This is a genomic window from Rugamonas rivuli (assembly GCF_009380165.1).
In the GTDB taxonomy this organism is placed as follows: domain Bacteria; phylum Pseudomonadota; class Gammaproteobacteria; order Burkholderiales; family Burkholderiaceae_D; genus Rugamonas; species Rugamonas rivuli.
In genome coordinates this window covers 396,001-510,015 of the sequence record NZ_WHUF01000003.1, presented here as the reverse complement: position 1 = coordinate 510,015, position 114,015 = coordinate 396,001, and the positions used below count along the sequence as shown (strand labels likewise).

The window sequence follows — 114,015 nt, the reverse complement described above, 5'->3', positions numbered from 1 at the left end:
TGTCGGTGGTGAAGTACATCGCCGACCAGGTGATGGTGATGCACCAGGGCGCGGTGGTGGAAATGGCCGATTCGGACCAGTTGTACCGCGATCCCCGGCACCCGTACACGCGGGCCTTGCTGGCCGCAATACCGCGTCACGGTTAAGCGCTTTTTAAGATAAGATATCCGTATGGCGAACTTAATCCTTTTATTGCAAGAATATGGCGTACTGATCGTGTTTGCGATCGTACTGGTTGAGCAGATCGGCCTGCCGATTCCTGCGTTCCCCTTGCTGATCGTGGCCGGCGCCCTGTCGGTCGATGGCGACAGCAGCTGGCTGGCCGTGCTGTCGGTCAGCGTGGTTGCCTGCCTGATCAGCGACTATTTCTGGTTCCGCGCCGGGCGCTACTACGGCAAGCGCATCCTGCGGCTGCTGTGCAAGATTTCCCTGTCGCCCGATTACTGCGTCAGCCAGACCGAAGACAATTTCAACCGCTGGGGCCCGAAGGCGCTGGTGGTGGCCAAGTTCATTCCCGGTTTTAACACCATCGCGCCGCCGCTGGCTGGCGCCATGGGCACCAGCAACGCTACCTTCCTCGGCTTCAGCATCGCCGGCGCCATCGTCTGGAGCGGCACCGGCATCGCCATCGGCGCCGGCTTCCACACCCAGATCGACCAGGTGCTGGAGATCCTGAGCACGATGGGCACCACCGCGCTGATCGTGCTGGGCGTGTTGCTGCTGCTGTTCGTCGGCTTCAAATATATCGAGCGCAAGCGTTTCCGTCAGTCGGTGGAAATCGACCGCGTCACCATCGACGAGCTGAAAAAGTTGCTGGAGCAGGGCAAGGAGCCGGTGCTGATCGACGCCCGGAGCGTCACGGCGCAGATGCTGGAGCCGGCCGTGCCGGGCGCGCTGCTGTTCAACGGCGGCGAGCCGATACCGGAGCTGGCGGCGCTGGCCAAGGACCGCCACATCATCGTCTACTGCAGCTGCCCGAACGACGTCACCGCCGCCCACGTGGCGAAGGAGCTGATCGGCCACGGCTACAGCCGCGCCAAGCCCCTGCATGGCGGCCTGGATGCCTGGAACGCCGCGTTCGGCGTGCCCCGCGAAGTCGACGAGGGCAATACGGCCTCGGTCGGTTAATCGCTGGCCCGAGGCTGGTCGGGAATCAGCCTCAGGTCGTCGTGATCGTATTGGTAATAAAACGTCCCATTTTGCCCCTGCTCATTGCGCATCCCCCGGATGACCAGCAGGGTGCTGTCGCGACGGAACTCGATGGGTTCCTTTGTGGCGTCCGGGGAGCAGCAAACAGTGAATGGCAGCCAAGTCACGTTTCCGCTGCGGGCATCCAGAATTACCCCCATTAAGCACTGCGCTCCGCAGCCCCAGGTACTCAGCACATAGCGGCCGGCAAAATTTACCGGCTGTTTCGCGGCTGCGCTCAGGCGGGTGCGAAATTCACGGTCGACCGTCGTGCGAAATATGGGTTTTGCTACGGGGCCTGTGTAGTTTTCGCTGGCAGGAAAGCGGGAGAATGGCGGAGCCTCCGCCCTCGCGTCCATGGCGGTCAGGGCAAATGCTGTTATGGTCAGTAAGTGGAATAGGGGCGTCATGGTTAATAATACCAGTGATGTCTTTGCCAAAATTTCCGGGCCTTGGCTGCACTATGATAGCGCTGACGGATATATCGGATGCCTCCCTGGCATTCTTCCACGTCGTTGCCGAACGAATCTGCCCCGTTCGGGTTTAGTTCATAGTTGTTTCTTAATAGCTGGAACAAGCCTCGCGCCGTAGAGTAGCTATTGCGCGCGTCAACTTTTCCACTGGATTCCTGCGCCATGATCCACAGCAGATCTTGAAACTGTGTGGTCGGAATTTTTTCCAACCGCATAGCTTCCCGCAGCGCGCTTTTGGACGACTCGGGAACCACCGATGGATCCCGTTCAGACGTATCTCCGTGTGCGACTCTTTTCTTGCGTGTGGCATGCGTGGTCATTCGAGCTCTCCCGTTCTGACAGTGAAGACTCAAGACTGACCGCATTTATCCCCGCCGTTTTGAGACCGCTCAACCGTAGTCCAGCCCGCAATATTGCTCCTAAAAATCGTAGTCATACTACGTAAAAAATATCCCGCATTGTAATTTCATGTGGCAAAGCTGCTTCATGTGTACTAAAACTACAAACTTCGCTTGCTTCTCTGCGTGAAAATACCTTAAGCTTAGGCCTCAACTATTTTCGATCTATCATGACAGCTCAGTCCCTTCAAACGCCTCCCTCCCTGACCACTGCATTCCCAGGTGGCCCGCGTCTGCTGGCGGACATCGGCGGTACCAACGCGCGCTTTGCGCTGGAGACCGCTCCGGGCCGGATTGAAGCGATCGAAGTATTGGCTTGTGCCGCGTATCCAACCTTGGCCGCCGCCCTGGTTGCCTATCTGGCCTCGCCGACCGTCGCCCAGGCCGGCGTCACCGGCATCAGGAACGGCGCTATCGCTATCGCCAATCCTGTCACCGGCGACATGGTGCGCATGACCAACCACCACTGGGAATTCTCGATCGAGGCGCTGCGCCGCGAAGTCAACTTCGACACGCTGGTCGTCGTCAATGACTTCACCGCGCTGGCGAGTTCGCTGCCGCAGTTGTCGGCCACCCAAAAACACCAGGTCGGCGGCGGTACCGCCATCGCCGGCACGCCGCTGGGCCTGATCGGCGCCGGCACCGGCCTCGGCGTCTCCGGACTGATCCCGGGCAAGGACGGCTGGACCGCGCTGCTGAGCGAGGGCGGCCACGTCACCTTCGCGCCGGCCAACGCCACCGAAGTCGCCATCCTGCAATTTGCCTGGAAAGAATTCGAACACGTCTCCGCCGAACGCCTGATGTCCGGCGCCGGCATCGAGCTGATCTACCGCGCGCTGGCCGACCATACCGACATGCCGGCCGAAAAACTGAGCGCCGCCGACATCTCGCGCCGCGCGCTGGCCGGCGAATGCACGCTGTGCGACGAAGTCATCGAGGCGTTCTGCTGCATGCTGGGCACCATCGCCGGCAATATCGCCGTCACGCTGGGCGCGCAGGGCGGCATTTATATAGGCGGCGGCATCGTGCCGCGCCTGGGCGCGCGTTTCGACCGCTCCGGCTTCCGCGCCCGCTTCGAGGCCAAGGGCCGCTTCAACAAATACCTGTCCGAAGTGCCGACCTGGGTCATCACCGCCGAATACCCGGCGTTTGTGGGCGTTTCCGCAATCTTGTCAGAAAGACTTGCTGCCGCGTAAGGCTAGTTACATTTCGATGAAGCCGAAACGCGCGTTTTGCCGTTTTATCAGGTACAATTCGGCTTGTTGGATGAAACGTCTTTGATCGGTCTCGTATGTTTTCGCCCGAAAACTGCGCCTGTCGGCCGCGTTTCACGTAGAAAGCGATGGCCTAGGCCGTTGCCGGCATGTCCCTCTCTCCCGCCTGGCGCGCATCGGCCCGGGCGTCGGAAAAACAGCTTCAGCGAGTTATTCCAGCAGGCAGCATCATTGATGCCAGCCATTGCCTCACTGAATGTGATTGATTTCTTTCTTGCATGAAAATGCAACCACAAGATTGCTATGGATACAGCAGAGGCTAAAAGAGTCCTCGAAACCGCTTTGCTATGCGCTCGTGAGCCATTGTCGATCCACAGTCTGAAAAAGCTGTTTGTCGAGGTGGACGATCAAGACAGGCCGCGCGGTCCCGGAGTCGGTTCCGATACGATCAAGGAATTGCTCGAAGAATTAAGGCTGGACTGGGCCGGCAAGGGCGTTGAAGTGATCAGCCTGTCGACCGGCTGGCGCTTCCAGAGCCGCCCCGAGATGAAGCTGTATCTCGACCGGATGAACCCGGAAAAGCCGCCAAGATATTCGCGGGCGACGCTGGAAACGCTGGCCATCATCGCCTACCGCCAGCCTGTCACGCGGGGCGATATTGAAGAAATACGCGGCGTCGCCGTCAATTCGCAGACGATCAAGATGTTGGAAGACCGGGGCTGGGTAGACGCCATCGGTTATCGCGACGTCGTCGGCCGCCCGGCTTTGCTGGGCACCACCAAGCAGTTTTTGGATGATTTGGGCTTGAATTCGCTGTCCCAGCTGCCTCCTTTGCAGCAAATCAGCGATGCGCAGGGAGGCGGTCCGGACATGGAAGCGCTGGAAGCAGCCCTGCAGGAAAACTTTGACAAAGCGGCACACCAAGCCGCGCAACAACCAGATGGTACGGATAGCGAGTTGCCAGTGGCCGAAGCAGAAGCCGCGACTAGCCCGGAAGCCGGCCAGCAAGCACAAACACAACCCGCGCCAGATGTAACGGTTGACGCTGAGCACAACCAAGAAACGAATAATGAACAATCCTAATTCCCCAGAGACAGTCAACGACGTAGCGCCGGCCGAAGTGGCCGCCAAGCCTAAGCGTCGCACCAAAGCCCAGATCGAAGCCGATGGCGAGGCGCATGCGCCGAGCGCTGCCGCGTCCGGCGATGCGCCAGTCGCCGCCAAGGCCAAGCGCAAGACCAAGGCTGACGCCGAAGTCGCCGCCGCCGATGCGCCGGCCCCAGTGAAGAAGCCGCGCGCCAAGCCGGCCGCCAAGTCCGCCGATGCAGCCGTTACCGCTGAAGCCGCGCCGCAAGCCGCCGCGCCAGCCGCAGCCGCCGATGCGCCAGCCAAGGCGCCACGCGCCAAAAAGCCAGCCGCCGCACCAGCCGCCGACGCCGCACCAGCAGCCTCTGCGGCAGCTCCAGCCCCAGCAGTCGAAGCGCAAGCCGCTCCTGCCGAAGCCGGCGAGCGCGCAGAACGTGGTCCGCGCGGTCCACGCGGTCCGCGCCAGATGCGCGAACAGCGCGCCGCCCGCCAGGCCATGATGCCGCGTCCGGAACCGGTCGTAGCCGCCGATGGCGAAGCCGCTCCGGCAGCCGACGGCGCCGCTCCAGCCGAAGGTGGCAAGCCACGCCACGAGCGCGGTCCACGCGCCGATGGCCAGCGCAACGGCAAGAACGGCAAGGGCAAGAACGGCAAGCCACGCAACGGCCAGAACGCCGGCGGCAAGCCGAACGACGCGGATGCAGCATTCTCCTACGTCACTTCGGACGCCTTCGACAGCGACGAGCCATCCAAGGGCCGCCACGCCGCGCCGAAAGCCGTGCGCCGCGACCTGACCTCCGACGACGACGCGCCCAAGCTGCACAAGGTGCTGGCCGAAGCCGGCCTGGGTTCCCGCCGCGACATGGAAGAACTGATCGTTGCCGGCCGCGTGTCGGTCAACGGCGAGCCGGCCCACATCGGCCAGCGCATCTTGCCGACCGACGCTGTGCGCCTGAACGGCAAGCTGATCCAGCGCCGCGTCAGCAAGAAGCCGCCGCGCGTGCTGGTGTACCACAAGCCTGCCGGCGAAATCGTCTCGATGGACGATCCGGAAGGCCGTCCATCGGTGTTCGATCGCCTGCCGACCATGAAGGCTGGCAAATGGCTGGCCGTCGGCCGCCTGGACTTCAACACCGAAGGCCTGCTGCTGTTCACGACCTCCGGCGATCTGGCCAACCGTCTGATGCACCCGCGCTACCACATCGACCGTGAATACGCGGTGCGTACGCTGGGCGTGCTGGAAGAAGGCATGCGCCAGAAGCTGCTGGCCGGCGTCGAGCTGGAAGACGGCCTGGCGCAGTTCTCCAAGATCGCCGACGGCGGCGGCGAAGGCATCAACAAGTGGTACCGCGTGATCATCGGCGAAGGCCGTAACCGCGAAGTGCGCCGCATGTTCGAAGCGATCGGCCTGACCGTGTCGCGCCTGATCCGTACCCGCTACGGCGCGATGACCTTGCCAAGCAGCCTGAAACGCGGCCGCTGGGAAGAGCTGGAAGAAAACACCGTGCGCGACATGCTGGCCGCCTACGGCGTCGATAAAAAAGGCGGCGACGCGCCTGCCGCCCCGCGCGGCAAAGGCCCGCAGCAAGCCAAGCCGGCCCAGAACAAGGGCCCGGAAAAGCGTCCGCAACGCGGCCGTGATGCCGAGCGCGACGATCGCGACTTCGACGATGACGACGAGGACGATCACGACGAACCGAACTTCAACCGCGCCGACGTCAGCAACGCCAACGCGATGCCGTTCGCCAAGGGCCCGCGCGGCAATGGCCGTGGCCAGGGTGGCTTCGGCGGCGGTCAGGGCCGCCCAGGCGGTGCTGGTGCCGGCAATGGCCGTGGCGGCCAGGGCAGCGGTCGTCCGGGTGGTGCTGGTGCGCAGACGTCCGGCCGTCCAGGCGGCCGTCCGCAAGGCATCGGCGGTTACGCCGGCGGCCGTCCGCTGGGCGAAGGCCCGGCGCGTCCGCAAGGCCAGGGTGGCCGTCCGCAAGGTCAAGGCCAGGGGCGTGCCCAGGGTGGCGGCCAGGGTGGACAAGGGCAGGGCGGCGGCCAATCGGCCAAAGGCCCGAGCCGCGGTCCACGCCAGCCGGATCCATTGCAAACCACTTTCGGTTTCGGTAATGCCGGCGCACCGCGCCGCAACCAGCCGCCGCGTGGTGGCGCCATCGATCACGGCATGCCGCGTCGCCGCAAGGGTTAAGGCAGTCAACTTGCAAAACGGGGCGCAAGCCCCTGTTTGTAAGGCTTCTGGCCTTGTATGAACTGTTGTAAGCCTGCTTTTCCGCCCCGTGCGGCATTGCAGCGGAAAGCATATAAGGTTATAATAACCAGCCTAGTAAAAGTTCTTCGCAGGGTACATCCCTGAGAATGCTTTCATCTGGCTGAGTATTACAAGAAGATGGGCAGATGCCCATTTTTTTTTTGGTGAACCGTTTTGAACGGTCTGTTTTTGATAAGTTGGAAACAGGCCTTGATCTGGAGAATTTCTTGCAGCTGCCGGAATTAATTGAAAAGACCGTTGCCGGTCTGGGCTATGAGCTGGTTGATGTCGAACGGGCCGAGCGCGGACTGCTGCGCGTCTTTATCGATTTCAGCGCAGCCGACGCCGAAGAAAAAGGCCCGATTACCGTAGAAGATTGCGCTACGGTCAGCCACCAGCTGTCGCACGTGCTGACGGTCGAGAACGTGAATTACGAGCGTCTCGAAATCTCGTCGCCAGGGCTGGATCGCCCGGTGCGCAAGCTGGAAGACTTCGTGCGTTTTGCCGGTTGCGAAGCAATCGTCAAACTGCGCACCGCAATGCCGGGTACGAACAACCGGAAATCGTTCCAGGGGATTCTGCAAGAACCCCAGGGCGATAATTTGTCGTTGGAATTTGAAAGCAATGATGGTCCGGCGCTGTTGGAGTTTACGCTCGCCGATGTGGATAAGGCACGCTTGGTGCCACAGGTGGTTTTTAAGGGACGCAAAGCATGAGTCGCGAAGTTTTGTTATTGGTAGACGCGCTGGCGCGTGAGAAAAACGTCGATAAAGATGTGGTTTTCGGCGCGTTGGAGTTCGCGTTGGCGCAAGCCACGAAGAAACGCTATGAAGGTGAAGTCGATATCCGCGTTTCGATCGACCGCGAGTCGGGTGAGTTCGAATCCTTCCGCCGCTGGCACGTCGTGCCTGATGAGGCAGGTCTGCAACTGCCTGACCAGGAAATCCTGCACTTCGAAGCCAAGGAACAGATTCCGGACATCGAAGTGGACGACCACATCGAAGAGCCTATCGAATCCGTCGAGTTCGGCCGCCGCTTTGCGCAAGACACCAAACAGGTCGTCCTGCAGCGCGTGCGTGACGCCGAGCGCGAACAGATCCTGGTGGACTTCCTGGAGCGCGGCGACTCGCTCGTGACCGGCACCATCAAGCGCATGGAACGCGGCGACGCGATCGTCGAGTCGGGCAAGATCGAAGCCCGCCTGCCACGCGACCAGATGATCCCGAAAGAAAACCTGCGTATCGGTGACCGCGTCCGCGCCTTCATCCTGCGTATCGACCGCAATATGCGCGGCCCGCAAGTGATCCTGTCGCGTACCGCTCCAGACTTCATCATGAAGCTGTTCGAGCTGGAAGTGCCGGAAATCGAGCAAGGCATGCTGGAAATTAAATCGGCGGCACGCGATGCCGGCGTCCGCGCCAAGATCGCCGTGTACACGGCCGACAAGCGCATCGACCCTATCGGCACCTGCGTCGGCATGCGCGGTTCGCGCGTGCAGGCTGTCACCGGCGAGCTGGGCGGCGAACGCGTCGACATCGTGCTGTGGTCCGAAGACCCGGCGCAATTCGTCATCGGCGCGCTGGCTCCGGCCAACGTTTCGTCGATCATGGTCGATGAAGAGAAGCACGCGATGGACGTCGTCGTCGACGAAGAAAACCTGGCAATCGCCATCGGTCGCTCCGGCCAGAACGTGCGCCTGGCTTCCGACCTGACCGGCTGGAAGATCAACATCATGACGGCCGAAGAATCGGCCGACAAGGCAGCCCAGGAAACCGCGGCAGTGCGTGCACTGTTCATGGAAAAACTGGACGTCGATCAGGAAGTCGCCGACATCCTGGTGGAAGAGGGCTTTGCCAGCCTGGAAGAAATCGCTTACGTGCCGATCTCCGAAATGCTGGAAATCGAATCGTTCGACGAAGATACCGTCAACGAACTGCGCACCCGCGCCCGTGACGCCCTGGTCACCGAAGCGATCGCTTCGGAAGAAGGCCTGGAAGGCATGGACGAGGCGCTGGTCGGTCTGGAAGGCATGGACCGCATCACCGCAGGCAAGCTCGGCCTGGCTGGTATCAAGACTGTAGAAGCATTTGCTGCACTGGCTTACGACGAATTTGGCGCCATCCTGGCCCTGTCCGCCGACCGTGCACGAGAACTGATTAAGAGTGAATTTGAAGATGTGACCGACGATGAGATGAAGTTGGTTGACTCAAAGTACGACGATCGTGCCAAAGGCTTGCAAGCCAAGGCATGGAGTCTTGCCGAATCCGCAAAGGCTTAATTTGAGTATCTTTATCATCTCCGCGACACATAGAAAAGAGGACTGAATGGCGAGTAACAACGTAGCCCAATTTGCCACCGAACTGAAGATGCCTGCAGATTTGCTGCTGACGCAGCTGCGTTCTGCCGGCGTCGAAAAAAGTTCGACGTCAGATCCATTGTCGAAAGATGATAAGGATAAGCTGCTTGATCACTTGCGCCGTACCCACGGTGCATCGGCTGATACCGAAAAGAAGAAGATCACGCTGACGCGCAAAGAAACCACTGAAATCAAGCAGGCCGACGCCAATGGCAAGGCCCGCACGATTCAGGTCGCTGTGAAGAAGGTACGCACCTTCGTCCAGCGCGACGAGCCGGTAGCCGCCGCGCCGGTGGCGCCTGCCGCCCCGGTGGTGGACGCCGCTGAAGTCGCTCGCCGTGAAGAAGAAGCACGCAAGCAAGCGGAACTGATCGCACGTCAGGAAGCGGAACTGCGCGAGAAGCAAGAGCGCCTGGCCAAGCTGGAATCGGAAAAGGAAGCGCAGGCTAAAGCCACCGCCGCCGCCGAAGCCGAAGCCAAGAAGGAAGCCGACGCCGAAGCGAAGAAAGCCGCCGTCAAGGCCGCTGCCGCTGCGACCGCCGTAGCCGCTGGCGCCGCGCCAGCCGCGACCGACACCGCCGCCGAAGAAAAGAAAAAAGCCGCTGCCGAAGAAGCCAAGAAGAAGGCCGCCGCCGCCGCCAAGGAAGCCGCCGACAAAGCGGCCGCCACCGAGCTGGCACGCAAAGCCGTGGCTGACGAAGTAGCACAGATCAAGGCCATGATGAACGCGCCACGCCGCGCCATCAAAGCCCCTGAACCAGCGCCTGCGCCGGTCAAGGCCAAGGTTGCCGAAGGCACGCTGCACAAGCCAGCCACCGGCGCCGTCGCCAAACCTGGCGACAAGCCAGGCGACAAGAAGCCTGTCAGCGCGGACAAGAAGTCGATCAAGTCGGCCAATGTCTCGTCGACCTGGCAGGACGACGCCAAGAAACGCGGCGCACCTGGCAACACCGCCAACAAGGGCCGTGGCAACACCGGTTCCGGTGGCCGTGACGGCTGGCGCAGTGGTGGCAAGGGCGGCCGTCGTGGCTCGCACGCCGATGACCGCGAAACCAATTTCCAGGCGCCGACCGAAGCCGTCGTCAAAGACGTCTACGTGCCGGAAACCATCACCGTGGCCGAACTGGCGCACAAGATGTCCGTCAAGGCTTCCGAAGTCATCAAGCAACTGATGAAGCTGGGCCAGATGTGCACCATCAACCAGGTGCTGGACCAGGAAACCGCGATGATTCTGGTCGAGGAAATGGGCCACAAGGCCTTCGCCGCCGAGATGGACGATCCGGAAGCACTGCTGGCCGACCAGGGTGAGCACGCTCACTTCGAGTCCGTGCCGCGCGCACCGGTCGTTACCGTCATGGGTCACGTCGACCACGGTAAAACCTCGCTGCTGGATTACATCCGCCGCGCCAAAGTGGCGTCGGGCGAAGCCGGCGGCATTACCCAGCACATCGGCGCGTACCACGTGGACACCCCACGCGGCACGATCACCTTCCTGGATACGCCGGGTCACGAAGCCTTTACGGCGATGCGTGCCCGCGGTGCGAAAGCAACCGACATCGTCATCCTGGTGGTGGCAGCCGACGACGGCGTGATGCCGCAAACCAAGGAAGCTATCGCTCACGCGAAAGCGGCCGGCGTGCCTCTGGTGGTGGCGATCAACAAGATCGACAAACCGGGCGGTAACGTGGACCGTGTGACGCAAGAGCTGGTCGCAGAACAAGTGGTGCCGGAAGAATACGGTGGCGAATCGCCATTCGTGCCGGTATCGGCCAAGACCGGCGAGGGCATCGACGCCCTGCTGGAACAGGTGCTGCTGCAAGCCGAGGTGCTGGAACTGAAAGCCCCGATCGATGCGCCTGCGCGCGGTCTGGTGGTTGAAGGCCGTCTGGACAAGGGCAAGGGCCCGGTCGCGACCGTGCTGGTTCAGTCCGGTACGCTGAAGCGCGGCGACGTGATCCTGGCTGGCTCCTCCTTCGGCCGCGTTCGCGCGATGCTGGACGAGAACGGCAAGCCGATCAACGAAGCCGGTCCTTCGATCCCGGTCGAAATCCAGGGTCTGACCGAAGTGCCGCAAGCCGGTGAAGAAGTCATGGTCATGGCGGACGAGCGTAAAGCCCGCGAAATCGGTCTGTTCCGTCAAGGTAAGTTCCGCGACGTGAAACTGGCCAAGCAGCAAGCCGCGAAGCTGGAAAACATGTTCGACCAGATGGCCGAAGGCGAAGTCAAAAACCTGCCGCTGATCATCAAGACCGACGTGCAGGGTTCGCAGGAAGCGCTGGTTGGCTCGCTGCAAAAACTGTCGACCTCCGAAGTGCGCGTACAAGTCGTGCACGCAGCGGTCGGCGGCATCACCGAATCGGACGTCAACCTGGCGGTCGCTTCGAAAGCGGTCATCATCGGCTTCAACGCCCGTGCCGATGCACAGGCGCGCAAGCTGGCCGAGTCGAACGGCGTGGACATCCGCTACTACAACATCATTTACGATGCGATCGACGAGATCAAATCGGCGTTGTCGGGCATGCTGGCGCCAGAGAAGCGCGAGACCGTTATCGGTCAGGTCGAGATTCGCCAGGTTATCCTGGTCTCGAAAGTCGGCGCGATTGCCGGTTGCCTGGTCACCGATGGCGTGGTCAAGCGTTCGTCCTCGGTACGCCTGCTGCGCAACAACATCGTGGTGTGGACCGGCGAGATCGACTCGCTCAAACGCTTCAAGGACGACGCGAAAGAAGTACGCGCCGGTCTGGAGTGCGGCTTGTCGCTGAAGAACTACAACGACATCCAGGTGGGCGACTCCCTGGAAGTGTTCGAAGTTCAGGAAATCGCCCGTACGCTGTAAGCCCAGGCGCACAGGCAGCAATAAGGTAAAGTGGACGGGGGCATCAGCTCCCGTCCACTTGCCGTTTATGGAATATCATGGCAAAACATAGCAAAAACATCCCGCAGCGCGGTCAGCGCGTGGCGGATCAGATCCAGCGCGATCTGTCTGAAATCATCGCTTTCGAGTTGAAAGACCCGCGCGTCGGCATGATCACCATCACCGAAGTTCAGGTGACGCCGGACTACGCGCATGCGAAGATCTTCTTCACCATGCTCAAGGACAGCAAAGAGCAGGTCAAGCAAACCGTCGACGGCCTGTCCGCCGCGGCCGGCTACATGCGCGGCCAGCTGGGCAAGCGCCTGCACATCCACACGCTGCCGGCACTGCACTTCGTGCACGACACCTCGACCGCGCGCGGCATGGAACTGTCGGCGCTGATCGACCAGGCCAACAGCACCCGCTCGCTGGACGACGACCAGGCACCGGCCGAAGAGAAGAAGGACGGCGAGTAAGCACGCTGCACCGATGAAGCAAAACCATCCTAAAAAAGTCCGCGACCTGGTCGACGGCGTGCTGCTGCTCGACAAGCCGGTCGGCTTTTCCAGCAACGACGCGCTGATCAAGGCCAAGCGCGTGCTCAACGCCAAGAAGGCCGGCCACACCGGCACCCTCGATCCCTTCGCCACCGGCTTGCTGCCGCTGTGCTTTGGCGAGGCCACCAAGTTCTCGCAGGACTTGCTGGAAGCCGACAAGACCTACGAAACCACGGTCCACCTGGGCCAGACCACCGACACCGGCGACACCGAAGGCGAAGTGGTGGACAGCCGCGACGTCAACGTCACGCTGGAGCAGATCCACGCCGTGCTGGAAAAATTCCGCGGCCCGATCGCCCAGGTGCCACCCATGTATTCGGCGCTGAAGCGCGACGGCAAGCCGCTGTACGAGTACGCCCGCGCCGGCATCACGCTGGAGCGCGAAGCGCGCAACGTCGTCATCCACAAGCTGGAGCTGGTGTCCTACGAGGCGCCGTTCCTGAAGCTGGTGGTCACGTGCAGCAAGGGCACCTACATCCGCGTGCTGGGCCAGGACATCGGCGAAGCGCTCGGCTGCGGCGCCCACCTGAACGCGCTGCGCCGCACGCAAGTCGGCCCGCTGACCATGGACGGCATGCTGACGCTGGAACAGCTGACCGCGCACGCAGCGCCGCTCAGTCTGCTGGCGCCGGTCGATGCGCTGCTGGCCAGCTTCCCGGCCGTGCGTCTGAACGCCGAACTGGCCAAGCGCTTCCTCAACGGCCAGCGCCTGGCGCTGGGCAAGGAGCCGGTCGAAGTGCCGGCCGAGCAGGGCAGGGTGCGCGTCTACCTGGACGCCAAACTGCTGGGCACCGCCATCCTCGGCGAATACAGCATCCTGGCGCCGGAGCGGCTGATCGCCTTCACGCCCGAATAGCAACTCTTTGAAAATATTCAGGAAGCCGGCGAGATAGTTGCAACGCAACATGCTATACTAGCCGGCTTCTCGTACAGTACGTACGTGCCCGCAGTTTTTCAGCATATAAAATCATCATGTCTACTACAAAACGCGCAATTCGTAATATCGCCATCATCGCCCACGTTGACCACGGTAAAACTACCCTGGTGGATCAGCTGCTGCGTCAGTCCGGCACCTTCCGTGAAAACCAAGCGGTCGACACCCGTGTCATGGACTCGAACGACCTGGAAAAGGAGCGCGGCATTACGATTCTGTCGAAGAACTGCGCTGTTGAGTACGAAGGCACCCACATCAACATCGTCGACACCCCAGGCCACGCCGACTTCGGCGGCGAAGTGGAGCGTGTTCTGTCGATGGTTGACTCGGTTCTGCTGCTGGTCGATGCCCAGGAAGGCCCGATGCCACAGACCCGTTTCGTGACCCGCAAGGCACTGGCCCTGGGCCTGAAGCCTATCGTCGTGGTCAACAAGGTCGACCGTCCTGGCGCGCGCGCTGACTGGGCGATCAACCAGACCTTCGAACTGTTCGACAAGCTGGGCGCTACCGACGAACAACTGGACTTCCCTATCGTTTACGCTTCGGGCCTGAACGGCTACGCCGGCCTGACCGAAGACGTACGTTCGGGCGACATGAAGCCGCTGTTCGACGCCATCCTGGAACACGTGCCAGTGCGCGACGACAATCCAGAAGGCCCGCTGCAGATGCAAATCACGTCGCTGGACTACTCGTCCTACGTCGGCAAGATCGGCATTGGCCGCGTCAACCGTGGCACCGTCAAGGTCGGCCAGGACGTTCTGGTCATCAATGGCCCAGGCGCCACCCCGATCAAAGGCCGCATCAACCAGGTGCTGAACTTCAAGGGCCTGGAGCGCGTGCTGGTGAACGAAGCTGTTGCCGGCGACATCTGCCTGATCAACGGTATCGACGAAATCGGCATCGGTTCGACGCTGTGCGCGGTGGACACCCCTGAAGCGCTGCCTATGCTGACCGTCGACGAGCCTACCCTGACCATGAACTTCATGGTCAACAACTCGCCACTGGCCGGCCGCGAAGGCAAGTTCGTCACCTCGCGCCAGCTGCGCGACCGTCTGGACAAAGAACTGAAAGCCAACGTTGCTCTGCGCGTTGCTGCAACCGAAGACGACACCACGTTCGAAGTATCGGGCCGTGGCGAGCTGCACCTGACCATCCTGATCGAAAACATGCGTCGCGAAGGTTTCGAGATGGCTGTATCGCGTCCACGCGTTGTGTTCAAAATGGTTGATGGCGTGCGCCACGAGCCGTTCGAACAACTGTCGGTTGACGTTGAAGAAGCCAACCAGGGCGGCGTGATGGAAGAACTGGGCCGTCGTCGTGGCGACCTGCAGAACATGGAATCCGACGGCAAAGGCCGTGTGCGTCTGGAATACAAGATCCCAGCGCGCGGCCTGATCGGCTTCCAGGGCGAATTCATGACCCTGACCCGCGGTACCGGCCTGATGTCGCACGTGTTCGACGAATACGCGCCAGTGGACAACAGCAAGGGCGAACTGGGCGGCCGTCGCAACGGCGTGCTGATCTCGCAGGACGACGGCGCCGCTGTTGCCTACGCTATCTGGAAACTGCAAGATCGCGGCCGTATGTTCGTGGTCCACAACGACCCAGTGTACGAAGGCATGATCATCGGTATCCACTCGCGTGACAACGATCTGGTCGTCAACCCGATCAAGGGCAAGCAGCTGACCAACGTGCGTTCGTCGGGTACCGACGAAGCAGTGCGCCTGGTGCCGCCTATCCAGATGTCGCTGGAGTACGCTGTCGAATTCATCGACGACGACGAACTGGTGGAAATCACCCCGAAATCTATCCGTCTGCGCAAGCGCTTCCTGAAAGAGCACGAGCGTAAGAAGGCATCGCGCGAAGCGTAATACCTGCTTGGCGACAGCATACAAATTAAACCGCAGCTTCGGCTGCGGTTTTTTTTCGTCCGTCCGTCCGGCGTTGAATTCGTTTGCGTTTTCCTTGTCGCCGGGTTATTTTGGTGCATGGCAGCATAACCCGCATGGAGGAAGTTCCGTGAGTGACGATAAGACTAACCCGTGGCCGCAATGGCCCGGAAATCCGTTTGCGCTGGCCCAGCAGGCGACCGATTACTGGGTCGATGCCTGTCAGCGCAGCGTGCTGTTCATGGATGTGCTGCGCCAGCGCGGCGACGAGCGCAACCACCGCGCCGAGCAGACCGCGCCGCACGTGCTGAGCTTTGCATTCGAAGTCATCCTCGACGGCCGCCACCTGGCGCGGCCGGTCAATTACGGCCTGCTGTACATCGCGCCGCCGGACGGCGTCGCGCCCGATCCCACCAAGCGTCCCTTCATCGTGTTCGACCCGCGCGCCGGCCACGGCCCCGGCATCGGCGGCATGAAGCACGACAGCGAAATCGGCGTGGTGCTCAAGGCCGGCCATCCCTGCTACTTCGTCGGCTTCCTGCCGCAGCCGGTGCCCGGCCAGACCATCGAGGACGTGTGCCGCGCCGAGGCGCAGTTCATCGCCAAGGTGGCCGAACTGCACCCTAAGGCCGACGGCAAGCCTGCGCTGATCGGCAACTGCCAGGCCGGCTGGCAGATCATGATGACCAGCGCCCTCAATCCCGACCTGGTCGGCCCGCTGGTGCTGGCCGGTGCGCCGCTGTCATACTGGGCCGGCGTGCGCGGCAAGAATCCCTTGCGCTACCTGGGCGGCGTGCTCGGCGGCACCTGGATGACGGCGCTGGCGGGCGACCTGGGCAACGGCATTTTCGACGGCGCGCAACTGGTCGCCAACTTCGAAAAAATGAATCCGTCCAACACGCTGTGGAGCAAGAACTACAACGTCTATTCGAAGATCGACACCGAGGCGCACCGCTTCCTGGAATTCGAGAAATGGTGGGGCAATCCGGTGCTGCTGAACGCCGGCGAAATGCAGTACATCGCCGACTCGCTATTCGTCGGCAACCGCCTGAGCGACGCCGCGCTGATGGACAGCAATGGCCACCGCATCGACCTGCGCAATATTAAATCGCCGATCGTGGTGTTCTGCTCGTGGGGTGATGACATCACGCCGCCGCAGCAGGCGCTGGGCTGGGTGCTGGACCTGTACGAGGACGACGCCGCGCTGGTGGCGGGCGGCCAGACCATCATCTATTCCATGCACCAGAGCATAGGCCACCTGGGCATCTTCGTTTCCGCCTCGGTCGCCAACAAGGAACACGAGGAATTCACGGCGGCGATGGACATGATAGACATCATGCCGCCAGGCTTGTACGAGGCGGTGTTCCTCGACAAGGATGAGGAAATGCTGCAGGCGGAAATCGCTTCCGGCGACATGGCTGCAGGCGACTACGTGATGCGCTTCGAGCGCCGCAACCTCAATGCGCTGCGCGCGTTGGGCGGCAACGATATCGAGGACGAACGCCGCTTCGCCACCGTGGCCCGCGTCTCGGAAATCAACACCGGCCTGTACCAGACTTTTGCCAGTCCGCTGGTCAAGGCCATGGTGACGGAGTCCGGCGCCGAGCAGCAGCGCGAAGCCCATCCGCTGCGGCTGCGCTACCGCATGTTCTCAAGCAAAAATCCTCTGCTCGACGGCATACCGGCGATGGCCGAGAAGGTGCGCGCCGAGCGCCGTCCGGTGGCGGAGGACAATGTCTTCATGCAGATGCAGGAGGCGATGTCGCAGCAGATCGTCGACTCGCTGGACCGCTATCGCGACCTGCGCGACCAGGCCACGGAAAACATCTTCCTCGGCGTGTACGGTTCGCCGCTGCTGCAGGCGCTGGTGGGCCTGCGCACCGACGGCGGCCGTCCGCGCCGCATCGGCCGGGACATCGCGCGCGAGGCGGCGCTGAACGCGCACCGCGCGGCGGCCGCGCTGAAGACGGCGGAGGGCGGTGTCACGGAGGCCATCATCCGCGGCCTGCTGTACATCTACCGCAGCCCGGAGATGAGCGCGGCCGACGAGCGGGCCTTCGCCACCATCCGCCAGCTGCGCCTGCGCACTTCGGACGACCAGGAGTTGAGCGTCACGCATTTCAAGACCATCCTGCGCGAGCAGTATCTGATGCTGCAGGTGGACGAGGAGGCGGCCATCCGCGACCTGCCGCTGCTGCTGCCGGAAGCGCCGGAAGCGCGGGCGACGGCGCTGGGTATCGTCCGCCAGGTGGCGGGCGCGACGGGCACGCTGAGCGGCGACGGCGCCGTCAGGCTGGAGCGGGTCGCCGCCATGTTTGCGCCGCTGTCGCCCAAGCTGGCGGTGGTGCGCAAGAAAACCAAGGCCTGATCAGCTGGCCAGCGGTTTGCGCATGAAGACGCTGAGCGGATCGTCGCGGTAGTCGCCGTACGGCCCGCAACGTTCGAAACCGTGGCGCTCGTACAGGCCCAGCGCTTCCGGCTGGGCCGGGCCGCTTTCCAGCGTCAGCTGCGGACAGCCCTGTTCGCGTGCCGCCCCTTCCAGCAAGTCCAGCAGTCCGCGCGCCAGGCCTAGTCCGCGCGCGGCCGGCTGCACATACATGCGCTTGATCTCGCCGTATTCCGGCGTCAGCACCACGGCGGCGCAGCCGACCACGGCGCCCGCCGCGTCGCGCGCGACCGCGAAGCGCACGTGCGGCTGCATCAGCGACGGCAAATCCAGCGCATACACGGACTCCGGCGGATACAAGCTCAGCTGGTAGGCGTCGAGGTCGGCGATGAGGGCGATGACTTCGGGCTGGTCGGGGGATTCGAAAGCGATCGGCATGGCGGCGATGGACAGTTTAGTGGATGGAATAATCCAGTATAATGGATTCCATGGATATCAACAAACTCATTGCCAGCCGCCTGCTGGCCTTGCGCGACCGTCGCGGGCTGTCGCTGACCGCGCTGTCCGAGCGCAGCGGCGTGAGCCGCTCCAATATTTCGCTGATCGAGCGCGGCGAAAGCAGCGCCACCGCCACCGTGCTCGACAAGCTGGCCGGCGCGCTGGGCGTCACGCTGGCCTCGCTGTTCGAAGCGGGGCAGGACGAGCCGGCCCCGCCGTCGCCGCTGCAGCGCGCCGTCGACCAGCCGGTGTGGACCGATCCCGCCTCCGGCTATGTGCGGCGCCAGCTGTCGCCGGCCGTGCGCACGCCGCTGCAGCTGGTGGAGGTGGTGTTCCCGCCGGGCCAGCGCGTGACCTACGAGCAGGTCGTGCGCGAGGCCGACATCCACCAGCAGATCTGGCTGCTGGACGGCGTGATGGACGTCAGCGCCGGCGACCAGCAGTGGCGGCTGCAGGCGGGCGACTGCCTGGCCATCCGCGAAGACCAGCACATCAGCTACGCCAATCCCGGCAAGACGCCGGCGCGCTACCTGGTCGGGCTGGTGACGCTGCCTTTTGCGATATAATGTCGACCCCCAAGCGATTCCCATAGTTGCCACCATGACCATCATCACTTTGCCGACCACCGACAACGCGCCCGTGAAAGCGAGCCGCCGCCTGTCCGTCGCGCCGATGATGGACTGGACCGACCGCCATTGCCGCGTGTTCCACCGCCACATCAGCCAGCACACCTGGCTGTACACGGAGATGGTGACGACCGGCGCGCTGGTCTACGGCGACGTCGAACGCCACCTGCGCTTCAACGATGAAGAGCATCCGGTGGCGCTGCAACTGGGCGGCAGCGATCCGGCCGACCTCGCCACCAGCGCCAAGCTGGGCGAGAAGTGGGGCTACGATGAAATCAACCTCAACTGCGGTTGCCCGTCGGAGCGCGTGCAGAAGGGCGCTTTCGGCGCCTGCCTGATGGCCGAGCCGCAACTGGTGGCCGACTGCGTCAAAGCCATGCGCGACGCCGTCAGCATCGACGTCACCGTCAAGCACCGCGTCGGCATCGACCAGACCGAGAGCTACGATTTCGTGCGCGACTTCGTCGGCACCGTGGCAGAGGCCGGCTGCACGACCTTCATCGTCCATGCCCGCAACGCCATCCTCAAGGGCCTGTCGCCGAAGGAAAACCGCGAAATCCCGCCGCTCAAGTATGAGTTCGCCTACCAGCTCAAGCGGGACTTCCCTGACTTCGAAATCATTATCAACGGCGGCATCAAGACCGAAGCCGAGATCGATGAGCACCTGAAGCATCTGGACGGCGTCATGCTGGGCCGCGAGGCTTACCACAATCCCTTCGTCATGGCCGGTTTCGACCAGCGCTACTACGGCGACAGCCGCGCGCCCAAGAGCCGTGAAGAAGTGATCGAAGCCATGATTCCCTACATTCAAGCCCAGCTGGCCCTGCACGGCGCCCACGGCTTGAAACTCAACACCATCACCCGCCACATGCTGGGCCTGATGACGGGCCTGCCGGGTGCCCGCGCATTCCGCCAGGTCCTGTCCGACTCCAAAAAACTCGCCCTCGGCGATGCCCACCTGCTGCGCGAAGCCGCTGCCCGCCTACGTATTGCTGCGTAGCTCAGAGCACAATCTGACGTTTCTGGCAAACAATATATTGGACTGTTGGTATTTCCACGCAGAAAGTTCGTTTGCGTATTTTTTAGGCGGGTTTTGCTTGCTTTGAGGCAAAATTTGCATCTATAATTCCTGAATATACACACATATCCACCTTGTATTGACGTTTGTATATTGCGGTAAAACTACATGCAAGCAGCCGGTGGAGCCGCAAGTTTTGCATTCGCAGTCATTGTTTGCTACTGTCATAGATATTACCTAGCAGCAAGGGCCGGGTGGATTGTGTCGTGCACAAGACGAGACTATCCAGGGCACTCTTATCAACTGTGTCACTTAAAAAGAAGACGAAATGAATTTAGCAAAAATGAAAGTCGGAACGCGCCTGGGTCTCGGATTCGCCCTGGTTCTGTTATTCCTGGTGGCTGTCACCACCGTGGGTATCTTCCGCATGGCACAGATTCAGGATCGTCTGGATCACGTGATCACGGTGAACAACGTCGTGTCCCGCCTGGTGGTCGACATGCGCGCCAACGTGGGCGACCGCGTCACCTCGCTGCGCATCCTGACCATGATGACCGATGCCGCCGACATGGAACCGGACATGAACCGCATCAAGGAACTGGCCGCCAAGTACGCCGATGCACAAAACAAACTGAGCGCACAGTTCGCCACCGAAGCCAGCGCTGAAGAAAAAGCGCTGCTGGCAACGGTCAAGGAGCAGGAAGCGATCGCCATGCCGGCCATCGCCAAGGCGTCCGAACTGTGGCTGGCCAACAAGGCCGAAGAAGCGACCAAGGTCCTGATCAAGGAAATCCGCCCGGCCCAGAAAAAATGGATGGCCGCGCTGGATCAGCTGGGCGCGCTGGAAGAAAAACTGAACGCGCAAGTGCAGACCGACGCCGCCGCCGGCTTCTCGTCCGCCCGCAGCTTCATGATCATCCTGGGCGTGCTGGCTGTTGCGATCTCGGTCGCCGCCGCCTACGTCATCACCCGCGGCCTGCTGAAACAGCTGGGCGGCGAGCCTGACTACACCGCGTCGATCGCCGGCAGCATCGCCAACGGCGACCTGTCGATCGCCATCGACACCGACGGCAACGACAAGGACAGCCTGCTGTCCGAGATGAAGGAAATGCGCAACAGCCTGGTCGACATCGTAGGCCAGGTCCGCTCGGGCACCGAAACCATCGGCACCGCTTCGCGTGAAATCGCCGCCGGTAATATCGACCTGTCGTCGCGTACCGAAATGCAGGCGAGCTCGCTGGAAAAAACCGCTTCGGCGATGGAAGAACTGACCTCGACCGTTAAACAGAATGCGGACAATGCCCGCGAAGCCAATCAACTGGCGTCGGCGGCATCGGACGTGGCGATCAAGGGCGGCAAAGTGGTGTCGGAAGTGGTCAACACCATGAGCTCGATCGACGCTTCGGCCAAGAAGATTGTGGACATCATCGGCGTGATCGATGGCATCGCCTTCCAGACCAACATCCTGGCGCTGAACGCGGCAGTGGAAGCAGCCCGTGCCGGCGAACAAGGCCGCGGCTTCGCGGTGGTGGCGTCGGAAGTGCGCAACCTGGCCCAGCGTTCCGCTGGCGCCGCCAAAGAAATCAAGATGCTGATCGACGACTCGGTGGAAAAAGTCGGCGCCGGCACCAAGCTGGTCGGCCAGGCCGGCGTGACGATGGACGAAGTGGTGGCCTCGGTGCGCCGCGTGACCGACATCATGAGCGAGATCGCCAACGCCAGCCAGGAGCAGAGCGCCGGCATCGAGCAGGTGAACCACTCCATCATCGAGATGGACAGCATGACCCAACAAAATGCCGCGCTGGTGGAAGAAGCCGCCGCCGCAGCACAAAGCTTGCAAGACCAGGCCGCCGAACTGTCGCGCGTGGTCAGCATCTTCAAACTGGTGGAAGGCGAGGAGCGCGTGTCGGCTCCGGTGTACCAGCCTGCCGCCGCCAAGGCTCCGGTCAAACCGATCGTGGCCCGCGCTCCTGTCAAGAAACTGGCCTCCGCGCCGGCGCCTGCCGCAGCAGCCAAACCGAAGAAAGTCGCCTCGGCAGCTAGCGCAGCCGGCAGCGATGAGTGGGAAGAGTTTTAAAACTTTGCCGCAGTCTGCCGTCGCGCTTTTGCGCGGCATGTAGGTCCGCTGTGGGATTCGATCAACCAGTTTTTAATAATAAGTTTGGAAATTGTAAAATGAATAAGTTTTCTACCAGTGTATTCGCCGCCGTCATCCTGTCCGCCGCTTCGACCGCCTTCGCCGGTGAAGTGCCAGCATCCCTGGATGCCAAGAACTGCAAAGCTGAATACCCTAAAGCATCGCTGCTGAACGAAGAGCAGGGCGATGTGACCATGTCCTTCCTGGTGGCTGCCGACGGCAACGTGGTCGAGTCCAAGGTCGACAAATCGAGCGGTTACAAGAATCTGGACAAGGCTGCGATCAAAGCCTTGAGCGCTTGCAAGTTCAAGCCAGGCACCAAGGATGGCGCAGTTGCCCAGACCTGGACCAAAGTCGACTACAGCTGGAAGCTGTAATCAGCTAGTGTCAAACGGGGCCGTGCGGCGACGCGCGGCCTGAGTGCCGGATACAAACACTTGGGGAAATCATGTCTACAAATAAGCGTTGGTTGAGTGTGATCGCAGCAGTGCTCGTTTCGAGCGCACCGGCAGCGTTTGCTGCCGAAGTCCCGGCCAGTTTTGATGCCAAAAACTGCAAGGCCGAATACCCGAAAGCGTCGTTGATGAACGAAGAGCAGGGTACGGTTTCGATGTCCTTCCTGATCAAGGCCGACGGTACCGTGGCCGATTCCAAGATCGACAAGAGCAGCGGTTTCAAGAACCTGGACAAGGCGGCGATCAAGTCCCTGAGCGCTTGCAAGTTCAAGCCGGGCACCAAGGACGGCGCTCCCGCCGAAACCTGGACCAAGGTCGACTACGCCTGGAAGCTGGACTGATATACCCGAAGTCATAAAAAAGGAACCGCTCGCGGTTCCTTTTTTTTCGGCTGTTACAACCGTTGTAACAAGCTGTAATCGGGCTCCGGCGGCGGCAGACTTCCTTATATAGTACACTTTGAAACTAGGAGGAGTGCCATGAAAACCATCATCGCCGTTGTCGCCGCAGTGGCGGCACTGTCCGGCTGCGCCGTCCAGCAGCCCGGCTATTACGCCACCACCCGGGTGGTCCAGGATCCGTACCAGTGGCACACCGTATCGTCCGCGCCGTCGGACCGCGGCGGCTACACCACCGAGGAAATGCCGGCGTCCAGCTCGCGCGTGGTCTACACCACCGAGCCGGTCTACACCACCACCTACGTCCAGCCGGCGCCCGTGTACTATGCCCCCGCGCCGGTCTACTACGCGCCTGCGCCTGCCTATTACTACCCGCCGGTCAGCATCGGCCTGGACTTCTCGTTCGGCCACTGGTGCTGCGGCGGCCACTACCGTGGCCGAGGCTACCACCGCCGCTAAGGGCGGGCCGTGTCGGTCAGCTTTTGGGCGATGCGGGCCATGAAGGCGGAAGTCTTGAAGCGCCCGATCAGCGCCGTGAACACCAGCGAGGTGATGACGAAGTACAAGCTGCAATACAGGTAGACCGGCACCATGACACTGGTGCCGGTGGCCGCGATCACCGTGTTGCAGCGGCTGACCAGTTCGCTCACGCCGACCAGCGACGAGGCGCTGGAAGCGATGAAGGAAATCAGGAACACATTGATCCAGGTGGGGATGAACAGCAGCGCCGCGCCGATGTCGCCGCGCCGCCATGCGCGGTGCGCCACCACCAGGCTTTCGGACGTGAACGACAGCGGCGCCGCCGACAGCCCGATCACCGCCTTGATCCATTGCGGCACATGCACGGCGGTGCCGCTGCCCGGCAGCACGAACTCGCTGGGCAGCACGAACACCGCGTAAAAGATCAGCGCCAGCGTCGGCACGCCGCGGAAGAAGGTCGAGATCCGCTCGGCGATGGAGGCGGTGCGGCCCTGGCGCGTCACGCGCAGCCAGGCCAGGCCCGCGCCCATCAGCGAACCCAGTCCCACCGCGCACACCGCGATGAACACATTCCACAGAAAGCCCTGCAGCAGGAAGGGCGTCCACGTCAGCAGGAAGCTCAGGGTGTCGTTGTTCATGAGCGCTCCGCCACCGGCAGCCAGGCCTTTTCCAGGTAGTCGAACAGCCGCGACCACAGGCTGGTGATCAGGTAGAAGGTCATCAGCAGCACCGTCATGGTCAGGAAGATGTTGCCCTTTTCGGCGATCAGCAGGCTGCTCGCGCTCAGCAATTCGGGGATGGCGATGGCCGAGGCGATCATGGTCTGCTTGGTCAGGTTGATCAGCGCCTGCTTGACCGGCCAGTTGGCGTACTGCGCCGTGCGCGCCAACTGCCTCAACCGCAACCGGTAGCCGGGTTCGGTGCTGCGCACATGGTTGGCCGCCTCCAGGAAGGCGCGCATCACCATGCCCGCCGTGTAGTAGCCGGAGCAGAAGGCCGCCACCGCAAACGCCGGCAGCTTGAGGCCGAACTCGCGCATGGTCCAGCTGCCGAAGCCGAAGAAGATCAGGTACATCATCAGCAGCGGCGGCGTCAGCCGGCCGTAGGCCATGACGGTGTGGATGGCGCGCGTGTCCCAGCTGCTGCGGCCATCCACGGCGATGGCGACCGCGATGCCCAGCGTCAGGCTGATGGCAATGCTGCAGGTGATCAGCAGCATGGAGTAGGCGATGCCGGTCAGGAACTGCGTGCGGTCATAAGGGTCGTAGATGAAGTTCAAGTCCACGCCCAGCTGCTCCTTGACCCACAGGCCGACCGCCTGCACGCCCGTCACCTCGGTGCTGGACACATACTCGCCGCTGCGGCAGGCCGCCACCCAGTTGCCGCTGCTGTTGCGCACACATTTGTACAGCCCGTCCTTGTCGTGCTCGGACCAGATCGCCTTCTGCGCCGTCAGCCAGGAGGTCGAGGCGATGCCCCACCGGTTGTTCGCCTCCAGCAGCCAGCCGGTGCGGTGCAGCTCGGCCACGATATTGCCCAAGGCCAGATCCAGTTCGCTGCCCTGTTCACCGCGCGCGATGAAGATCGCCATCGGCGTGATCAGCGCGTTCGGCAGCGGCATCGTGTAGCCGCGCCACTCGGGCAGCTTGGCCGTGTTGGCCAGCGCCGCCGTCGCGTACAGGAAGCCCGAGCACTGGCCGTCGCGCAGCGCCAGATGGGCGTCGCGCACGGTCTTGTAGGTTTGCAGTTCCAGCAGATAGCGCTCGCTCATCGGCTTGTTGAAATAACTGCCTTGCACCGCGCAGATGGTTTCGTGGCGTATCTTGGGCCAGGCGTCGACCGCTTCGCCCGGCTTGAACAGCACGTTGACGCTGGTCTCGTTGTAGCCCGGTTCGACGGCGGTGGCGATCTTGCGCCGCGCCGCCGTGTCGCCGACGGTGGAGATCAGGATGTCGACATCGCCCAGCTCCAGTTTCTGAAACCGGTTCTCGGTGGTGATGCTGACTTTTTTCAGGCTGACGCCGAGGCGCTGGGCGATCAGCGCGGCGATGTCGCTCTCGAAGCCGACCACTTCGCCCTGGGCGTTGAGCGAGTTGTAGGGGCTGAAGTCGGTCTTGACGCCGACCCGTATCACGCCCTTCTTGCGGATGCTGTCGAGCGCCGGACTGTTGCTGGCCGCCTGCGCCGCCAGCGACAGCAAGAGCATGCCGATCAGACCCAACAGGTACAAAAAAGCTCGATTCCGCATAATTGTTTTCTCTGGGGCCCAGACCGAATTTCATGCTACCCCAAGGCGGGCTCATCACGCAACGGCGATGGTCAGCATTGTGGCGTGGCCGTGCCGTGCGGGCGGATTGCGTTATCAAGCTGCTCATGTTATTGTCAATCGACACCTGTCCTCCCGAGACATTCATGCTGCATCCACTGGCCAGCCTATGGCGCCATTCCAGCCGCGTCACCTTCTACGAGTCTGGCGGCCAGACCGGGCAGGCATTGCTGCAGGGCGGAGGGCGCATGGCGGGATCGCGGCGGCGTTTCTCGTCCGCCGACGACGCCTATAGCTACCTGCGCTACTGGCTGGGCGAACCGGCGGCGCGCGCCGAACTCAAATGGATCTTGCAACGCTCCGGCCCCTCGCTGGCGACCGCCCACGCCGGCGTGGACGGCTGGCTGCACGCGCTGGCCGGCCGCCTGGTGAGCGGCGCCATCGTCGTGCTGGAGGAGTTGAGCCGCCAGGCCATGCCGGGACGGCTGGTGGCGCCGCCCGCCGCCGCCATGTCGGCCGCCGCGCTGTCGGCCTTGCCGGCGCTGAGCGCGGTGCCGCAAATCCCCGTGGTGCCCAATCTGCTGCCGGTGCTGGAGGATATCCGCATCGAAGGCGCCGAAGTGCTGCCCGAGCTGAACCAGGCGCTGGCACAGGTCAAGGTGACGATCTCGACGGTGGGCTCGGCCTCGCTGTCGCTGGAGCCGGCGCCGACCAAGGTGGCGGCGATCAAGACGGCGCTGAGCTCGGCCACCGAGCGCACCACCTCCACGCTGGGATCGCTGTAGATGAAAGTCATCGACCACTCCATCGAGGTGTTGCCGCAATGTCCGGTCAACATCGCCAACGCGGTGCAGAAGGCGGCCGACACCATCGTCGAGCAGGGCAAGACCTTCGCCACCGAAGTCACGACCACCGCCGCCTCGCTGAACCAGGACATGCAAAAGGTGGCGGAGCAGATGAAGGCGATTCCGGACCTGCTCAATCCGCAACCCATCCTGGACTGCTGCACCGGCGTGCTGGAGCAGGCGGCCAGCGACCTGCGCAAGCTGGCCAACGATGCCGCCGCGATTCCGCAGCGCCTGCTGGCGCAGACGGCCGGCGTGCAGACGGTGATAGCTTCGGCCAACCAGGCCGTCGAGGCGATGAGCACGCTGCTGCCCGAGCTGTCCGGGCTGGTGCCGGACTTCGGCGCGCAGATGACCTTCTTCAACAGCCTGCCATCGCGCGGGCAGGCGCTGGCGGACCTGGCCAAGCGCACCGGCGTCATGGTCGAGCAGTATGGCCGCGACCTGTTGCCGCTGTCGGCGCAGATGAAACAGCTGGCCACGATGCAGGGCGGGCCGGGCGCCGGCAACGACGCGGTGCAAGCCGTGCTGGCGCGCGCCGAGCAGTTGCAGGCGGACAGCCTGGCGCAGGTCCAGGCCCTGCGCGATACGCTGGACGGCAACGTCACCGACCTCGACACGGCGATGCAGGACGCCACCGCGCAAGCCACGCAAACCATCAGCGGCGTCTCCGACCTGCTCAACGAGAAAGGCAATGCGCTGCTGGCGCCGTTGCAGGCGCAGATCGATTTGGTGGACAACATCAACAGCGCGCTGGGCGACGAAGCGCGCAACTGCGACGCCTTGTTCGACGAGGCGTCGGCGCAGCTGGGCCGGCTGAGCGACATCCTGATCAAGCCGCTCGCCGCAGCCCGCGCGCAGGCCGACGTGATCATCGACCAGCTGGCCGCAGCGGCGGCCACAGTGGATGGCATGGTGAAGAAAGCGATGGAGCCGCTCGATGCGCTGGAGCGCAGTGTGGAAGCCATCGCGCAAGCCTTGCAGGAGGTGCTGGACGCCATCAGCGCCGAGGTGCAGAAGGTGTTGCAGCTGATGGCGGAGCTGGACGAGGAAGCGGAAAACGCCAAGACCGTTCTGCGCCAGCTGCCGGAGAATTTTGCTCCGGTGCGCACCATGATCGCCGACGCCATCGCCATGCTGGTGCAGGTGAAGGACAATATCCCAGTGTTCGTGGCCGAGGCCAACAGCGCGCTCGATGCGGCCTCCGGCGAGCTCGATCAGGCCGATGCGCTATGCACCGGCGCGATCGAAATCTGCACCCGCTACATGATGAAGGCGCCGCCGTTGATGATGGCGCGCACTTTGTTCGTCGGCATCAAGGCGATGATACCTGGCGTGAAGACGGCCATCGTCAGTGCGCGCGCGGCGGTGAAGGCGGCCGGCGACCAGGCCACCGGTTTGATGGAGCAGGCCATCACGCTGGTCGACGGACTCAATCCCTTGCTGGACCAGGCCATCGCAAAAGTGCAGGCGGCGATTGATGCGCTGATCGGTTTGCTGGAGCAGATGCAGGCGACGTTGAAACAGGTGTCGGAGGCGGCCGAGAAAATCCCGCCGCTGATGCAGGAGCAGATGGACAAGGCCAAGGCGGCCGTGCAGCAGATCCTGGACAAGGTGCGCGATGCTGCCGAGCAGTGTCTGGCCAAGTTGCAGTGCGAGCCTTTGGTGCGGCGCTTGCAGCAGCAATTGTCGGACTTGCTCGACAAGACCTTCAAGCCGCTGGAGGCGCAGATACAGGCCGCCGGTGCGCCGTTGCAGAATGTTCTGCAGCAGGGCAAGGCGGAGGTCGGCAAGGCTGCGGCGATGGCGCAGGACGGCCTGGGCAAGCTCAGCGCGGCGTTGGCGTCGGTGAAGCAGCAGGCCATGCAGCCGATGCAGAAGCTCACCGATACGCTGACCACGGCGCGCGGGCAGGTGGACTCGGTGAGCGGCTCGGCGCGGCAGCAGGTGAGGCAGGCGGCGGATCAGGCGCTGTCGTATGTGGACCAGGCGTCGCAGGCGATTTCGGGCTTGAACATCCGCGCGGTGGGCGATCAGATTGCGCCGTATGCGCAGTTCTATGACGATGTGGCGGGGACGTTCAATCAGGTTCAATCGCAGGTGCAGAGCGCGGCCGATGTGGCCGATAAGGTGAACAGCTGGAAGAGCGATGCGCAGCAGGCGGCCAATGATTTGCTGGACCGCGCGCGGCAGGCGGCGGACGAGGCGCAGCAGGGCGTCAGCGATGTGCAGACGGCGGCGGACAACACGGCGTCCGGTGCGCAGAGCGCGGGCGAGTCCATGGTCGATAGTCCGGTGGCGGAGCAGGTGCAGGCGTCGTTCGATGCGATGAAGCAGGATGCAGAGGGCGTGGCGGCGGAGTCGGATGGGGCGTTGGCGGATATGTCGGGTTCGCTGAACGATGCGCAGACGGAGTCGGAGACGGCGATGGAGCCGTATGTGCCGGATACCGATGCGATGCTGGCCGATGTGAAGTCGGAGGCGGACAAGGCGGAGCAGGCGGCCAATGCGGCCAAGGAATCGGAGCAGGCGTTGGCGGAGCAGGTGGTCGCCAGCGAGAAGGATGTGGGGGCGGCGGCGGACGATGCGGCCGCGCAGACGACGGCTATGAAGGACGAGGCGCAGGCGGGGATCAACAAGACGGTGGCGGAGGTGGAGGCGGTGCAGGCGCAGGTCGACGTGGCGCGCGCCGAGGCGATCAAGGCGGAGGCGATAGTCGATGCGGAGGTGGTCAAGCATGGCGGCACGTCCGCCAGTGCGGATGCCGCTGCCGCAGCAGCCACCGAGGCCGCCGCAGCCGCCGCTGCCACCGAGGCAGCCAAGGCCGCCGCCGGCACCAATGCAGGTGCAGCAGCCGCCACCGAAGCGGCAGCCGCAACGACAACCACCGGCGCAGCGGCAGCCGATGGAGCAGCCGCAACGGCAACCACCGACGCAGCGGCAGCCGATGGAGCAGCCGCAACGACAACCACCGGCGCAGCGGCAGCCGATGCCGCAGCTGCGCCAGCAGGCGCCACGACTGATGCGACGGCCACCGCAGCCACCGATTCGTCACCTGCTGCATCGACGGATGCTGCATCCCCGCCTGTCGAAGCATCGACGCCCACTGCGGATGCTGCGGCAAGCGATGCAACGTCTGCTGCCGCGCCCGATGCCGCCGCTCCAGCCGCGCCCGCACCGGCGACCGACGCGCAACAAGCCGATGCCGCAGCACCCGACGCACCACCGCCCGCTCCGCCGACAGCCGACACCCCAGCAGCCGACGCGCTCGCAGCCGCCAAGCCGAAAGCCGACATCCCCGCCGCCGATGCGCTCGCAGCCGCCAAACCGAAAGCGGACATTCCATCAGCCGACGCGCTCGCAGCTGCCAAGCCGAAGACCGACATCCCCGCCGCCGACGCGCTCGCAGCAGCCAAACCGAAAGCCGACATTCCTCCAGCCGACGCGCTCGCAGCAGCCAAGCCGAAAGCCGACATTCCATCAGCCGACACACTCGCAGCGGCCGCACCGAAAGCCGACATCCCCGCCGCCGACTTGCTCTCTTCTGCCAAACCTGAAGCCGGCATTCCAACGGCCGACGTACTCGCCACTACCAAACCAAAAGTAGCTCCCCCTTCGGCCGACGCGCTCTCCGCGCTCAAACCGAAAGCCGATATTCCCATTCCCGCCGCACCCTCCGCCGCCGACCCAACAGCCGTCGCACAAGCGCTCGCCGACAAACTCAAAGCCGCCCAGGAAGCCGCTGCCAAGCTCCCTCCAGCGGACCCATCTGCAGCCCTGCAACGCTTCAAAGATGCAATCCCACCACCCGCCAGCCCGCCTCCCGCCAGCTAAAAACACGGTCACGAATTTGTCATATTGATCCATCTCAAACACGTGGCGAAAATATAACGTGTGAATTTTTGAAATAGCTTGTTCGTAATAGAATTTACATTTATTATCAATTGAGTATCGGAAATCTTTGTACCTATCAATTACGTTGCGGCGCAACGAGTGGTGGTCATATGAGAAGTAGCTTCGTGCTCAGTCCGCCTGTTTTTGAATCAAAAAGTATCGTCGGCCGCTAGTCACCATAATGTGAGGATGTGAATGTCAGACAGCTTACAAAAATGGGTAGGACGTAACCGTCCCCCTCGTGTGCAAATCACGTACGACGTCGAAATCGGTGACGCCACTGAAAAAAAAGAGCTGCCCCTCGTGGTCGGCTTGTTAGCCGATCTTTCCGGCCAGCCCCTGGTGCCACCGCCCAAGCTCAAGGCGCGACGCCTGATCGAAATCGACCGCGACAACTTCAATGAAGTCATGGGGAAAATCGCCCCGCGTCTTGACATCTCCGTGCCCGACACCCTCAAGGGCGAAGGCAATCTCAAGGTGGAGCTCAACTTCTCCGAATTCGACCACTTCCATCCCGAAGCCATCGTGCAGCAAGTGCCGCGCCTGGCCAAGCTGCTGGAAGTGCGCCAACAACTGCGCGACCTGCTCGGCAAACTCGACGGTAACGATGAGCTCGATGCGCTGCTGGAAAACATCGTCCAGAACACGCAAGAGCTGAAGACACTCAAGGACCAGGAACCGGAAGCCGACGCGGCCCCGGCGGCGGACGCAGAAGCGACCCCATCCTGATAGCACGCCGCGCGCGTGCTTCCCCTCATCGCTTACCAGAGAAAGCTAAATCATGGCTACTAGTCAATCCGCCAAGGGCGGCGCCAAGTCGACGGAATCCGCCGGCGAGCTGAGCTTGCTGGACCGTATCGTCCAGGAAGGCAAGATGGCGATCGAACCGTCGCAACACGCCTACGCCAAAAAACTGCTCGGCCAGTTCGCCACGCAGGTGCTGGACGAAGGCATGAAGACCGCTCCCGACAAGGGCGTGGTCGCCACCATCAACGAGCGCGTGGCCGAGATCGACCGCATCCTCAGCGACCAGCTCAACGCCATCATGCACCACGAGGAATTCCAGAAACTGGAAGCTTCCTGGCGCGGCCTGCACGACATGGTGTACGGCACCGAAACCGGCCCGACCCTCAAGCTGCGCCTGCTCAACGTATCGAAGAAAGAACTGCTGAAAGACCTGGAGAGCGCCGTCGACCACGACATGAGCGTGCTGTTCAAGAAGGTCTACGAAGAAGAATACGGCACCTTCGGCGGCGCCCCGTATTCGGTGCTGATCGGCGACTACTACTTCGGCCGGCATCCGCAAGATGTCGCCCTGTTGCAGCGCCTGTCCAAGGTGGCCGCCGCCGCACACGCGCCGTTCATCACGGCCGCCGCGCCGTCGCTGTTCGACATGACCGAGTTCACCGACCTGGGCGTGCCGCGCGACATGTCGAAGATCTTCGAAAGCGCCGAGCTGGCCTCGTGGCGCGGCTTCCGCGAATCGGAAGACTCGCGCTACATCGCCATGGTGCTGCCGCGCTACTCGGCCCGCCTGCCGTACGGCGCCAAGACCATTCCGGTGGAAAGCTTCAGCTTCGAGGAAGACGTCAACGGCCGCGACCACAGCAAATACCTGTGGGCCAACTCGGCCTACCAGCTGGGCCTGCGCATCACCGACGCCTACGCCAAGCACAGCTGGACCACCGCCATCCGCGGCGTCGAAGGCGGCGGCAAGATCGAGGGCATGACCGCCCACACCTTCAAGACCGACGAAGGCGATGTCGTGCTCAAGTGCCCGACCGAAGTGGCGATCACCGACCGCCGCGAGAAAGAGCTCAACGACCTCGGCTTCATCGCCGTGGTCAATTCCAAGGGTTCGGACTTCGCCGCCTTCTTCGGCGGCCAGACCGTCAACAAGCCCAAGGTCTACAACCTCGACTCGGCCAATGCCAACGCGGCGCTGTCGTCGCGCCTGCCGTACGTGCTGGCGGCCTCGCGCTTCGCGCACTACATCAAGGTCATCATGCGCGACAAGGTCGGCAGCTTCCAGACTCGCCAGAGCGTGGAAAATTATCTGAACTCGTGGCTGAGCGGCTATGTGCTGCTGAGCCAGAACGCGACGCAGGGCGAGAAGGCCCGCTTCCCGCTGGCCGAAGGCCGGGTCGACGTGACCGAAAAGCCGGGCAAGCCCGGCGCCTATTCGGCCACCGTCTTCCTCAAGCCGCACTTCCAGATGGAAGAACTGACCACGTCGATCCGCCTGGTGGCCGAACTGCCGGCCGCCCTGGGTTGATCTCCCTCTGCACACACTGATATGACCCCGCCCGCCCGGCAGCACAGCCGGACGGGCTCTCAAAAATTTGGAGCCAGCAATGTCTGACGTACTTATTCTGGATTTGGGCACCACCATCGTAGGCAACTGCATGGTCACCGGCTACGCCGCCAAGATCATCGTGCTGTCGTACTCGCACAGCGCCTCGATGCCGCTGCAAATGGATGCTTCGAACACCGAGCGCACTTCCGGCCGTCCGGTGTTTTCCGAAGTCTCGTTCTCGAAAATGTCCGACCTGTCGACCACGGAGATGTACAAGGCCTGTACCCAGGGCACCAAGATCGGCGTCGCCAAGCTGCACGTGGGGCGCGTGGAAAACGGCAAGTACATGAACTTCTTCACGTACGAGATGACCAACGCCATGATCTCGAACATCAGCACCTCCGGCGGTGGCGGCATTCCGTCGGATTCGTTCTCGATCAGCTTCACCAAGATCAAGTGCGACTACACCCAGCAGCAGGCGGATTCGACTGCGAAGGGCACCGGCACCTGGAACTGGAACCTGGAGACGATGAAAGCGGATTGATGCGGCTTTGCGGCGGGCGCCCGTGGGCGCACCGCCTATCGTCCCGTCCTGAGTGCTGCTCGTACAGAACCCTATGTCTAAAGCCATCACGGCGTCGCTTGTTCCCTTGTTTGATCGGTTGACCGGCGCGCACCATGCCTCGCCGGATGGCAGGCTGCTCGATGGCGGCGGCTTGCAGCATTCGTTGCAGCTGGATCTGATGCGGCTGTTCAACGTGCGCAATGCGCTGACCATCGACACCTACCTGAACGGCGACCCCACCGTACTCGACTACGGCCTGCCGGACATGTTGAGCCTGTCGCCGCAAACCGACCAGGACCTCGGCACCTGGGGCCGGGTGCTGGAGCGCGCGCTGGCGCTGTACGAACCCCGGCTGTCGCACGTGAAGGTGGAGGTCAGCGCCGATCCGGCCAAGCCGTATGCGGCCCGCGCCGCCATCGCCGCCGTGGTGCTGCTGGGGCAGCAGCTGTGCCGGGTCAATTTCGACGTGGCGCTGGACGCCCGTTCGGCCGCGATGCAGGCGGCCGCATGATGGGCGGCCAGACGGAGGCCCTGCGGTGAGCGACGACATCCTCGAATACTACCGGCGCGAACTGTCCTATCTGCGCACCCAGTCCGCCGACTTCGCGGCGCGCTATCCCAAGGTGGCGCAGCGGCTGGTGCTGAGCGGCGGCGAATCGGCCGATCCGCACACCGAGCGCCTGATCGAATCGGTGGCCTTCCTGACGGCGCGCGTGCACCGCGATCTCGACCGCGATTTCCCCACCATCGCCGGCGCCATGCTGGACAACCTGTGCCCGAGCCTGACGCAGCCGGTGCCGGCGATGACGGTGGTGCAGATGACGCTGGATTCGTCGCAAGGCAAGGTCATGGCCGGCATGCCGGTGGTGCGCGGCGCCATGCTGTCGGCCACCGCCGCCAGCGGCGAGAACTGCCGCTTCCAGGTCGCCTGGGACACCACGCTGTGGCCGCTGCAAGTGGCGGCCATCAAGATGGAAGACACGCGCACGCTGCGCCTCGACCTGCGCTGCGACACCGGCCTCGATGTCTCCGAGCTGGAGCTGGACCGCCTGCGCCTGCACCTGTCCGGCGATCTGATGACGACGATGCCGCTGCACGAACTGCTGATCAGCGGCCTGGAGCGCGTCGAGCTGCTGTCCGGCGGCGGCGGGCTGCACCGCCTGTCGCCGAACAGCCTGACCGAGGTCGGCTTCGACGAGGGCCAGGCCATCCTGGCGCAGCCGGCGCACGCCCATCCGGCCTATGCGCTGTTGCAGGAGTACTTCGCCTTCCCGCGCAAGTTCCAGTTCTTCGACCTGGCCGGCTTGCGCGGCCTGCTGGGCGTGGGCACGGGTTTCTCGGTGCGCTTCGTGTTCAACCGCAGCGCGCGCGTGCTGTCGCAGCTGAGCGCGGCCAACTTCCTGCTCGGCTGCGTGCCGGCCGTGAACCTGTTCCCCGTCACCAGCGAGCCGATCCGCCTGCACCGCCGCCACTACGAATACATGCTGGTGCCGGACTACCAGCGCGAGGCGGTGATGGAAGTGCATTCGGTGGTCTCGGTGACGGCCTCCGATCCGCGCGCCGAGCGGCCCAGCCTCATCCCCAGCGTGTTTGCCGAATCGGCGGCCGACGCCGGCGACGCCACCGTGTTCTGGTCGCTGCGGCGCGAGATGAGCCTGCGCAAGGGCATCACCGGCACCGACGTCTACCTGAGCTTTGTCGACCGCAGCGACGTGCGCAGCATGCCGGACGAGCCGGTGGTGTATGCGCAACTGCTGTGCACCAACCGCAGCCTGGCCGAGCAGATCGCGCCCGGCACGCGCTTCTACGGCGAAGGCATTTCCACCTCGACCGACATCCGCGCGCTGTACCAGCCCAGCGCCCAGCGGCCGCCGGTGATGGAGGCCAAGGCCTTGTGGTCGCTGGTGGCGCTGCTGCGCCTGAACCACCGCTCGCTGGTGGACGGCACCACCGGCGTCCACACCTTGCAGCAGATGCTGATGCTGTTCGCCGGCGACAGCGCGCGCGACCAGGCGCAGGTGCGCGGCGTCAAGAGCATGGCGGCGTCGGTGGCGACGGCGCGCCTGGGCAACGATACCTGGCGCGGCCATTGCCGCGGCACCGACATCGTGCTGGAGTTCGACGCCGACGCCTTCGTCGGCACCTCGCCGCTGGTGCTGGCCGGCGTGCTGTCGCGGTTCTTTGCCTTGTACACCTCCGCCAATTCCTTCGTCCGCCTGGCCGTCACGCGCGGCGGCGAACCGTGGATGCAGTGGCCTGCCATGAGTGGACGCCAATGTCTGATCTGATGTCGCTATTGCGGGACGACCCGCATGCCTTCGATCTGTTCCAGGCGATCAGCATCCTGGAGCGCAGCGAACCTGCGCGCGCCCACGTCGGCACCTCGGTCGGCATGGACGAGGCGCTGCGGCTGTCATCGCAGGTCGACCTGTCGTTCGCGCCCAGCGACGTCAGCGGCCTGCACGACAGCAAGCAGTCCGGCCCGACGCTGACGCTGAAGACGCCGGTGCTGACGCTGGCCGGCTCACAAGGCCCGCTGCCGATGCCGTTCACCGAGCTGCTGATGGAACGCCGCCGCGCGCGCGACATGTCGGGGCTGGAGTTCCTGGACATCTTCAACCAGCGCCTGCTGGGTTTCCTGTACCGCAGCCGCCGCAAGCACCACCTGGCGCTGAGCACGGACAGCATCAACCACGCGCCCATCGTGCGCAGCCTGGACGCCTTGTCCAGCCTGGGCCGCGCCGAAGGCGTGCGCGGGCCGGACGGCCAGCAAGCCTGGCTGCGGCACGCCGGCCTGCAGGGCGCGGCGCCGCGTTCGATGGTGTCGCTGCTGGCCGTGGTGCGCGACCGCATGGGCGTGCGTTTCAGCGGCAAGCAGTTTGTCGGCGGCTGGCACGCGCTGGCGCCGTGCGACCGCGCCAGGCTGCACGACCAGGGCAAGCCGGCGCCGATGACGGCGCGGCTGGGCATGGGCGCCAGCCTGGGCGCGCGGGCCTGGGACCAGGGCGCCGGCATGGCGCTGGACGCGCCGCCGCTGCAACCGGCGCAATACGCGGCCCTGCTGCCGGGCGCGAAGGACAATGCGCTGCTGGGCTGGCTGGTGGCGCGGCATCTGCAAAGCGACATCCAGGTGCGGCTGCGGCTGGACCTGGCGGTGCGGCCGGAAACGCGCTTGAAGGCCGATGCCGAACTGCCGCCGCGCCTGGGCCTGAGCACCTGGCTGTGCAGCCCGCGCCGCGCCGACGACGCCGCGCCCGTGCGCTACCAGCCGGCGAATTTCCTGCTGTCGACGGAAGAGGGCTGACGGCGATGGAAATCGATATCCGCACCCTGCTGTCCAAGCTCAACCCCGAATGCAAGCGGGCGATGGGGCATGCGGCCGAGCTGTGCGTGAAGCAGACGCAGTACAACGTCGAGCTGGAGCATTTGCTGTTCACCTTGCTGGAAGAGCGGGTGCCGGACTTTGTGCTGCTGTTGCGGCACTTCGGCATCGACGATGGCGCGGTGCTGGCGCAACTGCAACGCAGCATGGACGGCTTCAAGCGCGGCAACGGCCGCACACCGGCGCTGGCGCCGCAGTTCATTGCGCTGTTCCAGGAAGCGTGGATGCTGAGCTCGATGCTGCTGGGCAGCCAGCAAGTGCGCTCCGGCACGGTGCTGCTGGCGATGCTGGAGGTGGACAGCCTGCGCGGCCTGCTGATCGAAAGTGCGCCCGAGCTGCTGAAGATACCGCGCGAGCAGTTGAAGAAGGAGTTGCCTGCGCTGCTGGCCGCCTCGCCGGAGGATGGCGGCGCGGCCCTACCGCCGTCCGCCGCGGCCGTCCCGCAGGTGGGCGCCATGCCCACGCCGCAAGGCGCCGGCGGCGCCACGCCGTCGCTGGACCAGTACACGGTGGACATGACGGCGCTGGCGCGCGCCGGCCGCATCGATCCGATACGCGGCCGCGACGCCGAGATCCGCCAGATCATCGACATCCTGCTGCGCCGCCGCCAGAACAACCCCATCCTGACCGGCGAGGCGGGCGTCGGCAAGACCGCCGTGGTGGAAGGCTTCGCGCAGCGCATCGCCGCCGGCGCGGTGCCGCCGGCGCTGGCCAACGTGGTGGTGCGCACGCTGGACCTGGCGCTACTGCAGGCGGGCGCCGGCATCAAGGGCGAATTCGAAAACCGCCTCAAATCCGTGATCGCCGAAGTGCGCGCCTCGGCCACGCCCATCGTCCTGTTCATCGACGAAGCCCACCAGCTGATCGGCGCCGGCGGCAGCGAAGGGCAGGGCGACGCCGCCAACCTGCTCAAGCCCGCGCTGGCGCGGGGCGAGCTGCGCACCATCGCCGCCACCACCTGGGCCGAGTACAAGAAATACGTCGAACGCGATCCCGCGCTGGCGCGCCGCTTCCAGGTGGTCAAGGTGGAGGAGCCGACGACGGACGCCGCCATCGGCATGTTGCGCGGCATGGTGGCGACGCTGGAGCAGCACCACGGCGTCGAGATCCTCGACGAAGCCGTCACCGACGCCGTGCGCCTGTCGCACCGCTACATCTCGGGCCGCCAGTTGCCGGACAAGGCCATCAGCGTGCTGGACACCGCCTGCGCCCGCGTCGCCATCGGCCAGGCCGGCGCGCCGCCGCAACTGGAGACGCTGGAGCACGACATCGTCCTCAACGGCGAGGAACTGCGCATCGCCCGCCAGCGGCATGCGCGCGGCGAGGACCAGGCCGCCGCGATCGCCAAGATGGACATGCAGCAGGCGCTGCTGCAAGCGCGCCTGCTGCGGCTGCAGGACAAGCTGGCCGAGGAACGCCGCGCCGTCGATGAAATCCTGGTGCTGCGCCGCGCCATCGCCGCCTCGGCCGACGACCATGCCGCGCTCGACGACGAAGAACGCATCTCGCGCGGCGACCAGTTGCAGCGCCTGCAAAAAGGCCTGGAGGCGATCCAGGACGACGAGCCGCTGGTGCCGGTGTGCGTCGATTCGAAAATCGTCGCCGGCGTGATTTCCGGCTGGACCGGCATCCCGGTCGGCAAGATGCTGGCCGATGAAATCCACACCGTGCTGCAACTGAAGGAGCGGCTGGAAGACCGCGTGGTCGGGCAGGAGCAGGCGCTGGACGCCATCGCCCGCCGCGTGCGCACCTTCCGCGCCGAGCTGGACGATCCTGGCAAGCCGGTCGGCGTGTTCATGCTGGTCGGCCCCAGCGGCGTCGGCAAGACCGAGACCGCGTTCGCGCTGGCGGACATGCTGTACGGCGGCGAGCGCAATATGGTGACGATCAATATGTCGGAGTTCCAGGAGGCGCATTCGATCTCCAGCCTGAAGGGGGCGCCGCCCGGCTACGTGGGCTATGGCAAGGGCGGCGTGCTGACCGAGGCCGTGCGCCGCCGCCCGTATTGCGTGGTGCTGCTGGACGAAATGGAAAAAGCCCACCCGGACGTGCTGGAACTGTTCTTCCAGGTGTTCGACAAGGGCACGATGGAGGACGGCGAAGGCATCACCATCGACTTCAAGAACACGCTGATCCTGCTGACCTCGAACGCCGGGCAGGACGTCATCACGCAAGCCTGCGCCAACGGCAAGCGGCCCGATCCGACCGAGTTGATCGAGCAGCTGCGGCCGGCCCTGTTGCGCCAGTTCAGCCCGGCCTTCCTGGGGCGGCTGGTGCTGGTGCCTTACTACCCGCTGGGCGACGAGCAGATCAGCAACATCGTCGATCTCAAGCTGGCCAAGCTGGCGCTGCGCTTCGCCCAGAACCACAACGCCCGCTTCACCTGGGACGACCGCGTGACCGAAGTCGTCACCGCCCGCTGCACCGAGGTCGACAGCGGCGCCCGCAACATCGACTTCATCCTGACGCAGACGGTGCTGCCGCTGCTGTCGTCGCTGGTGCTGGAGCGTATGGCCATGCTCAAGCCCTTCACCGCCATCCACATGAGCGTGGGCGCGGACGAGCCGTTCGCCTACACCTTCCGCGAACATCCGCTGCGGGGCCAGCCATGAGGACCGGCTTCGAACAACCCGGCGGCCTGCTGGCCCTGACATCGCCCTTCGGCGACAACGACCTGCTGCTCGACTCGGTCGAAGGCAGCGAGGGCATTTCGGAGATGTTCAAGTTCAACCTGCACATGCGCTCCGGCAGCACCAGCCTGAGCGCCGCCACGGCCGTCGGCAAGAGCATGACGGTGATGCTGAGCGTGGAGGGCGGCAGCAAGCGCTACATCAGCGGCATGGTGTCGCGCTTCATCCAGAGCGGCTTCGACCAGGACTTCGCCACCTACGAGGCCGAGGTGGTGCCCATGCTGTGGCTGCTGACCCTGTCGCGCGACCGCAAGATCTACCAGGCCAAGTCGGTGGCGGACATCATCAAGGCGGTGCTGGGCGACTTCAGCGTCACCTTCGACGACAAGCTGACCCAGACCTACGATCCGGTCGACTACGTCGTGCAGTACGACGAAACCGCGTTCGACTTCATCAGCCGGCTGATGGAGCAGGCCGGCATTTTCTATTTCTTCACCTTCAGCAGCAGCGCGCATACGATGGTGCTGGGCGACGCCTCGTCCAACTTCGCCGATTGCGACGGCGCGGCGGCGGTGCGCTTCTTCCCGCGCACCGGCATGGGCAACGCCATCGACACGGTGTCGCGCTTTGCGCACGAGAACACCATCGCGGTGAAGAAGGCCACCGTCAACGATTACGACTTCACCAAGCCCAGCACGTCGCTGGAGGGCACGCATTCGGCCAGCGGCGGCAGCGGCACGGTGTACGAGTTCGCCACCGGCCATCTGGCGGTGGCGGCGGCCACGGCGATCGCCAAGCTGCGCGTGGAGGCCAGCCAGGTCAATGCCGAAGTGCTGCGCGGCGACAGCTTCTGCTATCCGTTCAGCGCCGGCAGCAAGTTCACGCTGTCCGAGCATTTCGTCGAAGCGCTCAACGCCGCCTTCGTGCTGCGCCGCGTGCACCACACGGCGCGCGACGATCTGTACACCAATTCCTTCGAGGCGTTCCCGGTGGCGGTGCCGTTCCGGCCGCCGGTGCAGACGGCGCGGCCGCGCGCGGTGGGCTGCGAGACGGCGCTGGTGGTGGGCCCCAGCGGCGAGGAAATCTGGACCGACAAGTATGGCCGCATCAAGGTGCAGTTCCCCTGGGACCGCGACGGCGTCAAGGACGACAAGAGCTCGACCTGGATGCGGGTGGCGCAGTCGGTGGCGGGCAAGGGCTTCGGCGCGCTGTTCCTGCCGCGCGTGGGGCAGGAGGTGGTGGTGACGTATCTGAACGGCGATCCGGAGCGGCCGCTGGTGACGGGCTGCGTCTACAACGGCGAGAACACCACGCCGGCCGAGCTGCCCGCCAACCAGACGCAGACCATCATGCGCACCTGGTCGTCCAAGCAGGGCGCGGCGGGCAACGAGCTGCGCTTCGAGGACAAGAAGGATGCCGAACAGCTCTACCTGCACGCGCAGAAGGATATGCTGACCGAGGTCGAGGATGCGCTGACCATGACGGTGAAGAAGGGTGCGGAAATCCACACGCTGCAGGAGGGCGACCGCACGGTGGATGTGCAGAAGGGCAAGGAGACGCACAACGTCAAGGGCACGCGCGAGGTGACGGTGACGGGCGACGAGACGCATACCAACGCCGCCAAGTTCACCCACAAGGTGACGGGCGATTATGCGCTGACCATCGACGGCAAGCTGACCATCACGGTGACGGGCGATATCAGCATCAAGTCCAGCGCGGCGGTGACGGAGGAATCCGGCACGACCTACGGCATCACGGCCGGCACGGCGCTGACGGCCAAGGCGGGCACGGCCTTGACCAACGAGTCCGGCACCGACTTCACCAACAAGGCCGGCACCAAGATGACTAATCAGGCGGCGGTGCAGATGGATAACAAGGCGCCGGTCATCAACAGCAAGGCCGATGCCACCCAGACCGTGGAGGCCGGCGCGATGCTGACCCTCAAGGGCGCCATGGCCAAGGTGAACTGAGATGACGACCGAGACCGACCTCGCCGCCACCGCGCCCCCCGCGCCCGCCGAACCGCTGCTGCTCGAAGAGCACAACGAGGGCGGCCAGCTGCTGCAACGCGCCTGGCTGCGCGACGGCGTGCTGCACGGCCCGTTCGAACAATTCAGCGCGCTGGGCCACACGCTGATGAAGGCGCACTTCGAAGCCGGCAAGATGCACGGCCCGATGTCGGTGTTCGGCCCGGACGGCAAGCTGATCCAGCAATCGCAGTTCCAGCACGGCGTGCCGCACGGCCAGATGGAAACCTATGTCAACGGCCGCTGCATCGCGCGCCAGACGATGGTGGACGGCGTGCCGGCCGGGCCGTCGCTGTCCTACGATGAAGCTGGCCACCTGACCTCGCGCCTGAACATGTTCGACGGCCAGATCCAGGGCCCGGCCGAGTTTTTCCACGAAGGCTTGCGCGTGCGTAAATCGCACTACAAGGCCGGCCTGCTGGACGGCGAGTCCACCGACTTCGACGCCCAGGGCAGCGTGGTGCAGACCTGCACTTACCGCGCCAACCTGTTGCACGGCCCGATGCGCCGCTACTGGCCGGACGGCGAACTGATGGAAGAAGTGATCTACCGCGAGGGCAAGCCGGTCGGCTCGCCGGCGCGCTTCGACCCCAAGGGCAAGCGCACCGACAACGCCGCCGCCACGCCCGACATTCTGGACCGGCTGCAAAAGCTGGTGAGGGGTAGCTGATGGGACAACAAACCTGCATGGGCGCGATGCTCAAATGTAGCTTCGGCGTGGCGCCGGGCACGCTGATGGTGTTGCCGGCCAACGCAGTGCTGACCGCCGTGCCCGACGCCAACATCATGGACAACAAGCCGATGGTGAACATCCTGCCGTTCGGCATGTGCCAGTCGATGGCCAATCCCATGGTGGCGGCGGCCACGGCGGCGGCGCTGGGCGTGCTGACGCCGATGCCGTGCATCCCGGCCACCGTCGCGCCGTGGGTGCCGGGCTCGCCCACTGTATTGATCGGCAATATGCCGGCGCTGAACAATTCGTCCAAGCTGATGTGCATGTGGGGCGGGGTGATCGCGATCAACGCGCCCGGCCAGACCACCGTTTCCATTCCCTGAACACTTAACCGCGACCGCCACCATGGAATACCGATTCAGCCTGACTCCCCGTTTGATCGCCCTGGCCATCTTCTCCGGCGTGGCGATGCTGGTGCTGCTGTTCGCCCTGGGCTATCAGATCGGGCAGAGCATGGCCGAGCGGCCCGCGCCGGCCGTGGCCGAGAACGCGGCAAAGCGCGCCCGCCAGCAGCTGACGGGCAAGGTCAGCAGCGAGGCCGCCGCCGCAGCAGCGCCCGTGACCGAACGCGTGAACGCCGCGCAAAAGGCCGCCCAATGAAGCGCCTGGCACTTTGGCTGGCGGCGCTCGCGCTGTACGGCGCAGCCCCGGCGCAGGCCGGGCCGAAGGTGCAGGCCGCCGCCCAGGATCCGTCCGGACTGGTGCGGATGGCCGACGGCCGCCTGCTGGCGCCGGATATCGCCCGCATCGTCCAGCGCGGCGAGCTGGTGGTGTCCATGCTGGCGGTCGATAATCCGCCGTTCTTCTCGGTCAAGAACGGCGAACTGGTCGGCACCGACATCGACATCGCCCAGCTGGTCGGCAAGGAGCTGGGCGTGACGGTGCGCTACGACCGCAGCCCCAAGACCTACGACGGCGTGGCCGAGATGGTGGCCGCCGGCCAGGCCGACCTGGGCATCAGCCGGCTGGCGCGCACGCTCAAGCGCGCGCAGTCGCTGCACTTCTCCAACCCCTATCTGCGGCTGCCGCACGCGCTGCTGATCAACCGCATCCGCTTTGCCGAACTGGCCGGCGACCGGCCGCTGCAACAGGTGGTGCGCGACTACACCGGCTCGCTGGGGGTGCTGGGCGCTTCGTCGTGGGAAGAGTTCGGCCGCCGCAATTTCCCCAAGGCCAAGCTGACCAGCTACCCCAACTGGGTCGACGCCGTCGAGGCGGTCAAGAAGGGCGACGTGGTGGCCGTCTACCGCGGGGAGCTGGAGGTCATGCAGCTGTTCAAGGACGACCCCAGCCTGGCGCTGACGCTGCGCACCGTGACCTTCAGCGACCTGGAGTCGCTGCTGAGCGTGATCGTCGGCATCCACGATCCGACCCTGCTTTCCTTCGTCAACGAACTGATTGCGCAACGGCCGGTACAGGCCATCACGAGCCGCGGGCTCAAACCGGTCAAATAAGGACACCACGTGGACGCTCCGACCACCGCCATGCAGCGCTTTCAACAATGGGCTTTGAACCCTTGGACCGTGCTCGGCTGCGTGCTGGCCGGCGGCCTGCTGGGCTGGTCCGCGCCGCCGCTGGCGCGGCACCTGGGCGTGGTGGGCGTGGTGTATGTCGACCTGCTGAAGATGATCGTGCTGCCGTTCATGATATCGGCCGTCATCTTCAGCCTGCAGAACCTGTACCGCGACGGCGGCGCGGCGCGCATCTTCAAGCGGGTGGTGGTGGTGTTCATCGGCTTCTCGCTGATCGTCGCGGTGCTGGCCACGCTGTGTTCGGTGCTGGTGCGGCCGGGCGGCAACCTGCCGGCCGAAACCCGCGCGGCGCTGGGCAAGATCATCAGCGCCGACGGCGACAGCAGCAACACCGAAATGGCGATGCGCGGCGCCGAGCCCAGCCCGCACCACACCGACCTGAAGGACGTGCTGCAATCGCTGATCCCGCAGAACATCTTCGCCTCGCTGGCCAACGGCGAAACGCTGAAGGCGCTGGTGTTCGCGCTGCTGTTCGGCTTTGCCGCCGGCCAGGTGCCGACCCGCATTTCGGGCGGACTGCACCAGGCGCTGGAGACCATCTACCACGCCTGCCAGACCTTGACGCGCTGGGTCAACCTGCCGGTGCCCTTCGTGCTGGTGTGCATGGCGGCCAGCCAGGTGGCGCAGACCGGCCTGCAGCCGATCGCGTCGATGGCCGGCTTCGTGATCCTGTTCCTGCTGGTGTCCGGCATGCTGATGGCGCTGGCGATGGCGCTGATCAGCCGCCGAGCCGGCGTGCCCTTCGGCACCGTGATGGCGGCGATGCGCGAACCGTTCGCGCTGGGCGTGGCGACCAACAACAGCGCCACCTGCATGCCGGCCATGGTCAGCGGCCTGGTCGAGCAGCTGCAGTTCGCGCGCGCGCGGGTCGAGCTGCTGGTGCCGCTCAGTATTTCGCTGCTGCGGGTCGGGGCGATGGCGTATTTCGTCTGCAGCACGCTGTTCATCGCCGCGCTGTATGGCCGTCCGATGTCGGTGCCGGACCTGGGCTTGCTGGTGCTGGTGTCGGTGCTGTCCGGGTTTGCCTCGGCCGGCATGGCGGGCGTGGTGACAGTGTCGCTGGTCGGCACCATCTGCAGCTACCTGACGCTGCCGTTCGAGGCCGCCTTCATCCTGCTGATGGCGGTCGATCCGATCTGCGCCATGGCGCGCACCGCCGTCACCGTGATCGGCAGCTGCGCCGCCGTGGCCAGCATCTGCGCCGCACCCGTCAAGCTCTAGGACCGGCCATGCAGACCCTCGTCAACCCCGCCATGTTCCAGCTCAGGGATATCTTCCATCATCCGGCCACGCTGCTGGGGGCGATGCTGCTGGGCGGCTGGGTCGGCACGCTGTTTCCCGCCAGCGCGCCGCTGCTGGCGGCGCTGTCGATGCTGTACCTGTCGCTGATCCAGATGGCGGCGCTGCCGTTCGTGATCCTGGCGGTGTACTTCGGCTTGCAGCGGCTGCCGTCGGAGCCGGGCTCGGGCGCGCGGCTGGCGCGGCTGGCGGCCATGTCGCTGCTGGCGATGCTGCTGTGCGCGGTGGTGGGCGTGCTGGTGGCCAGCGCGGGCGGCGCCGGGGCCGGCATGTCGGCGGCGCAGGCGGCGGCGCTGGGCAGGCTGGCGCTGCGTTCGGAGTCGCAATTCACGATGGCCATGCGCGACGGCGTCGAGCCCGCTCCCGAGCAGTGGGACATCGGCGTGCTGGTGCCGGACAATTTCTTCGGCGTGCTGGCCTACGGCTCGCTGCCGTCGGTGCTGATCGGCGTGCTGTGCTTCGGCGCCGCGGTGTCGGTGCAGGATCCGCTGCGCTCGGCCCAGCTCAGCGCCATCTTCGAAGGCGCCTACCGCGCGCTGGAATCGCTGGTGAACCGCTTCAACACCTTGCTGCCGGCGGCCGCCTTCGTGCTGGCGGCGGCCGCCACCGCCAGCGCCGGGGTCGAGGCCATCGTCCTGCTGGGCAGCTTCCTGGCGGCCTTCTTTGCGGCGGCGGGGGCGGTGTGCGCGGCGGCCATCGCCATCATCTGCTGGAAGCTGAAGAAGTCGCCGTGGCTGGTGATGCTGGCGCTGCGCGAGCCGATCACGGTCTGCCTGTTCTCGCCGGTGGCGGTGGCGGCGGTGCCGGGCTTTATCCAGGGCATGAGCGTGCGGCTGGGCTTCAGCCGCGGGCTGGTGGAGCTGGTCTCGCCGATCGCGCCGGTGTTCATCAAGGCCGGCGAGGCGATGTTCTTCGCGGTGCTGGCGATCTTCATCGCCAATCTGTACCACCATGCGCTGTCGGCCGCCGATGTCGCCTGGATCTGCGCGCTGTCCTGGGCCGCCGCGCTGTGGTCGGTGGGCATGGTCGGCGTCAAGTCGGTGATACTCGGCGGCTTCGTGATGGCCTCGATGGGGCTGCCGCTGGAGGCGGTGCTGCCGGTGTTTATGCTGGTGGAAGTGTTGTGCGAAGGACCACGGAATTTACTTTCCTTTCTTATATCATCGGCTCTGATTGCCTTGGTAGCGGATGGTCTGTATATTAAAAACGAGCAAGATTTCGAAGTGTGGCATCCGTCCACGCTCAAGCTCGTCTTCACCCGCAAACAAGCGCTGTCCGTGTTGTTCCTGTTGTTGATTGCTTTGTCCACAGTGTTTTGCGCCGGCATAGGCTATGGCCTGCGCAGGGCTTTTTGAAGACTGACTTATGCAACTGAAGATGACACCTCTTTTCGAATGGAAGCCCGCATGAGGCGCCGCAGTGTGTTGCTGCTGGCCTTGCCTGGCATGCTGGCCGCGCTGGCCGGTTGTGGCGCCACGCGCGCGCTGTTCGGCCCCAGCATGGCCGCGCCCGGCTGGAAGTCGCTGACCCTGCGCGCCGCCGACGACGCCAACAGCAACAGCGCGGTGGCGGTGGACGTGGTGCTGGTCAAGGACCAGGCCGTCCTTGATTCGCTGCTGGCGATGCCGGCCTCGAAATGGTTCGCCACGCGCGCCGAACTGCAGCGCACCTTTCCGGAAGCGCTGACGGTCTACCCCTACGAGCTGGTGCCGGCGCAAACGATCAAGCTGAACGATAAAAAATGGAGCGACCAGAAAGCCTGGGCCGCGCTGGTGTTTGCCGGCTATGCGAACGCCGGCGAACACCGCGCGCGCCTGCTGCTGAACGCCTCGGGATATGTTGTGCAACTGAACGCGCAGGGCTTCGTGGCGAACGAGCCCAAAGCCGGCGCGGCCCAGTAAGCTTATGGAAGCCACTCAATGACCGTACCTCAACTTTCACATCGCATCCAGTGGCACGAAGGCATGATGCTGACGCCGCAGCACTTCCAGCAGGAGGGCGCGCGCATCGACGCGCTGCTGGCCTGGCAGTCGATGGCGACCAATCCCTACGGCTGGGGCGTGCGCGCGCTGCTGATCGACGAGGCGCTGCTGACCACCGGCCTGCTGCGCATCCAGCAGCTGGAAGCGATACTGCCCAACGGCATGGCCGTCACCTACGACAGCGCGCTGGCGCAGGGCCAGCCGCTGGAGCTGGACCTGGCGCCGTGGGCGGAAGCGATGGCGCAGCAGGACCTGTCGGTGTACCTGGTGGTGGGCAACACGCGCTCGCTGAACCAGCCGGGCCAGCCTGCCATGTTCCGCGGCATCGAAAGCCCGACGGTGGAGGACGAGGTGTCGCAGGCGCTGCCGGCCGACCTGCCGCGCATGGCGGTCAACCTGGCGCTGGCCGCCGGGCCGGTGCCGTCGGCGGCCTACACCTCGCTGCGGCTGATGACGGTCAACAAGGGCAACGAGATCGTCCATCCCGGCGCCTACCTGCCGGCGATGCTGGAGGTGCCGGCCGCGTCCAGCGTGCGCCAGCGCGCGCAAGTGCTGGCCACCCATATGCGCAACAAGGCGGTGTTCCTGGCGCGGCAGACCGCGCAGCCGTCGTCGCGCACCGAGGACCGCATCAACCTGCTGGAGCAGAAGGCCAGGCTGTCGAGTCTGATCCTCAACCTGCCGGTGCTGGAAGCCTTGCTGCGCAGCCCGTCCGTGCATCCGCTGCCGCTGTACCTGGCGCTGTGCGCACAGCTGGGGCCGCTGGCGACGCTGCGGCCCGGCGCCGTGCCCATCATGCCGCCGGCCTACGACCATGCCGACGCCGGCCCGGCCTTCGACGCCGTGCTGAGCGCGCTGACCGACCTGGTCGGCGAGGTCAGCCAGGAGTGGAAGACCTGCGTGTTCAACTACGACGGCCAGGCCTTCGCGCTGGCGATGCAGGCGGACTGGATCGGCGCGCGGCTGGTGGTCGGCCTGCGCGGCCAGCCGGAGCGCGAGGCCACGCAATGGATGGCGGGCGCGGTGATCGGCTCGCAGACGGTGTGGACCTCGCTGACCGACCGCCGCGTGCTGGGCGCGGCGCGCACCCGCATCGAGGCCGCGCCGGAACTGGGCTTGCGCGCCAGCGCCGGCTACACGCTGTTCAGCGTCGAGGTCAGCGACGAGTTCATCGTGGCCGACCAGGCGCTGTTGATCAGCAATGCGAATGAAAGCCTGCTGGCGCAGCGGCCGCAGGAAGTGGTGTTGTTCATAAAGGGATGAGGCCGTGAGCATATTATCGGGCAAGTCAAGCAACGCGCCGGCGGCGCCGGCCTGGAGCGGCGCCATCAGCGAGGGCGTGGACCTGGCGTCGGTGCAGTTCCGCGATTTCTACGACATGCTGTCGCGCTCGGCGCAGGCGGCCACGCGGGTGGGCGAGGGCGAGGCCAGGTCGGCCGCCGAGGCGCTGAGCCGCCAGCTGTGCCAGCTGATCGAGCTGCAGTCGCTGGAAGCGCGCCGCATCGTCGGCAAGGCCGGCATGGAGGCCGAGGCGCAGGGCCGCTTCCTGAAGGCGGCGCTGGCCGACGAGGTGCTGCTCAACACCGAGTGGGCCGGGCGCAGCTACTGGCGCCACGTGCTGATCGAGACCACGCTGTTCAAGTCCAGCTATGCCGGCGAGCGCGTGTTCGACGACCTCGACCAGCTGCTGCGCGAGCGCGAAGCGTCGCGCCGCCATGTCGGCCGGCTCTACCTGTATCTGCTGTCGCTGGGCTTCCAGGGACGCTATCGCGGCCAGAAGCAGGACAAGATCGCCGAGTACCGGCGCGAGCTGTTCCAGTTCGTCTACCTGCGGCCGGCCGATTTGCAGGGGCGCGACCGCACGCTGTCCGAGCAGGCGTATGCCAGCACGCTGTCGCACCTGGCGGCGCGGCGCCTGCCCAAGTTCAACCGCAGCGGGCTGATGTTTTTGCTGGCGCTGCTGATCTTGCTGGGATTGTCTGAACTGCTGTGGTTGTGGCAATCGTGGCCGGTGCGCGCCGCGCTCGCCACGACCGTGTAACTAAACCTTCATCGGGACGAGCGCATAGTGTTGAACTTCCTGTCAGATAACACGGCCATCGCCACCTTGCTGGTGCTGACGCTGCTCGTCATGCTGTTGTTCGCCATCGTCATCTGGGCGGCGATGAAGGGCGCGGAAAAAGCCGACCAGCCGGCCGAGCAGAAACCGCGCCTGATCAGCGCCGACTCGCTCAAGCAATCGTTCCGCGTGGCGGTGGAGCTGATCGAAAACAATATCGCCGCCCGCTCCGAGCGCTACAGCCTGGCGTGGACGCTGGTGCTCAACGAAGGCAGCGCCGGCCGCGAACTGCCGCTGCTGCAATCGGGCCTGCAAAGCGCGCTCAGCACCGACAGCGCGCTGACCGCCGGCGCCCAGGGCATCAGCTGGAACTTCTTCGACCACGGCGTGGCGGTGCAACTGCAATCGGACCTGCTGGGCTCGCCCGATCCCGAGGCGTCCGGCGCCAACGCCATGGCCAACAGCACCTGGGACGATTTCCTCGGCCTGTGCCGCAACTACCGTCCCGACCGGCCCTTCGATTCCATCGTGGTGGCGATCCCGGCCCGTGCCTTCCTCGACGCCGACGGCGCCGGCCAGCTGGACCTGGCCGCGCGCGCCAAGGCCATCCACCGCCGCCTGTGGCTGGCGCAGAACCGGCTGGCGCTGCGCTTCCCGATCTACCTGGCGATCAGCGATTGCGAAACCATCCCCGGCTTCGCCCGCTTCGCCGCCGCGCTGCCGGAGCCGCTGCGCCGCTCGATGCTGGGCTGGTCGTCGCCGCACGAGCTGGCCGCGCCGTTCCAGGCGCAATGGATGGACACGGCGATGAACGAGATAGGCCGCACGCTGTCCGACAGCTGCGCCGAGCTGTGCGCGCTGGAGCCGTCGGACGCGGACAGCAGCGCCTACTTCCTGCTGCCCAACCAGGTCGAGCGCCTGCGCGCCGGGGTCAAGCTGTTCGCCGAGGAACTGATGCGGCCCAGCGCCTACCACGAACCGTTCCTGTTGCGCGGCATTTACCTGACCGGCGATTGCAGCGACGAGGCCGCCTTGCTGGGCGCCGGCCTGGCGGCGGACGACGATGGCTTCATGGCCGTCGACCAGGCCGCGTCCGCGCCGGCCGCCGCCCTGCCGGAACGGACCGAGCCGTCGCTGGCCGCCGACGGCGCCATGCCGCTGTATGCGGCGGGGCAGGGCAGCGCCGTGCCGGCCTTCCTGCGCGACATCTTCGAACGCAAGATATTTGCCGAGGCCGGGCTGGTGCGTTCGTCGTCGGTGCACCGCATGCGGCGGCCGGCGATGAGCCGCGTGGCGCGCTGGAGCGCCGTGGCGATCCCGGCGGTGTGGGTGGTGGGGCTGCTGTTCGCCACGCTCAATCTGCACCGCCTCGGCAGCGACGTGGTGCTGTATCTGACCAAGCTGGACCATGACACCCGCGCCAGCCTGCAGGCCAACAGCCGCAGTCTGGCCGATCCGGCGCAGAGCCGCCGGCGCGCGATCGAGGCGCTGCAAAACATTGAGCAGATGGGCAATGCCCGGCTCGGTTCCGTGTTCATGCCCGGCTCCTGGCCGTGGTTCGACGACCTGCACCAGCGGGTGCGCGGCCGCATGGAAAAAGGCTTTGCCGACAATGCCTTCGATCCGCTGCGGCGCTCGATGTACAGCCGCGTCAGCGAGCAGACCGGGGTGCCGGTCGATCCCGTTTCGGGCAGCCTGATCATCGGCGGCCGCTGCACGCTGCCGGCGCGCTGGAGCGAGACGACCTCGGCGCCGAACACGGCGCTGAACATGGAAAACCTGCCGGAGTTTGCGGCGCTGCTGCAATACGTGGAGCGGATGGAGCAGCTGGACCTGGTGCAGCAGGCGATGATGCGGCTGAAGACGCCCACCTCGGGCCCGCCGTCCGGCGAAGACCTGGCGCTGGTGGTGCGGATGCTGCTGGGCAGCGAACTGAGCGGCGACCCCACGCATACGGCGGCGCTGTTCCGGCGCGCGGCCAAGGACGTCACGTCGCTGACCGTCGAACCGTTGCAGGCGGCGGCCGGTTGTTCGTTCAGGCTGGCGGTGCGGGCCACGGCCAAGCGCCTGTACATCAACAACGGCCTGCTCAAGGCCGAGCAGGCCATCGGCGAGGCGTCGGCCGCGCTGTACGAGGCCGATCCGAAGGCGGACGCCGCCACCAACATCGTCATCTGGCAGGCGCTGCGCGCCGCGCTGAAGACGCAGGAAGCCTATCTGACCAGCGGCAAGGGCGCGTGGATGCACCGCAGCACGCCGGACCTGGGCCCGGCCTGGGACAATCTGCTGCAGAAGGTCGAGAACGTCAGCATGCTGGGCAAGCCCGTCGCCGACGATGCGCGCAAGCAGGTCGACGACGGCTTCAGCCAGTTCCTCTCGCTGTGGGATGCGACGCTGTCGGCCGACAGCCACTCGCAGGGCCTGAGCTCGGGCCTGGAGTGGTCGGAAGCGAATGGCGCCTGGGCCTTCGCGGCCGACCGCAAGGCGCTGATGGACGCCTTGAACGGCCTGCTGTCGCAGCCGTTCATGAAGGTCAACCACCTGAGCCGCCTGCCCGAGGTGCCGCCCGGCTCGACCATCAGCTGGGACGGTTCGCGGCTGGAGCAGGTGCAGGCGCTGGCGGACGCGCGCAAGCGGGTGCAGACCGACTTCCTGCCCAAGTTCCCCAATATGCTGCAGGCGCCGGCCGCGCGCCTGGCCGACGGCGCGCTGGGCGAGACCGCGCGCGATTTGCTGTCGCAGGCCTACATCATCTCGGCGCGCGAAGTGCAGGCGCCGGCCACCGAGGCCGACCGCGCCAAGGCGCTGCGCGTGCGCTCGTGGCTGCAGGACATCGGCGCGACCGCCGTGGCCGACAACCTCACCGCCGTGCTCGGCCGCGATGCGCTGACCCGCCTGCAGCTGCTGGACGAGACGCTGACCCGGGCCGAGGTGTTCGTGCCGCGCGACCGCGCCTTCCGTTCGTGGAACGGCGAGAAGGCGCCGCTGCTGGACGCCTTCGGCGCCGCCGACGCCGGCGCGCTGGCGGCCTATGTCTCGCAGCAGCAATCGTTCATCGAGGCCACCGGCAAGGATGCGGAAACGCTGCTGCTGCAACTGGGCGGGGCCGGCGCCGGCAATCCGCTGGTGACGCGCTGGCAAGCCACGGTGGCCGACCTGAACCGCTACAAGCTCAAGAGCCCGACCAGCAGCCTGACCGCGCTGGAGCAGTTCGTGCTGACCGGCGCGGCCGACCTCGACATCCACAACTGCCTGGACAAGCTGTCGGCCCGCGCCGCCCAGCGCCGCGCCACCGACGTGTTTTCCGAGCGCATGCAGGGCTTGCAGGCCGGGCTGTACTCGCGCTGCCGCGACCTGCTGCAGACCGGCTACCAGGATGCCTGGACCCGCTTCGCCGACGCCTTCAACGCCGGCCTGGCCAACCGCGCGCCGTTCCGCGCGCTGGCGCCGCCCGACGCCGGCGCCAATGCCGGTAGCAGCGCCAATGCCAAGGTTGCGCAGGGCGACCGCACGGCGGCCGACGTCGACGAAGTCGGCTCCGTGCTCAAGCTGTTCGACCGCGTGCACGTGCTGGCGCTGGCTTCCGACCGCGACCCGACGCGGCCGTCGCCGGCCAGCACGGTGCGCAAGGTGGACGACCAGATGCAGAAGGTGCGCGAGCTGCTGGCGCCGCTGTACCCGAGCGAGGAGGGGCAGGCCGCCGGCCTGGACGTGCTGGCGGAGTTCCGCGCCAACAGCGCCGTCGAAAGCGAGGGCAACAAGATCATCGACTGGGCGCTGAGCATCGGCAGCCAGACCGTGCACCAGCGCGACGCCGCGCGCGCGCTGCGCTGGGAGCCCGGCCTGCCGGTGGTGCTGACGCTGCGCGTGGCGCAGGATGGCCCGGTGATACCGCAAGCCGAGGCCGGCCATCCCGGCATGGCGGTCGACCAGCGCACCGTCAGCTACCGCTTCGACGATCCGTGGGCCTTGTTCAGCCTGGTGTCGGCCTACCGCGAGGCCGATGCGGCGCCGGCCACCGGCGCCCGTTCGCAGCTGTTGAAGTTCGAGTTTCCGATGGTCGCCGTCGGCGACGGCCGCGTCGCCACGCGCGACAGCCGCGCCCGGGTGTTTGTGCGGCTGACCGTCAGCGCGGCCGGCAAGCGCACGCCGCTGGTGTGGCCGCCGGTGTTTCCTGTCAAGGCGCCGGCCTGGTAGGCCGGCTTGAACGAGGTTTTGTCATGTCATCCTTGCCCCCTCTCACGCGCGTTGCCGTGTTCGGCAGCTTCCATCGCGGCTTTCATGTGCTGAGCGAGTTGCTCAAGGGGCCGCTGGCGCAGCGCGTGCGCGTGGTCGGCGTGGCCACCGACGATGTCGGCTCGGACCATGTCAGCCGCGCGCGCCGGGTCTGGGGCTATCCGCACACCCCGGCCGAGGAAGTGATGGTGGAGCGGCTGGCGCTGTCGCACGGGCTGGCGCCGTACAAGGGCCGCGTCAAGACCGACGAGTTCTACCATCTGTACGAGCAGCAGTGGCGGCCGGACCTGTGCATCACCGCCACCTTCGGCCAGCGCTTCGACGCCCGCTTGTTCGAGCTGCCGCGGCTGGGCTTTTACAACTTGCATCCGTGCATAGACGACGGCTGGCCTTCGCACTACGCCGGCCCCAATCCCTTCCAGGCGCTGCTGGACAACGGTTCCGACCACGTGGTGATCGCCATGCACCAGGTCGACGAGGGCTTCGATACCGGCCGGCTGCACGCGCTGTCGGAAAAGATCTATGTGCCGGCCGGCGCCACGGTGGTGGACTTGCACAAGCTGACCTCGCCGTTGGCGGCCAAGTTTTTTGCGCGTGAACTCGGCAAGATGCTACCTTAGGCGGAACGGCGTATGGCGACCATCAAAAGCAATTTGCGCAACCTGGTCGACAAAGCGCGCCTGCTGATTTCCGACGACCGACCACCCAGTTTTGCTACCCCGACCGCACCTATGAACGCACCGAGCCTGCCCATACCGCTTTCCCTGATGAGCCTGGAGCACCAGGAGGAACTGGAACTGTTGCTGCTGCCGCTGTCCGAACAGCAGCCCTGCGGGCCGGCCTTGCGCTACGACCCGATCTTCACCGAGATCCGGCTGGCGCGCGAGGAGGACGATCCCAGCCTGCCGATGGGGCAGTGGGAGCGGCCGCTGAAGAAGGCCGACTGGGCGCTGATCGAAAACCGCTGCAAGGCCATGCTGGCCAGCCGCTCCAAGGATTTGCAGATCGCCGTCTGGCTGCTGGAGGCATGGACGATGCAGCATGGCGTCGACGGCCTGTACCGCGGCCTGAGCCTGGTGGATGGCTTGCTGCGGCAATTCTGGGAACCGCTGCATCCGGCGATACAGGACGGCGACGCCGATGCCCGCATCGCGCCGCTGGAATGGCTCAACGGATCGTTCGCGGCGACGGTGCGGGTGCAGATGCCGCTGCTGAAAATCCAGGGCCGCAAGCCGCCGGCGCAGAGCCTGTCCGACTGGGAGCGCATGACGGCGCGCGAGCTGGCCGGCCAGCCGGGCGAGCCGCACGTCGACGGCGAGGCGCCGCTGACCCGCATCGAAGTGATCGCTTACGCCCAGCAGCGCCTCGGGCGCGAGCTGGCCAACCGCCTGCAGGTGGTGCAGCGCTGCCTGAACTGCCTGGAAACCATGCTGGCCTTTGTCGACCTGCAGCTGGGCGGGCAGGCGCCGAATCTGTCTAAACTGAAGGGAACGCTGGTGGCGGTGGAGCGCGTGCTGCACCAGCTGGCGCCCGAGCCTAAGGAAGAAGAAATGACTATGCCCGAAGCGCCGCTGGACGGCGAGGAAGTGAGCGGCATGGCGGCCGGGCTGGCGCCGCCGCCGGTGGCCCTGTCCGGCTGGAAGAACCGCGACGAAGCCTACGCGGCGCTGGGGGCGATCGCCGATTACTTAAGCCTGGTGGAGCCGCACAGCCCGACGCCCTACCTGCTGCGCCGCGCCGTCAACTGGGGGCGCATGCCGCTGCCCGAGCTGATGGCCGAGATTATCCGGGAGGAGGGCGATCTGAACCGTTTGGTGAATATGCTGGGACTGCGCGAGTGAGGGGAACTCAGCGCTCAGCGCAACTGGTAGAGCGAGGTGGTTTGGTCTTGCAGGACGTTTTCCGAGCACAGCACATAGGTCGATGCGCCAGCCAGACTGAGCAGCAACGCGCCGAAGGCGATATGGAGATAGCGTGCCATGACAAACTCCTGGGTGATGTGGGACTTCCGATGCCCTCAGAATAGCCCAGGAGATGTCGGACGGGCATCAGCCGAACGTCCGACGATTTGTAGGACAAACGCCCGTCTCTATCTTTTTGCCAATGTTTACTTGGTTTTCCAGACGATGATGGCGTCGGCCGGGGCGGTGTCGGTGGCGTTCGAGACTTCCAGCCAGTGCTGCAGGCTTTCCGGCTGCTTGAGCTGGATGCCGGAACCGTCGATGTAGCCGATCTGCTCGACCATTTTCGGGTCCATCTTGGCCTTGGAGACGGTGGGGGCGCCGGCCACCATGCGGTCGTAGGCTTTGCGGGCCTTGTTTTCCCACTTGTGCAGGCTGCTTTCGTCGAAGCGGTTGGCTTCGAAGTAGATGGTCAGCGAACCGTCCGGGTTGCCGTAGCCGACGATGCCGGCGCCTTTGCGGATGGTGGTGGAGCTGTTCACGTCGAACAGCGCGGTCGGCACGAACACGGCGGCGCGGCCGTTGATGTCGGGACAACCGACCGGCGTGTCCTTGCTGTAGGTGCTGACTTCGTGCAGGGGTGTTCTCTCTTGGGACATGGCTGGATGTATTCTTCGTGGGGTTGGACGGGCTTTGCATGCGGATGCAACGTCGGTCATTGTAGCGCCAATCTAGTTCCATTAGGCAACAGCTGCGCGAAAATTTTGTAACGGGTGGTGCGGTGTGCAAACTGCGCTATATTGAAGCGGTAATGGTCCCCGATCGGAGGAAGGCATGGCGTCTCAGCAGCGGCTGCGGGTGTTTATCATCGACGACAATGAAATGACGCGCGGCTTGTTGCGCGTCATCATACAGGGCGAACAATTCGACGTGGTGGGCGATGCCGGGACGGCCGAATCGGCCAAGCTGCGGCTGCGTTCGCAAAAGGCGGACATCGTTTGCCTGGACGTAGTGATGCCGGACGGCGACGGGCTGAGCCTGCTGGAATGGATAGGCCAGAAGCAGCCGCAGGCGGCCGTGCTGATGGTGACGGCCAGCGCCGACCGCAGCACGGTGGAGCAATCGCTGCGCAACGGCGCCAAGGGCTATATCGTCAAGCCCTTCACGCCGGGGGCGGTGATGGATACGCTCAACCACGTGGTCGCCAAAATGCGCGCCGCCCGCGCGGCCGCCGGCCCGGCCTGATTATCACGTTGCGCATGGTTGGGGATCAGTTCACAATACATGCAAGGTAGCAACGGATAAGGAGCCAGGATGCTGACGATAGATGGCCCGTGGATCAATCCATGGCACGCCGGTCTGGTTGCCGCCGTCCTCTTCTGCAGCGTGATACAGCTGCTGCTGACCCGCTCCGATCCGGACAGCCAGCACATGTTCCGCCACAACCTGCTGTTCGGCGGCTTGTGCCTGCTGCTCAGCCTCTCCAGCAAGTTCATGCTCGATATGGACCAGCGCCAGGCCGCCGGCCTGCTCGAAAGCGCCTCCATGCTGGGCTTCGGCCTGCTGCTGATACGCATCCTCGGCCTGACCGCGTTCCGCGTGCTGCTGCCGGCCCTGCGCATGCACCCGCCGCGCATCATGGAAGACATCCTGCTGGTGATCACCTACGTGGTCTGGGGCCTGGTGTGGCTGCGCGTGGCCGGCCTGGACCTGAGCGGACTGGTGACCACCTCGGCGGTCATCACCGGCGTGGTCGCCTTCTCGATGCAGGAAACGCTGGGCAATATCCTGGGCGGACTCGCGCTGCAGCTCGACAACTCGGTGCGCATCGGCGACTGGATCAAGATCGACGACGTGCGCGGCAAGGTGGTGGAAGTGCATTGGCGCCATACGGCCGTGAGTACCAACAACGGCGACCTGATCGTCATTCCCAACAGCGTGCTGATGAAATCGAAAGTGCATGTGTACAGCCGCGAGAGCAAGCCGGAATTCCGGCGCTGGGTGAAATTCTGGATCGAGGATGGGGTGCCGCCGCAGCAAGTGATCGCCACCGTCCAGACGGCGCTGCGCCAGACCCATATCGAGCACATCTCGTCGGCGCGGCCGCCCGAATGCATCGTCACCGATTACCACGAAGGCTTGATCCAGTATGCGGTGCGCTACTGGCTGACCAATCCGGCCCACGACGACGGCACCGATTCCGCCGTGCGCATCCATTTCTACAGCGCCTTGCAGCGGCAGAGCTTGTCGCTGGCCCATCCCTGCATGGACATCCGCCTGAACGCGGACTCGGAGCGGCGTTCGAGCGCCCGGCTGTCGGCGGAAATGGACGTGCGCAAGAAGGCGCTGGCCAAGGTCGCGCTGTTTTCCGGCCTGACCGAAGAGGAGCTGTCCAAGCTGGCCAGGGCACTGCGCAACACGCCCTTCGTCAAGGGCGACACCATCACCCGGCAGGGCGCGGTGGCGCATTGGCTGTATCTGCTGGCCGGCGGCGAGGCCGACGTGTGGTTCGAAGCCGAAGGGCAGGAGCGCATCCATTGCGCCACGCTCAAGGCCGGCGACGTGTTCGGCGAGATCGGCCTGCTGACCGGAGCGCCGCGCGGCGCCACCGTCACCGCCAGGACCGATGCGCTGTGCTATCGGCTGGACAAGGAGAACTTTGAAATCATCCTGCACGAGCGTCCGGAGCTGGCCGACGAATTCGCCCATGTGCTTAGCGACCGCAACCAGGTGTTGAGCGCCATCCGCACCGACCATGCCGAGCCTGAGCAAGTGCAGCAGGCCACCTACCTGGAGAGCATACGGCGGTTTTTCCGGCTGCACTGAGGTGCGCGGATATCGCGGGACGAAAAAAAAGCCGCATAAGCGGCTAGATTTCCGTGAAGAAGAGTGGGGTGGCTGATGGGGCTCGAACCCACGACAACAGGAATCACAATCCTGGACTCTACCAACTGAGCTACAGCCACCACTGATTTACTTCACTTTGTCTACTGTTTCGTAGACAGGTGCCGAATTATACAAGCCAGTTTTGAATCCTGCAAATCTAAATGCAAAGATTCTTCAAAAAATCCCAATTTGTTCAAACGACAACCTTTTCAACCTTTGGATGCAAGCCCAGCAGGTTGGCGAAGGCCGGCGCCAGCGCGCCGACGTCCGCCGTTGTGTAGCCGTGCAGGGAGGCGGACGGCTGGCCCGCCTCGGGTGCGGGGTGCAGCAGGCCGGCACCGTCCAGCAGACGCCCCAGTTGCCGCGCCACGGCGTCGCCGGTATCGATCAGGGTCACGTCCTGATGGCCATGCGCGCGCAGCACCCGTTCTATGCCCGTCTGGACGAAGGGGTAGTGGGTGCAGCCCAGCACCAGCGTGTCCGCGCCCTGGTCCAGCAGCGGCGCCACGTATTGCTCCAGCAGGGCCGCGATGGCCGGCGTTTCAAGGTCGCCCAGTTCGATCTGGTCGACCAGGCCGATGCAGGGTTGCAGCAGGAATTCGGCCTTAGTTGCGGCGCTGATCTGCTCGCGCAGTTGCAGGAATTTTTCACCCTTGAGCGTGCGCGCCGTCGCCAGCACGCCGACCTTGCCGCTGCGGGTGGCGGCGGCGGCCGGCTTCAGGCCGGGCTCGACGCCGACCACCGGCAGATCGGGATAGCGCGCCCGCACCGCCTTGATGGCGGCCACGGTCGCGGTATTGCATGCCACCACCAGCGCCTTGATGCCGCGCTCCAGCAGGAAGGCGGCGACCAGCAGCGCGCGGTCCACCACATACTGCTCGGTCTTTTCGCCGTAGGGCGCATGGCCCGAATCGGCGAAGTAGATCAAGTCCTCAGCCGGCAGCTGCGCGCGGATGTGGCGCAGCACCGACAGCCCGCCCACGCCGGAATCGTAGACGCCGATAGGAGCACCGGGAGTGCGGGCGCTGATCATCAGGCGGTAAGGACCGGAACGTTCAGCTGTTCGATCTTGGCCTTCCATTCCTTCGGACCGGTTTCGTGCACCGAAGTACCGGCGGCATCGACCGCCACGGTGACAGGCATGTCCACCACGTCGAACTCGTAGATCGCTTCCATGCCCATGTCGGCAAAGCCCAGCACCTTGGCGCCCTTGATCGCCTTCGACACCAGGTAGGCCGAGCCGCCGACCGCCATCAGGTAGGCCGACTTGTGCTTCTGGATCGACTCGATGGCGACAGGGCCGCGCTCGGCCTTGCCGATCATCGCGATCAGGCCGGTTTTTTCCAGCATCATGTCGGTGAACTTGTCCATGCGGGTGGCGGTGGTCGGGCCGGCTGGGCCTACGACTTCGTCACGCACCGGATCGACCGGGCCGACGTAGTAGATCACGCGGTTCTTGAAGTCCACCGGCAATTCTTCGCCCTTGGCCAGCATGTCCTGGATGCGCTTGTGCGCGGCGTCGCGGCCGGTCAGCATTTTGCCGTTCAGCAGCAGGGTCTGGCCCGGCTTCCACGAAGCGACTTCTTCCTTGGTCAGCGTGTTCAGGTCGACGCGCTTGGATTTTTCGGTATCCGGCGCCCAGCTGACGTCAGGCCAGGTCGACAGCGGAGGCGGGGTCATGTAGGCAGGACCAGAACCGTCCAGCACGAAGTGGCCGTGGCGGGTGGCGGCGCAGTTCGGGATCATCGCGACCGGCTTCGATGCGGCGTGGGTCGGATAGGTCATGATCTTCACGTCCAGCACGGTGGTGAGGCCGCCCAGGCCTTGCGCGCCGATGCCCAGCGCATTGATGCGGTCGCACAGTTCGATGCGCAGCTCTTCCAGCTTGTTCTGCGGGCCGCGCTGCTTGAGTTCGTACATGTCGATGTCTTTCATCAGCACTTCCTTGGCCATCAGCATCGCCTTCTCGGCGGTGCCGCCGATGCCGATGCCCAGCATGCCTGGAGGGCACCAGCCGGCGCCCATGGTCGGCACGGTTTTCAGTACCCAGTCGATCAGCGAATCGGAAGGATTCATCATGACCATCTTGGATTTGTTTTCCGAGCCGCCGCCCTTGGCAGCGACCTTGACGTCGACGGTGTTGCCTTCGACCAGTTCCATGTGGACCACGGCCGGCGTGTTGTCCTTGGTGTTCTTGCGGTCGAAGTGCGGGTCGGCCACGATGGACGCGCGCAGCTTGTTGTCGTCGTAGTTGTAGGCGCGGCGTACGCCTTCGTTGACGGCGTCGGTGACGGTGCCGGAGAAGCCTTCAAAGCGCACGCCCATGCCGATCTTCAGGAAGACGTTGACGATGCCGGTGTCCTGGCAGATCGGACGCTTGCCTTCCGCGCACATGCGCGAGTTGGTCAGGATCTGCGCGATCGCGTCCTTGGCGGCCGGGCTCTGCTCGGTCTCGTAGGCGCGCGCCAGGTGCTGGATGTAGTCGGCAGGGTGGTAGTAGCTGATGTACTGGAGCGCGGCGGCAACGGATTCAATCAGGTCTTCTTGCTTTATGATGGTCATGATGTTCTCGCGTGGTGAATGGGATATTAATGGGATTCGTTGTGGGTCAGCGTGGTGATGCGGTCGGTGTACGAGATCGCCAGCGCCGACAGCAGGAAGACCACGTGGATGCCGGTTTGGGCGATCAGCGTCTTCTCATCGTAGACGCTGGCATTGATGAAGGTTTTCAGCAAATGGATGGACGAGATGCCGATGATGGCCATCGCCAGCTTGGTCTTCAGCACGGAAGCATTCACGTGCGACAGCCATTCCGGCTGGTCCGGGTGGGCATCGAGATTCATGCGCGAGATAAAGGTCTCGTAGCCGCCGATGATCACCATCACCAGCAGGTTGGAAATCATGACCACGTCGATCAGGCCCAGTACGACCAGCATGATGGTGGTTTCGTTGAGTTTTTCCGGCAGCGGGGCGCCTGGGACGGCGACGGCCTGGAAGATGTGCTGCAGCGCGGCCTCGTTGCCGAGCACGGCGCCGATCAAGTCTTTCAGCTCGACCCAGAAATGGAACACGTAGACGCACTGTGCCAGGATCAAGCCCAGGTACAGCGGCAACTGCAGCCATCGCGTCATGAAGATAAAGGCGGGTAGCGGTCGCAGCTTCGGTTGTGGCTTGGTCATTAGGGCGGAACTCCTTGAATTGGTGCAGACTAACGGAATGCCGACATTTTACACGTGCTGCCCAGCAATCGCAGCGACTGGCTACTACGTATGGTTGATGAAATATTGGTAAAATTACATAGAGCGCTACATCCTCCGCCGGGGACTATCAATCTGTAAGGGCTCAGTAAGCGACGAAGTTTATGTTTATAGCAAACGATTACAACCTCTGGAGACACGCATGAGCAGCACTACTACCCAACAAGGTCCACAGGAATCCCGCGTCTTTACGCCCCCGGCGGCGTTTGTTGCCCAGGCCACCGTGGCCGGCATGGACGCCTACAACGCCCTGTGCGCCGAAGCGGCGGCCGACTACGAAGGCTTCTGGTCGCGCCTGGCGAAGGAAAACCTGGTGTGGCAAAAGCCGTTCACCAAAGTCCTCAACGAAGACAACGCACCGTTCTACAAATGGTTCGAAGACGGCCACCTGAACGTCTCGTACAACTGCCTGGACCGCAATCTGCAAAACGGCAACGCCAACAAGACCGCCATCATCTTCGAAGCCGACGACGGCAAGTCCGTCAATGTCAGCTACAAGGAACTGCATGAGAAGGTCTGCAAATTCGCCAACGGCCTGAAATCGCGCGGCATCAAGAAGGGCGACCGCGTCATCATCTACATGTCGATGTCGGTGGAAGGCGTCGCGGCCATGCAGGCATGCGCGCGCATCGGCGCCACTCACTCGGTGGTGTTCGGCGGCTTCTCCGCCAAATCGCTGCAGGAGCGCATCATCGACGCCGGCGCCGTGGCCGTCATCACCGCCGATGAACAACTGCGCGGCGGCAAACAGCTGCCGCTGAAAGCCATCGTCGACGAAGCGCTGGCGCTGGGCGGCTGCGACACCATCAAGGACGTGATCGTCTACAAGCGTACCGGCGGCAACATCAACTTCAAGGAAGGCCGCGACCTGTGGCTGCACGAGCTGGTCGCCAACCAGTCGGCCGAATGCGAACCGGAGTGGGTGGATGCCGAGCATCCGCTGTTCATCCTGTACACGTCGGGCTCGACCGGTACGCCGAAGGGCGTGCAGCATTCGAGCGGCGGCTACCTGTTGTGGGCCGCGCTGACGATGAAGTGGTCTTTCGACATCAAGCCTGACGACGTCTACTGGTGCACGGCCGACATCGGCTGGGTGACTGGCCACAGCTACATCGCCTACGGCCCGACGGCGGTGGGCGCAACGCAAGTGGTATTCGAAGGCGTGCCGACTTTCCCGAACGCCGGCCGCTTCTGGGACACCATCGCCAAGCACAAGGTCAGCATCTTCTACACCGCGCCGACCGCGATCCGCTCGCTGATCAAAGCGTCGGATGTGGATGCGAAAGTGCATCCGAAAAATTACGACCTGACGTCGCTGCGTTTGCTGGGTACGGTGGGCGAGCCGATCAATCCGGAAGCGTGGATGTGGTACTACACGCAGGTGGGCGGCGAGAAATGTCCTATCGTCGACACCTTCTGGCAGACCGAGACCGGCGGCCACATGATCACCCCGCTGCCGGGCGCGACGCCGATGGTGCCGGGTTCGTGCACCTTGCCGCTGCCGGGCATCATGGCCGCCATCGTGGACGAGGCTGGTGTGGATGTGCCGAACGGGCAGGGCGGTATCCTGGTCGTCAAGCGTCCTTGGCCTTCGATGATACGCACGATCTGGAATAACCCGGATCGATTCAAGTCGAGCTACTTCCCGGAGGAGTTGGGCGGCAAGATGTATCTGGCTGGCGATGGCGCGATTCGCAACAAGGATACGGGTTACTTCACCATCACCGGGCGGATTGACGATGTGCTGAACGTGTCGGGCCACCGCATGGGCACGATGGAGATCGAATCGGCGCTGGTGGCCAATCCGCTGGTGGCCGAGGCTGCGGTGGTGGGCAAGCCGGACGATACGACGGGTGAATCGATCTGTGCGTTTGTCGTGCTCAAGCAGGCGCGGCCGACTGGGGAAGAGGCCAAGAAGCTGGCCTTGGAGTTGCGCAATTGGGTGGCCAAGGAGATTGGACCGATTGCCAAGCCGAAGGAGATTCGTTTTGGGGATAATTTGCCGAAGACGCGTTCGGGCAAGATCATGCGGCGCTTGCTGCGGGTATTGGCCAAGGGCGAAGTGATTACGCAGGATGTGTCCACGTTGGAGAATCCGGCGATTCTGGAGCAGTTGAAGGAAGCTTCCTGAGGGTAGGGAAATAAACTTTGTACTCTTGGGAATCTTTGCTATAATTCGCGGCTTCTCCGAAAGGGGAAGAAGTGATGCAGGAGAGGTGGATGAGTGGTTGAAGTCGCACGCCTGGAAAGCGTGTATAGGTTCATAGCCTATCGGGGGTTCGAATCCCCCTCTCTCCGCCAAGGATACAAAAACAAAAGGCCACCCTCGGGTGGCCTTTTTGTTTTTGCATCCTTGGCGGAGAGAAGCACGCCCCCTGCGGGGCGTGCGCGGGGGATTCGAAGGGCTTCCCCTGCCGGGGAAGCCCTCTCCGAATCGTCCAATTGCTGCCGCAGCGCGGCAGCGCGCCGAAGGCGCCGGCGCGCAGCGCCCAGACAACAAACGCCCTACGTAGTAAGATGGACAAGCGATTCCTCCCGGTCCAAATCCGACCCAAAGCGACCGTCGCGATGATCGAAGATGCAAGTGAGATGTCCGGCCTTTAGATAAGGGCCAGGTAAAAGGCCCCGAATCCCGGGAAGCTATCTTGTTTAGCACTGCTGGATGATCGACCTATGGAATTAACAGTTCAAAGTGACGAGTTCATCAGGTTAAATTTCCCCCGGTTGGCAGCTGCACTGGAATACATGCCGGTAGGTGTGACCATCGTAGACTGCGACCTGACCATCAGGTTCTGGAATCCCGCCTTTTGCCAACTACAAGGGTTCCAGATCGAAGTGATGCATCCAGGCGTCACCATGGCCGACGTATTCCGTTACATCGCCTTGCGCGGGGATTATGGGCCGGGCGACATCGAAGAACTGGTAGCCGCCCGGGTGGAACTCTGCTTGAAGTTCCAGCCCCACAATTTCACACGCGCCCGGATGGACGGCGTACTACTCAACATCATAGGCCGCCCGATCTATGGCATAGACGGCAAGGTTAGCGGTTTCGTCACCATCTACCACGACGTGACCTCCGAACGGCACTACGAAGAACAGCTGGAAGCCAAGAACAAAGAACTGCAGCAGGCCAAGCAGCAAGCCGAAGCGGCGAGCATAGCCAAAGGCCAGTTCCTGTCCAATATGAGCCACGAAATCCGCACGCCGCTGAACTGCGTCATCGGCATGGCCTACCTGGCGTTGAAGACCGAGCTGGACCCGCGCCAGCGCGACTACCTGGAAAAAATCCGCTTCGCCGGTGAGCACGTGCTGGGCATCATCGACGACATACTCGACATTTCCAAGATCGAGGCTGGCAAGATGGATATCCAGCACATCGATTTCTCGCTCGACCAGGTGGTGCAAACGCTGACCACGGTTGTAGCGCCGAAGGCGGCCACCCGCAACCTGGAACTGGTGTTCGACCTCGACCCCGGCTTGCCGCCGGTGCTGGTGGGCGATCCGCTGCGGCTGGGACAGGTGCTCATCAACTACGCCAACAACGCCATCAAATTCAGCGAGCAGGGCAGGATAGAGATCCGCGTGCGCAAGGTGCTTGGCGACGCCAACGATTGCCTGGTGCGTTTCGAAGTGAGCGACCAGGGCATCGGCCTGACCCCGGCGGAAATGGCTAAATTATTTATCTCGTTCCAGCAGGCCGACACCTCGACCACGCGGGAATACGGCGGCACCGGCCTTGGCCTGGCAATCTGCAAGGAGCTGGCCCAGCTGATGGGAGGCGATGTCGGTGTCGAAAGCCAGCCCGGGGTCGGCAGCACGTTCTGGTTCACGGCCCAGCTCGGCGTATCGTACAAGACCATGTCCACGCTCATCAACCAGATAGGCGACGCTGCCGGCGAGCTGCTGGCCAGCGCCCACACGTCGGTCATGATGGCGGCGCTGAGTGCGGCCCGCATTTTGCTGGTCGAGGACAATCTGTTCAACCAACAAATTGCACAGGAAATGCTGGAAGAGGTGGGCGCCACCGTCTGCCTCGCCAACAATGGCGTGGACGCGCTGGAGCTGCTGCGCCGGAGCGATTTCGACTGCGTTTTGATGGACTTGCAAATGCCGCTCATGGATGGGCTGGAAGCGACCCGCCGCATCCGCGCCGATCCGCAGCTGACCCATATACCGGTGTTGGCGATGACGGCCACCGCCACCACCGAAGCCCGGATGCGCTGCATCGCTGCCGGCATGAACGATTTCATTTCGAAGCCTGTCCATCCGGCGCTGATGTACCAGACCGTCGCCAATTGGCTGCCTCCGCGCGTGTCGCCGGGAGAAGCGCGGCGGCCGCAGCCGCTGGAGCCAGCCATCCAGTCCGGCATAGTCGGCGACCCGGCGGTGATGGACTTATCGGTGCTGGCCACGCTGCTTGGCCACGACCCGCAGAAGCTGCGCAAGTTTGCCTATAAATTCCTGCTCAGTTCGCAGGAGGGTGTGCGCGACATGGACGCTGCACTGGCGCGTGGCGAGGTGCAGGCGGTGCGCGACCTGGGGCACCGCATCAAATCGGCGGCGCGTAGTGTCGGCGCTTTCCGCATGGCCGATGTGTGCGAGGATCTGGAGCGACTTGCGCCGGGGGAGGCCGCCAGCGAGGTGGAGGGCGCGCGCTCCAAGGTGGAGCAGTTGAAAGACTTGTTGGAACAGGTGACGAAGCACGTCATGCAGACCGCCGCCTGCTCCGCTGATGATTGAGCCGCTTGACGGCCCATTGAGGCTGTTATGGCTTCAACTGCTCGATAACGCTCGCCACCTTGGTCGTAATCATGTCGACTGCCGGACCATTGGCGCCATGCGGAATAATGATATCGGCATTGCGCTTGGTTGGCTCGATGAACTGCTTGTGCATCGGGCGTACGGTTTCCAGATACTGATCGACGACGCTTTCCACCGAACGGCCGCGTTCGGTAATATCCCGTTGCATACGGCGGATGAAGCGGATGTCGGAAGCGGTGTCGACATAGATCTTCAGCGACATCATGTCGCACAGGTCCGCGTCATACAGGGCAAACAGGCCTTCGATCACGATCACCGGGGCTGGCTTAACTGGAATGGTCCGGTTGGAGCGGTTGTGGATCGTGAAGTCGTACTCAGGCATTTCGATCGCCTGGCCATTGCGCAAGGCCTGGATATGCTGCACAAGTAGCGACCATTCGAACGCCTGCGGATGGTCGTAATTCTGCTGGGGGCGGACTTCTGGGGCGAGATGGGTTTGGTCGCAGTAGTAATCGTCTTGCATCACGACCGAGACCATGTCAGCGCCAAACGCAGCCAGCACTTTCTGGGACACGGTGGACTTGCCACTGCCGCTACCGCCTGCGACGCCAATAATAAACGGTTGGAAGGAAATCGTATTCATGCCGAATGATACCGGAACTGCGGCTGAACTGACAGGGACCGGCCGATTGCAAATGAAGAATTCATGTGGCGTTGCCTGATGATTGCCGTGAGCTGCTTTTGGTAGGTAGCGGACTATCAGAGCACTGCCCCATCTGATGTGTAGTTAGCTAGACGCCCATGAGCTGCGCAAAATGCTGCCTATATTCGACTGCAAGTTGGCGTATCTGGCCTTCGAACTTTCGGGAAATATAACTTGATTGACAACAAATCCCTGGCCGGTTAGCCTGAGGTCAGTAAATATGTGTCTGTGCGCTTTGTGATTGGCACCCTACAACTTGTTGTGGGCGCAGTGGCGTGTTCGGTGGTCCTCATCAGGGCTTAATGTCGAGTTGAGTGAGCAATCATGAAAGATTTCCTTAAGCTGTCAGCAAATGACCTTTTGAACGAATTTGGCGGTGGCGGCCACGCTCCGGGTTCGGGGAGTGCGGCTGCGCTTATTGGCCTGTTAGCTGCGAACCTAGTCTATACCGTCGGGCAGTTGACCATTGGCAAGCCCAAGTACCGAGCTCACCACGCAGAAATTGAGGCCAGCTGCTCTACCATTCGCAATGTCTTAATACCTGGCCTTCGTGACTTATTCCAGCGCGATGTAGAAGCATTTGATGCTGTCTATAAGGCACGAGTAGCCAGGGACAGTGCAATAGATGAGCGGGAAAGCGAAAGGCTTCAATCGGTGTCGCTGAGCCAACAAAAACTTGCGACCGCAATTCCGTTTGAAATCGCCGAGGCCTGCCTAAAATTAATTGATATCTCCGACCGTATTTTTGAGGTTGGCTTCCAGGCTGCTCGTGGCGATACTGGTGTTGCTCTCAGTGCTTCTGTCGCAGGAGTACTCTCTTCCGTCTTCGTAATTAATTTGAACTTAATTCCTTTCAAGCGTAACTATTGGGCTCGCCAGCGACGTAGTGAATGCGATCAATTGCAGCGTACAGCGATGGGTAAGTATCAGGCTATGCTCTTGCGAGTGAAGGCACTTCGTTCTGAAGATGTCGACGCAGTTGAAGAAGACGAACATGCATCTGCAATCACAGATCTGATGTCGCGTGCAAAGCAGAGCTACAGCGATGGCGAGATTGAAGAGCGTGCGACTGAGTTGCGGAAACTCGTCTGGAAAACTCGTGATGTTCTCTGGCCGGATAATCAAGTTCCTACTGACTCGGTTGAGCTCCTAAGTCCGGAGGTTGCATTGCGATTATTGGGCTATGGACTCGAGTTTGAGGAGACGCTTGGTACATTCCCTTCTCCTTCTGGAACGTTCGAAGTGGCTGGTATGCTAGAGGCAGTTAAAGGTACTGTCAGCGTGTCCATGCAGATGAAGTCGGACGTTCGCTTGTTCACTTCCGCTCACGAGCTTGGTCATATTATTCTGCACCCTCAGCTCACAGAGGCGCATCGAGACAGACCCATGAACGGCACTGTAGTTTCGCGCGCCCCAATGGAGCGAGAGGCTGACCGGTTTGCGTCGAGTTACTTGATGCCAACCAGGTTAGTGGCGGAAAGGTTTTTGAAAATATTCGTGACTGATCAATTTGTCCTTTCTGAATCGACTGCGTTTGCTATGTGGGGTGTCGCTGGTGCAGTTGAACGACGCAAGATAAAGAATCGACGAGATTTATGCAGAGTCTTGGCTACTGCGGAGCGCTTTAACGGGAAACAGGTCGTTTCGCTAGCCAATCAGTTTAAGGTTTCACCAACTGCCATGGCTATCCGGCTTGAAGAGCTTGAGCTCGTTAAGTTTGAGTAGTCGGTCGAAGGGACTGGGTTCGCCGAAGCGAGACTACAATGGGAGTGTCGAATTTCAAGCTTCTTCTGCCCAGCAGGCATGTGTATGGGGCGTACTTGCCCACATGCTGCCGACCTCTCTTGCTCCTCCCATGCTTTCGATGGAGATATCGCTAGTCCATGGAACTCCGCATATTGACGACTTCAAATCCCCCTGATGGAGGGAGTTGGTTTGTCGCATCCACGCGATCTGCACCAGGCTCTCCAACAATGTGGTGATACGCCACATACTTCGCGTTAGTCTCTCCATACCCCAATGTTGGGATTACCGCGATGACCTCGTGGGGACTCAAGTATAGCCACTGCGGGCGACTCTTTTCGGCAAAGTCCAGTCGCTCTGGCGTAGCTGATCCAGGACGATGTGTGATCACAAAACCTTGCAGCGCATTTGCGGTGAATTCGCCGGAGACGACCAATGCTCGGACTTTCTTACCGACGCACGCGGCGTGAACAGCTGAGCCTCTTGACTGGTCGGGAGTGCCGAACACTGGGCTGCGCTTCTTGCCTTCCTGTAGGTAGTAGACATGCGTGTCCGCGATCCTTGAGTCCCTGGTGATTGCCAGGCGAGTTCCAATATCGCAGGACTTGACCAACTCGGCCGCATGTGAAGTTGAAGCCGTCAATAAGAAAAGTAAGCTGGTGGCTAGTTTCATTTAACCATGTCCCTCAATATCTGCGTGGAGTCGGGACTTGTCGCCAGCTTCTCCGCCGCTGCTTTGATCTTTTTGTAGTAGAGGCCATTCCTGACGCCCCGATAGTCTTTGTAGGCATCGGAGACCGCGGCGTCGGAGCCTGCCGCAGTATTTTTGTTGATGAGCGCTTGCAGATACGCGGTACCAGTTCGAATATTTGTCCCTTCTTCTACAAATTCAGGACTGTCATGAAAGGCATCCGCTTCGCGATACAGTTCGGCTTCCGGCCTGCGCTCTTTTTTCGGTTTCGCTAAGTTGTTCAGGCGAGCTAGTTCGCGCACGGGCGCTCTCAACAATTGCATTAATCCTCGCGCTGAGCTGCCTTGTGCATGGGCGTCCTTATCAAATCGCGACTCCATGTAGATCTGGCAAATGATAAGGTCGCTGCTTATAGAGGATTGATTGTTTGCATCCACAAGCGCGCGTATCTCCCGCAGTCTGGCCGAGTCGTCGATTTTAACCTCTTCAGGCTTGGTGTCGGATACCGGCGTGAGCTTTGCTGCGTGCGTTTTGGCAGCCTTCTTCGATGTCATCTCAGTGATCCCATGTCGGATTGATCGGTGCCGGTTCAGGCGTATAAACTCGCAAGATGGCATGCTCGGCGTAAGGGGCTGCAATTTTGGAAGTCTTACCGGCTTGGTCAGTTCTGCCTTCCAGAAGACGGCCGGTCGCAAGTTCAATCGTGTAGGGCCAGTCAGGTATTGGTGAGCCGGTTTTTTCATCAGTGACCACGAACTCAAGGTCATAGCCGCTGTCGCCAGATGCACCGGCCGATGTAGATGACTGAGGCGATGAGGGCATGGGTGATGGTTGGCTCTTGTGAATGCCAGTTTCTTCTATTACTTGGCAGCGCAAAGTTTGGTTGGCGATCAGTCGGGGAGAGGGCGCGCAGCCGCACAGGCAAAGATCTTTTTCCAGCGCGACCTGTTTGCCGTTCCACGTCTCCGGGATTCGAGGCCCAACACATAGGATCTTTCCTTGCGATTTGCAGACGGGGCAAAAGATCGAATCACTTTCGAGAGCGATAGTAACGCCGTTGATGCTCCCGTTGCTGCTGGCCGAGATCACCTTGCCGCCGGCGGTTGTTGACGCTCCCAGAGTAATGGTGTGACGTTTCATTTTGAGCCTCCCGGGCGGTGCCATGAGATGGAGAGCTATGGCTTACGTGAGGGATCAATTATTGATTGGATGAACGGTCGCGATTTGTGAATGCTCAAGATCGAAGCAATGGCCCGGTTCACGTTGCCTGAGGCCGGGATTTGTGTTTTCATGTGTGCGTTATCTACTAGATAAGGTTGCCAATGAAACGCTCTTTGATGCTTCTTTTGTTCGCCCTGTCGCCGCTGGCTGTACATGCAGTCGATGCCACCGATAACCAGTTGATCGAACGCGCAGTGCGCGACTATATCGAGTCGCAGCACAAGGCCGATCCGGCGCGCATGGAGCGCGGCATCGATCCCAAGCTTGCCAAGCGCACGTACTGGCAGGCGGCCGATGGCTCGGAGTTCATCATGAACACCGACTTCGACGCCATGGTCAAGGTAGCCAAGACCTACAACAAGGACGGCACGAAATTCCCCGCTCAGCCACGCGTGGATATCAAGATCCTCGATGTCGACCAGCGCGTGGCGACCGTCAAGCTGACCGCCGACGAGTGGATCGACTATATGCACTTGTACAAGAACCAGCGCAGCGAGTGGAAGATCGTCAATGTGCTTTGGCAGTATCACGACACGGCACGCCAGGTCAGTAAAAAGTAATCGAGGCGTGTTACGACCAGGAGGAAATCATGGTTGCACCACCGCTGGAAATTCGACACATGAGCGAGGTTGAGCTCGGCCTCGCGCTGGAATGGGCTGCCGACGAAGGCTGGAATCCCGGCCTGCGTGATGCCGCCTGTTTTTACGCCGCCGACCCCGAAGGTTTTCTGATCGGCGTGTTGGACGGCGAACCGGTCGCGAGTATTTTTGCGGTCAGGTATGGCGCCAGCTTCGGCTTCATCGGTGGCTACATCGTCAAGCCCGCCTGGCGCGGTCGCGGTTATGGCTGGGCGCTGTGGCAGGCCGCGATGCAGCGCCTCTCCGGCCGTAACATCGGACTCGACGGCGTGCTGGCGCAACAAGCCAACTATGCGAAGTCGGGATTCCATCTTGCACATCGCAATTTTCGATATGAGGGACGAGGCGGCGGACACTCGGCGGACGCGCACGCAACCGTACCTCTGTCCGCGCTGAGCGATGTGGAAATCTACCGTTATGATCGCCGCTACTTCCCGGAGGAGCGCGCCCGCTTTCTTCAACGCTGGGTGCGGCAGGAACAGCATGTCGCGCTCGGCGTTGCGGGCGCCGAGGGACTGACTGGATACGTGGTGGCGCGGCCGTGTCGCACCGGCTACAAAGTCGGTCCTCTGTTTGCCGATACGCCTGCGGTGGCGGAGCAGTTGTTCGCGAGCGTGCTGGGCAAGCTGACGCCGGAGCAGCCGGTGTTTCTCGATGTGCCTGAACTGAATCCAGCGGCCGTTGCGCTTGCCGAACGCCATCAGATGCAACGCTGCTTTGAGACGGCGCGCATGTACACGCGGGAAGCGCCTGAGCTCAGCATGGACAGGCAGTACGGCATCACGACCTTCGAGCTGGGCTAAATGGGAGAGGATGCGCGGGAGGCTTCTTGATACACTGAAGTGGTAGCCGATACGACGAGCACCAACTTGAGCCTACCCTAAGGAGATCGATATGGACTTGCAACTCAGTGGCAAATTAGCTTTGGTAAGTGGCAGCACGGCCGGCATCGGCTACGCGATAGCGCATACGCTGGCCCAGGAGGGCGCGAGCGTTATCGTCAATGGCAGGACGCAGGCCGGGGTTGATGAGGCGGTGGATCGCATCCGCTCGGAGACGCATGGCACCGTCCACGGCTATGTCGCGGACCTCAGCCGTCCCGAGGCGGCGACGGAGGTGGTTCGGCTTCATCCAGGCATCAACATCCTGGTCAACAACCTTGGCATCTTCGAACCCAAGGCTTTCGAAGATATTCCCGACGAAGATTGGATGCGCTTCTTTGACGTCAATGTGCTGAGCGGCGTGCGTCTTGCGCGTCTGGTGCTGCCGGAGATGAAGCGGGCCAACTGGGGACGAATCATCTTCATCTCCAGCGAAAGCGCGGTGCAGATCCCAACCGAGATGATCCACTACGGCATGACCAAGACCGCGCAGCTCGCGGTATCGCGCGGACTGGCGGAATCGGTCGCTGGGACCGGCATCACGGTCAACAGCGTACTGCCCGGCCCGACGAAATCGCGTGGTGTGGGCGACTTCGTCGCAGACATGGCGCGAGCTAGCGACAAGAGTTTCGAGCAGGTCGAGGCGGAGTTCTTCGATCACGTGCGGCCGACTTCCTTGATCAAGCGCTTCGGCACGCCGCAGGAGGTGGCTTCGCTGGTGGCCTACGTGGCAAGCCCGCTCGCGTCGGCGACTACCGGCGCTGCGCTGCGTGTGGACGGTGGCGTTATCAAGAGCGCGTTCTGACGGTGGGACACGGTCGAAAAAAAAGCTCGCCGAGGCGAGCTTTTTTTCTGAGACTAAATCTTAGAACTGGTTCATCGTGTTGTCTTTACCAGCGGCCTTCAGTGCCGCTTCGCCGCTGAAGTAATCCTTGTGGTCGTCGCCGATGTCCGAGCCGGACATGTTCTGGTGCTTGACGCAGGCGATGCCTTGACGGATTTCCTTGCGCTGCACGCCTGCCACATAACCCAGCATGCCTTGGTCGCCGAAGTATTCCTTGGCCAGGTTGTCGGTCGACAGCGCGGCGGTGTGGTAGGTCGGCAGCGTGATCAGGTGGTGGAAGATGCCGGCTTCGCGGGCTGCGTCAGCCTGGAAGGTGCGGATCTTCTCGTCGGCGGCGATCGCCAGTTCGGTCGTGTCGTATTCAACGCTCATCAGCTGGGTGCGCTCGTAGGCCGATACGTCCTTGCCTTCTGCCTTCATCGCGTCGTACACCTGCTGGCGGAAGTTCAGCGTCCAGTTGAACGATGGGCTGTTGTTGTACACCAGCTTGGCGTTCGGGATCACTTTGCGGATTTCGCTGACCATGCCGCCGATCTGGGCGATATGCGGTTTTTCGGTTTCGATCCACAGCAGGTCGGCGCCGTTCTGCAGCGAGGTGATGCTGTCGAGTACGCAGCGCGCTTCGCCGGTGCCGGCGCGGAACTGGAACAGGTTGCTTGGCAGGCGCTTAGGACGCAGCAGCTTGCCTTCGCGTTTGATGATGACGTCGCCATTGCCCAGCGCGTCGGCCGACACTTCTTCGCAATCGAGGAAGGAGTTGTATTGGTCGCCCAGGTCGCCCGGTTCGTTGGTGACGGCGATCTGCTTGGTCAGGCCGGCGCCCAGCGAGTCGGTGCGGGCAACGATGATGCCGTCGTCCACGCCCAGTTCCAGGAAGGCGTAGCGGATGGCGCGGATCTTGGCGAGGAAGTCTTCGTGCGGCACGGTGACTTTGCCATCCTGGTGGCCGCATTGCTTCTCGTCCGACACCTGGTTCTCAACCTGGATGCAGCAGGCGCCTGCTTCGATGAACTGCTTGGCCAGCAGGTAGGTCGCTTCGGCGTTGCCGAAACCGGCGTCGATGTCGGCGATGATAGGCACGACGTGGGTGACGTGGTTGTCGATCTGCGACTGGATGGCGGCTTTGGCCGGGCCTTCTGCGGCGTCCAGCTGGCGGAACAGGCCGCCCAGTTCGCGGGCGTCGGCCTGGCGCAGGAAGGTGTACAGCTCTTTGATCAGCGCCGAGACGGCGGTTTTCTCGTGCATCGACTGGTCAGGCAGCGGGCCGAACTCGGAGCGCAGCGCGGCAACCATCCAGCCCGACAGGTAGAGGTAGCGGCGGTCGGTGCTGTTGAAGTGCTTCTTAATCGAGATCATCTTCTGTTGACCGATGAAACCGTGCCAGCAGCCCAGCGACTGGGTGTACTTGGATGGATCGGCGTCGTAGGCGGCCATGTCGGCGCGCATGATCTTGGCGGTGTACTTGGCGATGTCCAGACCGGTCTTGAACTTGTTCTGGGCGCGCATGCGGGCGGCGGACTCAGGATTGATGGCGTTCCAGGCGCTGCCTTGTTGCTCTTTCAAACCAGCAACTGCCTTGATGTCGTCTTGATATTGGGACATGTGTATCTCCTAAAGAATAAAGCAAGTTTGAGAAAATCTTGAGTGCGCCGCTACGTCTTGTCGAAGCAAACTGCATGACTAAATAGTAGGCCATTCTGGTGCACTGCATCAAGGTCTTATATAAGACATATAACTTAAATTTAGTCTTTGTATTTCAATGGTTTAGATGTTGAATTCCACTATGTAAAACGAATTTTCAAAAAGTGAGGTAGATCGGGCAGTCGGTTATTGTGCAGAATTTCGCGATGTGAAACGATTTTTCAGTTCTTGAGGCGGGAAGGGGATATCGACGAATTTCGCAGGATCGTGATGTTTTATCCGTGAGCTGCAACAACGTTGTCATACTTACTCGTTATGATCTTTGATTCCGCACATCAGAGAGACCAGCGATGACCATCACCCGCCGCAAATTCCTCCGCTACGCCGCCGGTGCCGGCGTCACCGCCAGCTCGATGTTCCCGGACCTGATCCGGCAAGCGCTGGCGGTGCCCGCGAATAACGCCACCGGCACCCTGGCGGACGTCGAGCACGTGGTCATCTTCATGCAGGAGAACCGTTCCTTCGACCATTACTTCGGCACGCTGGCCGGCGTGCGCGGTTTCGACGATCCGCGCGCGATCGACCTGCCCGATGGCCATCCGGTCTGGTATCAGCCGGACGGCAGCGGCGGCTACGTGCTACCGTTCCACTTCGACGCCAAGAACACCAGCGCGCTGTCGGTCGGCACCAACCACTCGTGGAAGGGCTCGCAAACCACGTGGCAGGGCTGGGACGCGTGGGTCAAGCAGAAGACGCCGCAGACCATGGGCTATTTCGACCGTGGCGACCTGCCGTTCTACTACGCGTTGGCGGATGCGTTCACGATTTGCGACGCTTATCACTGCTCGGTGTTCGGCGCCACCGATCCGAACCGGCTGTACTCGCTCACCGGCAGCAACCAGGGCTGGATGGGCGCCATGGGCAGTCTGTACAACATCAACGCGGCCGGCTACTACAACGGCGATCCCGCGCTGGACAACATTTCCGCCAGCGTCACCGCAGGCGCGCCCAACTGGCGCACCTATGCCGAGGTGCTGGAGGCGAACCAGGTCAGCTGGAAGGTCTACCAGGAATGGGACAACTACGGCGACAACTACCTGGCCTACTTCAAGAACTTCCGCGTCAACGCCGACGGCAGCCGTCTGAGCAGCGACGCGCCCTTGTATCGCAAGGGCCGCGTGCTGGCGCCCGGTTCTAACGCGGGCAACGCCAGCGGCACCAAGGGCGACTGGCTGGTCGAATCCTTCGCCGACGATGTGCGCAACAACCGCTTGCCGCAGGTGTCGTGGATCAGTTCGCCGAACGATTACACCGAGCATGCGCCGAACTCGCCCAACGCCGGCGAGCACATCACCGCGCGCCTGCTGGCCGCGCTGGTGGCCAATCCCGAGGTCTGGTCCAAGACCGTGTTCCTGTTGATGTACGATGAAAACGACGGTTTCTTCGACCACGTGCCGTCGGACCTGGCGCCGCTCAACGCTGGCATGGGCAAGACCACGCTGGCCGATATCGGCACGCACGAAACGTATCAGGGCGTGCCGGTGGGCCTGGGGCCGCGCGTGCCGATGCTGGTGATCTCGCCGTGGAGCAAAGGCGGGCGCGTGTGCTCGCAGCTGTTCGACCACACGTCCAAGCTGCGCTTCCTGGAAGAGTGGCTGGTGGTGCGCGGCAAGGCTCGCGCCAGCGTCCAGTGCGATCTGATCTCGCCGTGGCGCCGCGCCGTGTGCGGCGACCTGACGTCGGCCTTCGACTTCAGCACGCCCAACAGTGTGTGGCCGGACAGCGTGCCGAAGACGGCGGCCTACCAGCTGGTCTCCGGCAAGCCGTACCCGATGCCGCCGACCGTGCAGGCCATGCCGAGGCAGGAGCCCGGCACCAGCGTGCCGGGTCCGCGTGTCGCCTGCGCCTTGCCGTATGAACTGTCGGTGCAGGGCAAGCTGGCCGGCGCCGGGCAGTTCGCGCTGAGCTTCGCCAACAGCGGCCAGGTGGGCGCGGCCTTCATCGTCTACTCCAGCCTGCGGGCCGATGGGCCGTGGTACTACACGGTCGAGGCGGGCAAGGAAATCGACAACGAGGTGTGGAACTGGACCGGCAGCGCCTACGACCTCAGCGTGCACGGCGCCAATGGTTTCCTGCGCCAGTACAAGGGCGCGTTCGCCGCGGCCACGGCCGGCGGTGCGCGGCCGGAAGTGCAGGTGCGCTACGAGCGCGGCAGCGGCAACATCAGCCTGGTGCTGTCGAACCTGGACGGCCAGCAGGCCTGCGGCTTCACCGTTAGCGACAATGCCTACGGCGCCGGCACCGCCACGTATCGCGTGGCGGCAGGCCAGACCTTGTCGGTGCCGTTTAATCTGGCGGGCAGCTACGGCTGGTACGACCTCAGCGTCACCAGCGACGCCGATGCGCAGTGGCTGCGCCGCGTGGCCGGCCATGTGGAAACGGGATTGCCGAGCCGTCCCGATCCGATGATAGGCACCAACCGCGTCAAGATTTTTCTGGGCACCAGCACGCCCAACGTCACGCGCGGCGGTGCGGCGGTGTTCAACTATGCTGCGCCTCCCGGCAAGCTCAATGCGCAAAACTGGATAGGCCTGTTCGCGGCCGGCAGCTCGCCGGGCAAGGGCAGTGCGGTGCAGTGGGCTTACGCGCCGAATGCGCGCGGCAGCGCGTCCTTCAGCACCGGCGCCATGGCGGTGGGCGACTACACGGCCTGGTATCTGTACCAGAACGCCTACGTGACGCTGGGCGGGCCGGTGGCGTTCAGCGTGACGCAACTGGCCGCGTCGGCCGCCAGCGTCAAGCAGGGGACGGCGATCGCCTTCAGCTATGCGCTGCCTGCGTCCAAGGTCAACAGCACCAACTGGATCGGCATCTGGAAAGCCGGTGCCGCACCGGCCAGCGGCGGCTACATCATCTGGCAATACGTTACCGCCGCCAACGGCAGCGCCAGCTTCGACACCAGCAAACTGGCGCCAGGAAATTACAGCGCCTGGTGCCTGTACAACGACGGCTACGGCGTGCTGGCCGGTCCGGCTGCGTTCACCGTCACCTGAACGCTGCGGCAATCTCACCAATTATCACAAAGACAAATTTTCCTTGACGGGGCTGGATGCCCCGTGACACATTGCGCCTCCGTTTATTGAAGGAGTGTGTGTGTCGAAGCAATCTGGTTTTCTGATTTTGGTGCTGGCCGCAGCGCTCACGGCTTGCGCGTCCGCGCCGACGGCGGCGCAGCTGGCGATGCAGCGCCAGTCGATCGACGAGTTCGTCAAGACGGCCTTTCCCGTGAAGCCGCCCGATGCGCCAGCTTCCGCGGGCGGCTACCTGGCGCATTTCACCGATGCCGACAGCACGCAGTTGTACTGGCCCAGGCAGCAGTTGACGGATTACTGCGCGGCCCATGGCGGCGTCATACGCGTGGACAGGTATTTCATCGGCAATGCGGTCGCCCCCCGGCAGGAGGAACGCACGCCGGAGCGCAGCAAGCTGGAATATCCGTACCTCCTCGCGGCGGGCGAAGGCGCGCTGGGCATCATGCGCTGCAAACACAGCCGCAGCAACAAGACCTTGTGGGGCGTGGAAATCCAACCGGGAACTTTTGCCATGGAAGCCACTGGTGGCAAGCTGCAGATGAACATCGTGCTGCCCGATTAGTTTCAACCACACCTCGCGTTGAAGTGATTGACCCCGTCAATTTGCAGGTAGACAATCTCCCTTTGCACCAAGTAACCGGACCATCCCTTATTCATCTCAATTCCGTGAGCAGCAAGACATAGCGTTTCTTCGAGGAGACATGATGTTTGCAAATATGAAGGTGGCGACCCGTCTGGGTCTGGGTTTCGGCGCAGTAGTGGTCTTGTTGCTGCTGCTGTCGGGGGTGAGCATCATGCGCCTTGCTGCGATGAACGACGCGATCAACCGCATCACCGAAGACAGATATCCCAAGGTGGTGCTGGCGAAGGACAACATCCGCTACACCATCGATAGCGGCCGCCAGTTGCGCAGCATGATGCTGGCATCGAGCGAGGACGAGCGGGAGAAATTCCGCCGGCTGGCCGAGGCCGACCGCGCCAAGATCGCCGAGGCGATGGAAAAGATCGACAAGCTGCTCAGCAGCGAGAAAGGGCGCCAGCTGTTCAAGGATGTCGCCGGCAAAGCGGAGATGATGACCGGGAAATACGATCAGCTGTACGCGCTGGCCAAGAGCGACCAGAAGAAAGCGATCGAGTTCCTGAAAGGGGATTTCGCCGAATCCAATAACGTCTATGCCGGCACGCTGGACACCTTCGCCAAGTTCCAGAGCGACCTGATGGACAAGGAAGCCCAGCAGGCCGAAGACACTTATCTGGAGACCCGCAAGGTGGTGGTCACGCTGGCGATCGCGGCGGTGCTGGCGGCGATCGTGATTGCGTGGCTGATCACGCGCGACCTGGTCAAGCGCCTGGGCGGCGAGCCGACCTATGCCGCCGAGCTGATGGAGCGCATCGCCAAGGGCGACCTCAGCGGCGAGATCCGCCTCAAGCCCGACGACCGCAGCAGCATGCTGTTTGCGATCAGCGAGATGATCGTCAAGCTGCGCAAGGTGGTCGACGGGCAGCGCGCGCTGGTGTCGGCCGCCAACCGCGGCAATTTCGACGCGCGCGTCGACCTGACCGGCATGGCCGGCTTCCAGCAGGAGATGGGCGAGAGCCTGAACCAGCTGGCCATCACCACCGGCACCAGCATTGCCGACGTGGTGCGCGTGATGGGCGCGATGTCGGAAGGCGACCTGACCAAGACCATCGACAAACCCTACGAGGGCGCGTTCGGCGAGTTGAAGGAATACGCCAACAACACGGTCGCCAAGCTGGCCCAGGTGGTCAGCGAAGTCAACAACAGCGCCGAGGCGCTGGCCGCCGCCTCCGAGGAAGTCAGCGCGACGGCGCAGGCGCTGGCGCAGGCCGCCAGCGAGCAGGCCTCCAACGTGGAAGAGACGTCCGCCTCGGTCGAGGAGATGACGGCCTCGGTGGCGCAGAACACCGACAACGCCAAGGTGACGGACGCCATGGCCAGTCGCGCCGCCGTCGAGGCCAGCGAGGGCGGCGATGCGGTGCGCTCGACGGTGGCGGCCATGAAGCAGATCGCCGCCAAGGTGTTGATCATCGACGATATCGCTTACCAGACCAACTTGCTGGCGCTGAACGCGGCCATCGAGGCGGCGCGTGCCGGCGAGCACGGCAAGGGCTTTGCCGTCGTCGCGGCGGAAGTGCGCAAGCTGGCCGAGCGCAGCCAGGTGGCGGCGCAGGAAATCGGCCAGGTCGCCAGCGGCAGCGTCGACCTGGCCGAGCGGGCCGGGCAGATGCTGGGCGCGATGGTGCCCAACATCAAAAAGACTTCGGACCTGGTGCAGGAAATCACGGCCGCATCGGAAGAGCAATCGACCGGGCTGGTGCAGATCAATTCCGCGATCAGCCAGCTAAGCCAGACCACGCAGCAGAACGCGTCCGGTTCCGAGGAGCTGGCGGCGACGGCGGAGCAGATGAGCACCCAGGCCGAAGAGCTGCAGCAGACCATGGGCTTCTTCGCGTTGAACGGTTCGACGCCAAGGCACAGCGGGCAGCGCCAGCCGGGTGTCGTGCTGCGCAGCCGTCTGGCACCGGTGCGCTCGATCAGCGTCGAAGCGCCCGACGAGTCCCAGTTCGTGCGCTACTGAGGCATCAAGCCGGCGACTGCAGCAACCGGTCGATGACGGCCACGCTGCCGTCGTCGATGCGCAGGAATTGCACGCCGGTCTTGTAGCCGAGTTCGGCGTCGGGATCGCTGTAGACCACCTGGCCCATGGCCAGCACCTTGTGGCTGGAGTCGCCCAGTTGCACCTGGAACGAGACGGCGCAGTACTGGGCCAGCCGGATCTGGCTGCCCGTTTGCAGACTGACGCCGCCATGCGACAAGTCCAGCGTGCGGGCGGTGTGGCGGGTTTCGTCGATCATCGTCAGCGTGGCCGCATGACGGGTCGCGTGGCGGTGGGAGACTCTGGCTTTCTGATTCATCGCTGGTATCCCAATAGTAGCGTTGGGAAAAGAATATCAGCTGAGCGCCGCCCACGGCAAGGGCTGAGGCCGCAAGTGTGGCGGCCTATGTACGTCCTGTCGGGCTCGCCTTGATCGAAGCGACAATGTTGGCCGCCTCCGCTTCCGCCGCCGCGCAGGCGGAGGCGGCGTCGACGAAGCGCTGCGTCACCGCCACCCGGCGCTTCTGGCGAATCTTGATGCGGTGCATGGGCGTGGTGGACGGCGCAAACACCGCCACGTAGGCGCCCCATAGCGCGCAGCCTTCCAGCGGCGCCGCCGAAAATTCGATTTCGTAATCGTCGATATACTTGGTCGGCACGGCTGCCTCCTCGATGGCTGGCTCTACGCCGCCAATGTACGCGCTCCGGCCCGGCAATGGCGCGCTGTATCGGGGAATCCATTACAATCCCTGCAATGAATGATACCAAGAATGTCCGCCGCCGTTCACTAATCGCTGCTTGCAGCGCCCATGCCATCCACGATGGATTGACCGATGTGATCTATGTGCTGCTGCCGATCTGGCAGGCGCAGTTCGCCATCAGCCTGGCGATGGTGGGGCTGCTGCGCGGCGCCTACTCGGGCATGATGGCGGGATTCCAGCTGCTGGCCAGCCGCATGGCCAGGCGCTGGGGGCGCGAGCGCACGCTGATCGGCGGCACCGCGCTGGCGGGCATCGCCTACCTGATCGCCGGCATGGCCGGCGGCCTGACGGTGTTGCTGCTGGCGCTGCTGCTCGGCGGCCTGGGCGCCAGCACCCAGCATCCGCTGGCGTCGTCCATCGTCACCGATACGCATGAGGCGGGCGGCGGCGTCAAGGAAGCGCTGGCGCAATACAACTTTGCCGGCGACATCGGCAAGACGCTGGTGCCGGGCGCGGTCGGCCTGTTGCTGGTGGTGGTGAGCTGGCAGGCCAGCGTGGTGCTGATCGGCTGCCTGGGGCTGGCCGCGGCGGCGCTGCTGTGGTGGCTGCTGCCGGCGTCCAGCGGTGCCGCGCACGATGCCGCGCCATCCGCCAAGGCCAGCGCGGGCAAGGGCTCGGTCGGCGGCCTGCGCGCACTCAATGTCACGGGCATGCTCGACAGCGCGGTGCGCATGGGCTTTCTCACCTTCCTGCCTTTCCTGTTGCAGAGCAAGGGCGCCGGCACGGCCGGCATCGGCGTGGCGCTGTCGCTGCTGTTTGTCGGCGGCGCTTTCGGCAAGCTGTTCTGCGGCTACCTGGGCGCGCGCATCGGCATGATGAAGACGGTGTGGATCACGGAGTCGGCCACGGCGCTGCTGATACTGTTGTCGGTGTGGCTGCCGCTGACGGCGATGATGGCCATGCTGCCGCTGCTGGGGCTGGCCCTGAACGGCACGTCGTCGGTGTTGTACGGCACGGTGCCCGAGCTGGCCGCTCCGGGCAAGCGCGAGCAGGCTTTTGCCCAGTTCTATACCGGCACGGTCGGCGGCGGCGCGCTGGCGCCGGTGCTGTTCGGCCGCCTGGGCGATGTGGCCGGCGTGCCGGCCGCGTTGATGGCGCTGGCGGCCTTGCTGCTGTTGACCTTGCCGTTGTCGTACCGTGTGCAAACATCGTTGGCCGATTGAACCACAGCATTCCACTCAGGAGACCCTCGTCATGAATCGTATCCGTTGCTCTGTTGCCGCATGCCTGGCGGTCCTGCAGCTTGCCTGCTGCGCCGCGCCGGACACCCGCCCGGCTGAGGCGAACCTGTCGGTGACGCCGGCGACGCTGAACGAACCCTGGGCCGTCAACTGGTGGCTGCCGCGCCATGAGAAGAAGCTGGCGGAAGTGCGGGCGGCCGGCAAATCGGCCGAAGTCGTCTTCATCGGCGATTCGATCACGCATGGCTGGGAAGAGGGCGGGGCGCCGGTGTGGGAACGCTATTACAAGCCCATGCGCGGCCTGGCGCTGGGCTTCAGCGGCGACCGCACCGAGAACGTGCTGTGGCGCTTGCTGCACGGCGAGGTGGACGGCATCGCGCCCAAGGTCGCGGTGCTGATGATCGGCACCAACAACACCGGCCATCGCGAGGAAGATCCGAAGACCACCGCCGCCGGCATCCGGCGCGATATCGATGAACTGCGCCAACGCCTGCCGGCCACGAAGATATTGCTGCTGGCGATATTCCCGCGCGGCGAAACGGCGGACGACCCGCTGCGCCGTATCAACGAGCAGGTCAACGGCATCATCGCCGGCTTTGCCGACAACCGGCAGGTCTACTTCCTCAACCTCAACCAGGAATTCCTGGCGGCCGATGGCCGGCTGTCGAAGGACATCATGCCCGATCTGCTGCATCCGAACCAGAAGGGTTATGAAATCTGGGCGCGGGCCATGGCGCCCGAACTGAAGCGGCTGATGGCCGCTCCGCGCTAGCGCTGCAGCCAGGCCCGATAGCGCCTGGTCAGGTAGAACATGCGCAGCTGGCCCATCAGCATGGTCAGCAGCGGCGAGTAGCTGCCCGAGCGTTGCACGCCGCTGCCCAATGCGCGCAGGCGGCGCTTGACCAGCGCCATCGCAGCGACCGACGCCATGGTCTTGTCCTTCCATGTCACGGCGGGCGGCAGCGCTTCCGGAGAGCGCCCCGCGCGCCATTCCTGCGGCAGGTTGGGCACCTCGGCCAATGCGGTGGCGATGCCCGCCACGGCGATGCCGCTGGCCAGCACCTGTTCCGCCACCGGCTTGCGGGCGATGCCGCCGGTGGTCATGACGGGCATGCGGGCGACCGCCGCCAGTTCCTTGGCGAATTCCAGGAAGTAGGCTTCACGCGCCAGCGTGCGGCCGTCGGCGGTGCGGCCCTGCATGGCCGGGCTTTCGTAGCTGCCGCCGGACAGTTCGATCATATCCACCGGCAGCTCGTTGAGCAGCAGCACCACCTGCTTCGCATCGTCCTCGGAGAAGCCGCCGCGCTGGAAGTCCGCCGAATTCAGTTTGACCGCCACGCTGAAGCCGGGCGACACCCGAGCCCGCACCGCGCGCACCACCTCCAGCAGCAGGCGGGCGCGGTTGGCCAGGCTGCCGCCCCAGCCGTCGCGGCGGCGGTTGGTCAGCGGCGACAGGAATTGCGAGATCAGATAGCCGTGGGCGGCGTGGATCTGCACGCCGTTGAAGCCGGCCTGTTCGGCCGCGTGGGCGGTGGCGGCGAAGCGGCCTATGACTTCCTCGATCTGCATGGCGGTCATCTCGACGGGCTGCGCAAACAGCTTGCTGTGCTTGCCCATGTCCAGCGCCACCGCCGACGGCGCCCAGGCGTTGCCGCCCATATTGGCCATCACCTGGCGGCCGGGGTGGTTGATCTGCATCCACACCTGCGCGCCTTGGCTGCGCGCCGCCTGCGACCAGGTGCGGAACGAGTCCAGCGGCGTGCCCGCTTCCAGCACCACGCCGCCCGGCCCTGTCATCGCGCGGCCGTCGATCATGACGTTGCCGGTGATGATCAGGCCGACGCCGCCGTCAGCCCAGCTTTCGTATAAACGGTTTAGCGCGGGGCCGGGCAACTGGCCGGCGTCGGCCATGTTTTCTTCCATCGCGGCCTTGGCCAGGCGGTTGGGGAGGGTGCTGCCGTTCGGCAGCGTCAGTGCGGTGAACATCATGTCGATTCCGGATTCGGTGAAGGAGATGAGGTATCCTAAGGTTGAAGTTCACTTCAAGGTCAAGCGAAAAATGAAAATAGGCGAATTGGCGCAGCGCTCGGGCGTTGCGGCCTCGGCGATCCGGTATTACGAGCGGGCGGGCTTGCTGCCGAAGGCGGTGCGGGGGGCGAATGGCTACCGCGTCTATGCGGACGCGGCGCTGGAGCGGCTGCACCTGATCCAGATCGGCCAGAACCTCGGCTTCACGCTGGAGGCGATCCGGGCGGTGTCGATGCTGGAGGGGCCGGCTTTCCAGGACGGGCTGCTGCACAAGCTCGATGCCCGCCTGGGCGAGATCGAGCAGATGGTGCAGACGCTGGGCGCCCAGCGCGCCTCCCTGCTGGAGACGCGCGAGAAGCTGACGCAGTCCTGGGCGAACAATCAGTGCCTGAGCAATGCCGAGTTCGCTGCGGAGGCGGTGCATGGATTCCCGCCTGCGCGGGAATGACGGTGCGTGCGCCGGTGGTGGCGCGCTAGTTGGCGGTGACTTCGGCGTCGGCCAGGAAGTTGACGATGGCCGGGTTGACCACGGCGCCGTGGGTGATCGGTCCCATGTGGCCGCCGCGCGTTTGCAGCGCGGTGGCGTCGGGCAGGGCGGCGGCCAGCGCCTCGGCCAGCAGGCGCGTCGAGGCCGGGCTGCTGGCGCCGGACATCACCATGGCCGGCATGGTCAGCGCCGACAGATCGTCCAGCGTGGCCGCTTCGCCCAGCAGCGCCTGGAAGTCCAGCCGCACCTTGGCGATCATGCCCGTCATCTTGTCTTGCGTCGCCGGCGGCGCGGCGTCGAAGGCGCCGGCGCGGTTCCAGTAGTCGATGAAGATGCGGGTGGCGTCGCGGTCCTCGTTTGCCGCGCAGGCGTTGATGCGGGCCACCACGTCGACGATCTCGGCGCGCGCCGGATGTTGCGCCGGCAGCAGGTGGAAGGCCACCGGCTCGAACAGCGTCAGCGACAGTACGCGGCCGGGCATGCGGCGCGCCATGTGCAGCGCCGAGGCGCCGCCGAAGGAATGGCCGATCAGGTGGAAGGCTTCGCCCGGTTCCAGGCGCGAGGCGATGGCGGCGTTGACCGCGTCGACTTCGTGCGCCAGCGTGTGGACGTAGCCGTCGCCGACATCGGCCGGGAAGGGCGAGGCGCCGTAGCCGAGCAGGTCGACGGCGATGCAGCGGAAATTGTCTTCGAGTTGCGACACCAGGTCGGCCCACTGGGCCTTGGAACTCATGGAACTATGCAGCAGTACAACGGCAGGTTTCATTATCAGCACGACACGAAAAAACGGAGCGCATATTATACCGGCACTTGTGAAACCGGCAGCGCGCCACGATCTGTGGCCTATATCACGCACGGCGTCATTTTTTCGTTCCGTGGATGTGGAGGACGGGAGTAAAGTAGAGGTATGAATAATTCTAAAAAAGTCGCGGGCTTGGCAGGCATAGTCAGCGTGCTGTGGATGGGGCTGACGGCCGCGGTGGCAGCCAACCAGAAGCGATTACTGTTCAATCCACTGGGTAGCAAGCGCGAGGTGCTCAAGCCTTACAGCAGCGGCCATCGCACGCGGCCCATCGTGGTGCGCTCCAACGATGGCACGCGGCTTTCCGGTTGGCTGATGACGCCGCCCATCGCAGGGCCGCATCCCGGCGTGATTTATTTCGGCGGCCGCTCGGAGGAAGTGTCCTGGGTGGCGCGCGACGCCGGCAAGCTGTTTCCCGGCATGGCGGTGCTGGCGGTGAACTATCGCGGCTACGGAGATTCGCAGGGCGATCCGGCCGAGGAACATTTCGTCGACGACGGCCGCATGCTGTTTGACTGGCTCAGCGAACGCCATCATGTCGACCCGAAGCGCATCGCGGTGGTCGGCCGCAGCCTGGGTTCAGGCGTGGCGGTGCAGGTGGCGATGGAGCGCGACGCCAATTCCATCGTGCTGATCACGCCTTACGATTCCATCCTCGCCATCGCCAAGCGCAAGTTCAAGGCGATCCCGGTAGAGTATGTGCTGCGGCATAAATTCGAATCGGTCAAATACGCGCACCAGCTGAAGGCGCCGACCTATGTGCTGCGCGCCGCCTTCGACGACGTGGTGCCGCATTCGCACACCGATCTGCTGGTCGAGAAGCTGGGGCTGCTGCATGCGGACGAAATCGTGCCCGATTCCGATCACATGAACATCCCCTACCTGGATAGCACGCAGCAGCGCATCGCCAGTTTCCTGGCGCACCGCTTCAGCCAGCCGCAATCCTGACGGGCTTGTCGGCCAGCTGGTGGTGCAGGCGGCGCAAGCCCAGCCACACGACGCCGATCACCAGCGGCACCGCGATGCCGGTCAGGATGTCGGGATTGACCGGCAGGTTGCTGGCCTTCATGGCCTTGCCCGCGTAACCGATCAGGCCCAGCGCGTAGTAGGAAATCGCCACCGCCGATAGCCCCTCCACCGCTTGTTGCAGGCGCAGCTGCTGCGCCGCGCGCGCATCCAGCGATTGCAGGATCTTGCGGTTCTGCCGTTCCTGCTCGATGCCGACGCGGGTGCGCAGCAAGTCGTTGCTGCGGGCGATACGCTTGGCCAAGCCCTCCTGCCGCTGCGCCACCGAGGTGCAGGTGTGCATGGCCGGCGCCAGGCGGCGGCCCATGAACTCGGCCAGCGTCGGCATGCCGGCGATGCGCACTTCGCGCAACTCCTGGATGCGCGCTTGCACCAGGCTGAAGTAGGCTTGCGAGGCGGCGAAGCGGTAGCTGTTGCTGACCGATAGTTTTTCCAGCCGCGCCGCCAGGCTGGTGATACGGTGCAGCAGCGCCTGCTCCTCGCGGGCTTCGGTGGAGATGCCGTCCGGCTGGTCGGCTTGCACCAGCATGGCGGTCAGGTCGGCCAGTTCGTTCTCGATGCCGTTCAACATAGGCTGCGTGGCTTCGGCTTGCGGCAGGCCGAGCAGGGCCATCATGCGGTAGGTTTCGATTTCCAGCATGCGGCCGACCAGGCGGCCGGCCTGGAATTCGCGCAGGCTCAGGTCGCGCACGACGAAGCGGCTGAAGCCGTCCGGCTGTATCAGGAAATCGGTCCACACCTCGGCGCCGCTGCCGACGCTGCTGCCGACCAGCGATTTGCCCTGGAACAGTTCGCGGATCGCGTCCACCGCGCCGGCGTCGTCCGGCTCGCCCTTGCACAGCAGCACATGGGCGGCGACGATGATCTTGCCGTGCAGGCTGGCCAGCCATTCCTGCGGTACGTGTTGCAGCGGCATGCGTTCGAAGGCTGCGCCGCAGGCGGCGTCCGCTTCGCTGCGTTCGACGAAGGTGTAGGTGGCGAACTCGGTATGGCATTCCCACTTCAGGCGGAAGCGGCCGAAGTCGTGGAAGAAGTAGCGCGCCTGCGGATGCGGCACGGCCACGCCGTAGTGCATGCACAGTTGTTCGAGCACCTGGTGCTGGGTGCTGCGGTGGAGTTTCTGGGAAGGCTGGTCCTGCTGCACGTAGAGCGCGAAATGGGTCAGGCTTTCCGGCGCTTGCAGTTGCAGGAAGGGGCGTGAGTGGATTTCCGCCGACAGCGGCACCCGCATCGGATGGTTCAACTTGGCGAAATCGGCATTGGCGCGGTAAGCGAGAGACATGACCTTCCCCGGGAAAAGTACTGCGATCGGAACTGCAAAAACGCGGATTGTTGCGGTGCAGTATAGCCAGCCTGCCGCCCCCGCACAACCGCGCATTCCGCATGACTGGTATGCGGAACGCTGATGTTACCGGGGAAAGCGGGTGTGAGCGATCACTTTTTGAACGGCGGCGATGCCGTTCAACGGGGCAGGGCGATGATCAGCTGCTGGCTGGCGTCCCAGCTGCGGGCCGCCGTGTCGAGGCGGAACACGGTGAACGGCACCTGGCCGACGATGTCGCCGACGCCGTCCCAGTCGATGTCGGCGTAGGCGCCGGCGTAGTCGACCTCCTTGCCGGCCTTGACCAGCGCCAGCGCCGCGCCGATGTTTTCCGGCCTCACCTTGTCGCCCGGCGCGTTCATCACGAAGCGCAGGCTGTCGCGCACCATCAGGCCGGTGGGGCTCTTGCTGTTGTTGACCAGGCCGGCGCGCTCGATCGCCAGCGCCATCACCATCGCGATGTCGTAGGTGGGGGCGGTGAAGTCCTGCGGTTCGCTGCCGTACTGGGCGATGTAGCCGGTGCGGAAGCTCTGGTAGGAGCTGTTGCCGTAGGCGCCGATGGTGGCGGCCGCGCCGCGCGCGCCGCCCGCCAGCCGCGAGGGATCGGCAAGGTTGTCGAGGAAGGTCTGGTTGCCGGCGGCGGTGCCGGGCAGCAGCCACATGGCGCCGTTCTGCAGCGGCAGCGATTCGTTCAGCACATTGGCCGAGATGTCGGCCGCCAGGATGCCGTTCAGGATCACGTCCGGCTTGGCGTCGTAGACTTTTTGCAGATAGCCCGCGAAGCCGTTCTTCAGGCCGAAGGGGATGGTGACGGTGGCCACCACTTGCCCGCCCAGCTTCTGGAAGGCCGGCGAGAACAGCTGGGCCAGGCCCGCGCCGAAGGCGTCGCCTTCGTTGATCAGCACCACGGCGCGGCGCTTGCCGGCATCGAAGGCGACGTTGGCCAGCACCGGCGTGGCGTCGACATCGGAAACGCCGATGCGGAAGATCAGATCGCCGTCGGCCACCGTGCTCAGCGCCGGCGACGAGCTCGATTCGGTCAGGATGGGCACGCCCTTGGCCAGCGCCTGCGGCAGCAGGTTCAGCACGCGGGTCGAGGTGGAGACGTTGAGCGCGATGACGCCCGCGTCGAGCAGTTGCTGGCCCATGTCCTGGGCCTCGGCGTTGTCGCGGGCGACCAGGGCGATGGCGTTGAGGCGCTTGCCCAGCACGCCGCCGGCGTCGTTGATCTGTTTGGCCGCCAGCAGGAAGGCGTCGCGGGTCGAGGTGCGCCAGCCGACCGAGGCGATGTTGATGGCGTTGGGATCGATCATGGCCTTGATCGGATTGGCGGGCAGCGGCGTGGTGGCGTCGCCCGTGCCGCCGCCACCGCCGCCGCCGCAGGAAGTCAGCAGCGCCAGCGCAGCGGCCGTGGCTGCGGCCAGCAGGCGCCTAGTAGCGGTATTCATATTGCACTCCATAGCGGCGGCCCAGCGACGGGTAATCGATGCCGCCGACGCCGGGATCGACGTAGCGGCTGTTCCACAGGTCGCGCACCTGCACGCGGATGCCGGCGCGGGCGCTGAGGCTCCAGCGCGCGCCCAGCGTGGTGTCGACGTAGCGCGACAGCTGGTAAGCCTGGTTGGCCAGCAGCACGTTGGCGGTGGCGGCCGGACGCGCGCCGACGTAGCGGTTGTCCACGCTGAGCAGCAGTTTCTGCCCCATCAGGCTGGCGCTGGCGCCGGCGTTGGCGCTGTTGGTGGGGAACAGCTCGCCGTCGCTGCGCTGGGCCAGCGGCGTCAGCGTGTAGCGGTTGAGGCTGCGGCTGCCGTTGGCGCGGCTCAGGTTGGCGTAGGCGTTGAACCAGTCGCGCTGGTAGCGCAGTTCCAGCTCCACGCCGTTGACTTTGCTGTCGCTGGTGTTGCGCGCCACCAGGTTGAAGAAAGCCTGTTCCAGCGTGACCAGTTCGCTGACCTTGGTGTGGTAGATGGTCAGCGCGCCGTTCCAGTGCGGCGCGGGCGGCGTGCTCAGTTGCAGTTCGATGGTGCGCGATTTTTGCGGCGCCAGGTCGGGATTGCCCTTGATGTCGCCCGGCTGCACGGCGGTGCGGTACAGCAGCTCGGCCGACGGCGCCTGGAAGGCGGTGCCGCTGAGGACTTTCAAACCCCAGTCGCCGGGCAGGCTGCCGACCACGCCGGCGCGCAGCGATTCCTGCGTGCCGTAGACCGAGTGCCGGTCCTGGCGGCCGCCGAGGATGGCCTGCCATTTGCCGACCAGCGGGAATTGCCACTGCGCGTAGAAGCCGGTGTTGCGCAGCGTTTTTTCGCCCGGCTGGCTGAGCTGGAAATCGCTGCCGTCGGCGATGCTGCGGCGGCGGAACGATTCCAGCGTCTCGCGGTCGCGCAGCACGTCGGCGCCCAGCAGCAGGCTGGTCTGCGGCCCCATCTGCCACAGCCATTCGACGCTGCCGTCGATGGCCTTGTAGCCGAAGTCGCGCAGCAGATAGTAGTCGGCGGCGCCGGTGCGCACGCGGTCGGCGGCGCCCGGTTCGCCCTGGCCGTAGTTGAGGCTGGCGCGCAGCGTGTGGGCGTCGTTGAAGCGGTGGCTGGCGCCCAGGTGCAGATAGCCTTGCTCCAGCTCGACGTGGCTGGGCGGGCGCAGCAGCGGATTGAGGCTGGCGAACACATTGTCGCTGTCCTGCCGCTGCCAGAACACGCTCGCTTGCAGCTCGTCGCTGGCGCCGCGCCAGCCGCCGCGCAGGTAAAGGCTGCGCGGGTCGGCGTCGTCGACCGGGGCCGGGCTGAGGGCGGCATAGCGCTTGTAGTCGGGCGAGATGCGCGGCAATGCGAGGCCGCTGCGGTCGGCCCTGGCCGCCTGCACGCCCCAGGCCAGCCAGTACGGCGACGATGGATCGGCCTGGCCGGTTGCGCCGAACTGGGCGCTGCCGCTGGCCGACAGCAGGTTGACGCTGCGGCCGCCGCCCGACCATTCGTGGCTCAGGGCCAGGCGCTGTTCGGTGCCGTCGTGCCGGGTGATGACGTTGACCGCGCCCAGCAAGGCGTCGGCGCCGTACAGCACCGACACCGGCCCGCGCACGATCTCGATGCGCTCGACCATGTTGAGCGGGATGAACTCCAGCCCGATCAACTGCTGCTGCGTGCTGCGGAAGGCGATGGGCTGGCCGTCCAGCAGGATCTTGATGGCGCGGCTGGCCGACTGCGCGCCGGCGTTGATGCCGCGCACGCCGAAGTTGTGATTGAGGCGGTCGTCGCTCTCGACAAAGCCGGCCACGTGGGACAGCGCCTCGGCCAGGCTCTGGTAGCCGTAGCGGGCGATGTCGTCGGCCGTCACCAGCGTCACCACGGCGGGCGTGGCGTACAGCGGGGTGGCGGTCTTGGTGGCGGTGAGCACCTTGACGTTGCGCAGCTGGTCGAGGCTGAGGTCGAACAGGCTGTCGTCGTCGGCCGTGGTGGTGGCACGGGCCGATGCCAGCGGCAGCTGCGGCAGCAAGAGCAGCAGCAACGCCGCTTGCATACAGGTGTGGCGCAGCCGCGCCGTGCCGGCGTGGGCGGAGGTATTGAAATGCGGTGTGTGTACGCCCACGAGTATGCTCCCATGCTGCGCGATTTAACAAAGTATTCACCAATTCCGACACGATCACAAGCTGCAAGTTGATCGCCTGCACAGGGCGTTGTGTTTCAAGAACAAGTCTTTACCGCCATGCGAAAAAAGCGGGCGGTCTGGGCGATTCGGATAAAATCAGTACGCGCTGGAACCGTGGAAACATGCGGCTGCGCTATCGGGGAGCGTGCATGAAGAAACGACTGGGCGCTGTAAGGAGGGGGATGCTGGCCTTGGCGGCCACCTGCGCGCTGGCGGTCCTGGCCGGTGCAGGCATCTCCGTGCGCGCCGAGCAGGCCATCCCGGAGCAGCAGGTCAAGGCCGCCTACATCCTGAACTTTACCCGCTATGCCAACTGGCCGGCGCCGGCGCTGATCGAACCGCATGCGCCGCTGGTGGTGTGCATGGTGGGCCCCGGCGCGGCCGATATGGCCCGCCAGCTGCAGCACCGCGCGGCGGGCAGCCATCCGCTGGAGCTGCGCATCGTCAGCCGCGTCGAAGAGACCGAGCCATGCCACGCGGTCTACCTGGCGCTGCCCGAACGCAGCCGCCAGAGCGCGTGGCTGACGCGCATGCGCGAGCAAGCCATTCTCACCATCGGCGACTCCGCCAACTTCCTGGCCGACGGCGGCATGATCAACATGATGCTGGTCGACGGCAGCATCCGTTTCGAAGTCAATCTGACGGCGGCCAAGCATTCCGGGGTCAGCCTCAATCCGCGCATGCTGGCGCTGGCTGAACGCGTGGTCGGCGGGGATTCCAAGTGAGCGGCTTGCCCAAGCGCTGGCACGACCTGGCCTTGCAGCGCAAGCTGCTGATCGTCTCGCTGCTGACGGCATTGACGGCGATGCTGGTGGCCCTGATGGTGCTGATCACCTACGACTTCAGCGTGGTGCGGGTACGGCTGGTGCAGGACCTGGCCAGCCGCATGGACCTGGTGTCGCTGAACCTGGACGTCGACATGAACTTCGGCGACCGCCGCGCCGCCACGCGCACGCTGTCTGCGCTGCGCGGCACGCCCGACATCCATAGCGCCTGCCTGTTCGACGTGCGGCAGCAGGTGTTCGCCAGCTATGCGCGCAGCGGCGAGGTGCGCTGCGTATGGCCGGAGGGGATGGCGCCGTCGGGCCACCGCTTCCACGGCGACCGCCTGTCGATGGTGGCGCCGGTGCGCTTCCAGCACGAGGTGCTCGGCTATCTGCAAGTGGAGTATGCCTTGCAGCCGCTGGCCGAACGCCTCAGCAAATACGGGCTGGTGCTGGCGGTGGTGCTGATGACGCTCCTGATCTGCGGCCTGCTGCAAGCGGTCGGCCTGCGGCGGCTGGTGACGCAGCCGCTGCTGGCCTTGTCCCGGGTGGCGGACCAGGTCACGCGCGAGGAGCGCTACGATCTGCGGGCGCCGCACTTCTCCAACGACGAAGTGGGCAAGCTGTCGTCGGCCTTCAACACCATGCTGGCCACCGTCGCCGCGCGCGATGCGGCGCTGCGCGTGAGCCAGTCGCTGCTGACCAATATCGCCGACAAGTCCTCGGCCGTCATCTACGTCAAGGATCTGGAGGGGCGCTACCTGATGGTCAACGAGCGCCTGCGGCAGGTGCTGCCGCCAGGTTCGCCCGATCCGATCGGGCACTGCGACGCCGACATCTTCGACGAGGAGACCGTGAAGGTGATACGCGAGGGCGACCGCCGCGCGCTGCTGTCCGAGCATTCGTACATCTACGAGGAGGGCGTGCCGGATGCGCTGGGCATGGTGCGCACCTATATCTCGGAAAAATTCTGCCTGCGCGACGAGCATGGCAAGGTGTGGGCGATGGGCGGCATCTCGACCGATATCACCGACCGCAAGAAGAGCGAGGTCGAACTGATACAGTACCGCGACAAGCTGGAGGAACTGGTGCAGCTGCGCACCGGCCAGATGGTTGAAGTGAACAAGGACCTGGCCGAATCGCTGGAGACGCTGCGGCGCGCGCAGGATGAACTGGTGCGCAGCGAGAAGCTGGCGGCGCTGGGATCGCTGGTGGCCGGCGTGGCGCATGAACTCAATACGCCGATCGGCAACAGCCTGCTGGCGGTCAGCACGCTGATCGACCAGACCCGCGAATTCACCCGCCTGACCGCCGACGGCATGAAGCGTTCGACCTTGCAGGCCTTTGTCGACGATGTGGCCAGCGGCGGCGAGATCGTGCTGCGCAACCTGCACCGCGCGGTGGACCTGGTGGCCAGCTTCAAGCAGGTGGCGGTCGACCGCACCACCTCGCAGTGCCGCGAGTTCCTGCTGTGCGACCTGGCCAACGAGATCCTGCTGTTGCTGCTGCCGACGTTTAAAAAGTCCGGCATCACGGTGCGCCAGGACATCCCGTCGACGATCATGATGAAGAGTTATCCGGGCCCGTTTGGGCAGGTGCTGATCAACCTGGTCAACAACGGCCTGACGCACGCCTTCGAAGGCCGCAGCGAAGGGGAGATCCTGATCTCGGCCATTGCCGTCGATGCCGAGTGGGTGCAGGTGATTATCCGCGACAACGGCTCGGGCATCGCGCCGGAGAACATGGGCCGCATCTACGATCCCTTCTTTACCACCAAGCTGGGTAAGGGCGGATCGGGACTGGGGCTGAACATCGTCTACAACATCGTCTACGGTGTTTTGCGCGGCAAGATCGATGTCGAAAGCGAGTTAGGTATCGGCACCCGCTTCGTACTGACGCTGCCGCTTACGAGCTGACGGGCAGCAGGTTGGCGCACGGCGTGCCGTGCATGTGGCAGGCCAGGTTGGCGAAGGTGACGGCGGCGATCTCGCGCATCGCCTCGATCGTGAAGAAGCCCTGGTGGCCCGTCACCAGCACGTTGGGGAAGGTCATCAGGCGCTGGAACACGTCGTCGGCGATGATGTCGCTGGAATGGTCGTGGAAGAACAGGCTGGCCTCCTGCTCGTAGACGTCGATCGCCAACGCCCCCAGTTGGCGCGACTTGAGCGCCTCGATCACGGCGGCGGTGTCGATCAGCGCGCCGCGCGAGGTGTTGAGCAGCATGGCGCCGGGCTTCATGCGCGCCAGGCTGGCGGCGTTGATCATGTGGCGCGTCGCCTCCATCAGCGGGCAATGCAGGGAGACGATGTCCGACGCCGCCAGCAGCTCGTCCAGGCCGACCCGCGTGGCCAGGCCGTCCAGCTGCGGCGATGGCGCCGGATCGCTGACCAGCACCGTGCAACCCAGTCCCTTGAAGATGCGCGCCGCCGCCGTGCCGATCTGGCCGGCGCCGACGATGCCGACGGTTTTGCCGTGCAGCGTCATGCCCAGCAAGCCGTCCAGCGCGAAGTTGCCTTCGCGGACGCGCGCATAGGCGCGGTGGGTGTGGCGGTTCAGTGTCATCGCCAGCGCCAGCGCGTGTTCGGCCACCGCTTCCGGCGCGTAGGCCGGCACGCGCGCCATGAACAGGCCGAGGCGCTGGCCGGCTTGCAGGTCGACGTTGTTGAAGCCCGCGCAGCGCAGCAGCACGGCGCGCACGCCCAATGCGTACAAGGCTTGCAGCACGGCGGCGTCCAGCTGGTCGTTGACGAAGACGCAGACGGCGGCGCAGCCTTGCGCCAGCGGTACGGTGTCCAGCGTCAGCGGGTCGGAGAAGTAGGCCGCTTCGACAGCGTCCGCGCCGTGCTGAAGGCGCGCTTCGTCGAGGAAGCGGCGGTCGTAGGGCTGGGCGCTGTAGACGGCGATCTTCATTACGCTTCGATCTCCGGCACCATCACCAGCAGGTCGGTGACGCCGATGTCGACGCCGGCCTGCGACAGCAGCGTGCTGGCCTGGCCGCGATGGTGGGTCTGGTGGTTGAAGAAGTGCAGCACCACGCTGCCGAAGTGCTTGCGATACGGGTCGCCCTTCATGCTGTGGTACTCGAAGGTATGCGCCAGGTCGGCGGCGCCGACCTGCGGCGCCCATTGCGTGATGATGGCGTCCAGCCGCTGGCGGTGGGCCAGCAGCGACGGCAGGTCGTCGCCGAAGCTTTGCGTCAGGCCGGACGGCATCGGCAGCTCCAGCAGCGGCGCCAGCGCGCTGAACCCGGCCGGATGGGTGGCGAAGCGGCGCAGCCAGATGCTGTCTGCGGCCAGCAGGTGGTTCAGCGTGCCGAGGATGGAGCCGAAGAAGGCCTTGCGGTCGGCAACCAGTTCGGCATGCGGCAATTGCGCGGCGGCGGCGTACAGCTTCTGGTTCATCGAGGCGTTGTAGGCCGCCATCAGGACGATGGATTCTGGTGTGCTCATTGCGGTATATCGCCTGGTTCAGGTTTCAGGAAGATCTGCTGGTTGACGGCGTCCAGCGTCCTGCGGCGTTGATCTTCGTCGGGTTTTTTTCTCGGCGCCAGCGTGTCGAGCAGGTCGCGGATGTGCTTCGCGCTGGACGGGATGGTGGTGTCTTCGACCAGCTTGTCCATCAGGTACTTGAGGGTGCGCGTCGAATGGCTGGCCGACTGTTCGAGCGTGGCCTTGGCCAGCGCGCCCTCATCGTAGGCCAATGCGGCGCTGCTGCTGGCGCTGTCGTCGATCAGCACGAAGTTGTAGTTCTGCGAGGCGGGATCTTCTGTCAGATCCAGTTTGGCGCCTGGCCGGCTAGGTTCGTGATAGCTGGCCTTGAGCTGCGATTGCTGCTGCTGCGAGATGGCGCGGTCGAGCTGTGTGCGGCCTTGCACGCTGGTGCTTTGCGAGGTCCGGTAGTCGAAGGTGTCGTTCTCGTTGGTGCGCAGCGGGTTGGGCGATTTTTCGGCTTGCGTGACCGAGGCGCTGAAGTCGGCCAGGCCGGTGAGGATGGCGTGGTCCTGGTCGGTCAGCTTGATCTGCTGCCACGGTGCGGGCGGCTGCTGGCCGTAGTCGCCGTGCATTTCGGTGAAGGCGTCCTTGAACAGGCCGGCCAGTTCGGCGTCGCCGTGGCCGCGCGCGGTGGCCTGGTCGAACTGGCGCAGGTAGTTGGTCAGCGCCTTGGCTTGCTGCTCCTTGCTGCCCCAGCTTGTGGGCTGGCTCAGGTCGACGGCGATCTTCGCTTCGCCGGCCGGGCCGCTGAAATGCACCGAGCGCTGTTTGGCGTCGGCGTGGAAGTCCAGCTTCTGCGTGTCGGTTTCGTTCAGCTTGAGCTCCGAGTGCAGGTCCACCGACGACAGCACGCTGGCGTCGAATTTGGTCAGGCCGGAGAGGTCGACTTTCGGCGGCACGGCGGCGAGGCCGTCGATAGCTTTTTGGAAGGCGGTCGACAGTCCTGCCAGCGCTTCGCGTTCGTCGTCAGTAAGCTTGCCGCTGCTTTTCACCTGCACGCCGATGCCTTCCTCGGAGCTGTCCAGCGCGAGCGTGACCGTGGTGCCGCTTTTGGTCGTGATGGTGAGGCCGGTCTGGTTGTCGCCCAGGTGATGGAACGGCGCCAGCTGCGAGTACAGCAGCGTGTCGTAGGTGGTGGTCTCCGTATCCTCCGGCGCCTGCTGCAGCGATTGCGAGAAGTCCGAGCCGTCGGTCTTGAAGCGTTCCAGCAGGGCCGCGCCCAGATCCTTGAAGCGGTTGGCGGAGGGCAGGTAGTTGTAGTTGCGGGCGACCAGTGCGGACACGGCGTCCTTGCCGCTGCGTTCCCACACCAGCTGCGTGCGCGATGCGCCGTCCACTCGCGTGCCGACGGCGCCGAGCTTCACCACCGAGGATGGCGAGGTGGCCGGCGCGCTGTCGATGACGCCACTGTTGACGGGTGAGATGCCGGCTGTCTCCATTGTTGCGGAGGGAGACGCTGCCGGGCTGTTTTTGCTCAACGAGGTTAAGGTTGTCATCGCCACATTATACGGCGATATCTCCTTAGTACAGCTTCACCGGCGGCACAATTTTCGCTCGCAGCCAGTCCACCAGCGCCTGCGTAATCACACGCGCCGTGCCGTGCAGATTGAGCAGGTGCTTCTGGTATAGAAGCTGGTACAGCAGGCTCGCCGTCGCGCCGCCCACGCGGATGCTCTTGCCTGTAACGGCGCCCGTCAGTACGCCCACCGCGGTCTGCGGCCCCAGTGATACCAGCGAGCCGTAGTCGTGGTAGCGGAAGTCCGGGCGCGGCGTGCCGCTGCGGCGCGACAGCAGGTCGGCCAGGAACATCGCCTGCTGATGCGCGACCTGTGCGCGTGGCGGCGCGGCGCCCTTGATCGGGCACACATAGCTGGCGCAATCGCCGAGCGCGTAGATCTGGCTGTCGTTGGTCGAGCACAGGCTGGAATCCACAACAATCTGGCGCAGATTGTTGACTGCGAGTCCAAACGTCGCGCACAGCTGCGGCGCTTCGACGCCGGCGGCCCACAAGGTCAGGTCGGCGCGGTGGGCGATGCCGGCGGCATCGATCACGGCGTCCGCTGTCACCTGGGCGACTGCGGTACCGGTCAGTACGTCGATGCCGAGCGAGCGCAGTTGGCGCGCGGCGCGGTTGGCCTGCTGCGGATGCAGTTGCGGCAGCAGGTGCTGGCCGCGTTCGATGACGCTGATGCGGATGTCGGTTTCCGGGTTCAGCGTGTGCACGCGGTAGGCGGCCAGTGCGCGGGCGCTGTTGCTTAGCTCCGCCGCCAGCTCGACGCCGGTGGCGCCGCCGCCGACGATGACCACGTCCACTTGGGTTTTCTGTTCGCCGGCCTTGATGCAGGCGTCGATGAAGCGGCGGCGGAAGGTTTCGGCGTCGTCCACGCTGTCGAGCGTGAGCGCATGGTCGGCGGCGCCGGGCACGTTGTAGAAGTTGGTGACGGCGCCCAGTGCCAGCACCAGCTTGTCGTAGGCGATGGTGCGGCAGACGCCGTCGCTGCCGCTATGCTTGCGCGGCGCCAGCGTGATGGTCTGGTGTGCGCGGTCCATGCACAGTACTTCGCCCTGGATGAATTCGAAGTCGTGCTCCATGGCCTGCGCGGGGAAGGACAGCTCCTCCACGCGGGGATCGCATTTGCCGGATGCGACGGTGTGCAGCAGGGGCTTCCAGAAGTGGCCTGGGTTGCGGTCCACCAGCAGCACGCGGGCGCGCTTGCCGGCGCCGAGTGTGTCGCCAAGACGGGTTGCGAGTTCGAGTCCACCCGCACCGCCTCCTAAGATGACGATGGTTTCCATATTACGCCTCCAGATAAGTAAGAAAATCTGTGCTGCGGCTCTGCGGCCGCGTCGTCCTACGCCGCCAGCTCGTGCTTCGCGCGCTGGTCCGGCGTGTAGGGACTGGAATGCAGTTCGCGCAGTGCGTCGAAGGTGATGAACTGGCGTGGACGCACCACGTCGTTGCCGTATGGGGCGACGGACACGGTCCACAAGCCGGCATCGCCGGCGGCGCGCAGGCCGGGTACGGCGGTGTCGATGGCGATGGCGTCCTGCGGCGCGACGCCCATGGCGTTCAGTGCGCGGGCGTAGGGGCCGGTGCCGGCAGGGCCGTCGAAATTGGCACCGCCGGTGACGACCGTGAACAGGCTGTTGACATCGGCGCCGAAGCAGCCCGTCAGCAGCGCCGACGTGGCCGGAGCCGGCAGGTCGGTCAGCACGCAGATCTTGCAGCCGGCATTGAGCGCGTCGTCGATCAGGGCCAGCGCGGCGGGCAGCGCTTTCGGCGGCTTGGCGCTGATCGCCTGATGGAACTGGCGGTGCTTGTCGGCGAACAGTTCGGCCACGCGGGCCTTGTCGCGGGAGAGCAGCTCGCAGGCGATGGCGGAACCGATGGCGCGTGCATATCCATGAGTGGCGGCTGCGGCGCGCAGCGCCGGCAGTGTCCAGCGTACCGACAGGCCGGCGTTGCAGAACGCTGCATTGCAAGCTGCAAGGTGCAGCGCTTCGGTGTCGAACAGTACGCCGTCCAGGCCCAGGAAGATCACGTCGATGCTCATGTCGGTCTCGCTTAAAACGATGTCAGATGATTATGAATATACGGGTACAATGAACAAAAGAAAAATTAAACATTTTCTATAATCGATAAGGAATGACTTATGTATCACGCCAGCTTTCGCCAGCTACAGTCGCTGGTATTGGTAGCGCGCCATGAGAGCGTGTCGCGCGCGGCGGACGCGCTGCATGTGACGCAGCCTGCGGTGTCGTTGCAAATCCGCACACTGGAGGAAATCGCCGGCATTCCGTTGACGCGCAAGGTCGGCCGCAACATCCAGCTGACGGCGGCCGGCGAGGTGATGGTGGAATTCTCCGAGCGCATCCTGCGCCTGTGGGAGCAGGCCGGCGACGAGCTGGCGGCGCTGCAGGGCGTCACCAGCGGTACCTTGCGCATCGGCGCGGTGACGACGGCGGAGCACTTGCTGCCGCCGTTGCTGGTGCCGTTCACGCTGGAGCGCCCGGACGTGCGGCTGAAGCTCCAGGTGGGCAACCGGGCGGAGATCGTGCAGATGCTGGCGCGGCACGAGATCGAGCTGGCCATCATGGGCACGCCGCCGCGCGAGCTGCGCACCAACGCCGCCAAGTTTGCGCGGCATCCGATGGCGTTTGTCGCCAGTCCCGCGCATCCGCTGATGAAGAAGAAAAAGATCACGCTCAACGATGTGACGGCGGCCAACCTGATGGTGCGCGAACGCGGCTCGGGTACGCGCACGGCGGTGGAGCGCTTGCTGCGCGAGGCCGGGCATCCGCTGGAATTCGGGTCCGAGGTGTCGAGCAACGAGGCTATCAAGCGCATGGTGTCGGCGGGGCTGGGACTGGGTTTCTTGTCGGTGCACGCCTGCGGACTGGAATTCGAATCCGGCCTGCTGGCCATCCTGCCGATGCAGGAGAACCCGGTCGAAGCGGACTGGCACATCATGCACTTGACCGGGCAGCCGATACCCAAGGTGGCGGCGGCGTTCCAGGACTTCGTCATCGAGAACGGCCAGGACCTGATCGGACGCGAGCTGGAGAGCTTCTACAAGCTGCTGGGCCGGCAGCGCAAGCGGGGCTGATTCGTATCGGCGATATGACCAGTACACTGATGCTCACTGTTTGGATAAGTGTGCCGGTACAGTAAAGTACACTTTCCATACAATGAGGGTTCATTCCTGCCACCGGATAATCCCATGTCGCCCGATCTGCTGTTCCCGCTTTGTACCTTTGCCGCCGTCACCACCATCACGCCCGGCCCCAACAACACGATGATGCTGGCCTCGGGCCTGAACTACGGCTTCGCACGGTCGCTGCCGCATCTGTTCGGCATCTGCTGCGGCTTCACGTTCATGATCTTCGCCACCGGCCTGGGTTTGCACGCGGTGTTCGAGCAAGTGCCTATGCTGCAGATTATCCTCAAGTATGCGGGCGCCTTGTACCTGCTGTGGCTGGCGTGGAAGCTGGCGCACGCGGCGCCGATGAGTGCCGAGCAGGCCAGCGCTTCCAAGCCGATGGGCTTTATCGGCGCGGCGGGCTTCCAGTGGATCAATCCCAAGGCCTGGGTGATGGCGATCGGCGCGCTGACCACGTATCTGCCGCCTGGCTTCAAGGTGCTGGACGTGGCGGCGCTGGCCGGCGTGTTTGGCGTGATCGGGATATTCTGCGTCGGCTCGTGGGCGCTGTTCGGCGTGGCGATGCGGCGCGTGCTGCAGGATGCGCGCTCGGTGCGGATCTTCAACGTGGCCATGGCGCTGCTGCTGGTCGCCACGCTTTACCCTATCCTGATATCATAACGTTTTAGCAAATTATTAGGATTTACGATGTTGCGTCAGATTGCTTCCGCCTTGTTGTTGAGTGCCCCGTTGATGGCGGTTGCCGCCACCGTGCCGTCGGACCTGATGCATCCTGTGGTGGAGCAGGCGGTGCAAGGATATGCCGTCAACTGGCTGCTCAAGATCGAGCTGGAGTCGGACCAGATGAAGGACATCGAGCCTTGCCGCAAGATACTGGCAGAGCGCGGCTTTTATCCGATGCTGTCCAAGACGGCCAGCTCCGCCTCGCCGTTGTTGCACTTCAAGATAGCCGGCACCAAGCAGTATGAGCAGGCGGATGTGGACGCAGATGAGGCGTTGGCAGCGGTAATGCATGCCAATTGCCCGGCCACGCTTACCTGGACGGTGGAATCCAAATACCGTCCGCAGCAGGCGCGCTAACCCCAGTCGATTACGGCAGCCGCAGCGCGTGCAGCGCCGCGCGGATCGCGCCCAGGTCGGGCGTGCGCGAGGTTTGCAGCGCTTGCAGATAGCCGCGCGCGAACTGGATGGTTGCGGCGGCGGCGTCATGCTGCTGGTTCAACTCCCGCAATAGCCGGTCGGCGACTACCAGGTCGTTGTGGCTGCCCAGTTGCTCCTGCGTGGAGGACAGGGTTTTCAGATAGGTGCGCAATGCCTTGCCGCCGTACAGCGAGTGGAAGAATTCCAATGCGTAGCGGGCGCGCTTGGCGGCGATGCGCGTGCGGTGGATGCTGGCCGGTTCGCTCTCATCCATGCGCTGTGCGCGTTTCAGCAGCTTCTTGTGCAGGCGCTTCATGATGCGGTTGGCGAAGTCCTGCGCGGGTTCTTCCAGGCCTTCCGGCGCCGGCTGCTGCATCCAGCAACCCATCGTCAGCAGCAGGCGCGTGTAGCGCTGCGAGAGCAGGGCTTGCGCCGCCTCGCTCCGTTTTGCGTGGGCCGCCTTGAGCGCCAGCGCCTGCAAATCCAGCACGCCGCTGCGGCCGCCCGGCGTGGCCTGGATGTGGGCCAGCGTCGATGCCAACAGCACGTCCCAGTCGCGCGCGGCACCCAGTTCCGTTCCCAGCCAGACGATGTCTTCCAGCAGCGCGGGCGGGCAGGGTGCGGCCGCTTCGAACAGCTTCAGCGCCGAGCGCAGGCGGCGCACGCCCACGCGCATCTGGTGCAGCGTTTCCGCGTCGTCGCCTTCGATGACGGCGGTTTCGTTGCGTTGAATGTGTTGCAGGCAGTTGTTGAGGATGGCCAGCCGGGCATCGGCCGCCGTGGCGTCCGGCGCCAGTTGCAGGCCTTGTGCGCGGCAGGGCACGGTGCCGGTCTGGCGGCACAGCATGTAGCCGCGCTCGGCCTTGTTGGTGTTGCTGAGTCGCAGGGGAACCTGCTCTTGCAGCCGCAGCGCGAAGGCGAACAGGCTGGCCGGGTCGCCGTCCTTCAGTTCCAGCTCGACTTCGTTGATGGGGACGTGGCGGCCGTGGCGTTCGATGTGGCCGTGGTCGAGCACCAGTTCGATGTGGTTGCCGTCGACATCCAGATCCCAGGTGTGGCGCTCCACCGCCACCACGAACAGCGGCTCCAGCCGCGCTTTCAGGTCGTCGGCGGCGAGCACGTCCAGCCATTGCTGCTGGTCGCCGATCAGCTTGCGCAGCTTGCCGAGGCGCGGCCACGGACGGTCGACCGGGCCTTCCCATTCGTTGCGGCGATGCAGGCCGCTTTGCACGCTGCCGCCGGCCTTCATGGTCTGCATCCATGTGCCGTCGATCTTGCGCACGCGCAGGCCGGCGCCGTGGCGCAGCAGGTGCAGGTCCGGCGTATCGAAGTAGCGGGCCGACAGTTGCTGCGTGCGCACCGGCGCGCGCGCATGGGCGGCGATCAGCGGATGCTGGAGCAGCTTGTCGTTGTCGGCGGGCGAGAGCAGGAGTTTGAGTTCGACTTCCATGGGTTCAGTGTAGAGGAAAAGCCGGGGCGCGCAGCGCACGCGATGGCCGGTGTTGATCGATGTCGAAGTTAGCCGGGATTCGGTAGATTCCGCAGAACTTGTACCCACGCGGGCACGGCGGCTTGCCAGAACGCTGCGATGCTGTCGGCGCGCACGTCCATGCCGAGGAAGCGGGCGGCTGGCTGCAAGGCGTCCTGTAGCAGTTGCTGCGGTTCGGCGCCATGGTCGAAGGCTTGCGCGCCGGTCTGCTTGGACAGTTTCTCGCCCAGCTCGTTGACCACCACCGGCACGTGCAGGTAGGCCGGGCGTGGCAGCTTCAATACCTGTTGCAGATACAGTTGGCGCGGCGTGGAGTCGAGCAGGTCGGCGCCGCGCACGATGTCGGTGATGCCCTGGTCGCCGTCGTCCACCACCACGGCCAGCTGGTAGGCCCAGAAGCCGTCGGCGCGCTTGACGACGAAGTCGCCGACGTCGTCGGTCAAGTCCTGGCTGACGGGGCCGGCCCAACGGTCGTCGAAGTGCAGCACACAATGCGGCGATTGCGGCACTTTCAGGCGCAGCGCGCGGGCGCTCTTGCCGGGCGCCAGGCCATGGCGGCAGGTGCCGGGGTAGATCAGCGCCTGGGCCTGGCGACCGGTCAGGCTCAGTTGGGAATCGGCGATTTCCTTGCGCGAGCAGCCGCAGGGGTAGATCAGCTCGCCCAGCTGCCGCAGGGCTTGTTCATACAGGCCGGTGCGCTGGCTTTGCCAGGTGACGTCGCCATCCCAGTGCATGCCGCAGCGTTGCAGCGAGGCCAGGATGTGCTGGTCGGCGCCGGCCACGTTGCGGTCGCCGTCGACGTCTTCGATGCGGACCAGCCACTGGCCGTGGTGGACTTTGGCGTCCAGGTAGCTGGCCATGGCGGCTACCAGCGAGCCGATGTGCAGGGGGCCGGTGGGCGAGGGGGCGAAACGGCCGATGTAGGGAGTGCGCTGAGTCATCCCGCCATTTTAGCGTGACGATGGCATACAATGTACGCGCGGCAAATTCAATGGACCGCGACCATCTTTTACGTCTCCAGGAAATCATGCATAAAATGACCCCCTCCTTTGTTGCCTCCGCCCTGGCCATCAGCCTGGCGCTGGCATTCCCAGCCCATGCCGAGAGCGCCAAAAACGCCGCCGTTGTGAAGGAAGCTCCGTTACGCGCCCACTTGGCCTTCCTCGCCAGCGATGTGCTGGAAGGCCGCGGCACCGGCCAGCGCGGCGCCGATCTGACCGTTGCCTATCTGGAAACGCAGGCGCTGGCCCTGGGCCTCAAGCCTGGCAATGGCGACAGCTATCGCCAGTCGGTGCAGATCGCCGGCGTGAAGACGCAGCCGGCCGAGAGCACGCTGAAACTGGAAGTGGGCGGCCAGGCGCTGCCGATCAGCTTTGGCAAGGACTGGGTGTTCGCGCCGGGCGATGCGACCGCGTCGCACAGCTTCAATGCGGACCTGGTGTTCGTCGGCTACGGCATCACCGCGCCGGACGAGCAGTGGAACGATTACAAGGGCGTTGATCTCAAGGGCAAGATCCTGGTCATGATGGTCAACGATCCGCAGCCGACCGCCGAGCAGCCTAACCGCTTCAACGGCAAGGGCTTGACCTACTACGGCCGCTGGACCTACAAGTTTGAAGAAGCCCGCCGCCAGGGCGCGGCTGGCGTGCTGCTGATTCACACCACGCCGACCGCTTCGTACGGCTGGAGCGTGATCCAGAACAGCTGGTCGGGCGTGGAGCGCTTCCAGCTGGCGGCGGGCACGCTGGGTACGCAGCTGCAAGGCTGGATGACCGATGACACGGCGCGCGCGCTGTTCAAGGCGGCCGGGCAGGATATCGATGCGCTGCGTGCGGCTGCCGAGACCAAGGACTTCAAGCCGGTGCCGCTGGCGGCCAAGCTGAATGGCGAAATGAAGGCGGCCGTGCGCAAGGTCGAGCAATTCAACGTGTCGGCCGTGGTGTCGGGCACGGATCCCAAGCTGAAGGATGAAGTGGTGATCTACAGCGCGCACTGGGACCATCTGGGCAAGCAGGGCGATAGTGGCGATACGATCTTCAACGGCGCGGTCGACAATGCCTCCGGTTCGGCAGCCTTGCTGGCGATGGCGCAGGAAGCGGTGCGCACGCCGGCCAAGCGCAGCCAGATGTTCCTGTGGGTGGCGGCTGAAGAGCAGGGTCTGCTGGGCAGCGCTGCGTACGCCGCATCGCCGCTGTGGCCGCTGGCCAAGACCGCCGCCAACCTGAACCTGGACAGCCTGAACTTCGTCGGCGCCACGCGCGACATCGGCACCCAGGGCAGCGAGCGCACCGAGCTGGGCAAGTTGGCCGAGACGGCGGCCAAGGCCATGGGCATGCACATCGCGGAAGCCGAGCCTGATCTGGCCGGCGGCTACTTCCGCAGCGACCACTTCAACTTCGCCAAGAATGGCGTGCCGGCGTTCTCGATCGAATCGGGCCGCGAGTACATCAAGGATCCGGCTGGCGCGAAAGCGAAGGCTGAGGCGTACGGCAAGCGCTACCATCAGGTGAGCGATGAGTACGATGCGAGCTGGGATCTGTCGGGCATGGTGCAGACGGCGCAATACACGCTGAACCTGGGCCGCCTGGTCGCCAACGGCGCCAAGCTGCCGGAGTGGAAAGCCGGCGACGCGTTCGCCAAACCGCGCAACGCCAAGTAAGACAAGCGCAGGTCCCGCCGCGTGTTTGACGCGGCCACAAAGCAGCCTTCGGGCTGCTTTTTTTATTGACGTTGTGTGAGGCATCAACAAAAAAATGAAGGATATAACAGACATATCGCATGACGTAGCGATGGCTGCAATGTTTCTTGAAGATCCTGATTTCGCTGCTTACGCTCTTTGCGATGTGCTCGCTGATGGCTATGAGGTGGATCTGGCGCTATTGCTGCCGCAATTGGAAAGCGCGTTCGACGCGGTGTGGGCACGAGTACCTGATCTGGCGGGCAGAGTGCGTGAGTTTTTCTCGGGCTCGGATCGGCTGCACTGGGCGCCTGATGCGGTTGATGGCTGGTATTGCGTGCCGGTGGAGAATGGCTTCGATGTCTACAATCAGAAACATGGTCATTGGGAACGATTTATACAGTTTTCAACTGAGAAGGAAGCAATGATGTTTGTGCTGCGGGCGGCGCTGATATAGCGTCAGCAAGCGGATATCCCGAAAGCCGGCGACGGCTTTCGGGATTTTTCTTTCATTGCCCTTGCGATGCCTGACTGCGCCGGACGAACAGTCCCAGCAGCATCAGGCCCGTGCCCGCCAGCAGCAGCGTGTCGGGCGCCGGCATGGCGACGGCATCGCTGGCGTTGCCGAAGTCGAAGTCGACCAGCGCGTTCGGACCGCCCATGCCGCCCAAGTCGTAGTCCAGGGTCAGATCGTTGCTGAACGCGGTGGAAAACGTGCCGCTGCTGCCTACCGACGGCAGCAGGCCAGCGAAGATGCCGGTGCTCATCGAGGTGGTGACGATGCCATGGTCGATGATGAAGTCGACCGTGCCGCGCTCGCTGGCCGGAATGAAGGAGCTGTCCATGTCGATGGTGAAGACGAACTGGTCGGCATCCACCGACAGCACGTTGCCGGACCAGGAGGCCGAACCCGCACCGTTGAGTTCGGCATCGATGTCCTCCAGCACGCCGGTCGAGTGCAGGCCGGTGATGGGATCGAGTACGTCGAAGGAGATGGGGTCGCGCGCGCGGACGCTGGCACGCTTGGTGGCGCTCATGCTGAACGCGGGGCCCCATTTGATGCGGCCGTTGCGCATCAGGTCGCCGCCGTGGACGCGAACCTGCGATAGCGCCGCCGATGAAGCCGATCCCCGCCCCGGCACGTCGGCAAAGCCATCCACGTGGACCACCCCGGACGCATGGCCGGGAACAAAAGTGGCGGTCGTGACGGACGCGTTGGCGTCGGCATTGGCGCCACTGAGCGCTACCGAGTTGCAGTTCTGGGTGGCGGTGACCGGCATCGGGACCGAAGCGGCCAGCACGCATTGCACGGTGGGCGCCGAGGCGCGGGTGGCGACCCGGTAGTTCCAGACGCCGGACAGGATGCCGCCGGCCGGCCTGAAGTCGAATCCATGGGTGAGGCTGTATTGGGAGAACGGATCGTCGGTCGGCGTGGCCGATGCAGGGCCGGCGAGGGCGAATCCTGCGGCGACGGCAAGCAGCCAGCATGGCCGCATCAATCGTAGAGTTTTCATGGCAGTTTCCTTGGTAGAGGGAGAAGTGGTTAACAGTGCTGCCCCTGCTGCCGAGCGAATTCCATGCCCAAGTATTTATTCGCTATAGATCAAGCGCTTGGCAAACCGCTCCGGATTTGCCCAGGCCGGCTTGTAAGAATTGCCGACACCGCCCTCTAATTTTTCCTGTCATGATGGCATCTTTAATTTCTTTAGAGGCCATGCGCATGATGCGTTTTCGATTAGGTGTGTTGTCGCTGGTTCTGGCGCTGGCGGGATGCGGCGGGCCGCAGGTCGTCGCGGTGCAAGGCACGGGCGCGCAGCCTGCCATCGAGCAGAAGTCGCTGCAGATTGTTTTCAGCGGCAAGACCAGCACCGGCTGGACCAAGCACGAACGCAGCGCCGTCCAGTCCAAGCCGGTCGCCACCGAGCAGGAACAGCAGGCGTCCAGCGTGCGCTGCAAGGAAATCGGCAACGGCATCGTCCAGCATTTGCGGCCGATGACGAAGTCCCAGCTGGCGCCCTATCTGTCCGCCAGCGAGCGCGACTACCGTAACGTGTTGACGGTGGAAATCAACCGCATCATGGCCGATACCGACGGCTCGGCCGATGTCGTCGTGACGCTGTCCTATGGCGCGCGCGGCAATGAAAAACCGGGCTGGTCGCGCATCGTCCACATCCAGGCCAGCCGCTTCGCCACCGGCGAATCGGTGGCGCGCGAACTGGCCGATGCGATGCTGGCCCAGCTGAAGGCCAGCGCCCTGGTTCAGTGATGGAAGGCCAGCGTGATCGAGGTGCCCGTCAGGTCGATGCCCTTGATCGAGATGCTGCCGAAACTCGATCCCTCGGTGCCGCGCACGCGGATGTTGTTGAAGTTGAGCTCGCCGATCGATGACGGCAGGCTCAAGGTCAGCGAGCCATCCTTGTTGATGGTCGCGGTGGCCTTGCTGGGGTCGTAGACCACATTCTTCATGCTGGTGTCGGCTTCGAGGAAACCCAGCACCGGGTTGAGCAGCTTGGCCATGTCGCCCACCACTTCCAGGCCGTTGCCCTTGGCCGACTTGACGGCGTGGATCAGCTCGTCGCTGAGACCTTGCGCCGACGTCTCGCCCAGTTCCTCTTCGCTCAGCGCCTGCAGGCCGGCGCGTTCCTTGATCTGCAGGCCGCGCTGGTCCTTGCTCAGCACCACCGGCGTGCCCACCGCCAATGACGGCAAGGCTTGCGCGGCATAGGTTTCCATCGGCGCCAGCAGCGAGGTGGCGATGGCCGCCGCCATCCGCAGACGGCGCTGTTTGCGCAGCGCTTCTTCGATGTGCTGCTGCGTAATCAGGTTCAGCTCGGCGAAAATATCACCGAGCCGCTGGCCCGTCGTGCGTTGCAGTTCGATGGCCGCGGCCAGCTGTTCTTCGGTAATCAGCTTCTGTTTGACCAGCAGCTGACCCAGCATCGACTTGCTTTGATTATTCGTTAGCCATCCCATCGCCCCGTCTCCTTTTTGTTGTTGTTATGCCGTCTTGCGCGGCGTGCCGGCGTGCATCGATTCGGGCTCGGGACCCGGCTGATGCGCCATGTGTACGATGTCCGACGGCGCCATGCCGAACCAGCGCTTGCAGGCCCGGTAGAAGGCGCTCGGTTCCGAGAAGCCCAGCTGGAAGCTGAGCATCTTCAGCGACAGTTCGCCGCAACTGAGCGATTGCCGCGCCAGTTCGCGCCGGGTGTCGTCGACCAGGTTGGTGAAGCTGGTGCCTTCCTCGGCCAGCCGGCGCTGCAAGGTGCGCTCGCTCATCATCAGCTGGGCGGCGACGTCGTCGCGGTGCGGCGGGCCCTTGGGCAGCAGGCTGGCCAGCAGCGCCTGCACCTTGGCGCTGAAGGTCGGCGGCTCGGCGCGTGCCAGCGAGGCCAGCACGCGTTCGCCGCTGCCGGGCACCAGCGGCGGGTTGGCCGGCAGCGCCATGACCAGGTCGGTGTCGGAAAATTCCATCACGTTGTGCGGCATGGAAAACTTGACCGGGCAGCCGAAGGTTTCCGCGTACACGTGGGCGTTGGCCGGTTCCGGGAAGGTGTATTCGACCACCACCGGCGCGATGTCGTCGCGGCCGGCGGCGCAGCGCAGCGAACGCAGCAGCACGCACCAGACGAAGTCGTAGCGCTGTTGCGGCACGTCGCGGCGCGCACCGGGCAGCAGCAGGCCGACGCGGGTGTGTCCATGGCAGCGCTCGATCGAACTCTGCACCGTCGGCGACACCAGCATGATGTGGCCCATCACGCCCAGCCAGCCGAGCCGGTGCGGCGAGGAGATCTTCAGGCCGATCAGCGGATCGCCGGATTTTTCCACCACCAGTTCCCACAGGTGGCTGAGTTTGTCGGACAGCGTGAGGGCGTCGCAGGCGAGGCCGTCCCCTTCGTCCAGTCCGGCTTGCGCGAACAGCGCTTCCGCTTCCACGCCGGAATGGGTCAGGCGCGATTTGACGCCGCGCACCAGATGCAGGGCGGAGGAGTAAGTCATGGCGTGACCGCAGCGCGCAGACGCAGGCCGATTTTTTCCTTCAGGCCTTGCAGTTTGGGATCGATGACGGCGCGGGTGTCGGCGGCTACGCCTTCGCCCAGCGTCTTCTGCATTTCCGGCAGCATCGCTTCGAACTTCTTCTTGACCGGCGATTCGAGGATGGCGATCAGTTGCTTCAGCTCTTCCTCGGTGTAGCGCTCGGCCAGCAGCGGGGCGATGGTGGTCGGGATCAGCTTGTCGGCGCTGCCCTTGGTGATCGGCGTGGCGTCGGCCATGAACTGCTTGGCTTCGCCGACGATGTCGTTCATCGCCGCGTCGCGCTTCTCCGGCACGGCACGGCCTTGCAGCATGGCGCGCGCCTGCTGGACCGCGTCGGCCACCGGCGCTTGCAGCATCTGCTGGCCGATGTTGTCTGGGTTCCACAGCTTCAGCACCTTGTCGACCAGCGCCTGCTTGGCCGGCGGGATCGAGGCGGCGTGGGCGCCGGCGCAGGCTGCGGCCATGGCCAGCAGCACCAGGCCGCGCTTGCATTGGGTAGGGATGGATGTCGTCATATTGTGCTCCTTAAAAAATCAGAAACGCTTGTTGATTTCAAAACCAAAATAGCGCACATGGATGTCGCCCTTGACGTTTTGTCCGGCGTAGGGGTTGTAGATGATGTTGAGGAAATTGCTGCAGTTCAGATTGCAATCGGTGTTGGCCGGCACGTCGAACTTGCCGGTCATGTAGGAACCGGTGACGCTGACCTCCATGTTCTTGCTGACCTTGTAGCTCAGGCCGGCGCTCAGCAGCTTGGTGTTGGGCAGCGGCGCCAGCAGGTCGATCTTGTTGTTCGGCACCGACGTCTTGCGCGGCTCGTAGCCGAAGCGCAGCGCCAGTTTCTCCATCGGGAACAGTTGCAGGCCGTAGGCCAGGTTGACCACGCTCTTGTAGCCGCGCGGGATGATCAGCTTGCTCGAATCGGGAATGCCGTACAGCCGCGCCACCTCCAGCAGCTTGACGCTCTGGTCGAACTGGAAGCGCAGCGCATCCCACTCGCTCCAGCGGGCGTAGCTGGCGTCGACGTTGAGCTGGGCGTAGCGGATGGGCTTGAGCTTGATCCCCACCTGCAGGTGCGAAGGGAAGGGGATGATGGCGCTCATATTGCCCTTCTGCGTGGCCGGGATCGAGGTCGGGAAGCCCAGCACGGCGCCGGCGATCGGGCCCAGCAGCGAGGCGTTCATGCCGCGCACGAAATTGCGCAGCATGGGCTCGGTGTCGAACACATAGGTGCCGGTGTAGTGGGTCTTGGATCCGCCCTGGTAGACCGCGCCCAGCGCGATCCACGGCTTGGGCTCCCACAGCACGCCGAAGTTGATGGTGGGGTCGAACGGCGCCGTCAGTTCCAGCCGCATGTTGGCGGCCTTCTTGAACGGGCTGACCATGCCGTCCTTGCCGCCGCCGCAGACGCCGAAGCCCAGCACGTCGATGATGTTGCCGCCGTCCTCGGGGCACCAGCCCTTTTGCAGCTGGCCGAACACGCCCAGCAGCTCGTTGGGGAAGCGCATATTGGTGTCGACCACGAAGGCGGCGTGGGCGATCGGCACCGAGACGCCGAAGCGCAGCGTGTCCGAGTACTTGTAGCCGACCGACGGCGACAGGTAGACCAGGCGCTGGATCTGCTCCTGCCGGCCCTGGTATTGGCCGGGGTCGTTGGGATCGGTGGTGCGGTCCAGGCTCATCGCCTGCGACATATAGCTGTCGGTGGCGAAGGTCCATGGCGAGCCGGCCGTGTTCCAGTACATGCCGATGCCGGGCACGGCCACGGCGGGCAGGCGCCAGCCGGGCATGCCGTAGCCGGGCACGTACATCACCTGGCGCACCGGGCCGGTGCGGGTGTTGGAGATCGGGTCATCCTTCCAGCCGCCGATGTCGAAGTTGGGGCCGGGCGTGAAGCTGGCCGCGGTGCGGATCGAGGCCACGAAGTTGTGGATGCTTTCGCCGTCGCCGGTCAGCCGCGCCAGGCCGGCGGGGTTGAAGTGGATCGAGGCGATGCCGGGCGGGTCGGCCGTGACCGCGTTGCCGAGCGCCATGGCGACCACGCTGGTGGTCAGGTTCTCGGTCAGCGCCGCGTGCGCCGCCAGCGGGCAGAGCGCGAACACCGCGCACGCGCGCGCCACGGCGGCGGCGATGGCGCGGCGGCGCGCAAGGACTGGGCTGTGCTGGCTCATGGATGGCTACGCATGTCAGAAGTTCAGCGGGATGTTCATGCCCAGCGTCAGGTTGGGCGAGTCCGGCGTCAGGCCGATGCCGACCGAGACGTTGACGGTGGTCTTGGGCGAGATGCGGTAGCCGATGCCCATGTTGAGGATGCTGGACGTCTGCATATGGGTCTTGGCTTCCAGGCCGTCGGCGAAGCGCAGCTTCGAGCCGGCCGAGATCGCTTCCTGGAAGGAGATGGTGGTGGAGATGCCGTAGGACAGCGCCCAGGCGAAGCCCATGCCGAAGCCGACCGTGCCGCCCGGCTGGACGCGGGTCAGGATGCGGGTGCCGTTGACCTGGTACAGATGCTTGGCGGGCAGGCTGGCGGTGTAGTTCAGCGAGCCGAACAGCGCGACCGGGTCGACGATCTTGTTGACGTTGATGCCGGCCGTGAAGGCGCCGACGCCGCTGCCGGTGGCTTCGCCGCTGCCGGCGATGATCTTGAACGGGCTGCGGCCGGTCGGCAGGCGGAAGTTGCTGGTGACGGTCAGGTTGGGCGTGTCGCGGCGCGCTTCGAACGGCTGCCAGCGCGCGCCCAGCAGCATGTCGCCCAGCGAGTTGGAGGCGCCGTTGGACAGGTTGTTGTCCGAGTAGCGCGAGATGAAGGGCAGGGTGACGTTGCCGGTCAGGTTGTCGAGCAGGCCGTAGTCGGCCGAGAAGGTGTTGGTGATGCTGTGCGAGCTGGTGTTCTCGATGTTGAACAGCGTGGTGCTGCCGTTGGCCAGGTCGGTGACGATGCGTTCCTCGCCGACGTAGGAGTAGTTGACGTCGTAGGTGACGGCCAGCTGGTTGCGGCGGATCAGGCTGTACTGCTTGTCGACGGCGGTCAGGGTTTGCTTCAGCAGGGCGCTCTGGTCGCCTTCGCCTTCCTTCTTGGCCAGCGCGTCGCGCGCGGCGTCGGCGCTGGCGGGGGCGGCGGTCTGTTGCGCCGAAGCGGGCAGCGCCAGCAGGGTGGCGGCAATGGCTGCGGCGATAGGCAGGGTACGGAAAATCATCTTGGTCATCCTTGAGAGAGTAGGCGCGAGAGTGGGAAAGGCGCGGGGGTTAATTGCGATGCATCCAGGTGCCGGCGGCGCCCGTGTTGACGGCGCGCAGCAACAGCTGGGCCGCATTGGAAAGGCCGTCCTGCCGGCCCTTGCCGGTGACGCGGTCCATGTCGGCCACGGCCAGCTCCTGGTCGTTGAGCGCCAGTTGCGCCACCGGGGTCTGGCCCTTGGCCGGGGAGATGATGAACAGGGTGTTCTTGTCCCACCAGCGCGCGAATTCCTCGACCGAGAAGGCGATGTTGCCCGCCGACGGGTCGGCGATGTAGACCACGCCGCCGCGGATGCCGCGCAACACCACGAAGTGCTTGGAGCCGGCGTAGTCGATCGGCACGATGGCCGGTTCTTCCAGCGTCATCAAGTCCTTGATCTCGGCCTTGAAGCCGGCGCCCGACAGGCCCAGCGAGCCGACGTAGCGCTTCATGTCCAGCAGCGAAAAGCCGCGCCGCTCGATGATCTTTTCCTTTTCGCCCTTGTCCAGCATGCCTTCCATGGCTTGCTGTTCGTTGACCATGACGCCCAGGTGGTAGTTGAGGATGGTCACCAGCGCGGCCGAGCCGCAGCTGAAGTCGAAGGCCTGGCGCACGATGTGTTTGTACTTGAGCTCGGAGAACGGCTCCATCGTTACCGATTGCGTGTAGGCGCCGCCGCCCAGCAGGGTCTGCGGCATTTCGAACTGGCCCTTGGGACGGTCCAGCGGTTCGTGGCGGGACATGGCCCCGGCGCCGCCTATCGCGGCGGCGATGATGCCGAGCAGGATCATCAGCATGGCGTCATCCCCCGCGTGTCGCGCGCGAGAGCGCGCTTGGGCGCGCGCGATAAAAATGCCGGCGGGACTGCGGGCACAAACTGCGGGCGTAAGCTGCGCCCAGAGGCGTCGGGCGCCCCATCGTGATGGTCATCTTGTCTCCAGTATTCTTAATTAGAACGGTCGTGCTTTATTAAGGCGACAACACGTCTTTCTTTTCTTGTAATTAATTAACGCATGATTTGGCAAAACCGAGCATCTGTTTTTTTAGACATGTGACTCTAAATATTTTTGGCGAACTTATGCTAATGGGCGGCGCCTGGCGGGGTGTCTCGGCGCAACCTTTTGACAACATGCGTGACATAACTACCACACGCCGCATCCCCACTCTGTATGGCTCGCTAGGCCACGTTGTTGGCTTTTCAAGTCAGCGCGCCACGCTGGACCGGCGTCGGCGGCGACTCATATGATGGACTCAATTAATAGTCAAATATTAAGATTTTCACGGCACCGGACAGGGCGCCGCGGCTCCTACCCGGGGCCCAGGACCAGCCTGCCGAACGTGAGCCCGGACAAAAAATTTCAAACACAACTCGGAGATAAAAAATGCAAATCGTTAAAACCGCAATCGCAGCCGCCCTGGCAACCCTGGCCTTCTCGGCATCGGCCATGACCCCAATCCAGGACGCC

The 114,015-nt window shown here is 64.1% G+C and carries 100 protein-coding genes and 2 tRNA genes (2 of these 102 cut by a window edge); 65 read left to right on the top strand and 37 right to left on the bottom strand.

The window, feature by feature from the left end; genetic code table 11:
• Both GEV01_RS12735 and GEV01_RS12730 read left to right on the top strand, forming a co-directional pair.
• Positions 1-146 carry the 3' end of an ABC transporter ATP-binding protein gene (locus GEV01_RS12735; protein WP_152804783.1) on the top strand. 1,594 nt of this gene lie to the left of the window's left edge, so the window shows 146 of its 1,740 coding nt (coding positions 1,595-1,740); its start codon lies beyond the left edge, outside the window; its stop codon occupies positions 144-146.
• A 25-nt stretch (positions 147-171) separates the two neighbouring features.
• Positions 172-1,128: a VTT domain-containing protein gene (locus GEV01_RS12730; RefSeq protein WP_152804781.1), complete on the top strand. Its 957-nt coding sequence runs from the start codon at positions 172-174 to the stop codon at positions 1,126-1,128.
• On the opposite strand, the gene GEV01_RS12725 is transcribed toward GEV01_RS12730, so the two are convergent.
• The gene (locus tag GEV01_RS12725; RefSeq protein WP_152804779.1) at positions 1,125-1,628 is read right to left on the bottom strand and encodes an SET domain-containing protein; all 504 of its coding nucleotides are present in this window, start codon (positions 1,626-1,628) and stop codon (positions 1,125-1,127) included. The two genes, GEV01_RS12730 and GEV01_RS12725, sit on opposite strands and share 4 nt — an antisense overlap.
• Positions 1,601-1,981 carry an aggregation-promoting factor C-terminal-like domain-containing protein gene (locus GEV01_RS12720; protein WP_152804777.1) on the bottom strand — a complete coding sequence of 127 codons (381 nt, stop codon included), beginning with the start codon at positions 1,979-1,981 and terminating at the stop codon, positions 1,601-1,603. Before GEV01_RS12720 ends, GEV01_RS12725 begins: the two co-directional genes overlap by 28 nt.
• Positions 1,982-2,229: 248 nt before the next feature.
• Between GEV01_RS12720 and GEV01_RS12715 the strand changes: the two genes are divergently transcribed.
• From GEV01_RS12715 to GEV01_RS12670, 10 genes are all read left to right on the top strand, one after another.
• The gene (locus GEV01_RS12715; protein WP_152804775.1) at positions 2,230-3,255 is read left to right on the top strand and encodes a glucokinase; all 1,026 of its coding nucleotides are present in this window, start codon (positions 2,230-2,232) and stop codon (positions 3,253-3,255) included.
• A gap of 321 nt (positions 3,256-3,576) precedes the next feature.
• Positions 3,577-4,356, top strand: coding sequence for an SMC-Scp complex subunit ScpB (gene scpB, locus GEV01_RS12710; protein WP_152804772.1), 780 nt, complete (start codon positions 3,577-3,579; stop codon positions 4,354-4,356).
• Complete coding sequence (locus GEV01_RS12705; protein WP_152804770.1) at positions 4,343-6,553, top strand: pseudouridine synthase; 2,211 nt, start codon at positions 4,343-4,345, stop codon at positions 6,551-6,553. Before scpB ends, GEV01_RS12705 begins: the two co-directional genes overlap by 14 nt.
• 287 nt (positions 6,554-6,840) lie before the next feature.
• Positions 6,841-7,329 carry a ribosome maturation factor RimP gene (gene rimP, locus GEV01_RS12700; RefSeq protein ID WP_152805689.1) on the top strand — a complete coding sequence of 163 codons (489 nt, stop codon included), beginning with the start codon at positions 6,841-6,843 and terminating at the stop codon, positions 7,327-7,329.
• Complete coding sequence (gene nusA / locus GEV01_RS12695; protein ID WP_008445733.1) at positions 7,326-8,891, top strand: transcription termination factor NusA; 1,566 nt, start codon at positions 7,326-7,328, stop codon at positions 8,889-8,891. The genes rimP and nusA overlap by 4 nt, the downstream gene beginning before the upstream one ends.
• Before the next feature lie 46 nt (positions 8,892-8,937).
• Positions 8,938-11,805, top strand: a complete 2,868-nt coding sequence (gene infB / locus GEV01_RS12690) for a translation initiation factor IF-2 (protein ID WP_152804768.1) — start codon at positions 8,938-8,940, stop codon at positions 11,803-11,805.
• 77 nt (positions 11,806-11,882) lie between these two features.
• Positions 11,883-12,299 carry a 30S ribosome-binding factor RbfA gene (gene rbfA, locus GEV01_RS12685; protein ID WP_070267413.1) on the top strand — a complete coding sequence of 139 codons (417 nt, stop codon included), beginning with the start codon at positions 11,883-11,885 and terminating at the stop codon, positions 12,297-12,299.
• Between the two features lie 13 nt (positions 12,300-12,312).
• Positions 12,313-13,236 carry a tRNA pseudouridine(55) synthase TruB gene (truB, locus tag GEV01_RS12680; RefSeq protein WP_152804766.1) on the top strand — a complete coding sequence of 308 codons (924 nt, stop codon included), beginning with the start codon at positions 12,313-12,315 and terminating at the stop codon, positions 13,234-13,236.
• Positions 13,237-13,352: 116 nt separating this feature from the next.
• Positions 13,353-15,185, top strand: coding sequence for a translational GTPase TypA (typA, locus tag GEV01_RS12675; RefSeq protein ID WP_152804764.1), 1,833 nt, complete (start codon positions 13,353-13,355; stop codon positions 15,183-15,185).
• Positions 15,186-15,333: 148 nt separating this feature from the next.
• Entirely contained in the window at positions 15,334-17,571 is a 2,238-nt protein-coding gene (locus GEV01_RS12670) for a DUF3141 domain-containing protein (protein ID WP_328595505.1), read from the top strand.
• Here the strand turns inward: GEV01_RS12670 and GEV01_RS12665 are convergent, their stop codons facing one another.
• Positions 17,572-18,027: a GNAT family N-acetyltransferase gene (locus GEV01_RS12665; protein WP_152804762.1), complete on the bottom strand. Its 456-nt coding sequence runs from the start codon at positions 18,025-18,027 to the stop codon at positions 17,572-17,574.
• A 50-nt stretch (positions 18,028-18,077) separates the two neighbouring features.
• On the opposite strand from GEV01_RS12665, the gene GEV01_RS12660 reads away from it, so the two are divergent.
• From GEV01_RS12660 to GEV01_RS12635, 6 genes are all read left to right on the top strand, one after another.
• A complete protein-coding gene (locus GEV01_RS12660) occupies positions 18,078-18,653 on the top strand; it encodes a helix-turn-helix domain-containing protein (RefSeq protein WP_152804760.1) in 576 nt (191 codons plus the stop codon).
• 34 nt (positions 18,654-18,687) lie between these two features.
• Positions 18,688-19,713, top strand: a complete 1,026-nt coding sequence (dusA, locus tag GEV01_RS12655; protein ID WP_008445741.1) for a tRNA dihydrouridine(20/20a) synthase DusA — start codon at positions 18,688-18,690, stop codon at positions 19,711-19,713.
• Positions 19,714-20,059: 346 nt separating this feature from the next.
• Entirely contained in the window at positions 20,060-21,808 is a 1,749-nt protein-coding gene (locus tag GEV01_RS12650) for a methyl-accepting chemotaxis protein (RefSeq protein ID WP_235914345.1), read from the top strand.
• Positions 21,809-21,906: 98 nt separating this feature from the next.
• Complete coding sequence (locus GEV01_RS12645) at positions 21,907-22,245, top strand: energy transducer TonB (RefSeq protein WP_008445754.1); 339 nt, start codon at positions 21,907-21,909, stop codon at positions 22,243-22,245.
• 71 nt (positions 22,246-22,316) lie between these two features.
• Complete coding sequence (locus tag GEV01_RS12640) at positions 22,317-22,664, top strand: energy transducer TonB (protein WP_152804758.1); 348 nt, start codon at positions 22,317-22,319, stop codon at positions 22,662-22,664.
• Between the two features lie 138 nt (positions 22,665-22,802).
• On the top strand, positions 22,803-23,180 hold the full coding sequence (locus tag GEV01_RS12635) for a hypothetical protein (protein ID WP_070358976.1): 378 nt from the start codon (positions 22,803-22,805) through the stop codon (positions 23,178-23,180).
• Here the strand turns inward: GEV01_RS12635 and GEV01_RS12630 are convergent.
• A complete protein-coding gene (locus GEV01_RS12630) occupies positions 23,177-23,839 on the bottom strand; it encodes a polar amino acid ABC transporter permease (protein ID WP_152804756.1) in 663 nt (220 codons plus the stop codon). The genes GEV01_RS12635 and GEV01_RS12630 overlap by 4 nt on opposite strands.
• The gene (locus GEV01_RS12625; RefSeq protein ID WP_235914344.1) at positions 23,836-25,431 is read right to left on the bottom strand and encodes a transporter substrate-binding domain-containing protein; all 1,596 of its coding nucleotides are present in this window, start codon (positions 25,429-25,431) and stop codon (positions 23,836-23,838) included. The genes GEV01_RS12630 and GEV01_RS12625 overlap by 4 nt, the downstream gene beginning before the upstream one ends.
• A gap of 182 nt (positions 25,432-25,613) precedes the next feature.
• On the opposite strand from GEV01_RS12625, the gene GEV01_RS12620 reads away from it, so the two are divergent.
• From GEV01_RS12620 to tssA, 22 genes are all read left to right on the top strand, one after another.
• Entirely contained in the window at positions 25,614-26,252 is a 639-nt protein-coding gene (locus GEV01_RS12620) for a hypothetical protein (protein ID WP_152804751.1), read from the top strand.
• Positions 26,253-30,146: a hypothetical protein gene (locus GEV01_RS12615; RefSeq protein ID WP_152804749.1), complete on the top strand. Its 3,894-nt coding sequence runs from the start codon at positions 26,253-26,255 to the stop codon at positions 30,144-30,146.
• Positions 30,147-30,401: 255 nt separating this feature from the next.
• Complete coding sequence (gene tssB, locus GEV01_RS12610) at positions 30,402-30,935, top strand: type VI secretion system contractile sheath small subunit (protein WP_008445772.1); 534 nt, start codon at positions 30,402-30,404, stop codon at positions 30,933-30,935.
• A gap of 52 nt (positions 30,936-30,987) precedes the next feature.
• Entirely contained in the window at positions 30,988-32,481 is a 1,494-nt protein-coding gene (tssC, locus tag GEV01_RS12605; protein WP_152804747.1) for a type VI secretion system contractile sheath large subunit, read from the top strand.
• Positions 32,482-32,560: 79 nt separating this feature from the next.
• On the top strand, positions 32,561-33,046 hold the full coding sequence (locus tag GEV01_RS12600; protein ID WP_152804745.1) for an Hcp family type VI secretion system effector: 486 nt from the start codon (positions 32,561-32,563) through the stop codon (positions 33,044-33,046).
• A gap of 73 nt (positions 33,047-33,119) precedes the next feature.
• Positions 33,120-33,578, top strand: coding sequence for a type VI secretion system baseplate subunit TssE (gene tssE / locus GEV01_RS12595; RefSeq protein WP_152804743.1), 459 nt, complete (start codon positions 33,120-33,122; stop codon positions 33,576-33,578).
• A gap of 25 nt (positions 33,579-33,603) precedes the next feature.
• A complete protein-coding gene (gene tssF / locus GEV01_RS12590) occupies positions 33,604-35,355 on the top strand; it encodes a type VI secretion system baseplate subunit TssF (protein ID WP_328595504.1) in 1,752 nt (583 codons plus the stop codon).
• Positions 35,343-36,371, top strand: a complete 1,029-nt coding sequence (tssG, locus tag GEV01_RS12585) for a type VI secretion system baseplate subunit TssG (protein ID WP_235914343.1) — start codon at positions 35,343-35,345, stop codon at positions 36,369-36,371. The genes tssF and tssG overlap by 13 nt, the downstream gene beginning before the upstream one ends.
• Before the next feature lie 5 nt (positions 36,372-36,376).
• Complete coding sequence (tssH, locus tag GEV01_RS12580) at positions 36,377-39,061, top strand: type VI secretion system ATPase TssH (RefSeq protein WP_152804741.1); 2,685 nt, start codon at positions 36,377-36,379, stop codon at positions 39,059-39,061.
• A complete protein-coding gene (locus tag GEV01_RS12575; protein ID WP_152804739.1) occupies positions 39,058-41,049 on the top strand; it encodes a type VI secretion system Vgr family protein in 1,992 nt (663 codons plus the stop codon). Before tssH ends, GEV01_RS12575 begins: the two co-directional genes overlap by 4 nt.
• Before the next feature lies 1 nt (position 41,050).
• Complete coding sequence (locus tag GEV01_RS12570) at positions 41,051-41,776, top strand: toxin-antitoxin system YwqK family antitoxin (protein ID WP_152804737.1); 726 nt, start codon at positions 41,051-41,053, stop codon at positions 41,774-41,776.
• A complete protein-coding gene (locus GEV01_RS12565; RefSeq protein ID WP_152804735.1) occupies positions 41,776-42,162 on the top strand; it encodes a DUF4280 domain-containing protein in 387 nt (128 codons plus the stop codon). Before GEV01_RS12570 ends, GEV01_RS12565 begins: the two co-directional genes overlap by 1 nt.
• A 22-nt stretch (positions 42,163-42,184) precedes the next feature.
• Positions 42,185-42,439 (top strand): hypothetical protein, encoded by a 255-nt coding sequence (locus GEV01_RS12560; RefSeq protein WP_152804733.1) that lies wholly within the window; start codon positions 42,185-42,187, stop codon positions 42,437-42,439.
• Positions 42,436-43,293: a substrate-binding periplasmic protein gene (locus tag GEV01_RS12555; protein WP_152804731.1), complete on the top strand. Its 858-nt coding sequence runs from the start codon at positions 42,436-42,438 to the stop codon at positions 43,291-43,293. Before GEV01_RS12560 ends, GEV01_RS12555 begins: the two co-directional genes overlap by 4 nt.
• Positions 43,294-43,302: 9 nt before the next feature.
• On the top strand, positions 43,303-44,592 hold the full coding sequence (locus GEV01_RS12550; protein ID WP_328595503.1) for a dicarboxylate/amino acid:cation symporter: 1,290 nt from the start codon (positions 43,303-43,305) through the stop codon (positions 44,590-44,592).
• 8 nt (positions 44,593-44,600) lie between these two features.
• Positions 44,601-46,025, top strand: coding sequence for a cation:dicarboxylate symporter family transporter (locus tag GEV01_RS12545; protein ID WP_152804730.1), 1,425 nt, complete (start codon positions 44,601-44,603; stop codon positions 46,023-46,025).
• Between the two features lie 51 nt (positions 46,026-46,076).
• Positions 46,077-46,571, top strand: a complete 495-nt coding sequence (locus GEV01_RS12540) for a hypothetical protein (RefSeq protein WP_152804728.1) — start codon at positions 46,077-46,079, stop codon at positions 46,569-46,571.
• A gap of 18 nt (positions 46,572-46,589) precedes the next feature.
• Positions 46,590-47,915: a type VI secretion system baseplate subunit TssK gene (gene tssK / locus GEV01_RS12535; protein ID WP_152804726.1), complete on the top strand. Its 1,326-nt coding sequence runs from the start codon at positions 46,590-46,592 to the stop codon at positions 47,913-47,915.
• 4 nt (positions 47,916-47,919) lie between these two features.
• Positions 47,920-48,693, top strand: coding sequence for a DotU family type IV/VI secretion system protein (locus GEV01_RS12530; protein WP_008445798.1), 774 nt, complete (start codon positions 47,920-47,922; stop codon positions 48,691-48,693).
• Positions 48,694-48,720: 27 nt separating this feature from the next.
• Positions 48,721-52,908 (top strand): type VI secretion system protein, encoded by a 4,188-nt coding sequence (locus tag GEV01_RS12525; RefSeq protein ID WP_408014828.1) that lies wholly within the window; start codon positions 48,721-48,723, stop codon positions 52,906-52,908.
• Between the two features lie 23 nt (positions 52,909-52,931).
• Positions 52,932-53,567 carry a formyltransferase family protein gene (locus GEV01_RS12520; protein WP_152804722.1) on the top strand — a complete coding sequence of 212 codons (636 nt, stop codon included), beginning with the start codon at positions 52,932-52,934 and terminating at the stop codon, positions 53,565-53,567.
• A 12-nt stretch (positions 53,568-53,579) separates the two neighbouring features.
• A complete protein-coding gene (tssA, locus tag GEV01_RS12515; RefSeq protein WP_152804720.1) occupies positions 53,580-54,788 on the top strand; it encodes a type VI secretion system protein TssA in 1,209 nt (402 codons plus the stop codon).
• Between the two features lie 14 nt (positions 54,789-54,802).
• Here tssA and GEV01_RS31325 read toward each other — a convergent pair whose 3' ends face one another.
• Together GEV01_RS31325 and GEV01_RS12510 are read right to left on the bottom strand one after the other, a co-directional pair.
• Complete coding sequence (locus GEV01_RS31325; RefSeq protein WP_008445802.1) at positions 54,803-54,928, bottom strand: hypothetical protein; 126 nt, start codon at positions 54,926-54,928, stop codon at positions 54,803-54,805.
• A gap of 126 nt (positions 54,929-55,054) precedes the next feature.
• Positions 55,055-55,507 (bottom strand): hypothetical protein, encoded by a 453-nt coding sequence (locus tag GEV01_RS12510; RefSeq protein ID WP_070267459.1) that lies wholly within the window; start codon positions 55,505-55,507, stop codon positions 55,055-55,057.
• Positions 55,508-55,682: 175 nt separating this feature from the next.
• Between GEV01_RS12510 and GEV01_RS12505 the strand changes: the two genes are divergently transcribed.
• Positions 55,683-56,093 (top strand): response regulator, encoded by a 411-nt coding sequence (locus tag GEV01_RS12505; protein ID WP_152804718.1) that lies wholly within the window; start codon positions 55,683-55,685, stop codon positions 56,091-56,093.
• Between the two features lie 69 nt (positions 56,094-56,162).
• Positions 56,163-57,674, top strand: a complete 1,512-nt coding sequence (locus tag GEV01_RS12500; protein ID WP_152804716.1) for a mechanosensitive ion channel family protein — start codon at positions 56,163-56,165, stop codon at positions 57,672-57,674.
• A 64-nt stretch (positions 57,675-57,738) separates the two neighbouring features.
• Here the strand turns inward: GEV01_RS12500 and GEV01_RS12495 are convergent.
• The 4 genes from GEV01_RS12495 to GEV01_RS12480 form a co-directional block, all read right to left on the bottom strand.
• A tRNA-His gene (locus GEV01_RS12495) sits at positions 57,739-57,814 on the bottom strand.
• 113 nt (positions 57,815-57,927) lie between these two features.
• Complete coding sequence (gene murI, locus GEV01_RS12490) at positions 57,928-58,767, bottom strand: glutamate racemase (protein ID WP_152804714.1); 840 nt, start codon at positions 58,765-58,767, stop codon at positions 57,928-57,930.
• On the bottom strand, positions 58,767-60,296 hold the full coding sequence (locus GEV01_RS12485; protein ID WP_152804712.1) for a fumarate hydratase: 1,530 nt from the start codon (positions 60,294-60,296) through the stop codon (positions 58,767-58,769). Before GEV01_RS12485 ends, murI begins: the two co-directional genes overlap by 1 nt.
• Before the next feature lie 26 nt (positions 60,297-60,322).
• Complete coding sequence (locus GEV01_RS12480) at positions 60,323-60,913, bottom strand: YqhA family protein (protein WP_152804710.1); 591 nt, start codon at positions 60,911-60,913, stop codon at positions 60,323-60,325.
• A gap of 220 nt (positions 60,914-61,133) precedes the next feature.
• On the opposite strand from GEV01_RS12480, the gene acs reads away from it, so the two are divergent.
• The 3 genes from acs (at position 61,134) to GEV01_RS12465 (ending at position 65,731) form a co-directional block, all read left to right on the top strand.
• Positions 61,134-63,122, top strand: a complete 1,989-nt coding sequence (gene acs / locus GEV01_RS12475; protein WP_152804708.1) for an acetate--CoA ligase — start codon at positions 61,134-61,136, stop codon at positions 63,120-63,122.
• 79 nt (positions 63,123-63,201) lie between these two features.
• Positions 63,202-63,292 (top strand) — tRNA-Ser (locus GEV01_RS12470).
• Positions 63,293-63,664: 372 nt separating this feature from the next.
• Complete coding sequence (locus GEV01_RS12465; RefSeq protein ID WP_152804705.1) at positions 63,665-65,731, top strand: response regulator; 2,067 nt, start codon at positions 63,665-63,667, stop codon at positions 65,729-65,731.
• 25 nt (positions 65,732-65,756) lie between these two features.
• Here the strand turns inward: GEV01_RS12465 and udk are convergent, their stop codons facing one another.
• Positions 65,757-66,395: a uridine kinase gene (gene udk / locus GEV01_RS12460; RefSeq protein WP_152804703.1), complete on the bottom strand. Its 639-nt coding sequence runs from the start codon at positions 66,393-66,395 to the stop codon at positions 65,757-65,759.
• 384 nt (positions 66,396-66,779) lie between these two features.
• On the opposite strand from udk, the gene GEV01_RS12455 reads away from it, so the two are divergent.
• Positions 66,780-68,180: a cyclodeaminase/cyclohydrolase family protein gene (locus GEV01_RS12455; protein WP_152804701.1), complete on the top strand. Its 1,401-nt coding sequence runs from the start codon at positions 66,780-66,782 to the stop codon at positions 68,178-68,180.
• Between the two features lie 151 nt (positions 68,181-68,331).
• On the opposite strand, the gene GEV01_RS12450 is transcribed toward GEV01_RS12455, so the two are convergent.
• From GEV01_RS12450 to GEV01_RS12440, 3 genes are read right to left on the bottom strand one after another with little or no spacing between them, the layout of a single operon-like run.
• Complete coding sequence (locus GEV01_RS12450; protein WP_152804699.1) at positions 68,332-68,871, bottom strand: hypothetical protein; 540 nt, start codon at positions 68,869-68,871, stop codon at positions 68,332-68,334.
• The gene (locus tag GEV01_RS12445) at positions 68,868-69,443 is read right to left on the bottom strand and encodes a transglycosylase SLT domain-containing protein (RefSeq protein WP_152804697.1); all 576 of its coding nucleotides are present in this window, start codon (positions 69,441-69,443) and stop codon (positions 68,868-68,870) included. The genes GEV01_RS12450 and GEV01_RS12445 overlap by 4 nt, the downstream gene beginning before the upstream one ends.
• 1 nt (position 69,444) lies before the next feature.
• Positions 69,445-70,029 (bottom strand): PAAR domain-containing protein, encoded by a 585-nt coding sequence (locus GEV01_RS12440; RefSeq protein WP_152804695.1) that lies wholly within the window; start codon positions 70,027-70,029, stop codon positions 69,445-69,447.
• Positions 70,030-70,226: 197 nt separating this feature from the next.
• Between GEV01_RS12440 and GEV01_RS12435 the strand changes: the two genes are divergently transcribed.
• The 3 genes from GEV01_RS12435 (at position 70,227) to GEV01_RS12425 (ending at position 72,434) form a co-directional block, all read left to right on the top strand.
• Positions 70,227-70,670, top strand: a complete 444-nt coding sequence (locus tag GEV01_RS12435; protein WP_235914342.1) for a nuclear transport factor 2 family protein — start codon at positions 70,227-70,229, stop codon at positions 70,668-70,670.
• 29 nt (positions 70,671-70,699) lie between these two features.
• Complete coding sequence (locus tag GEV01_RS12430) at positions 70,700-71,551, top strand: GNAT family N-acetyltransferase (RefSeq protein WP_152804691.1); 852 nt, start codon at positions 70,700-70,702, stop codon at positions 71,549-71,551.
• Between the two features lie 91 nt (positions 71,552-71,642).
• Positions 71,643-72,434, top strand: a complete 792-nt coding sequence (locus tag GEV01_RS12425) for an SDR family NAD(P)-dependent oxidoreductase (RefSeq protein WP_008445839.1) — start codon at positions 71,643-71,645, stop codon at positions 72,432-72,434.
• A gap of 60 nt (positions 72,435-72,494) precedes the next feature.
• Here GEV01_RS12425 and GEV01_RS12420 read toward each other — a convergent pair whose 3' ends face one another.
• Positions 72,495-74,075, bottom strand: coding sequence for an isocitrate lyase (locus tag GEV01_RS12420; protein WP_152804688.1), 1,581 nt, complete (start codon positions 74,073-74,075; stop codon positions 72,495-72,497).
• Between the two features lie 389 nt (positions 74,076-74,464).
• On the opposite strand from GEV01_RS12420, the gene GEV01_RS12415 reads away from it, so the two are divergent.
• The 3 genes from GEV01_RS12415 to GEV01_RS12405 all read left to right on the top strand — a co-directional run bounded on the left by GEV01_RS12415 (position 74,465) and on the right by GEV01_RS12405 (position 79,806).
• A complete protein-coding gene (locus GEV01_RS12415; protein ID WP_152804686.1) occupies positions 74,465-77,167 on the top strand; it encodes a phosphocholine-specific phospholipase C in 2,703 nt (900 codons plus the stop codon).
• Between the two features lie 100 nt (positions 77,168-77,267).
• Positions 77,268-77,768 (top strand): hypothetical protein, encoded by a 501-nt coding sequence (locus GEV01_RS12410; RefSeq protein WP_152804684.1) that lies wholly within the window; start codon positions 77,268-77,270, stop codon positions 77,766-77,768.
• A 142-nt stretch (positions 77,769-77,910) separates the two neighbouring features.
• Positions 77,911-79,806, top strand: a complete 1,896-nt coding sequence (locus GEV01_RS12405; protein WP_235914373.1) for a methyl-accepting chemotaxis protein — start codon at positions 77,911-77,913, stop codon at positions 79,804-79,806.
• Between the two features lie 4 nt (positions 79,807-79,810).
• On the opposite strand, the gene GEV01_RS12400 is transcribed toward GEV01_RS12405, so the two are convergent.
• On the bottom strand, positions 79,811-80,143 hold the full coding sequence (locus GEV01_RS12400; protein WP_152804682.1) for a PilZ domain-containing protein: 333 nt from the start codon (positions 80,141-80,143) through the stop codon (positions 79,811-79,813).
• Between the two features lie 85 nt (positions 80,144-80,228).
• Complete coding sequence (locus GEV01_RS12395) at positions 80,229-80,483, bottom strand: hypothetical protein (RefSeq protein WP_328595502.1); 255 nt, start codon at positions 80,481-80,483, stop codon at positions 80,229-80,231.
• A gap of 95 nt (positions 80,484-80,578) precedes the next feature.
• Between GEV01_RS12395 and GEV01_RS12390 the strand changes: the two genes are divergently transcribed.
• Both GEV01_RS12390 and GEV01_RS12385 read left to right on the top strand, forming a co-directional pair.
• Positions 80,579-81,748, top strand: a complete 1,170-nt coding sequence (locus tag GEV01_RS12390; protein ID WP_152804678.1) for an MFS transporter — start codon at positions 80,579-80,581, stop codon at positions 81,746-81,748.
• A gap of 31 nt (positions 81,749-81,779) precedes the next feature.
• Entirely contained in the window at positions 81,780-82,538 is a 759-nt protein-coding gene (locus tag GEV01_RS12385) for a GDSL-type esterase/lipase family protein (protein WP_152804676.1), read from the top strand.
• Here the strand turns inward: GEV01_RS12385 and GEV01_RS12380 are convergent.
• Entirely contained in the window at positions 82,535-83,755 is a 1,221-nt protein-coding gene (locus GEV01_RS12380) for an NADH:flavin oxidoreductase/NADH oxidase family protein (RefSeq protein WP_152804674.1), read from the bottom strand. The two genes, GEV01_RS12385 and GEV01_RS12380, sit on opposite strands and share 4 nt — an antisense overlap.
• Positions 83,756-83,780: 25 nt before the next feature.
• On the opposite strand from GEV01_RS12380, the gene GEV01_RS12375 reads away from it, so the two are divergent.
• Positions 83,781-84,242: a MerR family transcriptional regulator gene (locus GEV01_RS12375; protein ID WP_235914341.1), complete on the top strand. Its 462-nt coding sequence runs from the start codon at positions 83,781-83,783 to the stop codon at positions 84,240-84,242.
• Between the two features lie 25 nt (positions 84,243-84,267).
• Here GEV01_RS12375 and GEV01_RS12370 read toward each other — a convergent pair whose 3' ends face one another.
• Positions 84,268-85,047 (bottom strand): alpha/beta fold hydrolase, encoded by a 780-nt coding sequence (locus GEV01_RS12370; RefSeq protein ID WP_152804672.1) that lies wholly within the window; start codon positions 85,045-85,047, stop codon positions 84,268-84,270.
• 141 nt (positions 85,048-85,188) lie between these two features.
• Here GEV01_RS12370 and GEV01_RS12365 point away from each other — a divergent pair, with 141 nt between their 5' ends.
• Positions 85,189-86,031, top strand: a complete 843-nt coding sequence (locus GEV01_RS12365) for an alpha/beta hydrolase (RefSeq protein ID WP_152804670.1) — start codon at positions 85,189-85,191, stop codon at positions 86,029-86,031.
• On the opposite strand, the gene GEV01_RS12360 is transcribed toward GEV01_RS12365, so the two are convergent.
• From GEV01_RS12360 to GEV01_RS12350, 3 genes are all read right to left on the bottom strand, one after another.
• Entirely contained in the window at positions 86,012-87,391 is a 1,380-nt protein-coding gene (locus tag GEV01_RS12360) for a DUF3422 family protein (protein ID WP_152804668.1), read from the bottom strand. The two genes, GEV01_RS12365 and GEV01_RS12360, sit on opposite strands and share 20 nt — an antisense overlap.
• 179 nt (positions 87,392-87,570) lie before the next feature.
• Positions 87,571-88,878: an ABC transporter substrate-binding protein gene (locus GEV01_RS12355; protein WP_152804666.1), complete on the bottom strand. Its 1,308-nt coding sequence runs from the start codon at positions 88,876-88,878 to the stop codon at positions 87,571-87,573.
• The gene (locus tag GEV01_RS12350; protein ID WP_328595501.1) at positions 88,862-91,012 is read right to left on the bottom strand and encodes a TonB-dependent receptor plug domain-containing protein; all 2,151 of its coding nucleotides are present in this window, start codon (positions 91,010-91,012) and stop codon (positions 88,862-88,864) included. Before GEV01_RS12350 ends, GEV01_RS12355 begins: the two co-directional genes overlap by 17 nt.
• A 209-nt stretch (positions 91,013-91,221) precedes the next feature.
• Between GEV01_RS12350 and GEV01_RS12345 the strand changes: the two genes are divergently transcribed.
• Both GEV01_RS12345 and GEV01_RS12340 read left to right on the top strand, forming a co-directional pair.
• Positions 91,222-91,797 carry a YfiR family protein gene (locus GEV01_RS12345; protein ID WP_235914339.1) on the top strand — a complete coding sequence of 192 codons (576 nt, stop codon included), beginning with the start codon at positions 91,222-91,224 and terminating at the stop codon, positions 91,795-91,797.
• On the top strand, positions 91,794-93,752 hold the full coding sequence (locus GEV01_RS12340; protein WP_328595500.1) for an ATP-binding protein: 1,959 nt from the start codon (positions 91,794-91,796) through the stop codon (positions 93,750-93,752). Before GEV01_RS12345 ends, GEV01_RS12340 begins: the two co-directional genes overlap by 4 nt.
• Here GEV01_RS12340 and GEV01_RS12335 read toward each other — a convergent pair.
• The 5 genes from GEV01_RS12335 to GEV01_RS12315 form a co-directional block, all read right to left on the bottom strand.
• Positions 93,742-94,746 (bottom strand): 2-hydroxyacid dehydrogenase, encoded by a 1,005-nt coding sequence (locus GEV01_RS12335; protein WP_152804664.1) that lies wholly within the window; start codon positions 94,744-94,746, stop codon positions 93,742-93,744. The genes GEV01_RS12340 and GEV01_RS12335 overlap by 11 nt on opposite strands.
• A complete protein-coding gene (locus tag GEV01_RS12330) occupies positions 94,746-95,285 on the bottom strand; it encodes a DinB family protein (RefSeq protein WP_152804662.1) in 540 nt (179 codons plus the stop codon). The genes GEV01_RS12335 and GEV01_RS12330 overlap by 1 nt, the downstream gene beginning before the upstream one ends.
• Complete coding sequence (locus GEV01_RS12325; RefSeq protein ID WP_152804660.1) at positions 95,282-96,766, bottom strand: hypothetical protein; 1,485 nt, start codon at positions 96,764-96,766, stop codon at positions 95,282-95,284. Before GEV01_RS12325 ends, GEV01_RS12330 begins: the two co-directional genes overlap by 4 nt.
• Positions 96,767-96,848: 82 nt before the next feature.
• Positions 96,849-98,123, bottom strand: coding sequence for an NAD(P)/FAD-dependent oxidoreductase (locus GEV01_RS12320; protein ID WP_152804658.1), 1,275 nt, complete (start codon positions 98,121-98,123; stop codon positions 96,849-96,851).
• A gap of 56 nt (positions 98,124-98,179) precedes the next feature.
• Positions 98,180-98,881, bottom strand: coding sequence for an HAD family hydrolase (locus GEV01_RS12315; protein ID WP_152804657.1), 702 nt, complete (start codon positions 98,879-98,881; stop codon positions 98,180-98,182).
• 99 nt (positions 98,882-98,980) lie between these two features.
• Between GEV01_RS12315 and GEV01_RS12310 the strand changes: the two genes are divergently transcribed.
• From GEV01_RS12310 to GEV01_RS12300, 3 genes are all read left to right on the top strand, one after another.
• Entirely contained in the window at positions 98,981-99,934 is a 954-nt protein-coding gene (locus tag GEV01_RS12310; RefSeq protein WP_008445874.1) for a LysR family transcriptional regulator, read from the top strand.
• A 114-nt stretch (positions 99,935-100,048) separates the two neighbouring features.
• Positions 100,049-100,648 carry a LysE family translocator gene (locus GEV01_RS12305; RefSeq protein ID WP_152804655.1) on the top strand — a complete coding sequence of 200 codons (600 nt, stop codon included), beginning with the start codon at positions 100,049-100,051 and terminating at the stop codon, positions 100,646-100,648.
• A gap of 27 nt (positions 100,649-100,675) precedes the next feature.
• Positions 100,676-101,068 (top strand): hypothetical protein, encoded by a 393-nt coding sequence (locus tag GEV01_RS12300; protein WP_152804653.1) that lies wholly within the window; start codon positions 100,676-100,678, stop codon positions 101,066-101,068.
• Between the two features lie 10 nt (positions 101,069-101,078).
• Here GEV01_RS12300 and GEV01_RS12295 read toward each other — a convergent pair whose 3' ends face one another.
• Complete coding sequence (locus GEV01_RS12295) at positions 101,079-102,578, bottom strand: CYTH and CHAD domain-containing protein (RefSeq protein ID WP_152804651.1); 1,500 nt, start codon at positions 102,576-102,578, stop codon at positions 101,079-101,081.
• 68 nt (positions 102,579-102,646) lie between these two features.
• Positions 102,647-103,558 carry a tRNA glutamyl-Q(34) synthetase GluQRS gene (gene gluQRS / locus GEV01_RS12290; RefSeq protein ID WP_152804649.1) on the bottom strand — a complete coding sequence of 304 codons (912 nt, stop codon included), beginning with the start codon at positions 103,556-103,558 and terminating at the stop codon, positions 102,647-102,649.
• An 86-nt stretch (positions 103,559-103,644) separates the two neighbouring features.
• Between gluQRS and GEV01_RS12285 the strand changes: the two genes are divergently transcribed.
• Entirely contained in the window at positions 103,645-105,276 is a 1,632-nt protein-coding gene (locus GEV01_RS12285; RefSeq protein ID WP_152804647.1) for a M28 family peptidase, read from the top strand.
• 94 nt (positions 105,277-105,370) lie between these two features.
• Complete coding sequence (locus GEV01_RS12280) at positions 105,371-105,751, top strand: hypothetical protein (protein ID WP_217428394.1); 381 nt, start codon at positions 105,371-105,373, stop codon at positions 105,749-105,751.
• Positions 105,752-105,803: 52 nt separating this feature from the next.
• Here the strand turns inward: GEV01_RS12280 and GEV01_RS12275 are convergent, their stop codons facing one another.
• Positions 105,804-106,808, bottom strand: coding sequence for a hypothetical protein (locus tag GEV01_RS12275; RefSeq protein ID WP_152804643.1), 1,005 nt, complete (start codon positions 106,806-106,808; stop codon positions 105,804-105,806).
• A gap of 206 nt (positions 106,809-107,014) precedes the next feature.
• On the opposite strand from GEV01_RS12275, the gene GEV01_RS12270 reads away from it, so the two are divergent.
• Positions 107,015-107,560 (top strand): hypothetical protein, encoded by a 546-nt coding sequence (locus GEV01_RS12270; protein WP_152804641.1) that lies wholly within the window; start codon positions 107,015-107,017, stop codon positions 107,558-107,560.
• Here GEV01_RS12270 and GEV01_RS12265 read toward each other — a convergent pair.
• The 6 genes from GEV01_RS12265 to GEV01_RS12240 are packed head-to-tail and all read right to left on the bottom strand — an operon-like array spanning position 107,554 to position 113,346.
• The gene (locus tag GEV01_RS12265; protein WP_008445891.1) at positions 107,554-108,267 is read right to left on the bottom strand and encodes a hypothetical protein; all 714 of its coding nucleotides are present in this window, start codon (positions 108,265-108,267) and stop codon (positions 107,554-107,556) included. The genes GEV01_RS12270 and GEV01_RS12265 overlap by 7 nt on opposite strands.
• A gap of 24 nt (positions 108,268-108,291) precedes the next feature.
• Positions 108,292-109,293 (bottom strand): AraC family transcriptional regulator, encoded by a 1,002-nt coding sequence (locus tag GEV01_RS12260; RefSeq protein WP_070267522.1) that lies wholly within the window; start codon positions 109,291-109,293, stop codon positions 108,292-108,294.
• A complete protein-coding gene (locus GEV01_RS12255; protein ID WP_152804639.1) occupies positions 109,290-109,847 on the bottom strand; it encodes a DUF2059 domain-containing protein in 558 nt (185 codons plus the stop codon). The genes GEV01_RS12260 and GEV01_RS12255 overlap by 4 nt, the downstream gene beginning before the upstream one ends.
• Before the next feature lie 18 nt (positions 109,848-109,865).
• Complete coding sequence (locus GEV01_RS12250; RefSeq protein WP_152804637.1) at positions 109,866-111,503, bottom strand: OmpP1/FadL family transporter; 1,638 nt, start codon at positions 111,501-111,503, stop codon at positions 109,866-109,868.
• 15 nt (positions 111,504-111,518) lie between these two features.
• Positions 111,519-112,529: a transporter gene (locus tag GEV01_RS12245; protein ID WP_152804635.1), complete on the bottom strand. Its 1,011-nt coding sequence runs from the start codon at positions 112,527-112,529 to the stop codon at positions 111,519-111,521.
• Positions 112,530-112,578: 49 nt separating this feature from the next.
• Entirely contained in the window at positions 112,579-113,346 is a 768-nt protein-coding gene (locus tag GEV01_RS12240; RefSeq protein ID WP_008445899.1) for a C39 family peptidase, read from the bottom strand.
• A gap of 585 nt (positions 113,347-113,931) precedes the next feature.
• Between GEV01_RS12240 and GEV01_RS12235 the strand changes: the two genes are divergently transcribed.
• Positions 113,932-114,015, top strand: partial view of a DUF6160 family protein gene (locus tag GEV01_RS12235; protein ID WP_070267527.1) — the 5' portion only. The gene runs 426 nt beyond the window's last position; the window shows 84 of its 510 coding nt (coding positions 1-84); the start codon lies at positions 113,932-113,934; the stop codon falls past the right edge of the window.

What these genes read in the sequence shown, in the direction of transcription:
- GEV01_RS12730 (WP_152804781.1), top strand. Translation starts at nt 172, where the DNA reads ATGGCGAACTTAATCCTTTTATTGCAAGAATATGGCGTACTGATCGTG.
- GEV01_RS12720 (WP_152804777.1), bottom strand. Translation starts at nt 1,981, where the DNA reads ATGACCACGCATGCCACACGCAAGAAAAGAGTCGCACACGGAGATACG.
- GEV01_RS12715 (WP_152804775.1), top strand. Translation starts at nt 2,230, where the DNA reads ATGACAGCTCAGTCCCTTCAAACGCCTCCCTCCCTGACCACTGCATTC.
- scpB (WP_152804772.1), top strand. Translation starts at nt 3,577, where the DNA reads ATGGATACAGCAGAGGCTAAAAGAGTCCTCGAAACCGCTTTGCTATGC.
- GEV01_RS12705 (WP_152804770.1), top strand. Translation starts at nt 4,343, where the DNA reads ATGAACAATCCTAATTCCCCAGAGACAGTCAACGACGTAGCGCCGGCC.
- nusA (WP_008445733.1), top strand. Translation starts at nt 7,326, where the DNA reads ATGAGTCGCGAAGTTTTGTTATTGGTAGACGCGCTGGCGCGTGAGAAA.
- infB (WP_152804768.1), top strand. Translation starts at nt 8,938, where the DNA reads ATGGCGAGTAACAACGTAGCCCAATTTGCCACCGAACTGAAGATGCCT.
- rbfA (WP_070267413.1), top strand. Translation starts at nt 11,883, where the DNA reads ATGGCAAAACATAGCAAAAACATCCCGCAGCGCGGTCAGCGCGTGGCG.
- truB (WP_152804766.1), top strand. Translation starts at nt 12,313, where the DNA reads ATGAAGCAAAACCATCCTAAAAAAGTCCGCGACCTGGTCGACGGCGTG.
- typA (WP_152804764.1), top strand. Translation starts at nt 13,353, where the DNA reads ATGTCTACTACAAAACGCGCAATTCGTAATATCGCCATCATCGCCCAC.
- GEV01_RS12665 (WP_152804762.1), bottom strand. Translation starts at nt 18,027, where the DNA reads ATGCCGATCGCTTTCGAATCCCCCGACCAGCCCGAAGTCATCGCCCTC.
- GEV01_RS12660 (WP_152804760.1), top strand. Translation starts at nt 18,078, where the DNA reads ATGGATATCAACAAACTCATTGCCAGCCGCCTGCTGGCCTTGCGCGAC.
- dusA (WP_008445741.1), top strand. Translation starts at nt 18,688, where the DNA reads ATGACCATCATCACTTTGCCGACCACCGACAACGCGCCCGTGAAAGCG.
- GEV01_RS12650 (WP_235914345.1), top strand. Translation starts at nt 20,060, where the DNA reads ATGAATTTAGCAAAAATGAAAGTCGGAACGCGCCTGGGTCTCGGATTC.
- GEV01_RS12645 (WP_008445754.1), top strand. Translation starts at nt 21,907, where the DNA reads ATGAATAAGTTTTCTACCAGTGTATTCGCCGCCGTCATCCTGTCCGCC.
- GEV01_RS12640 (WP_152804758.1), top strand. Translation starts at nt 22,317, where the DNA reads ATGTCTACAAATAAGCGTTGGTTGAGTGTGATCGCAGCAGTGCTCGTT.
- GEV01_RS12635 (WP_070358976.1), top strand. Translation starts at nt 22,803, where the DNA reads ATGAAAACCATCATCGCCGTTGTCGCCGCAGTGGCGGCACTGTCCGGC.
- GEV01_RS12630 (WP_152804756.1), bottom strand. Translation starts at nt 23,839, where the DNA reads ATGAACAACGACACCCTGAGCTTCCTGCTGACGTGGACGCCCTTCCTG.
- GEV01_RS12620 (WP_152804751.1), top strand. Translation starts at nt 25,614, where the DNA reads ATGCTGCATCCACTGGCCAGCCTATGGCGCCATTCCAGCCGCGTCACC.
- GEV01_RS12615 (WP_152804749.1), top strand. Translation starts at nt 26,253, where the DNA reads ATGAAAGTCATCGACCACTCCATCGAGGTGTTGCCGCAATGTCCGGTC.
- tssB (WP_008445772.1), top strand. Translation starts at nt 30,402, where the DNA reads ATGTCAGACAGCTTACAAAAATGGGTAGGACGTAACCGTCCCCCTCGT.
- tssC (WP_152804747.1), top strand. Translation starts at nt 30,988, where the DNA reads ATGGCTACTAGTCAATCCGCCAAGGGCGGCGCCAAGTCGACGGAATCC.
- GEV01_RS12600 (WP_152804745.1), top strand. Translation starts at nt 32,561, where the DNA reads ATGTCTGACGTACTTATTCTGGATTTGGGCACCACCATCGTAGGCAAC.
- tssE (WP_152804743.1), top strand. Translation starts at nt 33,120, where the DNA reads ATGTCTAAAGCCATCACGGCGTCGCTTGTTCCCTTGTTTGATCGGTTG.
- tssG (WP_235914343.1), top strand. Translation starts at nt 35,343, where the DNA reads ATGTCTGATCTGATGTCGCTATTGCGGGACGACCCGCATGCCTTCGAT.
- tssH (WP_152804741.1), top strand. Translation starts at nt 36,377, where the DNA reads ATGGAAATCGATATCCGCACCCTGCTGTCCAAGCTCAACCCCGAATGC.
- GEV01_RS12575 (WP_152804739.1), top strand. Translation starts at nt 39,058, where the DNA reads ATGAGGACCGGCTTCGAACAACCCGGCGGCCTGCTGGCCCTGACATCG.
- GEV01_RS12570 (WP_152804737.1), top strand. Translation starts at nt 41,051, where the DNA reads ATGACGACCGAGACCGACCTCGCCGCCACCGCGCCCCCCGCGCCCGCC.
- GEV01_RS12565 (WP_152804735.1), top strand. Translation starts at nt 41,776, where the DNA reads ATGGGACAACAAACCTGCATGGGCGCGATGCTCAAATGTAGCTTCGGC.
- GEV01_RS12560 (WP_152804733.1), top strand. Translation starts at nt 42,185, where the DNA reads ATGGAATACCGATTCAGCCTGACTCCCCGTTTGATCGCCCTGGCCATC.
- GEV01_RS12555 (WP_152804731.1), top strand. Translation starts at nt 42,436, where the DNA reads ATGAAGCGCCTGGCACTTTGGCTGGCGGCGCTCGCGCTGTACGGCGCA.
- GEV01_RS12545 (WP_152804730.1), top strand. Translation starts at nt 44,601, where the DNA reads ATGCAGACCCTCGTCAACCCCGCCATGTTCCAGCTCAGGGATATCTTC.
- GEV01_RS12540 (WP_152804728.1), top strand. Translation starts at nt 46,077, where the DNA reads ATGAGGCGCCGCAGTGTGTTGCTGCTGGCCTTGCCTGGCATGCTGGCC.
- tssK (WP_152804726.1), top strand. Translation starts at nt 46,590, where the DNA reads ATGACCGTACCTCAACTTTCACATCGCATCCAGTGGCACGAAGGCATG.
- GEV01_RS12520 (WP_152804722.1), top strand. Translation starts at nt 52,932, where the DNA reads ATGTCATCCTTGCCCCCTCTCACGCGCGTTGCCGTGTTCGGCAGCTTC.
- tssA (WP_152804720.1), top strand. Translation starts at nt 53,580, where the DNA reads ATGGCGACCATCAAAAGCAATTTGCGCAACCTGGTCGACAAAGCGCGC.
- GEV01_RS31325 (WP_008445802.1), bottom strand. Translation starts at nt 54,928, where the DNA reads ATGGCACGCTATCTCCATATCGCCTTCGGCGCGTTGCTGCTCAGTCTG.
- GEV01_RS12510 (WP_070267459.1), bottom strand. Translation starts at nt 55,507, where the DNA reads ATGTCCCAAGAGAGAACACCCCTGCACGAAGTCAGCACCTACAGCAAG.
- GEV01_RS12505 (WP_152804718.1), top strand. Translation starts at nt 55,683, where the DNA reads ATGGCGTCTCAGCAGCGGCTGCGGGTGTTTATCATCGACGACAATGAA.
- GEV01_RS12500 (WP_152804716.1), top strand. Translation starts at nt 56,163, where the DNA reads ATGCTGACGATAGATGGCCCGTGGATCAATCCATGGCACGCCGGTCTG.
- murI (WP_152804714.1), bottom strand. Translation starts at nt 58,767, where the DNA reads ATGATCAGCGCCCGCACTCCCGGTGCTCCTATCGGCGTCTACGATTCC.
- GEV01_RS12485 (WP_152804712.1), bottom strand. Translation starts at nt 60,296, where the DNA reads ATGACCATCATAAAGCAAGAAGACCTGATTGAATCCGTTGCCGCCGCG.
- GEV01_RS12480 (WP_152804710.1), bottom strand. Translation starts at nt 60,913, where the DNA reads ATGACCAAGCCACAACCGAAGCTGCGACCGCTACCCGCCTTTATCTTC.
- acs (WP_152804708.1), top strand. Translation starts at nt 61,134, where the DNA reads ATGAGCAGCACTACTACCCAACAAGGTCCACAGGAATCCCGCGTCTTT.
- GEV01_RS12465 (WP_152804705.1), top strand. Translation starts at nt 63,665, where the DNA reads ATGGAATTAACAGTTCAAAGTGACGAGTTCATCAGGTTAAATTTCCCC.
- udk (WP_152804703.1), bottom strand. Translation starts at nt 66,395, where the DNA reads ATGAATACGATTTCCTTCCAACCGTTTATTATTGGCGTCGCAGGCGGT.
- GEV01_RS12455 (WP_152804701.1), top strand. Translation starts at nt 66,780, where the DNA reads ATGAAAGATTTCCTTAAGCTGTCAGCAAATGACCTTTTGAACGAATTT.
- GEV01_RS12450 (WP_152804699.1), bottom strand. Translation starts at nt 68,871, where the DNA reads ATGAAACTAGCCACCAGCTTACTTTTCTTATTGACGGCTTCAACTTCA.
- GEV01_RS12445 (WP_152804697.1), bottom strand. Translation starts at nt 69,443, where the DNA reads ATGACATCGAAGAAGGCTGCCAAAACGCACGCAGCAAAGCTCACGCCG.
- GEV01_RS12440 (WP_152804695.1), bottom strand. Translation starts at nt 70,029, where the DNA reads ATGAAACGTCACACCATTACTCTGGGAGCGTCAACAACCGCCGGCGGC.
- GEV01_RS12435 (WP_235914342.1), top strand. Translation starts at nt 70,227, where the DNA reads ATGCTTCTTTTGTTCGCCCTGTCGCCGCTGGCTGTACATGCAGTCGAT.
- GEV01_RS12430 (WP_152804691.1), top strand. Translation starts at nt 70,700, where the DNA reads ATGGTTGCACCACCGCTGGAAATTCGACACATGAGCGAGGTTGAGCTC.
- GEV01_RS12425 (WP_008445839.1), top strand. Translation starts at nt 71,643, where the DNA reads ATGGACTTGCAACTCAGTGGCAAATTAGCTTTGGTAAGTGGCAGCACG.
- GEV01_RS12420 (WP_152804688.1), bottom strand. Translation starts at nt 74,075, where the DNA reads ATGTCCCAATATCAAGACGACATCAAGGCAGTTGCTGGTTTGAAAGAG.
- GEV01_RS12415 (WP_152804686.1), top strand. Translation starts at nt 74,465, where the DNA reads ATGACCATCACCCGCCGCAAATTCCTCCGCTACGCCGCCGGTGCCGGC.
- GEV01_RS12405 (WP_235914373.1), top strand. Translation starts at nt 77,911, where the DNA reads ATGTTTGCAAATATGAAGGTGGCGACCCGTCTGGGTCTGGGTTTCGGC.
- GEV01_RS12400 (WP_152804682.1), bottom strand. Translation starts at nt 80,143, where the DNA reads ATGAATCAGAAAGCCAGAGTCTCCCACCGCCACGCGACCCGTCATGCG.
- GEV01_RS12390 (WP_152804678.1), top strand. Translation starts at nt 80,579, where the DNA reads ATGAATGATACCAAGAATGTCCGCCGCCGTTCACTAATCGCTGCTTGC.
- GEV01_RS12385 (WP_152804676.1), top strand. Translation starts at nt 81,780, where the DNA reads ATGAATCGTATCCGTTGCTCTGTTGCCGCATGCCTGGCGGTCCTGCAG.
- GEV01_RS12380 (WP_152804674.1), bottom strand. Translation starts at nt 83,755, where the DNA reads ATGATGTTCACCGCACTGACGCTGCCGAACGGCAGCACCCTCCCCAAC.
- GEV01_RS12375 (WP_235914341.1), top strand. Translation starts at nt 83,781, where the DNA reads ATGAGGTATCCTAAGGTTGAAGTTCACTTCAAGGTCAAGCGAAAAATG.
- GEV01_RS12370 (WP_152804672.1), bottom strand. Translation starts at nt 85,047, where the DNA reads ATGAAACCTGCCGTTGTACTGCTGCATAGTTCCATGAGTTCCAAGGCC.
- GEV01_RS12365 (WP_152804670.1), top strand. Translation starts at nt 85,189, where the DNA reads ATGAATAATTCTAAAAAAGTCGCGGGCTTGGCAGGCATAGTCAGCGTG.
- GEV01_RS12360 (WP_152804668.1), bottom strand. Translation starts at nt 87,391, where the DNA reads ATGTCTCTCGCTTACCGCGCCAATGCCGATTTCGCCAAGTTGAACCAT.
- GEV01_RS12355 (WP_152804666.1), bottom strand. Translation starts at nt 88,878, where the DNA reads ATGAATACCGCTACTAGGCGCCTGCTGGCCGCAGCCACGGCCGCTGCG.
- GEV01_RS12345 (WP_235914339.1), top strand. Translation starts at nt 91,222, where the DNA reads ATGAAGAAACGACTGGGCGCTGTAAGGAGGGGGATGCTGGCCTTGGCG.
- GEV01_RS12335 (WP_152804664.1), bottom strand. Translation starts at nt 94,746, where the DNA reads ATGAAGATCGCCGTCTACAGCGCCCAGCCCTACGACCGCCGCTTCCTC.
- GEV01_RS12330 (WP_152804662.1), bottom strand. Translation starts at nt 95,285, where the DNA reads ATGAGCACACCAGAATCCATCGTCCTGATGGCGGCCTACAACGCCTCG.
- GEV01_RS12325 (WP_152804660.1), bottom strand. Translation starts at nt 96,766, where the DNA reads ATGGAGACAGCCGGCATCTCACCCGTCAACAGTGGCGTCATCGACAGC.
- GEV01_RS12320 (WP_152804658.1), bottom strand. Translation starts at nt 98,123, where the DNA reads ATGGAAACCATCGTCATCTTAGGAGGCGGTGCGGGTGGACTCGAACTC.
- GEV01_RS12315 (WP_152804657.1), bottom strand. Translation starts at nt 98,881, where the DNA reads ATGAGCATCGACGTGATCTTCCTGGGCCTGGACGGCGTACTGTTCGAC.
- GEV01_RS12310 (WP_008445874.1), top strand. Translation starts at nt 98,981, where the DNA reads ATGTATCACGCCAGCTTTCGCCAGCTACAGTCGCTGGTATTGGTAGCG.
- GEV01_RS12305 (WP_152804655.1), top strand. Translation starts at nt 100,049, where the DNA reads ATGTCGCCCGATCTGCTGTTCCCGCTTTGTACCTTTGCCGCCGTCACC.
- GEV01_RS12300 (WP_152804653.1), top strand. Translation starts at nt 100,676, where the DNA reads ATGTTGCGTCAGATTGCTTCCGCCTTGTTGTTGAGTGCCCCGTTGATG.
- GEV01_RS12295 (WP_152804651.1), bottom strand. Translation starts at nt 102,578, where the DNA reads ATGGAAGTCGAACTCAAACTCCTGCTCTCGCCCGCCGACAACGACAAG.
- gluQRS (WP_152804649.1), bottom strand. Translation starts at nt 103,558, where the DNA reads ATGACTCAGCGCACTCCCTACATCGGCCGTTTCGCCCCCTCGCCCACC.
- GEV01_RS12285 (WP_152804647.1), top strand. Translation starts at nt 103,645, where the DNA reads ATGCATAAAATGACCCCCTCCTTTGTTGCCTCCGCCCTGGCCATCAGC.
- GEV01_RS12280 (WP_217428394.1), top strand. Translation starts at nt 105,371, where the DNA reads ATGAAGGATATAACAGACATATCGCATGACGTAGCGATGGCTGCAATG.
- GEV01_RS12275 (WP_152804643.1), bottom strand. Translation starts at nt 106,808, where the DNA reads ATGAAAACTCTACGATTGATGCGGCCATGCTGGCTGCTTGCCGTCGCC.
- GEV01_RS12270 (WP_152804641.1), top strand. Translation starts at nt 107,015, where the DNA reads ATGATGCGTTTTCGATTAGGTGTGTTGTCGCTGGTTCTGGCGCTGGCG.
- GEV01_RS12265 (WP_008445891.1), bottom strand. Translation starts at nt 108,267, where the DNA reads ATGGGATGGCTAACGAATAATCAAAGCAAGTCGATGCTGGGTCAGCTG.
- GEV01_RS12260 (WP_070267522.1), bottom strand. Translation starts at nt 109,293, where the DNA reads ATGACTTACTCCTCCGCCCTGCATCTGGTGCGCGGCGTCAAATCGCGC.
- GEV01_RS12255 (WP_152804639.1), bottom strand. Translation starts at nt 109,847, where the DNA reads ATGACGACATCCATCCCTACCCAATGCAAGCGCGGCCTGGTGCTGCTG.
- GEV01_RS12250 (WP_152804637.1), bottom strand. Translation starts at nt 111,503, where the DNA reads ATGAGCCAGCACAGCCCAGTCCTTGCGCGCCGCCGCGCCATCGCCGCC.
- GEV01_RS12245 (WP_152804635.1), bottom strand. Translation starts at nt 112,529, where the DNA reads ATGATTTTCCGTACCCTGCCTATCGCCGCAGCCATTGCCGCCACCCTG.
- GEV01_RS12240 (WP_008445899.1), bottom strand. Translation starts at nt 113,346, where the DNA reads ATGCTGATGATCCTGCTCGGCATCATCGCCGCCGCGATAGGCGGCGCC.